81 protein-coding genes, 2 tRNA genes and 3 rRNA genes (1 of these 86 running past the window's edge) are annotated in these 115343 nt (G+C 67.3%); 47 read left to right on the top strand and 39 right to left on the bottom strand.

Translation table 11 applies throughout. The features are described from left to right. The 7 genes from ISN75_RS00430 to ISN75_RS00400 form a co-directional block, all read right to left on the bottom strand. Positions 1 to 740 carry the 5' portion of a sterol desaturase family protein gene (locus tag ISN75_RS00430; protein ID WP_343819272.1) on the bottom strand. 505 nt of this gene lie to the left of the window's left edge, so 740 of the gene's 1245 nt are visible here — the first part of the coding sequence; the start codon lies at positions 738 to 740; the stop codon falls past the left edge of the window. Then, positions 737 to 1429, bottom strand: coding sequence for a lysoplasmalogenase (locus tag ISN75_RS00425; RefSeq protein WP_243868056.1), 693 nt, complete (start codon positions 1427 to 1429; stop codon positions 737 to 739). The genes ISN75_RS00430 and ISN75_RS00425 overlap by 4 nt, the downstream gene beginning before the upstream one ends. Positions 1430 to 1756: 327 nt before the next feature. After that, positions 1757 to 4036: a TonB-dependent receptor gene (locus ISN75_RS00420; RefSeq protein ID WP_168648954.1), complete on the bottom strand. Its 2280-nt coding sequence runs from the start codon at positions 4034 to 4036 to the stop codon at positions 1757 to 1759. 374 nt (positions 4037 to 4410) lie between these two features. Further along, on the bottom strand, positions 4411 to 5739 hold the full coding sequence (locus ISN75_RS00415) for an ectonucleotide pyrophosphatase/phosphodiesterase (protein ID WP_343819273.1): 1329 nt from the start codon (positions 5737 to 5739) through the stop codon (positions 4411 to 4413). A 64-nt stretch (positions 5740 to 5803) separates the two neighbouring features. Then, the gene (locus ISN75_RS00410; RefSeq protein ID WP_343819274.1) at positions 5804 to 6898 is read right to left on the bottom strand and encodes a glycerophosphodiester phosphodiesterase; all 1095 of its coding nucleotides are present in this window, start codon (positions 6896 to 6898) and stop codon (positions 5804 to 5806) included. 393 nt (positions 6899 to 7291) lie between these two features. Next, on the bottom strand, positions 7292 to 9556 hold the full coding sequence (locus ISN75_RS00405; protein WP_343819309.1) for a TonB-dependent receptor: 2265 nt from the start codon (positions 9554 to 9556) through the stop codon (positions 7292 to 7294). 179 nt (positions 9557 to 9735) lie between these two features. Continuing rightward, entirely contained in the window at positions 9736 to 10521 is a 786-nt protein-coding gene (locus ISN75_RS00400; protein WP_343819275.1) for a helix-turn-helix transcriptional regulator, read from the bottom strand. Positions 10522 to 10681: 160 nt separating this feature from the next. Here ISN75_RS00400 and ISN75_RS00395 point away from each other — a divergent pair, with 160 nt between their 5' ends. Continuing rightward, complete coding sequence (locus tag ISN75_RS00395) at positions 10682 to 11659, top strand: hypothetical protein (RefSeq protein WP_423385116.1); 978 nt, start codon at positions 10682 to 10684, stop codon at positions 11657 to 11659. A gap of 517 nt (positions 11660 to 12176) precedes the next feature. Then, positions 12177 to 12491: a hypothetical protein gene (locus tag ISN75_RS00390; protein WP_343819277.1), complete on the top strand. Its 315-nt coding sequence runs from the start codon at positions 12177 to 12179 to the stop codon at positions 12489 to 12491. A gap of 316 nt (positions 12492 to 12807) precedes the next feature. Here the strand turns inward: ISN75_RS00390 and ISN75_RS00385 are convergent, their stop codons facing one another. The 5 genes from ISN75_RS00385 to glk all read right to left on the bottom strand — a co-directional run bounded on the left by ISN75_RS00385 (position 12808) and on the right by glk (position 23118). Then, entirely contained in the window at positions 12808 to 14550 is a 1743-nt protein-coding gene (locus ISN75_RS00385; RefSeq protein WP_343819278.1) for an alkaline phosphatase, read from the bottom strand. An 898-nt stretch (positions 14551 to 15448) separates the two neighbouring features. Beyond that, entirely contained in the window at positions 15449 to 16525 is a 1077-nt protein-coding gene (locus tag ISN75_RS00380) for an acyltransferase family protein (RefSeq protein WP_343819279.1), read from the bottom strand. Then, entirely contained in the window at positions 16522 to 18798 is a 2277-nt protein-coding gene (locus ISN75_RS00375; protein ID WP_343819310.1) for a family 20 glycosylhydrolase, read from the bottom strand. Before ISN75_RS00375 ends, ISN75_RS00380 begins: the two co-directional genes overlap by 4 nt. A 406-nt stretch (positions 18799 to 19204) precedes the next feature. Further along, positions 19205 to 21958, bottom strand: a complete 2754-nt coding sequence (locus ISN75_RS00370; RefSeq protein WP_343819280.1) for a TonB-dependent receptor — start codon at positions 21956 to 21958, stop codon at positions 19205 to 19207. Positions 21959 to 22068: 110 nt separating this feature from the next. Then, entirely contained in the window at positions 22069 to 23118 is a 1050-nt protein-coding gene (gene glk / locus ISN75_RS00365; RefSeq protein ID WP_423385115.1) for a glucokinase, read from the bottom strand. 417 nt (positions 23119 to 23535) lie between these two features. Between glk and ISN75_RS00360 the strand changes: the two genes are divergently transcribed. From ISN75_RS00360 to ISN75_RS00340, 5 genes are all read left to right on the top strand, one after another. Further along, positions 23536 to 24828 (top strand): sugar MFS transporter, encoded by a 1293-nt coding sequence (locus ISN75_RS00360; protein WP_343819281.1) that lies wholly within the window; start codon positions 23536 to 23538, stop codon positions 24826 to 24828. A 95-nt stretch (positions 24829 to 24923) separates the two neighbouring features. Next, positions 24924 to 26054 carry a LacI family DNA-binding transcriptional regulator gene (locus ISN75_RS00355; RefSeq protein WP_343819282.1) on the top strand — a complete coding sequence of 377 codons (1131 nt, stop codon included), beginning with the start codon at positions 24924 to 24926 and terminating at the stop codon, positions 26052 to 26054. A gap of 37 nt (positions 26055 to 26091) precedes the next feature. Further along, on the top strand, positions 26092 to 27126 hold the full coding sequence (locus tag ISN75_RS00350; protein WP_167254882.1) for an SIS domain-containing protein: 1035 nt from the start codon (positions 26092 to 26094) through the stop codon (positions 27124 to 27126). Beyond that, on the top strand, positions 27126 to 28286 hold the full coding sequence (gene nagA, locus ISN75_RS00345) for an N-acetylglucosamine-6-phosphate deacetylase (protein WP_168648967.1): 1161 nt from the start codon (positions 27126 to 27128) through the stop codon (positions 28284 to 28286). The genes ISN75_RS00350 and nagA overlap by 1 nt, the downstream gene beginning before the upstream one ends. A 220-nt stretch (positions 28287 to 28506) precedes the next feature. Continuing rightward, on the top strand, positions 28507 to 30528 hold the full coding sequence (locus ISN75_RS00340; RefSeq protein ID WP_343819283.1) for an alkaline phosphatase family protein: 2022 nt from the start codon (positions 28507 to 28509) through the stop codon (positions 30526 to 30528). 103 nt (positions 30529 to 30631) lie between these two features. On the opposite strand, the gene ISN75_RS00335 is transcribed toward ISN75_RS00340, so the two are convergent. Further along, a complete protein-coding gene (locus tag ISN75_RS00335) occupies positions 30632 to 32314 on the bottom strand; it encodes an LTA synthase family protein (protein ID WP_343203586.1) in 1683 nt (560 codons plus the stop codon). Positions 32315 to 32560: 246 nt separating this feature from the next. On the opposite strand from ISN75_RS00335, the gene ISN75_RS00330 reads away from it, so the two are divergent. Further along, entirely contained in the window at positions 32561 to 34546 is a 1986-nt protein-coding gene (locus ISN75_RS00330; protein ID WP_168648970.1) for a bifunctional 2',3'-cyclic-nucleotide 2'-phosphodiesterase/3'-nucleotidase, read from the top strand. Between the two features lie 225 nt (positions 34547 to 34771). Here ISN75_RS00330 and ISN75_RS00325 read toward each other — a convergent pair whose 3' ends face one another. Then, the gene (locus ISN75_RS00325) at positions 34772 to 35299 is read right to left on the bottom strand and encodes a DUF2501 domain-containing protein (protein ID WP_168648971.1); all 528 of its coding nucleotides are present in this window, start codon (positions 35297 to 35299) and stop codon (positions 34772 to 34774) included. A gap of 134 nt (positions 35300 to 35433) precedes the next feature. Here ISN75_RS00325 and ISN75_RS00320 point away from each other — a divergent pair, with 134 nt between their 5' ends. From ISN75_RS00320 to ISN75_RS00230, 19 genes are all read left to right on the top strand, one after another. Then, positions 35434 to 35583: a hypothetical protein gene (locus tag ISN75_RS00320; protein WP_167254870.1), complete on the top strand. Its 150-nt coding sequence runs from the start codon at positions 35434 to 35436 to the stop codon at positions 35581 to 35583. Positions 35584 to 35764: 181 nt separating this feature from the next. Further along, a complete protein-coding gene (locus ISN75_RS00315; RefSeq protein WP_167255391.1) occupies positions 35765 to 36829 on the top strand; it encodes a homoserine dehydrogenase in 1065 nt (354 codons plus the stop codon). Between the two features lie 29 nt (positions 36830 to 36858). Next, entirely contained in the window at positions 36859 to 37815 is a 957-nt protein-coding gene (locus tag ISN75_RS00310) for a homoserine kinase (RefSeq protein ID WP_423385114.1), read from the top strand. Then, entirely contained in the window at positions 37812 to 39140 is a 1329-nt protein-coding gene (gene thrC / locus ISN75_RS00305) for a threonine synthase (RefSeq protein ID WP_168648972.1), read from the top strand. The genes ISN75_RS00310 and thrC overlap by 4 nt, the downstream gene beginning before the upstream one ends. Positions 39141 to 39842: 702 nt before the next feature. Further along, positions 39843 to 41450 (top strand): 2-isopropylmalate synthase, encoded by a 1608-nt coding sequence (locus ISN75_RS00300; protein ID WP_343819284.1) that lies wholly within the window; start codon positions 39843 to 39845, stop codon positions 41448 to 41450. Then, positions 41447 to 42388 carry a branched-chain amino acid transaminase gene (locus tag ISN75_RS00295; protein ID WP_168648974.1) on the top strand — a complete coding sequence of 314 codons (942 nt, stop codon included), beginning with the start codon at positions 41447 to 41449 and terminating at the stop codon, positions 42386 to 42388. The genes ISN75_RS00300 and ISN75_RS00295 overlap by 4 nt, the downstream gene beginning before the upstream one ends. Then, on the top strand, positions 42385 to 43797 hold the full coding sequence (leuC, locus tag ISN75_RS00290; RefSeq protein WP_167254860.1) for a 3-isopropylmalate dehydratase large subunit: 1413 nt from the start codon (positions 42385 to 42387) through the stop codon (positions 43795 to 43797). The genes ISN75_RS00295 and leuC overlap by 4 nt, the downstream gene beginning before the upstream one ends. A 101-nt stretch (positions 43798 to 43898) precedes the next feature. Continuing rightward, positions 43899 to 44483 (top strand): 3-isopropylmalate dehydratase small subunit, encoded by a 585-nt coding sequence (gene leuD / locus ISN75_RS00285; protein WP_167254858.1) that lies wholly within the window; start codon positions 43899 to 43901, stop codon positions 44481 to 44483. Next, on the top strand, positions 44480 to 45577 hold the full coding sequence (leuB, locus tag ISN75_RS00280) for a 3-isopropylmalate dehydrogenase (RefSeq protein ID WP_167254856.1): 1098 nt from the start codon (positions 44480 to 44482) through the stop codon (positions 45575 to 45577). Before leuD ends, leuB begins: the two co-directional genes overlap by 4 nt. A gap of 183 nt (positions 45578 to 45760) precedes the next feature. Next, a complete protein-coding gene (locus tag ISN75_RS00275) occupies positions 45761 to 47482 on the top strand; it encodes a dihydroxy-acid dehydratase (RefSeq protein ID WP_167254854.1) in 1722 nt (573 codons plus the stop codon). Next, entirely contained in the window at positions 47479 to 48507 is a 1029-nt protein-coding gene (gene ilvC, locus ISN75_RS00270) for a ketol-acid reductoisomerase (RefSeq protein WP_167254852.1), read from the top strand. Before ISN75_RS00275 ends, ilvC begins: the two co-directional genes overlap by 4 nt. 62 nt (positions 48508 to 48569) lie before the next feature. Beyond that, positions 48570 to 50447: a biosynthetic-type acetolactate synthase large subunit gene (ilvB, locus tag ISN75_RS00265; RefSeq protein ID WP_423385113.1), complete on the top strand. Its 1878-nt coding sequence runs from the start codon at positions 48570 to 48572 to the stop codon at positions 50445 to 50447. Positions 50448 to 50457: 10 nt separating this feature from the next. After that, the gene (ilvN, locus tag ISN75_RS00260; protein ID WP_167254850.1) at positions 50458 to 50706 is read left to right on the top strand and encodes an acetolactate synthase small subunit; all 249 of its coding nucleotides are present in this window, start codon (positions 50458 to 50460) and stop codon (positions 50704 to 50706) included. Next, positions 50703 to 52286 (top strand): threonine ammonia-lyase, biosynthetic, encoded by a 1584-nt coding sequence (gene ilvA, locus ISN75_RS00255; RefSeq protein ID WP_343819285.1) that lies wholly within the window; start codon positions 50703 to 50705, stop codon positions 52284 to 52286. Before ilvN ends, ilvA begins: the two co-directional genes overlap by 4 nt. Before the next feature lie 160 nt (positions 52287 to 52446). Next, positions 52447 to 54420, top strand: coding sequence for a S8 family peptidase (locus ISN75_RS00250; protein WP_343819286.1), 1974 nt, complete (start codon positions 52447 to 52449; stop codon positions 54418 to 54420). 372 nt (positions 54421 to 54792) lie between these two features. Then, on the top strand, positions 54793 to 55353 hold the full coding sequence (locus ISN75_RS00245; protein ID WP_168648977.1) for an RNA polymerase sigma factor: 561 nt from the start codon (positions 54793 to 54795) through the stop codon (positions 55351 to 55353). After that, positions 55350 to 56372: a FecR family protein gene (locus ISN75_RS00240; RefSeq protein ID WP_167254842.1), complete on the top strand. Its 1023-nt coding sequence runs from the start codon at positions 55350 to 55352 to the stop codon at positions 56370 to 56372. The genes ISN75_RS00245 and ISN75_RS00240 overlap by 4 nt, the downstream gene beginning before the upstream one ends. A gap of 49 nt (positions 56373 to 56421) precedes the next feature. After that, on the top strand, positions 56422 to 59280 hold the full coding sequence (locus tag ISN75_RS00235) for a TonB-dependent receptor (protein WP_343819287.1): 2859 nt from the start codon (positions 56422 to 56424) through the stop codon (positions 59278 to 59280). Between the two features lie 372 nt (positions 59281 to 59652). Further along, positions 59653 to 62184, top strand: coding sequence for a TonB-dependent receptor (locus ISN75_RS00230; protein ID WP_343819288.1), 2532 nt, complete (start codon positions 59653 to 59655; stop codon positions 62182 to 62184). Between the two features lie 120 nt (positions 62185 to 62304). Here ISN75_RS00230 and ISN75_RS00225 read toward each other — a convergent pair whose 3' ends face one another. Further along, a complete protein-coding gene (locus ISN75_RS00225) occupies positions 62305 to 62655 on the bottom strand; it encodes a hypothetical protein (RefSeq protein WP_343819289.1) in 351 nt (116 codons plus the stop codon). A gap of 236 nt (positions 62656 to 62891) precedes the next feature. Here ISN75_RS00225 and ubiA point away from each other — a divergent pair, with 236 nt between their 5' ends. After that, positions 62892 to 63785 carry a 4-hydroxybenzoate octaprenyltransferase gene (ubiA, locus tag ISN75_RS00220; RefSeq protein ID WP_343203592.1) on the top strand — a complete coding sequence of 298 codons (894 nt, stop codon included), beginning with the start codon at positions 62892 to 62894 and terminating at the stop codon, positions 63783 to 63785. 450 nt (positions 63786 to 64235) lie between these two features. Here ubiA and ISN75_RS00215 read toward each other — a convergent pair whose 3' ends face one another. After that, complete coding sequence (locus ISN75_RS00215; RefSeq protein ID WP_343819290.1) at positions 64236 to 64850, bottom strand: TetR/AcrR family transcriptional regulator; 615 nt, start codon at positions 64848 to 64850, stop codon at positions 64236 to 64238. Positions 64851 to 64954: 104 nt separating this feature from the next. Here ISN75_RS00215 and ISN75_RS00210 point away from each other — a divergent pair, with 104 nt between their 5' ends. From ISN75_RS00210 to ISN75_RS00195, 4 genes are all read left to right on the top strand, one after another. Beyond that, positions 64955 to 65695, top strand: a complete 741-nt coding sequence (locus ISN75_RS00210; RefSeq protein ID WP_168648982.1) for a 3-oxoacyl-ACP reductase family protein — start codon at positions 64955 to 64957, stop codon at positions 65693 to 65695. Next, positions 65688 to 67235, top strand: a complete 1548-nt coding sequence (locus ISN75_RS00205; protein ID WP_343819291.1) for an MFS transporter — start codon at positions 65688 to 65690, stop codon at positions 67233 to 67235. Before ISN75_RS00210 ends, ISN75_RS00205 begins: the two co-directional genes overlap by 8 nt. 305 nt (positions 67236 to 67540) lie before the next feature. Next, positions 67541 to 70054 carry a TonB-dependent receptor gene (locus tag ISN75_RS00200; RefSeq protein ID WP_343819292.1) on the top strand — a complete coding sequence of 838 codons (2514 nt, stop codon included), beginning with the start codon at positions 67541 to 67543 and terminating at the stop codon, positions 70052 to 70054. Positions 70055 to 70116: 62 nt separating this feature from the next. After that, positions 70117 to 71637, top strand: coding sequence for a CehA/McbA family metallohydrolase (locus ISN75_RS00195; protein WP_343819293.1), 1521 nt, complete (start codon positions 70117 to 70119; stop codon positions 71635 to 71637). Between the two features lie 45 nt (positions 71638 to 71682). On the opposite strand, the gene ISN75_RS00190 is transcribed toward ISN75_RS00195, so the two are convergent. The 5 genes from ISN75_RS00190 to ISN75_RS00170 all read right to left on the bottom strand — a co-directional run bounded on the left by ISN75_RS00190 (position 71683) and on the right by ISN75_RS00170 (position 75164). Further along, on the bottom strand, positions 71683 to 72939 hold the full coding sequence (locus tag ISN75_RS00190) for a HipA domain-containing protein (protein ID WP_343819294.1): 1257 nt from the start codon (positions 72937 to 72939) through the stop codon (positions 71683 to 71685). After that, positions 72939 to 73283 (bottom strand): helix-turn-helix transcriptional regulator, encoded by a 345-nt coding sequence (locus tag ISN75_RS00185; protein WP_167254824.1) that lies wholly within the window; start codon positions 73281 to 73283, stop codon positions 72939 to 72941. The genes ISN75_RS00190 and ISN75_RS00185 overlap by 1 nt, the downstream gene beginning before the upstream one ends. A 113-nt stretch (positions 73284 to 73396) precedes the next feature. Further along, positions 73397 to 74200: an acyl-CoA thioesterase gene (locus ISN75_RS00180; RefSeq protein WP_167254822.1), complete on the bottom strand. Its 804-nt coding sequence runs from the start codon at positions 74198 to 74200 to the stop codon at positions 73397 to 73399. Positions 74201 to 74221: 21 nt separating this feature from the next. Beyond that, the gene (locus ISN75_RS00175; RefSeq protein ID WP_167254820.1) at positions 74222 to 74941 is read right to left on the bottom strand and encodes a ComF family protein; all 720 of its coding nucleotides are present in this window, start codon (positions 74939 to 74941) and stop codon (positions 74222 to 74224) included. A 16-nt stretch (positions 74942 to 74957) separates the two neighbouring features. Continuing rightward, entirely contained in the window at positions 74958 to 75164 is a 207-nt protein-coding gene (locus ISN75_RS00170; protein WP_167254818.1) for a hypothetical protein, read from the bottom strand. A 346-nt stretch (positions 75165 to 75510) separates the two neighbouring features. On the opposite strand from ISN75_RS00170, the gene bioB reads away from it, so the two are divergent. The 5 genes from bioB to bioC are packed head-to-tail and all read left to right on the top strand — an operon-like array spanning position 75511 to position 80202. After that, entirely contained in the window at positions 75511 to 76572 is a 1062-nt protein-coding gene (bioB, locus tag ISN75_RS00165; RefSeq protein ID WP_343819295.1) for a biotin synthase BioB, read from the top strand. Between the two features lie 10 nt (positions 76573 to 76582). Continuing rightward, a complete protein-coding gene (gene bioF, locus ISN75_RS00160; RefSeq protein WP_343819296.1) occupies positions 76583 to 77776 on the top strand; it encodes an 8-amino-7-oxononanoate synthase in 1194 nt (397 codons plus the stop codon). Positions 77777 to 77801: 25 nt separating this feature from the next. Then, positions 77802 to 78557, top strand: coding sequence for a sulfurtransferase (locus tag ISN75_RS00155; RefSeq protein ID WP_343819297.1), 756 nt, complete (start codon positions 77802 to 77804; stop codon positions 78555 to 78557). Beyond that, on the top strand, positions 78554 to 79324 hold the full coding sequence (bioH, locus tag ISN75_RS00150) for a pimeloyl-ACP methyl ester esterase BioH (RefSeq protein ID WP_168648991.1): 771 nt from the start codon (positions 78554 to 78556) through the stop codon (positions 79322 to 79324). The genes ISN75_RS00155 and bioH overlap by 4 nt, the downstream gene beginning before the upstream one ends. Continuing rightward, a complete protein-coding gene (gene bioC, locus ISN75_RS00145; RefSeq protein WP_167254810.1) occupies positions 79321 to 80202 on the top strand; it encodes a malonyl-ACP O-methyltransferase BioC in 882 nt (293 codons plus the stop codon). The genes bioH and bioC overlap by 4 nt, the downstream gene beginning before the upstream one ends. Here bioC and ISN75_RS00140 read toward each other — a convergent pair. From ISN75_RS00140 to ISN75_RS00125, 4 genes are all read right to left on the bottom strand, one after another. Further along, positions 80199 to 81068, bottom strand: coding sequence for an MBL fold metallo-hydrolase (locus ISN75_RS00140; RefSeq protein ID WP_343819298.1), 870 nt, complete (start codon positions 81066 to 81068; stop codon positions 80199 to 80201). The genes bioC and ISN75_RS00140 overlap by 4 nt on opposite strands. Before the next feature lie 334 nt (positions 81069 to 81402). Then, a complete protein-coding gene (locus ISN75_RS00135) occupies positions 81403 to 81972 on the bottom strand; it encodes a DNA-3-methyladenine glycosylase I (RefSeq protein WP_343819299.1) in 570 nt (189 codons plus the stop codon). A 112-nt stretch (positions 81973 to 82084) separates the two neighbouring features. Next, on the bottom strand, positions 82085 to 82828 hold the full coding sequence (locus ISN75_RS00130; protein ID WP_167254807.1) for an MHYT domain-containing protein: 744 nt from the start codon (positions 82826 to 82828) through the stop codon (positions 82085 to 82087). A gap of 151 nt (positions 82829 to 82979) precedes the next feature. Then, the gene (locus tag ISN75_RS00125; RefSeq protein WP_167254806.1) at positions 82980 to 83747 is read right to left on the bottom strand and encodes a hypothetical protein; all 768 of its coding nucleotides are present in this window, start codon (positions 83745 to 83747) and stop codon (positions 82980 to 82982) included. 251 nt (positions 83748 to 83998) lie between these two features. On the opposite strand from ISN75_RS00125, the gene ISN75_RS00120 reads away from it, so the two are divergent. Then, positions 83999 to 84883: a DMT family transporter gene (locus ISN75_RS00120; protein WP_343819300.1), complete on the top strand. Its 885-nt coding sequence runs from the start codon at positions 83999 to 84001 to the stop codon at positions 84881 to 84883. Positions 84884 to 84969: 86 nt separating this feature from the next. Here the strand turns inward: ISN75_RS00120 and ISN75_RS00115 are convergent, their stop codons facing one another. After that, a complete protein-coding gene (locus ISN75_RS00115; protein WP_343819301.1) occupies positions 84970 to 85917 on the bottom strand; it encodes a pyridoxal-phosphate dependent enzyme in 948 nt (315 codons plus the stop codon). Continuing rightward, on the bottom strand, positions 85914 to 86924 hold the full coding sequence (locus tag ISN75_RS00110) for an aldose epimerase (protein WP_343819302.1): 1011 nt from the start codon (positions 86922 to 86924) through the stop codon (positions 85914 to 85916). Before ISN75_RS00110 ends, ISN75_RS00115 begins: the two co-directional genes overlap by 4 nt. 68 nt (positions 86925 to 86992) lie before the next feature. Between ISN75_RS00110 and pepN the strand changes: the two genes are divergently transcribed. Then, on the top strand, positions 86993 to 89644 hold the full coding sequence (gene pepN / locus ISN75_RS00105; protein ID WP_343819303.1) for an aminopeptidase N: 2652 nt from the start codon (positions 86993 to 86995) through the stop codon (positions 89642 to 89644). 36 nt (positions 89645 to 89680) lie between these two features. Here pepN and ISN75_RS00100 read toward each other — a convergent pair whose 3' ends face one another. Next, entirely contained in the window at positions 89681 to 89959 is a 279-nt protein-coding gene (locus ISN75_RS00100) for a hypothetical protein (protein WP_246866797.1), read from the bottom strand. Positions 89960 to 90462: 503 nt separating this feature from the next. Here ISN75_RS00100 and mnmG point away from each other — a divergent pair. The 4 genes from mnmG to ISN75_RS00080 all read left to right on the top strand — a co-directional run bounded on the left by mnmG (position 90463) and on the right by ISN75_RS00080 (position 97640). Next, positions 90463 to 92337, top strand: coding sequence for a tRNA uridine-5-carboxymethylaminomethyl(34) synthesis enzyme MnmG (mnmG, locus tag ISN75_RS00095; RefSeq protein WP_167254796.1), 1875 nt, complete (start codon positions 90463 to 90465; stop codon positions 92335 to 92337). An 85-nt stretch (positions 92338 to 92422) separates the two neighbouring features. Continuing rightward, positions 92423 to 93196 (top strand): RDD family protein, encoded by a 774-nt coding sequence (locus ISN75_RS00090; RefSeq protein ID WP_167254795.1) that lies wholly within the window; start codon positions 92423 to 92425, stop codon positions 93194 to 93196. A 145-nt stretch (positions 93197 to 93341) separates the two neighbouring features. Continuing rightward, on the top strand, positions 93342 to 95675 hold the full coding sequence (locus ISN75_RS00085; RefSeq protein ID WP_167254793.1) for a Tex family protein: 2334 nt from the start codon (positions 93342 to 93344) through the stop codon (positions 95673 to 95675). Positions 95676 to 95795: 120 nt separating this feature from the next. Continuing rightward, complete coding sequence (locus ISN75_RS00080; RefSeq protein ID WP_168649001.1) at positions 95796 to 97640, top strand: autotransporter outer membrane beta-barrel domain-containing protein; 1845 nt, start codon at positions 95796 to 95798, stop codon at positions 97638 to 97640. 83 nt (positions 97641 to 97723) lie between these two features. Here the strand turns inward: ISN75_RS00080 and ISN75_RS00075 are convergent, their stop codons facing one another. Both ISN75_RS00075 and ISN75_RS00070 read right to left on the bottom strand, forming a co-directional pair. Beyond that, entirely contained in the window at positions 97724 to 98602 is an 879-nt protein-coding gene (locus ISN75_RS00075) for a DUF1481 domain-containing protein (protein WP_167254789.1), read from the bottom strand. Positions 98603 to 98905: 303 nt separating this feature from the next. Beyond that, positions 98906 to 101959, bottom strand: a complete 3054-nt coding sequence (locus ISN75_RS00070) for a TonB-dependent receptor (RefSeq protein ID WP_168649002.1) — start codon at positions 101957 to 101959, stop codon at positions 98906 to 98908. Positions 101960 to 102299: 340 nt separating this feature from the next. On the opposite strand from ISN75_RS00070, the gene ISN75_RS00065 reads away from it, so the two are divergent. Next, entirely contained in the window at positions 102300 to 102866 is a 567-nt protein-coding gene (locus tag ISN75_RS00065) for a helix-turn-helix domain-containing protein (protein WP_167254785.1), read from the top strand. A gap of 61 nt (positions 102867 to 102927) precedes the next feature. On the opposite strand, the gene glyS is transcribed toward ISN75_RS00065, so the two are convergent. Next, a complete protein-coding gene (gene glyS, locus ISN75_RS00060) occupies positions 102928 to 105075 on the bottom strand; it encodes a glycine--tRNA ligase subunit beta (protein ID WP_343819304.1) in 2148 nt (715 codons plus the stop codon). Then, positions 105072 to 105992, bottom strand: coding sequence for a glycine--tRNA ligase subunit alpha (gene glyQ / locus ISN75_RS00055; protein WP_167254781.1), 921 nt, complete (start codon positions 105990 to 105992; stop codon positions 105072 to 105074). The genes glyS and glyQ overlap by 4 nt, the downstream gene beginning before the upstream one ends. A 93-nt stretch (positions 105993 to 106085) precedes the next feature. Here glyQ and ISN75_RS00050 point away from each other — a divergent pair, with 93 nt between their 5' ends. Next, positions 106086 to 107906 (top strand): GspE/PulE family protein, encoded by a 1821-nt coding sequence (locus ISN75_RS00050; RefSeq protein WP_168649004.1) that lies wholly within the window; start codon positions 106086 to 106088, stop codon positions 107904 to 107906. 39 nt (positions 107907 to 107945) lie between these two features. Continuing rightward, a complete protein-coding gene (locus tag ISN75_RS00045) occupies positions 107946 to 108671 on the top strand; it encodes a glutamine amidotransferase (protein WP_343819305.1) in 726 nt (241 codons plus the stop codon). A gap of 3 nt (positions 108672 to 108674) precedes the next feature. Here the strand turns inward: ISN75_RS00045 and ISN75_RS00040 are convergent, their stop codons facing one another. Next, positions 108675 to 109001, bottom strand: a complete 327-nt coding sequence (locus ISN75_RS00040; protein ID WP_167254775.1) for a DUF1820 family protein — start codon at positions 108999 to 109001, stop codon at positions 108675 to 108677. Positions 109002 to 109012: 11 nt separating this feature from the next. After that, complete coding sequence (locus ISN75_RS00035) at positions 109013 to 109696, bottom strand: rhomboid family intramembrane serine protease (protein WP_167254773.1); 684 nt, start codon at positions 109694 to 109696, stop codon at positions 109013 to 109015. Positions 109697 to 109805: 109 nt separating this feature from the next. Here ISN75_RS00035 and ISN75_RS00030 point away from each other — a divergent pair, with 109 nt between their 5' ends. Continuing rightward, complete coding sequence (locus ISN75_RS00030) at positions 109806 to 109943, top strand: hypothetical protein (RefSeq protein WP_343819306.1); 138 nt, start codon at positions 109806 to 109808, stop codon at positions 109941 to 109943. Positions 109944 to 110001: 58 nt separating this feature from the next. Here the strand turns inward: ISN75_RS00030 and rrf are convergent. The 5 genes from rrf to ISN75_RS00005 form a co-directional block, all read right to left on the bottom strand. Next, positions 110002 to 110114 (bottom strand): 5S ribosomal RNA (gene rrf, locus ISN75_RS00025). A gap of 117 nt (positions 110115 to 110231) precedes the next feature. Further along, positions 110232 to 113113 (bottom strand): 23S ribosomal RNA (locus ISN75_RS00020). 191 nt (positions 113114 to 113304) lie between these two features. Then, positions 113305 to 113380 (bottom strand) — tRNA-Ala (locus ISN75_RS00015). Between the two features lie 4 nt (positions 113381 to 113384). Further along, positions 113385 to 113461 (bottom strand) — tRNA-Ile (locus ISN75_RS00010). 110 nt (positions 113462 to 113571) lie between these two features. Continuing rightward, positions 113572 to 115115, bottom strand: a 16S ribosomal RNA gene (locus ISN75_RS00005). Together the 16S, 23S and 5S rRNA genes with 2 tRNA genes alongside form the textbook arrangement of a ribosomal RNA operon. Between the last annotated feature and the right edge of the window lie 228 nt (positions 115116 to 115343).

Here is a 115343-nt window from a genome sequence, read left to right as displayed (position 1 = left end):
ACCTCGGCATTCGCCCACAGCGGATTCCAGCTGCGCAGCGGCGCGCGCGTGCCGTACACCGGCGGGTCGCTGTCGTCTTCCTCGATAAAGGTGCCGAACAGGCGGTCCCACAGAATCAGGATGCCGCCGTAGTTGCGGTCGAGGTAACGCTCGTTCACCGCGTGGTGCGCGCGATGGTTCGACGGCGAGCAGAACACGCGGTCGAACCAGCCCAGCCGCCCCACCAGCTCGGTATGCACCCAGAACTGGTACAGCAGGTCGATCAGCGCCACCACCGCGAACACTTCCAGCGGGTAGCCCAGCAGCGCCATCGGCAGATAGAACAGCCAGCCCAGCAGCACGCCGCTGCCGGTCTGGCGCAGCGCGGTGCTGAGGTTGTAGTCCTCGCTCTGGTGATGCACCACGTGCGCGGCCCACAGGATGTTCACCTCGTGCCCGGCGCGGTGCAGCCAGTAATAGAGGAAGTCGTACAGCAGCAGGCCGCTCACCCACACCCACCAGCGGTCGGCCGGCAGCGCCCAGGGCGCCAGGTGCGCGGCGCACCAGGCGTAGATGCCAAGGGTGAGCAGCTTGGAAAACACCGCGACGATCTGCGAGATCACGCCCAGCGACAAGCTGTTGACCGCATCGCTGGCGTGGTACACGCGCCGGCCGCGCCACTTCGCCACCAGCAGCTCCAGCGCGATCAGCGCGAAGAAGGCCGGCGTGGCCCAGCCGATGATGACCTCTTGGGTATTCACGCCAGCGCCGCGTCCTCCGGGGACGCACGCATCACCGAACGCGCCAGCAGCCACAGCGCGCCGAAGTAGCTGCCGAGTATCCACAGCGCCGCCAGCGGCAGGCTGATGCGGAAGCGGTTCCAGGCCAGCAAGGTGTCGCTGAGCATGAACAGGATCGAGCCCGCGCCGGCCAGCCAGGCCGGGTTCGCCAAGGCATCGCGGGTCAGCGCGTGATACCAGGCGCGGCCCACCGCCTGTCCGCCCATCAGGGCCAGTACCAGCGTGTAGATCACGATCGGCAGGTGCAGCTCCACCGGCAGGGTGGGCCACAACGACCACATGCACAGCGCCGCATAGCCCAGGCAGATCAGCAGCGCGATCGGCCTGGCGCCCAGGCGCACGTCGCCCGTGAGCGCCACCAGAAAGCACAGATGCGCGAACAGGAAGGCCACCAAGCCTTCCACGAAAAGGTCCTGCGGCAGCATCAGCAAGACGTCGCCGACCAGGGCCAGCCCCAGGCCGCCCAGCACCCAGGCGCGGTAGCGCGCCGAGATCGGCTCGCGCACGCGCCACGCCAGGGCAAACACCAGCCCGGTCGCCAGCGGCTTGCAGGCCCAGTGCAGCCACATCCACTGGCTGCCGTCCTCGGTGTCGGCCAGCATCGCGCCGGCAATGGCGCCCAGCGCCGACAACAGGACGCCAAGGGCCATCCAGCGGGGAACGGCTTGGATCGGAACAGCAGAAGAAATGGCGGCCATGCGGGCGGATCGGGCGGAGATACGCCGGCGATCATAAGTGGGGCGGGGCGTTCCCGGAATCGCTACTTTATTTTTCCCGGGTGCAGGTCGCGTTTGGGGGCTGGGCGATGAGCCCCTCTCCCATCGGGAGAGGGGTTGGGGTGAGGGTACGGGCGGAGCGCAAGAGTGATGCGCACCGCTCCGCCCGTACCCTCATCCGGCTGCCGCCACCTTCTCTCCCACGGGGACTACCTTCGGGTCGCCGGAGGGAGAAGGGTCCAACTTTGGAGGACTGACGGCTCAGAAGCGCAAGGTTGCCGTAAGCATTGCCGCGCGCGGCGCGCCCACCTGCATGGTGGCGAACTGGCCCTGCGGGTCGCTGGCCACGAAGCCGTTGGTGCCGATCGAGCCGAAGTACTTCTTGTCGGCCAGGTTGGTCACGTTGAGCGCCAGCTTCAGGTCCTGCACCACGCCGAGCTTGCCCACGTCGTAGGCGGCCGAGGCATTGAACAGCCAGTACGAGGGCACCGCGCCGTCATTGATATAGGTGTAGTAGCGCTTGCCGGTGTAGTTGGCCGACGCGCGCAGGTCCCACGGACCGGACACCCAGGCCAGCTCGGTGAAGAACAGCTGCTTGGGGCTGTCCACCACGGTCTTGTCCTTGGTCGGCACCACCACGCCGCCGTCGACGTAGTTGTCGTCGTAGCGCGAGCGGTTGTAGGACAGCGAGTTGCGCCAGCGCAGTTCCTGCGTGAGCTTGAAGTTCAGCGCCAGCTCCGCGCCGCGGCTGCTCACCGAGCCGACGTTGGCATAGGCGCTGGGGCAACCCACGATGCCGCTGCAGCGCGAGATCGCCAGCAGGCGGTTGTCGAACTTCACGTCGTACAGCGCCAGCGAGGCCTCGTAGAAGTCGGACACCGCGCGCAGGCCGCCTTCGAAGGTGCGCGACTGTTCCGGCTTGAGCGAACGGCCGAAGGTGTCGAACGCCACCTGGGTGGTGGCCAGCGGGCCGGAGACGCCGGCCTGGAACGCGGCGATGTTCTTGGAGTACGAACCGAACAGCTCGTAGCCGCCGCCCAGCTGGTAGGCCGCGCCGACCTGCGGCAGGAAATTCTTCTTGGCCACCAGGTCGCCCGACGCATAGGCGCGCGCGGTGCCCGGCAGGTTGGTCGCTTCCACTTCGGTGCGCGGTGCCTTGAAGCCCACGTCCACGCTCAGGCGGTCGTCCAGGAAATGCATGCTGTCCTGCACGTAGAACTGGCGCGTGGTGGTTTCGTAGTGCTGGTAGAACAGGCGCAGGTTCGGGTTCTCGAGGAACTTGCGGTCGTCCACCGGGCCGGTGATGAAGTAATAGTTGCGCTGCACGTTGTGGTTGCTGTCCTCGTACCACACGCCCGCTTCCAGGTGATGCGCGCCCAGGTCCCAGGTCAGCGCCGCGGTGCCGCCGGCGCGGTCGATGCCGTACTCGGTGGTGCGGATCGAGATCGGGGTTTCCTGCGCGGTGCCCGGGAACGACGCCTGGTACGGCGTGAACCAGTGGCCCTGGCCGCGATCGTAGTGGTAGTAGCCGGTGGCCTTCAGGCGCACGCCCTCGGCCAGCGCGAAGTCGCCGAACAGGCTGGCGATGCGGTCCTTGCGCACGCCGCGGCCGGCGTAATAGGCGTCGTCGGCATTGGTCACGCCGCCGGTGTAGATGCCCTTGGCCGCATTCACCGCGCGGTTCCAGTCCGGCGCGTAGTTGTCCCAGTTCCAGCCCAGGCGATGCAGCATGTCCAGCGAGAGATCCTGGTAGTCGGTCTCGTCGCGGTCGGAGGTGGTCACCAGCGCGCCGATGCGGCTGTCGCCGAAATCGTAGGTGGCCTTGCTGTTGAACTGCATCTGCTCCTGGTCGCCGTCGCCCTTCCACTTGTTGACGTCGGAATAGGCGCCGGAGATGTACATGGCGAAGCCGTCGACATTGCCCGTGTCCAGGCGCACGAAGGTGCGGCGCGCCGCATCCGTGCCGAAGCCCTGCGCGAACTGCACGCCGTACTTGGGCAGCGGGTCGGACGAGTAGAACTGCACCGTGCCGCCGAGGTCGCTGGTCGACGCCGTGCCGAGCGCGCCGATGCCTTCGGCCAGTTCCGCGCTGCCGAGGTTCTCGGCGATCAGCGCGCGGCTGATGTGCAGGCCATTGTTGTTGCCGTAGCTCATGTCGCCGAGCGGGATGCCGTCCAGCGTGAAGCCCAGGCGGTTCTGGTTGAAGCCGCGCAGGCTGAAGCGGGTCGACCACTCGTAGTTGCCGAACGGATCGGACGATTCGAAATGCACGCCCGGCTTGCCGGCCAGCACCTTCAGCGCGCTGGTGCCCGGCGGCAGGATCTTCACGTCTTCCACGGTGATGCGCTGCACCTGGCGCACTTCGCCCTGGCCGATCGCGGAGACCGACTCCAGCGTCTTGGCCTTGTCGGCGGCGGCATCGGCCGGCGCGGCGGGCGTGGTGTCGTTGTCGCCGGGAGCTGCGGCGGCCGTGCCGTGCAGCGCCGCGAACAGCGCGAGCGCGAGGCCGGTAAGGCGGATGGAACCCTTGCGGACTGACATGCGTACGTTTCCTTTGCGCGACCGATCCCCTCGCGGGGAGCCACGTCGACAGGTGGAATGGGTGAATGGGAAAAAAGAACGGCTGCCCCTTCGGCGGACGCATCACCCCTTCGCGTCCTGAAGCTGCCCTGCAAGGACGACATGACGCGACCGCCAGCAGCCGTTGGTGTGCAAGCTTGCTGGGGATTTGTGAAATCGGATTTACATCTGCGTGTCAGTGGGCGCGGATGTGCGTTGGCGCGGATTCCCGGCCCACGACAGGAATAGGGCGTAGGTTGGGGTGAGCCGCAGGCGAACCCCAACGATGCGGTGCATTGGGACGTGGCGATGTTGGGGTTCGCCTGCGGCTCACCCCAACCTACGCGGGCATGGCGTTATGGCGAGAACAACACCTTGCCCTGCGCCGCCGGCAACGCCACCCCCAGCGACTTCGCCAGCGTCGGCGCGATATCGCGCATGTCGATCGCACCGAGGTTCTTGCCCACCGGCACGCCCTTCCCTTCCACCAGGAACGTCGAGCGCATCATCGGCCAGGCCGGGTCGTAGCCGTGCATGCCGCGGTAATGGCTGGGCGCCGGCAGCGGCGTGTCGGGCTTGATCGCCATCTCGTAGCCGGCCTTGAACAGCACGAACCACGAGGCCTGCGCCGTGCCGCCGCGCGCCACCGTCTGCGCATGATCGAGCACGCGCTCGATGCCGTACGCCGGATTGCCCTGCAGCTGCGCGAGCAGGCCCTGCACCTTGGCCACCGTCGCCGCGTCGCCCGGCTCCTTCAGCACGATCGCCGCGCTGCCGCCGTCGTTCCACGGCATCGCCTGCCAGTCGGCCACGGCGCCATCCTTCAAGGTGATCAGGCCGGCCTGGATAAAGGGCGCATAGAGATTCACGTCCTGCTGCACCGGCGCAAAGCCGTGATCGGATACCACCGCGATCACGCCATCCGGATGCACGCGGCGCGCCGCCGCCACCATCTCGCCGACCAGGCCGTCGATGCGCTCCAGCGTGCGCTTCGATTCCGGCGTATCGGGGCCGCTGTGGTGCTGCTCGTGATCGAGCGAAGCCAGATACGCCGTCATGAAGGCGGGTTGGCGCTCTTCCAGCAGCTTCACCGCGAAGCGCGTGCGGTTCTCGTCGCCGGCCAGGGTCTCGTCGATGCCGTCGGCATAGGGGCCGAGTTCTTTCTCCAGCGCCGGCAGCAGGCCGGGCGTGGCCAGCGCGGCGAGCAGCTTGCGGTCGTCCGGCAGGCCGGTGCGCCAGATCTGCGGCAGGTTCCAGTCCACCTGCGCGCCCACGCTCACCGGCCAGTGCACGTTGGCGGTGCTCAGGCCCGCGGCATGCGCGGCGTCCCACAGCGTGGGCACGCGGATATCGCTGGCGTACCAGGCCCAGCCCTGCTGGTTCTTGTTGGTGGGGTCGAAGGTGAGATTGCCGGCGATGCCGTGCTGGTCCGGCGACACGCCGGTCAGCAGCGTCGTATGGCTCGGATACGTAAGCGTCGGCAGCACGCCGCGCACGTCGGTGGCGTAGCTGCCTTCGCTCATGAAGCGCTGCAGGTTGGGCAGCTTCAGGCCGTGCTGCGCGGCCTGCAGCACGTCGGCCGGGCGCAGGCCGTCGATCGAGATCAGCAGCACCGGTACCGCTTGGACCGGTGCGAGAAAAGCCAGGCCGAGCAGGCCGGCCGCGAAGCCACGTTGCAGACGCATGGAGTCACCGCGCAAGGAATGAACGGGCGAGTGAACCCGTTCGCGGTGACAGCGTGATGGCAGCTCAGCGACCGTCCACCGCTTTGCGGCCCAGGGCCGGGTCGTCGGTAAAGAAGGCATCGACGCCGGCATCCAGATAAGCGCGGATTTCCGCGATGGAACCGGCCTCGTTGAAGGTCTTCGGGTCGCTGCCCTGCCAGAAGTTCTTCGCCTGGAAATGGTTCTCCGGGCGGAACGTGTACGGGTGCAGCTCCAGCTTCGCCGCATGCGCGTCGTGCGCCAGCGCGGTGGGCTGGCCCAGCCTGCCATCCTTGTCGAGCGGGATGATGGCGCGGATGTTCGGGCCGATCGCGTCGGCATAGCCGGCGATCTCGCGCAGCCCGGCCGGCTTCATCATGTCGGCATAGGTCAGCTTGCCGCCCGCCGCCGCCACGTCGTACGGCTGCTCCTTCGGATCGTCCAGCAGCTGCAGCAGGCGCACGTTCGGATGGCTCTTGCCCAGCTTGCCGCGCAGGTAGCGCAGGTTGGCGATTTCGAAAGACTGGATCTCCACCGGCGCGGTGCGCGTGTAGCTGTGCGCGTCGAGGATGGCCAGCACGCGGTCTTCCATCGGCAGGCCGGCTTTCTGGAAATACGTGCCGTGCTTGATCTCGGGGATCAGGCCCACCGTGCGCCCTTGCGCGGCGGCTTCGGCAGCGACGAAATCGATGATTTCGTCCAGGGTGGGAATCTGGAACTGCCCGTCGTATCTGGTGCCGCGGAATTCCGGCAGGCGCTCGCGCGCGCGCAGGGTTTTCAGTTCCGCCAGGGTGAAGTCTTCGGTGAACCAGCCGGTGACCGCGTGGCCGTCGACGGTTTTGGTGGTCTTGCGCCCGGCGAACTCCGGGTGCGCCGCCACGTCGGTGGTGCCGCCGATCTCGTTCTCGTGGCGCGCCACCGGCACGCCGTCCTTGGTCATCACCAGGTCCGGCTCGACGAAGTCGGCGCCGTCGGCGATCGCCTTGGCGTACGAGGCCAGGGTGTGCTCCGGCCGCAGCGCGCTGGCGCCGCGATGGCCCAGGACGAGGACCTTTGCAGCAATCGGTTTTTCGGCGGCGTGGATGGCGCAGGGCAAGGCCAGGCTCAAGGTGACCAGGGCTAGCCAGCATAACGGTTTCATGGGGTGCTCCTGACCGGGCTAGTAACTCTACTTCCAGGAAAGAGTCCTTCTCCCTCCGGCGACCCGAAGGTAGTCCCCGTGGGAGAGAAGGTGGCGGCAGCCGGATGAGGGTGCGGGCGGAGCGATGCACATCACTCTTGCGCTCCGCCCGCACCCTCACCCCAACCCCTCTCCCGGGGGGAGAGGGGCTCAGCGCTGCGGTATTCCTCAAATCTTCAAGTTGAAACCCTTCTCCCTCCGGGAGAAGGTGGCGGCAGCCGGATGAGGGTTCGGCCGGAGCGGTGCATATCACTCTTGCGCTCCGGCCGGACCCTCACCCCAACCCCTCTCTCCCACAAGGACTACCTTCGGGTCGCCGGGGGGAGAGGGGCTCTACCGTACGGCATCGCTGGCTTAGAACTTCACATCCAACGTGAGGAAGCTCTGCCGCGGCGCACTCGCATGAAACGCCAGCTGCCGCCCGTTCGGATCGGTGTTGGCAAACGCCGTCAGGTTCGACGCATAGCGCTTGTCGGTCAGGTTGCTCACGTTGAGCGACAGCCGCACATCCTGCGCGAACCAGGCCGCGCCGAAGTCGTAGCCGGCGCCGAAGTCGAACGAGGTATAGCCGCCGAAGCCCTGGTCATTGGTGTAGGTGTAGTAGCGCGAGCCGGTGTACTTGCCGCGCAGGCTCAGGTTCCAGGGGCCGTAGGTCCAGGCGATCTCGCTGGCGAACATGCGCTTGGGCGTGTCCACCGTGACCTTGCCCTTGGTCGGCACCACCGCGCCGTTCTGCACGTAGTTGTCGTCATACGTGGAGCGGTTGAACGAGGCCGAGTTGTACCACTGGAAATGCTCGAACGGCTTCCAGATAAAGGTGAACTCCGCGCCGTGGCTGCTCACCGAGCCGACGTTGTAGAAGCGCGTGGTGCACGCCGCCGTGGTGCCCTGCTGGATGCTCGGGCAGGGGTTGAGCGAAAGCAGGCGGTTGTCGAACTTCACGTCGTACACCGCGGCCGATGCCTCGAACTCGCGCTGCACGATGCGGTAGCCGCCTTCGATGGTGCGCGACTGCTCGGGCTTGAGGTTGCCGCGGGTGGCGTCGAACGAGGCCTGCGTCACCAGCAGCGGGCCGCTGGCGCCGCCGCCCTGGAACGCGGCGATGTTCTTGGCGTACGACAGGAACAGCTCCTGGCCGGCATCGAGCTTGTAGCCCACGCCCACCTGCGGCAGCAGGTTCTTCTCGGCCTTCAGCGTGCCGTTGGCCACCGGCGCCTCGTAGTTGCCCGGCGCCTGGCGCGCGGTCATGGTCACGTGCGGGCTCTTCACGCCGATGTCCACGCTGAGGCGGTCGTCCAGCAGCTTGAAGCTGTCCTGCAGATAAGCCTGGCGCGTGGTGATGGTGTAGGCCTGGTTGAACAGGCGGCGGTCCGGATCGCTCAGGTAGGTGTCGTCGCTGATCGGGCTGCTGAGCGTGTACGGGATGTAATAGAAGTTGCGCTCGACGTTGTGGTGGTTCTGCTCGTACCACACGCCGCCTTCCAGGTGATGGCTGCCCAGGTCCCAGCCCAGCGACGCCAGCACGCCGTTGCGGTTGATCTTGTAGTTGGTGCTGCGGATCGAGATCGGCAGCTCCTGCGCCGTGCCCGGGTTGGACTTCTGGCCCGGCGACCACCAGTGGCCCTGGCCGGCGTTCTCGTGGTGATAGACCTGCGCATGCACGGTCACCGCGTCGCTGGGATAGAAGTCGCCGGCGAGGTAGTACAGGTCGTCGCGGCGCAGCGCGCGGCTCTGGTAATAAGCGTCGTCGATATTGTCCACGCCGCCGGAATAGCCGCAGCGCGCGTCCTTCGCACCCTTCACCGTGTAAGCCGGCGCGCAGTAAGCCGCGGCCAGCGCGCGCTTCCAGTCCGGCGCGTACAGGTTCCAGTCCCAGCCCAGGCCGCGCGCCATGCCGCTCTTGGACAGATACGCGTAGTCGGCCTGCGAAGTGCGCGAGGTATCGGCGAAGGCGGTGATGCGGCCGCCGTCGAACTGGTACACCGCCTTGGCGTTGAATTGCTTGGTGGTGGTCGGCGATTCCGGCGGCGCCCACATGTCGGCGGTGGCGCGCACGCCCGACAGATACATGGAGAAGCCGTGGAAGTCGCCGGTATCCAGGCGCAGATAGGTGCGGCGGTTCTGGTCGCTGCCGAAGGTCTGCGCGAAGCGGCCGCCGAAGGTCGGCAGCGGATCGGCGGAGAAATACTGGATGGCGCCGCCCAGGTTGCTGGTCGAGGCGATGCCTAAGCTGCCGATGCCCTGCGCCAGTTCGGCGCCGGAGGCGTTCTCGGCGATCAGCGCGCGGCTGATGTTCAGGCCGTTGTAGTTGCCGTAGGCGTTGTCGCCCAGCGGCAGGCCGTCCAGCGTGTAGCCCAGGCGCTGGCCGTTGAAGCCGCGCAGGCTGATGGTCTGCGACTCCTCGTTGGCACCGAAGGCGTCGTTGGACTGCACGTTCACGCCCGGCATCCGGTTGAGGATCTTCTGCAGGCTGGTGCCCGCGGGCAGCACGGCGACGTCCTTGGTGGTCACGCGCTGCACCTGGCGGGTTTCACCCTGGCCGATCACCGAGACGCCTTCCAGATTCTTGGCCGCGTCGGGCTTGGCGGTGGCGTCGGCGGTCGGCAGGTCCTCGGCCATGGCACCGTGGGACAAAGCGGCGAGCGCGACGGCGGTGGCCATCGCCAGCAGGTTCTTCTTCATGAGATGCAGAGCTCCAGGAGATCGGGGCGCCGCGCGTGGGGGCGCGGACGTTCAAATATCGTGAAGCGGGCAGATGTCGATTCTTTGACGATGGGATGACGGAGGCGGTGGCGCCGTCACAAAGCGGGCCGTCCCCCGACCTGGCGCAGATATTCGGTGGGGCTGGCGCCGATGATGCGGTGGAACATGCTGCAGAACGCACTGCAGCTGGCATAGCCGGCCTCGCGCGCCACCGTCTTGATCGGACGGCCCAGGCTCATCTGGCTGATCGCCCGCGCCAGCCGCACATGCTGGCGCCAGCGCACGAAGGACATGCGCAATTCGCTTTCGAACAGGCGCGCCAGCGTGCGGCTGCTGGCGCCGACGCGCGCCGCGAGCTGTTCGAGCGTATCGGGCCGCGTGGCATCGTCGAGCAGGCGCTGGCAGGCCTTCTTCAGGCGCGGGTCCGCCGGCACCGGGATGCGGAACGGCGCTTCGTCCGCCTTCAGCAGCGCATGCAGCAGCAGCGGCATGGCCAGTTGCAAAGTGGACGCATCGCGTTCGCCATGCGCCTGCACCGCGGCCAGGACCAGCTCGCGCAGCAGCGGCGACACCGCCAGCACGCGGCAATGCGTGCCGAACGGCGCGCTGGTGGCGCGGTCGAGATAGAGCATGCGCACCGCCACGCGCCCTTCCATCAGGATCTCGTGCGGCATGCCGATCGGTATCCACAGCGCCCGCTGCGGCGGCACGATCCAGATGCCTTCGCGCGTGGTCACCTGCATCACGCCGCTGGCGGCGTAGATCAGCTGGCCGCGGCGATGCCGGTGCCTGGGCACGTGGCAGCCGCGCGGGTAGTCCTTGGCCAGCGCGGTCATCGGCCACGCGGCGGCGCGCTTTGCTGGCTGTCTGATTCGCGACACAGGATGGCTGCCGTTCGATGGATGGACAGGGCTAGCTTAAGTCTGTGCCCGCGGCACCCCGCGCCGCAACGGCTTTCCCCCACTAACGGCCACGCTTATGCCAACCCATTCCCCTTCCCGCCGCAGCCTGCTGAAGGCCGGCCTTGCGGCTGCCGGCGCATTGGCGCTCGGCCCCTTCGATGCCTTGGCATCGCCACGCGAGCGGCCGGCGCTGGTGGTGCTGTGGTTGAACGGCGGGCCGGCCGGCTTGTTCAACAGTGCCGATGCGTTTCTTGCCAACGGCGCGTTTGGCGTGACATCCGGCAATGTCCGCGCGCTGGGCCATGGCTTGTATGTCGACGCCGCTTCGCTGGGCGCATTGCCGCCGCTCGCGCTCGCGCATATGGCAGCCGTGCCGTTCAAGCATGGGTTGTACAGCCACAACGATGCGCGCGTGGCGATGCTGCAAGCGGGGCCGCGCAGCCAGCTGCTGCGGATGGCTGCGGCCTTGCCGGGCAGTCCCCTGCCCTGCGCGATCGTCAACCGGCTCGGTCTTCCTGTGGGTGTTGCGTCCGATCCACCGGCGGAGCGCGGCATCGCGTGGCAGCACGTGCGCCGCTTTGCGGATGCGGGGCTTGCTGCTGCCGAACGCGAAGATATTCGCCATGTGTATGGCGTGACTCCGAGGCTCTCGGCGGTGGAGGATCTGCCCGGCACGTTCGCGGCCGTCGAAGCGCTGGTCCGTGCCGATACCCGCGTGGTCTTCGCGCAGATCGCTTTCACCGGCCGCGAGGACAGGCAGTTCGATACGCATCACGACGACAGCGGCAAGCTGGCGCGGCAGATCATGGCGCCGATCACGCCGGGCCTTTCGGTATTCCTGCAGCGCATGCTCACCTTGCGCGGCCGCAATGTGGTGACGCTGCTGACCGGCGAGTTCAGCCGCACGCTGCCGGGCGCCGATCATGCGCAGGGCGGCACGGCGACGGTGATTGGGAAATATCTGAGAACGGGTTCCGCGGGACGGCAGTTGCCGGATGGTTCACCGTCGGAAAATTCTGCTGCGCCAGAGGCGCTATGGGCCTTTCTCGCCGCCGCCTTGCGCGTGGATGGCGCCGCAGCTTTCGGCACCCATCCATATTCGCAACTGCTGATTTGAATTTTTCAGATTTCGACTAAAGACAAGGCGAGGTTGCCTTGCTAGTTTTGCAGGTGTTGTCCGCGGAGTGATTTCAAGCGCGTCGCGGACAACCATGGCAGCAATGTCGTGAGAGCGCGGGCCAAGGGTGGTAGGACACCCCTGACCCGCTGACCATCACCAACTGAAGGAGAGTTGATCATGGCTGTGCCAGATCATACGTCACTCGTACGCCCGCCGATCCCCAGGACGGCACATCCGCCGGCCCATGGGGCTGTCCGCCGTCTTCGCGGACACGGTTGAAGAACCGCGGACTTAAGAGTTTTCGCAGGTAATGAATCCTAGCCGTGCAACCCGGCGCGTTGCCTCGTGCAACGGCGAAAGCGACTGAAGCCGCAACCCACTTCATCAATCAAGCCGCCCGGCGCCTGTGTTCCAGGTGGTCGGTAAGCCTCGAGTCCGTGTGGTCGCGGCACGTCGTGCTGTCTGGCGGCGTGCCGTTCTCGGAACGGGGGCGGCGCATGGCAAGGAGTTGCTTATGGATATCTATGGCGAAGCGTGGCTCACACGCCACGTGGAGTATTTTTCGGATCCGGAGGCGGGGCCGGATGCGTTGTTGAACGATGCCACCGAATGGCTGCATTACGCGCATAACGCGATCCGGTGGCTGGCGGAACTGGCTGACGAACACGGCAGCGTGAATGCGCAGCGCTTGCCGGTGATGCTGGAAAGCATCGCGGTGTTTATCGACATGGGGACGCGCTGCGCGACGCAGGCGCATTTGCGGATGCAGTGGTTGCAGGTACGCAGTGAAGAGCATTCGACGATCGACGCCGAGAGCGACGCTTCATAGAACAATCCAGCGACACCCTCTCAACCCCCTCTCCCCTCCGGGGAGAGGGTCGGGGTGAGGGGCCGGGCGGAGCGGTGAGCTGAGGGTCGAGAAAGCCCAAAAGCTTTTCTTCTCTTCGTAGAAGCCTTACCGCGAGCACCCGCCCCTCATCTGCCTGCCGGCATCTTCTCCCCGGAGGGGCGAAGAGTTCCAACTTGGGAACTACGTTTCCCGATCACCTCAACGCGCCCCCTCTCCCCTCCGGGGAGAGGGTTGGGGTGAGGGGCCGGACGGAGCGATGCGCTGACGGTCGAGAAAGCCCAAAGGCTTTTCCTCTCTATTTACTCACCTGCTTCAACCAAGCCTCATACGTCGGCCGCTCCACCGGCACCCCCTCCGCATTGCAGCTCCCCAGCTTGCACAACTCCTCGCGCAAGCGCGGCGCGTTCTGCACGATCACATGGAAGATCGCGTTCTGCTCGATCTCCCCATGGAACGCCGCCGCGCCCGGGCCATTGGCGAAGATCGCCACATCCTCGCCACCATGCGTCTCGCCCTTCAACGGCACGATCGACTCCTGCATGTAATCCGGCGCCGCCGTATCGACCTTGGTCAGATCCGGCCGGCCCTTCTTCGCCAGCGAGTACTCATTGGGATTGTGCGGATAACGCTTCGGCCCTTCCGGCTGCTTGTCGGTGGCGCCGGTATAGCCCGGGCCATTGGCAAACCCCAAGGTGGTGTACGGCTTGCCGGTGGCATCGCGCGCCAGCCCGGCGCCGCCTTCCTCGTCGTAGCTGTCGGTATGGCCCTGCACCAGCCCGAGGATGTCGTTGCCGCGCTTCGGGTAGCCGGCGAAGGTCATCGTATGCGCGTGGTCGGCGGTGACCACGATCAGCGTGTCCTTGGGATCGGTATGGGCAAGCGCCGCCGCCACCGCATCGGCCATCGAGATGGTCTCGTCCAGCGCACGGTAGGCATTGCCCGCATGCAGCGCATGGTCGATGCGGCCGCCTTCCACCATCAGGAAGAAGCCGTTCGGATTCTGCTTGAGCACATCGATCGCCGCCGTGGTCATCTCGGCCAGGCTCGGCTCGCCGGCCTTGTCCTGCGGGCGCTCATGCTCGTAGTTCATATGCGAAGGCTCGAACAGGCCGAGCAGGCGCGGCGTCTTCGACAGATCCAGCCCCTTGAGCTGCTGCTCGTTCCATACGTAGGCGCCGCCGGGATGCTTCGCCTTCCACTCCGCGATCAGATCGCGGCCATCCAGTCGCTGCCCCACTTTGTTCGCATATTCCGGGTCGGTCTCGCCCGCCGGCATGAACTCGGTGCGGCCGCCGCCCATCGCCACGGTAAGCCCGTCGATGGCGGGAAAGTCGACCAGCTGCGCCGCGAAATCCTTGCAGCCCTGCGCTTTTGCCTGCGCGCTGAGCTCGGCATCCACTTCCCAGTTGCGCTCGGGCAGATGGCCATAGGTGGCCGCCGGCGTGGCGTGGGTGATGCGCGTGGTGGTCACGGCGCCGGTGCTCATGCCCGCGGCTGCCGCCAGTTCCAGCGTGGTCACCAGTTCCTGCCCCTTGCTGGCCGCGCAATCCTGCCGGCGCGGCACCTGCGAGATGCCGATATAGCCGGCGCGCGTCTTCACCCCGGTCATGATCGCGGTCATGGTGCCGGCGGAATCCGGCGTCTGCTGATCCGTCTCGTAGGTGCGGCTGAAGGCGCTGAACGGAAACTGCTCGAAGCTCAGCTTGTAGCTCTCGCCATCCATGCCCTTGCGCTGACCGGCGCGCACGTGCGCGGCGGCGATGGTGGGGATGCTCATGCCGTCGCCGAGAAACACGATGACGTTCTTGGCGCGCTGGCCTTGGATGCTGGCCTGGGCGGAGACGTTGGCCGCTTGCGCGGCGCCGTTGCGGAACCACCATTGGGGGGTTTCGCCTTCGGGGCGCTTGATCGGCGGAACTTCAATCGCTGCCGCGGTGTGCTGTTGGGCTGGCGCGATGGGCTGGCTGGCGCAGGCGGTGATCAGCGCGCTGAGGGAGAGTGTCAGTGCGCGTTGCGCTAGCTTGGACGAATGGGTCATGGGTGATCTCTCGTCGGTGGGGCGGGTGCGGCAAGCCGCGGATGATAGCTCACGGGTGTGGGCTGTGATTCCGCCTTGCTCGTCATCCCGGCGTAGGCCGGGATCCAGTAGCGACTAGGTGTGGTTGTCGCGATTTGGCCGCTTATGCAGCGGGCATTCCGTGCGCCTGCCGGCGCCCGGGTCACTTTCTCTTTGCTGGCCCAAAGAGAAAGTAACCAAAGAGAGAATGGCCTTCAGAGCAAGGGCTCGCGACGCGACTAGAAGGAGCGGTGGGCGGCTGCGGTAGCCTTATTAACCTGGGTCTACACGAAACATCAGTGCGTTTACGTAACGGCTTCTTCAACGTGCCGTGGCCGAGAGGATGTTCAGTGACTGAGGCCAGCTTTTAGCTTTAGCTCTGTTCATTGCGTAAGCGCACGGCGTAGGTTGGGGTGAGCCGCAGGCGAACCCCAACACCCGCACCTTCACGCGCCTCGCCACGTTGGGGTTCGCCTGCGGCTCACCCCAACCTACGCTACTACGCCACGGCAAGATTTAACGTTGCGCTCCGCCCGGCCCCTCACCCTGCCCTCTCCCCGGAGGGGAGAGGGGTGATGTCGTGAGGCAGGCAGGAACGAAGAGCCAAAGCTGGCCGCAGTCCTTGAACATCCTCTTCGCAACGGCACGTTGAAGCACCCGCTACGTAAACGCAAAGTCGTTTCGTGTAGACCCAGGTTAATCAGGCTACCGCAGCCGCCCACCGCTCCTTCTAGTCGCGTCGCGAGCCTTTGACTTAAGGCCATTTCTCTTTGGTTACTTTCTCTTTGGGCCAGCAAAGAGAAAGTGACCCGGGCGCCGGCAGGCGCACGGAATGCCCGCTGCATAAGCGGCCAGTTCGCGGCCACGCAAAAAAAGCGCGCTACAGCTTGAGGTAGACCCGCCGGCGATCCATCGCCCACACAATCACCCACCAAACAGCGACAAAAACCATCGCATAAGCAAGCGACGCGACATACGGCCCCGCCAACGGCGTAATCCACCCACCGAACACCGTTCGATACAACGGATCCTGTATCCCCAAACCAGGCAGAAGTATCTGCATGAACTCCGAACCGGCGTAGGCGGCCACCGCGTTGACGCCAAACCGCCGCCCCCAGGCAGGCCACCCACGCAAATCCACCACCACGTGGAACACCAACAAGGCCAACGTGGCCCACCCAGCCGCCCACAACACAAACGACGGCGTCCAAAGATTCTTATTGAGCGGCAGCAACAGCGCCCACAGCGCGCCAAGCAACACATAGGCAGTGCCACTCAACAGCAACGCGCGGCGATCGTTGCCGCGCAACCCATGCCCCGCACGCAGCCCAAGCAGCGTCGTCGCGATAGAAGGCAGCGTACCGAGCAACCCCTCGGGGTCATGCCCCAACCCCGTGGCAGGGAAATAGCGATACGCGTAATGACCGAAGACCGCCGTATCGGCACGGCTCACGACATTATGGAACGGCTCCAGCGTGCCACCGAACACAAGTAGCGCCGCGTAGCCGACCAGCAACAGCACAATGGCCCCCCACTGCACCCGCGCATTCGCATAAAGCTGAAACGCGGCCACCGCGCCAAAACAGATACCGATCCGCTGCAGCACCCCGGGAATGCGCATATGCGCATCCGGCAGGATCAGCGCCGCCGCCGCATTGATCAGCAAGCCGAGGCCGACGATGCGCAGCGCACGCACCATCGCCGCGCGCAACAGCACCCCGCGGTCCGCGCCCTGCTCCATCCGCGGCGCGATCGCCAACGCCACCGACACACCCACCACGAACAGAAAGAACGGAAACACCAGATCCGTCGGCGTGCAGCCATGCCACTGCGCATGTTCCAGCGGCCAGTACACGTGGCCCCAGTCGCCCGGATCGTTGACCAGCAGCATCGCCGCGACGGTGCAGCCGCGCAGGGCGTCGACCGAGGCGAGGCGATGCGGGCTGGCGGGGGTCATGGCTGGGCGGTCGGGGTCAGGCTGGCGCGCTCGATGCCGTACAGCGGGCCGGTGATGGGAGCGGTGAAGACCAGGCAGAGGTCGTGCACGCCGCGCTGGTCGGGCAATGCGGCGGCGAGCTGGAAGCGGCGCGGGCCGGACGGGTCGGGCAGCGGCATGCTGGCGAGCACTTCGCCGTCGCAGCGGTCCTTGTGCACCACCATTTCGCCGTGCGCGGTCCTGGCCGGACGCGACACCACCAGCTTCGCCTCGTGCGCGAGCTGGAAGTTGCGCTCCAGCCGCACGGCTTCCACCTGGATGCTGCGAATGCCGTCGAGGCGCGCCTCGGGATAACGCTGGCAGGTATCGAAGATATTGATGCTGTAGGCCGGCGCCATGCTGGTGGCATCCGGCAGCGGCTGCACGCGCAGGCGGAAATCGCTGCCGGGGCAGTTGCGCAGTTCGGCGTTCTCGCGGGTCAGCAGCTGGGTGGCGTCGAGCACGCGCTCGCGCGGCGCGGCCAGCGGATGGCCGCTGGCATCCAGCGCGATGGCGCGCACGGTAGTGGGCAGCTTCACCTCGAACGGCGCCTGGTAGCGCGGCGATTGCGCGGTGGGCTCGCTGCCGTCCAGCGTGTAGTGCAGCTCGCCGAACTTCGTCTGGTTGCCCAGCGTGACGCTCGCCTTGCCGGAAGCCAGCGCGGCATTGCGGTCCACCTCGATCGATGGCGCGAACGCGCTGTCCGCATAGCCGACGTTCTGCGCACGGTAGCGCGCCAGCTGCGCGGGCAGGCGCGCGAGGAAGCCCGGCCAGTCGCGCGTGGCCACCGGCGACCACACCACTTCGGCCAGCGCGTCCAGGCGCGGATAGATCGTGTGCTGCAGCAGCGCGTCGCTGGTGATGTACTCGGTCCACACATTGGCCTGGGCGCCGAGCACGTGGCGCGCCTGGGCGGCGTCGAGCTCCTTAGGTACGGCTTCGAAGGCGTAGATGCTGGCCAGGTCCTGCACCGGCTCGCGGCCGGCGCTTTCGTCGGCGCGGTCGCTCTGCAGCTGGTTGAGGTACAGATCCGGCGAGGGCGAGGACACCACGTCGTGGCCCTTCTGCGCCGCCTCGATCGCACCCTTGATACCGCGCCACGACATCACCGTGGCATCGGCCGGCACGCCGCCTTCCAGGATCTCGTCCCAGCCGATCAGGCGGCGCCCATGCGCTTTCAGGTAGGTGCCCATGCGCGCGATAAACCAGCCCTGCAGCGCGTCCTCGTTCTTCAGGCCCAGCGCATGCATCTTCGCCTGCACCGCGGGCGAGGCCTGCCACTGGTCCTTCACCGCCTCGTCGCCGCCCACGTGGATATAGCGCGAGGGGAACAGCGCCATCACTTCGTCCAGCACGTGCTGCATGAACACGAAGGTGGCGTCGTCCACGTTGTACAGATAGGTGTGCACGCCCCAGTCCACCGACACCGGCGGACGCTTGCCGGTCACGCCCAGCTCCGGATACGAGGCGACGGCCGCCTGCGCATGGCCGGGCATGTCCAGCTCCGGCACGATGGTGATGTGGCGCGCGGCCGCATAGGCCACCACGGCGCGGATCTCGTCCTGTGTATAGAAGCCGCCGTAGCGCAGCGGCACGCCGTTGCTGCCGGCATCCGGCGGTGTGCGCCAGGCGCCGATGCGGGTCAGTTCCGGATAGCGCTTGATCTCGATGCGCCAGCCCTGGTCGTCGGTGAGATGCCAGTGCAGCACGTTGAGCTTGTGCAGCGCCATCTGGTCGATCAGCGCCTGGATCTCGGCGACGCTCTGGAAATGCCGCGCCGAATCCAGCATCAGGCCGCGCCAGGCGAAGCGCGGCGCATCTTCGATATGCACGAAGGGCGCGGCGGCCTTGGCCTCGTCCTGGGTAAGCAGCTGCCACAGCGTCACCGCGCCGTGGAACAGGCCGTCGCCGTCGCGCGCGACGATGCGCGCGCCCTGCGCGTCGACGTCGAGGGTGTAGCCCTCGGCCGGCGTGGATGCCTTGGCGTCGTGGCTAAGCACGATGGCAGGCGCGTTGCCTGCCTTGCCGACGATGCGCAGCTCCACGCCGCGGCTGCGCTTGATCTGCCCGGCCAGCCAGCCGGCTGTGCGGCGGCTTTCGGCATCGGCGGCGACCAGCACGGTATGGGCGTCGACGGTAAAACTGCCATCGGCGCGCGTGAGCTTCGCCGGCAGCGGAATCAGCGATAGCGGCACGTCGGAGCGTTGCTCCGCGGCGAGCGTAAAAGACGGAAGAATGGCCAGTGCGGCCAGCATCAGGGTCCGGCCAAGGCGTAGTGCAAAAGTCACTGGCTGCGTTCCTCGTCGCTCAAGTCTGGCGTAGGTCGGGGTGAGCGCAGCGAACCCCGACGAAAGCACGTGTCCGGACGTCCGTTGGGGTTCGCTGCGCTCACCCCAACCTACAGCTTTCGGGGCTCCTCCCAAAGAAGGGCCCGGACAAGCCGGGCCCAATGGGGAGGTTGTTGCTCAAGTCTGCCACCGAAGCGGACGTCGCTCGACCAGGCGGTGGCACCGCCCCGGCGCAACCGCGTGCGGCATGAGGGGAAAGGCCAACCCTGGCCGGTCTCATGCGCCCGCGGCGCGCCGCCCCGCAAGGGCGGCTGTTCCTCGTCGAGCCATCCCCTGCGCTTCCGATGAAGAAGCGCAGGGGCACGGAGCACGATCAGAAGTTCACGTGCGCGGCCAGCATGTAGCGGCGGCCGGTCGTGTACTTGTTCAGCGGCATCGACTTGTCCTGCAGGTACTGCACGTACTTGGAGTTGAGCAGGTTCATGCCGTCCAGGGTGAACGAGATGTTGTCGTTGAGCTTGTAGCCGATGGTCGCGCCCAGGTCCTTGTAGGAACCGGTGGTGGCCGGCGGCGCACCGGCGATGTAGCCGCCGGCGAGGTAGGAGCTGCGCCAGTTGTAGGTCAGGCGGGCGCTGTACGGACCCTTCTCGTAGTACGGGCTCAGCGAGTACGAGTTCTTCGAGCTGTACGGCAGAGCGCCGCCGGAGTCGAGCGTGGCATCGGCATAGGTGTAGTTGGCCACCAGGCCGAAGCCGGTGTCGGCGAACGGCTGCTGGTAGGACAGGCTCACGCCCTTCACCTTGCCGCCGCCGACGTTGCGCGGACGGCTGATGTCGTAGCCGCAGAAGCCATTGGCCGTGCACTGGCCGTTGGCGACGAGGCGGGCGAAGGTGGTCGGGTCGTTGTCGTGCGCCGAGTTATAGTGCTGCTCGATGGCCGAATCGACAAAGATGTAGTTGTCGATCTTCTTGTAGAAGCCGGTCAGCGCCAGCACCGACTGCGGCGCGAAGTACCACTCCGCCGAGGCCGAGAAGTTGCTCGACTTGTACGGATCGAGCTTGGAGTTGCCGCCCGAGCCGGTCAGCACCGAGTCGTTGAGGAACAGGTTGTTCACCTGCATGTTGTACGGCGCGCGGGCGATGACCTTGGCCGCCGCGAAGCGCAGCACCACGGACTCGGTCAGGTCGTACGACGCATTCAGCGAGGGCAGCCAGTTGTTGTGCGTGGTGGAGGTGGTCTGCCACCAGCCGGCCGGGGCCGGGTACACCGGCACGCCGCTGTAGTTGAAGCCGCTGGCGTCGTCGACGGTGTGCACGTAGCGCACGCCCACGTTGCCGCGGAACGGGCCCGAGCCGAAGTCCGCCTGCAGATAGGCGGCCGTGGTCTTCTCCACGATCTTCCAGGTGCCGTTGAGATACGAACCCGGATCGTCATTGCCGCCGTTGGTGCGGCGCACCCAGTTCCATTCCGCATCGCGGTCCGGCTGGATGTGGCTGGCCGCGTCCGGCAGCATGCCGGAGAAGCCGCCGAGCGTGTCGGTGTAGCCGGACGTGCCGAGGTTGGCCAGCGAGATCGCGCCGTTCGGACCGTAGACGTGCTGCTCCATGCTTTCTTCGTGGCGGTTGTAGCGCGCGCCCACCAGCACGGTGTTGACGAAGCTGTCGAAGTCCTTGGTGAAGTCGAGCTGGCCGTAGGTGTCCTTGGCGTTGGCATGGAACACGCCGTAGTTGCCCGGCCAGCCGCCCATCCCGGGGGTATCGCCCATGTGCCAGTTGGCCGGATCGCGCGCCAGGCCGGGGCTGTCGAACTGGAAGCCGCGGTTGATATCCCAGCTGTAGCCGCCGCCGTACACCGGCTCGATGGCCACCTGCGACATGTCGTTGTTGTTGGCCTTGCTGTAGCCGACGGCGCCGCCGAGGGTCCAGCCGTCGCCGCGGTAGTTGCTCTTCAGGTCGAACGCGGTGGTGCGCACCACCGAGTGGCGGATGTTGCTGTCGAAGGTGCCCTGGGCGATGTCGCCGCAGGTCGGGTCGTCGAGCTTGCCGCACACGTGGCCGCCGGTGACGATGCCGTTGGCGCCCTGGGTGAAGCTGGTGATCTGGCCGGGCGTGGCATGCGTGAACGGATACAGCGACTGGTTCCAGTTGTTGAAGTTCTCGCGGATGTACAGGCTGTTGAAATCCACGTCCCAGTTGCTGGTCGGACGCAGCTGGAAGCCCAGCGTGACGGTGTCGCGCTTGCGCTCCTGCTGGAAGAACGCCGAGTTGATCTCGTCGGGCACCTTGGCATTGGGATTGAGCGAGCCATTGGCGATGCCGGCGGCCACGGCCGGGCTGCTGGCGTAGTCGGACACCGGGTGGTAGCCGAAGATCTCGATGCCCTGGCGGTCGATCTTTTCCTCGAAGTGCTGCGCCGAGGCGATCACGCCGAAGGTCTTGGCGTCGTTATGCCAGCTGTACAGCAGCGAGCCGGACGGACGATGGTTCTCCGCCTGGTCGTTGTAGTTCAGGCTGAAGGAACCGCGCCAGGTGTTCGGCGCCAGGTCCAGCGGCTGCAGCGTGTGCAGCAGCACGGTGCCGCCCAGGCTGCCTTCGGTCAGGCGCGCTTCCGGGCTCTTGTACACCTCCAGGCGGCCGACGATTTCCGGCGCCAGCATGGTGAAGTCGAAACCGCGGTTCGGCTGCGCGCCGTACTGCCACGGCGTCTGCGAGATCGGCTGGCCGTTGAGGAAGGTGAGGTTGAGGCTGGGATCCGTGCCGTCGATGCTGACGCGGTCGCCCTGGCCGAACTGGCGGTCGATGGTGACGCCGGGAATCAGCGCCATGGCTTCGGCCACGTTGGTGTTGGGGAACTTGCCGATGTCTTCGGCGGTGACCGCTTCGACGATGGCGTCGGCATTGCGCTTGGTGTCCAGCGACTGCTGCAGGCTGGCGCGGATGCCGGTGACGGTGACGCCCTGCAGGTCGACGGCCTTCTTCTGGTCGGCCTGCGACTGGCTGCTCTGACCCTGCGCGTTCGGGTTGGGCGTGGTCTGGCTCTGCGTCGTGGCGTCCTGAGCATGGATCGCGCCGGCCATACACAGGCTGGCGATGATGCTCGCGGCGAGCATAGTTCTACGGTGCGACATGTAAACCTCCCTCAAGGCTTATGTGTTCCAAACGAGCGAACGGCCTCGCGTGGTGTGACTGGCTGGGCCGAGGCCCCCGGATACGTCGTTGCGTTACAACTCTGCTGAGTTCATTGCCTGGTTGCCTCCCCGGCCGGCGCATGGCCGTCCAGGTACATGCCAGCCGCGCCGATGACGCCGAGCTGGCCGTGTTCCATCAGGCGCACGGGCACTTGCTGCAAGAAGGCCCGCATCACGCCCTTGTTGAAGAAGCGCTCGCGGAAGGTGCTGGCCAGCAGCACTTCGCGGATCTGCGGCAGGATGCCGCCGGCGAGAAACACGCCGCCGCGCGCACCGTAGAGCAGGGTGAGATCGCCGACGAAGCTGCCGAGCAGGCCGCAGAACACGTCCAGCGCTTCCACCGCCGCGGCATCGCTGCGCTCCAGCGCGGCGCGGGTGATGTCGCTGGGCTTGGCCAGCACCGGCGTTTCGGCGCGCAGCACGCACAGCGCGCGGTAGAGATTGAGCAGGCCGGGACCGGACAGCGCGTGTTCGAACGACACGTACGGACGCTCGCCCGACAGCACGCGCAGGATCTCGATCTCGCGCTCGTTGCCCGGCGACAGGGCGATCTGCCCCGCCTCGGTCGGCAGCACCGTGGCGTGCGGCTTGCCCGGCAGCAGCACCGCCGAACCCAGGCCGGTGCCCGGGCCCATCACCAGCACGGGGCCGGCGCCGCCGGGCGTCTGCGCCTCGATCACCGGCGTGGTGTCGGCCTGCACCAGGAACTGGGTGGCATAGGCCACCGCCTCGAAATCGTTGACCACCGCCAGCTGCTGGATGCCTAAGCTGTCGCGGATGTCGCGGATGGACACCGGCCAGGGCAGGTTGTCGTTGACGATGGCATCGCCCAGCACGTAGCCGGCGCTGGCCACGGCGCACTGGTCCACGTGCACGGTGCCGCCGAGCTGGCTGACGAAATCCTTGAGCACGGCGGTGAGGCTGGGCCATTCGGCGCAGGCGTAGCGGTGGTACTGCAGCACGGTCACCGGCCGCGCGCCGTCCGGGCGCTGGCTGACCAGCCCGATCCGCGCATGGGTGCCGCCGACATCCGCCGCCAGGAAAAGCGCGCCCTGCGAGGCACCCTTCAGCCCGACGCCCTGGTTGGCCAGTTCCGCCACAAGCCCCTCCCCGTTTCACGATCGACGCGGTCATGCCGACGTCATGCTGTTGTCACAGCCCCCGATGGAGGCGGAATATGGGAGCGCGATGACAACGTTGTCAACAGGTCGAATTTCCTAGACCCGCAAAGACGTTTCCGCGACGCAGCAAACACTTCGCCATAACGCAGGTGACGGCAATGCCAAAAGCCCGCCGATCCGCATGGTTGCGCCACTTAGCACGGGTTTTGCGGGATCCGGAACGGCCATGCCGCGGCGCGCCATTGCCGGGCGGACACGGGGATGACCCGGGCTGCCCCGCCCTGGCCGGCCGGGAACGCCGATTGACAACGTTGCTAGTTAGCGCCGATAAAACGAGCGGGAGGCGACGCGGCCCGCGGGCTGTCGTCGGCATCGGCACATTCGGGGAGTCACTACATGTCGTCCACAACGCTAGCTACCGGCGATACGCACGCCCGGGCCTCCGGCCTGGTGCCGATGCTGATCATCGGCCTGCTGTTCTTCATCTTCGGCTTCGTCACCTGGCTCAACGGGCCGCTGATCACCTTCGTCAAGCTGGCGTTTTCCCTGGACGACGTGAACGCCTTCCTGGTGCCGATGGTGTTCTATTGCTCGTACTTCTTCCTCGCCCTGCCCTCGTCCGCGGTGCTCAAGCGCACCGGCATGAAGAAGGGCATGGCGCTGGGCCTGTTCGTGATGGCGGTCGGCGCGGTGCTGTTCGGCCAGTTCGTGTCGATGCGCGTGTACGGCGGCGCGCTCTCGGGCCTGTTCGTGATCGGCGCGGGCCTGGCCCTGCTGCAGACGGCGTCCAATCCGTACATCAGCATCCTCGGTCCGATCGACAGCGCCGCGCAGCGCATCGCCTTCATGGGCATCTGCAACAAGATCGCCGGCGCGCTGGCGCCGTTCGTATTCGGCTGGCTGGTGCTGAGCGGCATCGACACCTTCGACCAGCAGGTCAAGGCCGCGCCGACGCCGGAAGCGCGCGAAGCGCTGCTCAACACCTTCGCCGCCAAGGTGCACATGCCCTACATGGCGATGGCCGGCCTGCTGGTGGTGCTGGCGGTGTGGGTGCTGCGCTCGCCGCTGCCGGAGATCAAGCCGTCGGGCGCCAACAGCGAGACGGAAATCGGCCACGCCAAGGGCAACCTGCTGAGCTTCCCGCACCTGTGGCTGGGCGTGCTGTGCCTGTTCCTCTACGTGGGCGTGGAAGTGATGGCGGGCGACGCCATCGGCACCTACGGCCAGGGCCTTGGCCTGCCGCTGGACGCCACCAAGCATTTCACCTCGTACACGCTGATCGCCATGCTGGCCGGCTACCTGGCCGGCCTGGTGCTGATCCCCAAGATCATTTCGCAGCAGAGCTACCTGGCCGTATCGGCCGTGCTCGGCGCGATCTTCACCATCGGCGCCTGGCTCACCACCGGCTATACCTCGGTGGGTTTCGTGGCCGCGCTGGGCTTTGCCAACGCCATGATGTGGCCGGCGATCTTCCCGCTGGCGATCAAGGGCCTCGGCCGCTGGACCGAGGCCGGCTCGGCGCTGCTGATCATGGCGATCGTCGGCGGCGCGCTGGTGCCGCAGGCTTTCGTGCACCTGAAGCAGCATTACGACTTCCAGCTGGTCTTCATGCTGCTGATGGTGCCCTGCTACCTGTACATCCTGTTCTACGGACTGCGCGGGCACCGCGTGGGCCAGCACGTGCCGTGAGGTAAGTCAGGCGGGGCCGTTGTCACGGCCGTGCCATCCTCGCTGCGACTTGCTGGGCTACGATGCCCGTCCTGTTTCCCCCGGAGTCTCCCGCGTTGCGCAACCCCACCATCAAGGACGTCGCCAAGTCGTCCGGCGTCTCGCTGAAGACGGTCTCCCGCGTGATCAACCGCGAGGCCTCGGTGCGTGCCGACACGCGCGAAAAGGTGGAGCGAACGATCCAGGCGCTCGGCTACCAGCCCAATCCTTCCGCGCGTGGCCTGCGCAGCACGCATGCGTATGCGATCGGGCTGGTCTACGACAACCCCAACGCGCACTACGTGATCAGCATGCAGGAAGGCGTGCTGTCGGCCTGCCGCGAACGCGGTTTCGGCCTGCAGATCCACCCTTGCGATTCCTCCTCGCCCGGCCTGGAACAGGAACTGTGCGCCCTGGTGGAACGCAACCGCCTGGCCGGCCTGGTGCTGGCGCCGCCGATGTCCGAGCAGCATGAGCTGGTGACGGCGCTGTCGGCGCAGGGCATCGACTTCGTGCGCATCATTTCCTCGCGCGACGACCCGCACGACGGCTCGCCCTGCGTCTACGTGGACGACCGCAGCGCGGCCTATGCCATCACCGAGCATCTGATCCAGCTCGGCCACAAGCGCATCGGCTTCCTGTGGGGCGAGCCGCATCACCGTTCCAGCCCCGAGCGCTACCAGGGCTATGCCGACGCGCTGAAGGACTACGGCGTGGTGCAGGACCCGAAACTGGTGCTGCCCGGCCGCTACGCATTCGACGACGGCTTCCGCGGCGCGCGCAACCTGCTGGCGCTGGACGATCCGCCCACCGCGATCTTCGGCAGCAACGACGAGATCGCCGCCGGCGTGCTCGCCGCGGCGCGCTCCAGCGGGCTGGACGTGCCGTGGGATCTGTCCATCGCCGGCTTCGAGGACAGCCCGTTCTCCAAGCAGGCCTGGCCGGCGCTGACCACCGCGCGCCAGTCCACCCGCGAGATCGGCCGCCACGCCGCGCTGCACCTGATGGCCGACCTGCAGCGCGAGAACGGCGACGCCGTCGCCGAGCCGCCGAACGAATGCTTCATCCCCGAGCTGGTGGTGCGCGGCTCGACCGCGCCGCCGAAGAACAACACCCCGAAGCACGCATCCAGGAATGCTCCCGCCAAGAGCGCCTCCGCCAAGAACACCTCCCCCAAGAGCGGCACGCGCCCGACCCGCAAGGCTTGACGCGCCGTCGCTGCACGCATCACCGAGAACGCCATCCATGAAGCAAGCCAGCGACACCCTGATGTACCGCGAGGCCCACGAGGCCGCCGACGTGGTCGAGCGCCAGCTCGCCGCCAATGCCGGCGTGCTCAAGGCTCTGGGCGAACGCCTGCGCGCCGAGCCGCCGCGGTTCATCGTCACCTGCGCACGCGGCAGCTCCGATCATGCGGCGGCGTATGCCAAGTACGTGTTCGAGACACGGCTGGGCCTGCTCACGGCCTCGGCCTCGCCGTCGGTCGCCTCGATCTACGACGCCGACCTGAAGCTGGACGGCGCGCTGTTCCTGGCCATCTCGCAGTCCGGCAAGAGCCCCGACCTGCTGCGCAGCGCGCAGGCGGCGAAAGATGCGGGCGCCCTGGTGGTGGCGATGGTGAACGTGGAGGACTCGCCGCTGGCCGCGCTGGCCGATACGGTGATTCCGCTGCGCGCCGGCCCCGAAGTGAGCGTGGCGGCAACCAAGAGCTACCTCGCCACGCTGGCGGCGGTTCTGCAGCTGACCGCGCACTGGGGCAACGACGACACCTTGCACGCCGACGTGGCGCGCCTGCCGGCCGACCTGCGGCGCGGCTGGGACGCCGACTGGAGCGCGCTGGTCGACGGCCTGCGCGAGGCGCGCAACCTGTTCGTGGTCGGCCGCGGCTATGGCTTCGGGCCGGCGCTGGAAGCGGCGCTCAAGCTCAAGGAAACCTGCGGCCTGCACGCCGAGGCGTTCAGCGCGGCGGAAGTGAAGCATGGCCCGATGGCGATCGTCGGCGCGGGTTTCCCGGTGCTGTTCTTCGCCCAGGGCGACGACACGCTGGACAGCACCCTGGCGGTGGCCGAGGAATTCCGTGCGCGCGGCGCGCGCGTGCTGGTGGCCAAGCCCGGCGCCAGCGGCCCGGACGCGCTGCCGCTGCCGGCCGGCATGGATTCGATCGTCACCCCGCTGCTGGCCGTGCAGAGCTTCTATCGCGCGGCCAGCGAACTGGCGCTGGCGCGCGGCTTCGATCCGGACGTACCGCCGCATCTGCGCAAGGTGACGGAGACGGTGTGATGAGCGCAGCGCAACCGCTTACCGCCCTGGTCAACGGCCGCGTGCTCGGCGAGCACGGCACACGCAATGATCTCGCCGTGCTGCTGCGCGGCGGCCGCATCGAGGCGCTGGTGCCGGCGGGCGATGCTTCGCTTAGCTACGCCGAACGCCACGACCTGCAGGGCCGCCTGTTGCTGCCCGGCTTTATCGACGTGCAGGTCAACGGCGGCGGCGGGCTGCTGTTCAACGCCGCGCCCACCGTCGAAACATTGCGCGGCATCGCCGCCGCGCACCGCCGGTTCGGCACCACCGGCATGCTGCCGACGCTGATCACCGACACCGCCGACGTGATGCACGCGGCGCTGGAAGCCGTGGACGCGGCCATCGCCGAAGGCGTGCCGGGCATTCTCGGCATCCATCTGGAAGGCCCGTTCCTGGCACCGGCGCGCAAAGGCATCCACGACGCCAACCTGTTCCGCCTGCCCGATGCGGCCGATATCGCCGATATCGCGCGCCGGCACCGCGGCGTGGTGATGATGACCCTGGCGCCGGAACGCGTGCCGCTGGAAACCATCCGCCAGCTCAGCGCCGCCGGCGTGATCGTGGTGGCCGGCCATACCGCCGCCGACTACGCCACCACGCGCGCCGCGCTCGATGCCGGCGTCAGCGGCTTCACCCATCTGTACAACGCGATGACGCCGCTGGGCAGCCGCGAACCCGGCGTGGTCGGCGCGGCGCTGGACGATCCGCATAGCTGGTGCGGCCTGATCGTGGATCTGCACCACGTGCATCCGGCCAGCCTGCGCGTGGCCATCGCGGCCAAGGCGCGCGGCAAGAGCGTGCTGGTCACCGACGCCATGCCGCCGGTGGGCGCGGACGATCCCACCTACGTGCTCAACGGCCAGACTATCGTGGCCCGCGACGGCATCTGCCAGAGCGCCGACGGCGTGCTGGCCGGCTCGGCGCTGGACATGGCCACCGGCGTACGCCACCTGGTCAACGCCGTAGGCCTGCCGCTGGCGGAAGCCTCGCGCATGGCCAGCGCGTATCCGGCCGCCTGGCTGGGGCTGGAGCGCGAGCTGGGCCGCATCGTGGCCGGGCAGCGCGCGGATTTCGCCGTGCTGGACGACGGCCTGGCCGTGCGGGAAACCTGGATCGGCGGCGTGCGCTACGCCGCTTAGAGCCCCTCTCCCTCTGGGAGAGGCGTTGGGGTGAGGGTACGGGCGGAGCGCAAGAGTCAGGTGCATCGCTCCGCCCGTACCCTCATCCGGCTGCCGTCACCTGCCTCGCTGCCCGCGTGCTCCCGGCGGTAGAAGGGTTCAAGTCCCGGCGGCGACACCAAACTGCAACACCCTTTGCCCAGCATGGCCGGCTCGCTCCTCCCATCGACCGAGGTCTCGCATGCCCCCGCTCCATCGCCGCGCCCTGAAATCCGCGGCCGCCCTGCTGCTCGCCGCCATCTACGCCAGCCCCGCCCTGGCGGCTCCGCACCGGGTGATCCTGTTCGTATGGGACGGCATGCGCCCCGACGCGGTGAGCGAGGAGGACACGCCTAACCTGCTGGCCCTGAGCAAGCGCGGCACCTGGTTCGAGGACAACCACTCGACCTACCCCACCTTCACCATGGCCAACGCCTCCACCTTCGCCACCGGCAGCTTCCCGGGCCCGCTGGGCTTCTACGGCAACCGCTTCTGGGCGTCGCGCGAGACGGGCCTGAAGAGCGAGCCGGTGGCGCGCACCACTACCGGTGAGGACGTCAGCTTCCGCAACCCGGTCTACACCGAGGACGACCTGGTGCTGCGCGCGCTGGACAAGGCCAGCAAGGGCGACCTGCTGGAACTGCCCACGCTGTTCGCCGCCGCGCAGAAGGCGGGGCTGAAGACCGCGGCCATCGGCAAGTCCGGCGCGGCCTTCCTGCAGAACTACCGCCTGCCCAACCAGGGCGACCCGGACAAGGTCGGCCTGCTGCTGGACGAGCGCGTCGCGCTGCCGCTGTCCTTCGCCAAGGAGCTGCAGGCCGCGGGCTATCCGCTGCCCAAGACCGCGCCGAACATCTACGCCGAAGGCGAAGTGACGCTGAGCGAAGAGAACGCCGACCCCACCGAGCGCGCCAAGGCCGCCAAGCTCAAGGACGGCGCCACCAGCGACGCCACCGCCGGCGGCGACACCCCGCCCACCGCGGCGAACGCGTGGATGATGAAGGTCTACCTGGACCAGGTGCTGCCCAGGCACAAGCCGGACCTGAGCGTGGTGTGGATGCGCAATCCCGACACCACCCAGCACATCTACGGCGTGGGCGCGCCGGAATTCCATCTCGCGCTGCAGGCGCAGGACGCGCTGCTGGGCCAGCTGGAAGCGAAGCTGCGCGAGCTGGGCATGGCCGAAGACACCGACATCATCGTGGTCTCCGACCACGGCCACAGCAATATCGCCGGTGCGCGCGACCTGTTCCCGCTGCGCCAGATCAACGACGGCCGCGTGGCCGGCGTGGACAACGAATGGGGCTATTCGGTCTCCGGCGGCATCCGCATGGCGCACGAGCTGACCACGCGCGGCGGCATTCCGTCCTTCGACGGCCTGGGCTGCGTGTACTCGCCGGTGATGACCGGCATCCGCGCCGACGGCTCGCAGCTGCTGCCGACCCGCTACGACGACGACGGCCGCCTGTGCGGCAAGCCGATGCCCTACACCACGCCCAGCTACGTGGTGCCCGACAAGCTGCCCAAGGGCGCGCTGGTACTGGCCCCCAACGGCGGCACCGAATACTTCTACCAGCCCGAGCACAACGCCGAGGTGGTGAAGCGCGCGGTGCGTTTCCTGCAGTCGCGCGAGTACGTGGCAGCCGTCTTCGTGGCCAAGCGCTACGGCGACCTGCCGGGCACCCTGCCGGCGGAGAACGTGCATCTGGAGAACGCGGCGCGCGGTCCGGACATCATCGTCAGCTATGCCTGGGACGCCGATGCGGTGATCCAGGGTTTCCGCGGCACCGAGTACTCCACGGTCTATCCGGAATCGCCCAGCGAACGCGGCGAACACGGCAGCTTCAGCCCGATCGACGTGCACAACACCTTACTGGCCGCCGGCCCCAGCTTCCGCGGCGGCTTCCGCGACGCGCTGCCAAGCGGCAACGTCGACGTGGCCCCGACCATCGCCGCCCTGCTCGGCCTGAAGCTGCCCCAGGCGCAGGGCCGCGTGCTGAGCGAGGCGCTCGGCGGCGCGCTGGGCAAGGCGGCGGACAGCTATCGCGTGACGCCGACGGAACTGCGCCCGGCGCAGGCGTCGACCGGCCTGAGCATGCAGCGTGTGGACGGCAGTGCGTTGCCGGCTTCGAGCTACAACTTCAGCCTGCAGTTGAAGCAGCTCGAGAGTGCGGATGGGAAACGCTGGACGTATTTCGATTACGCCAAGCCCGAGCGTCACTGACGCCCGGCGTAGGTTGGGGTGAGCCACAGGCGAACCCCAACATCGGCACGTTCAAACGCATCGCATCGTTGGGGTTCGCCTGCGGCTCACCCCAACCTACGCCTTACTCTTCGTACACGTGCAGGTGGTTGAAGGTCCACGCGTGGTACGACTTGACCAGGTCCTGGTCGATGCAGTCGGTGTACAGGCCCTTGCAGCGCTCGCGCAGCACCGTGGCCGCGGAGAAGTACGGATCCATCGGCACGCCCGCCGCCTGCAGCACCATGTTCGGCAGGTGGGCGATGTCGAGCATCGGGTAGTTCGGCAGCGTCCGGCCCGGCACGTTGCTCTTGATCATGTAGTAGGACAGATAGTCCTTGTACGGCTGCAGCGCCGGCGGCCAGCTGCGCTCCATCTGGCGGATCAGGCCGTTGAACGAGGGCTGGTGGTCGCCGAAGTGCATCAGCACGGTGGGCTCTGGGCGATTGAGAAAGGCCTTCTCCAGCTGCGCCATCGCGGCATCCGAGTTGTGCAGGTTGGAGAGATAGGTGTTGAAGTTCAGCGCCGGCTTCTCCGCCAGGCCTTTCAGCAGCGGACGGTTGAACGGCGCCGGCAGGGTGGACAGCGGGTCCATGTCGTGCGGCCCGTGCTGGGCCAGGGTCAGGATCATCACGAACACCGGCTGGCCCGGCTTCTTCACCTTGTCGTAGACGCGCTTGGCGGCGTCGAACATCTGCGCGTCGGTTTCCTCCCACTCGTCCAGCCCCAGGTCCTTGGCGTCGTAGAACTGGTCGAAGCCATAGGCCGTGTACGCGTTGCGGCCGTTGAGGAAGGCGCCGTTGGTGGGGTAGATCGCCACGGTGAGGTAGCCCAGGCGCTGCAGCTGCTGCGGCAGCGAGTCGCGCACGTGCGGCGCCAGCACGTAGGGCGCGTACATGCCGCCGGGACCGAAGATGTCCTGCGGCATGCCGGTGAGCACGGCGAATTCGCTGACCCAGGTGCCGCCGCCGAAGGTGTGCACGCGCAAGGGGCCGTGGGCCAGCGTGTACTTGTCCGGCTTGAACATCTGCACGCGGCACTGCGGCACGTTGCACACGGTGAAATTGGACGGGTCGAAGGTGCTTTCCTCCAGCACCTGCACAATGTCCGGATACGGCGGCTCCGCCGCGCCGTGGCCGCCGTGCGCGGTGGCGCTCCACTCCTGCTCGGCCAGGGTGTCGTCGGTCATCGGCGGCAGCGCGACGTTGGAGTCCTGCAGGTTGACGAAGAAGTTGGTGAGCTGGGCGTCGTCCGACAGCTTCTGCCACGCATTGCGCGCATGCACCTGGGCGAACGGGCCGTTCGGCAGCAGGCAGACCCAGAACGCCAGCGCGCAGGCCGCCGCGCCGCCGACGCGCACGGCCAGCGCCTTGGGCCGCGACAAGCCGTTCAACATGCGCCGGTCGCCGCGCCATACCAGCCACAGGCCCAGCGGCACCAGCACCGCCACGCCCAGGCTCAGTTCCCACAGGTGCGGGTAGTGGGCCAGGGTTTCGACCAGGCTGGAACGCAGGTAATAGACGAAGTCCGACGGCATCAGCGGCGCGTCGAGGTATTGCTGCTTTATTTCCGAAATGAAATCCAGGCCCAGGAACAGCGCGCCGGTCACCACCAGCGCCATGGCCACGCGCGCGAACGCGAACAGCAGCACGCCGCAGGTGCACAGCATCAGCGCAAAGACGAAGCTCTGCTGCTGCAGCACGGGTTCCTGGCCGGCGGTGGCGCGCACGCAGCCGGCGAAGAACAAGGTGGCACACAGCCACGCCACGCTGTTCCGCGTGAAGCGAAACGACCATCTCTGCATGTTGCGTTGGCCCCCTGTTCCGGCCGGTCCGTCATCAGGGCGCCATCTTACGTTCTCATTTCTTTCACAGACAGAACCAGAGGTAACAGGCAGCCCGCGCCGCGCAAGGGTTCAGCCGGCGTTGCCCGGTGCCCATGCGGGGCCGAGGCATCGCCCGCCATGCCGATCTGCTAGCTTGCGCGGCTTGCTTTGGTCCGTAGGGAATCCACCATGCCGCTCCGCCAGCTCCCCCTCGCCGCCCTGACCGCCGTGCTGCTCGCCGGCTGCGCCGCCCAGGGCGCCCGCACCGACCGCGTGCCGGACGGCAGCCACGCCCAGGTGGCGATCCTGGAGACCACCGACATCCACTCCAACGTGCTGAGCTACGACTATTACAAGCTCAAGCCGGATGCCACGGTGGGCTACGAGCGCACCGCCACCTTGATCCGCCAGGCCCGCCAGCAGTATCCGAACAGCTTTCTGTTCGACAGCGGCGACACCATCCAGGGCAGCGTGCTGGCCGACTACGAAGCCCAGGTGAAGCCGGTCGGCTGCAAGCAGGAGCTGTCGATCTACGCCGCCATGGACGCCATCGGCTACGACGGCGGCACCGCCGGCAACCACGAGTTCAACTACGGCCTGCCGTTCCTGTCGCAGGCCACCGGCACGCCGATGAACGTCGACGGCGGCCGCAGCGACCGCTGCGCCGGCCCGCATTTCCCGCTGGTGCTGGCCAATGTGTTCAGCGCGCGCGACGGCGCGCCGATCTTCAAGCCGTGGACGGTGGTGGAGAAGACCATCCAGGTCGACACGCCCGGCGGCGGCAAGCGCGCCGTGCCGCTGCGCGTGGGCATCATCGGCTTCACCCCGCCGCCGATCCTGGAATGGGACAAGCAGAACCTGGAAGGCAAGGTCACCGTGACGGGCGTGGTGGAAGCGGCGAAGAAATACCTGCCGGAACTGCAGGCCCAGCATCCGGACCTGATCGTGGCGGTGCTGCACGGCGGCCTCAACACGGCCACCTATACCTCCGACATGGAAAACGGCGGCTGGTACCTGGCCGCCGTGCCCGGCATCGACGTGCTGCTGCTGGGCCATTCGCACACCGAATTCCCCGGCCCGCACTACCAGGACATGCAGGACGTGGACGCCCGGCGCGGCTTCGTGCGCGGCGTGCCGGCGGTGATGGGCGGCTTCTTCGGCAAGGACCTGGGCGTGGTCGAGCTGGCGCTGGCGCGCCGCGACGGCCGCTGGACGGTCGACAAGGAGCACACCCACAGCGAAGTGCGCCCGATCTGCCCGAAGAAGAACGAATGCGTGGCGGCCGACCCCGCCATCGCCCCGCTGGTGGCCCAGGCGCATGCGGCGGCCGTGGCGCACGTGAGCACGCCGATCGGCGAGACGCGCCTGCGGCTGAGCAGCTATTTCGCCGACGTGGGCAATATGACGGCGCTTTCGGTGGTCAACGCCGCCGAGCGCGACTACGTGCAGGCCGAGCTGCCCAAGACCCATCCGGAACTGGCCAAGGTGCCGGTGGTGGCCTCGGCCGCCGCCTTCCGCACCGGCTTCGGCGGCCCGGACGACTACACCGACGTGCCGGCCGGCCCCTTGAGCCTGCGCAGCGCCGCGGACCTGTATTTCTATCCGAACACCCTGGCCGCGGTGAAAACCGACGGCGCGGGCCTGAAGGCGTGGCTGGAGAAGTCGGCCGAGCGCTTCCGCCAGATCGACCCGTCCGCCACCGCCGAACAGCCGCTGCTCAACGACCGCATGCCCGGCTACAACTTCGACCAGCTGCAAGGCGACATCAGCTATGTGATCGACGTGACCAAGCCGGCCGGCGCACGCATCGTCGACTTGCGCTGGAAGGGCAAGAAGGTGGATCCGCAGCAGCCCTTCGTCATCGTGACCAACAACTACCGCGCCAGCGGCGGCGGCAATTTCCCGGGCCTGGACGGCAAGAACATCGTGCTGGCGGCGCCGGACGGCACGCGCGAGATCCTGGCCAAGTGGCTGGAGCGCCAGCGCACGCTGGATGCGAAGGCCTTGCCGAAGCGGTCCTGGCGCTTCGCGCCGGTGAAGACGCGCGGCCCGGTGGTGTTCAAGGGCGCGGCCGGTAAGGAAGCGGAGGCGCGCGAGGCCGGGGTGAAGAACCTGCGGCAGGTGAAGGACAACGGGGACGGGACGGCGGTGTACGCGATCGACCTGTCCAAATAAACCGCCACCTGCCCCCTCTCCCCGCCGGGGAGAGGGCTGGGGTGAGGGGGACCTACGGAGCGGTGAAGCAGCAACGCAAAAGCAGGCGTCACTTCGTCGATACCTCGTGGCAAGCACCCGCCCCTCATCCGGCTGCCGCCACCTTCCTCGCTCCTCGATGCAGAGCACATCCATGTGCTCTCCCCGCGTGCTCCCCGGCGGGGAGAAGGGTTTCACCAGGCAGCACTACATCCCCAAAAACGACTTGCCCTGCTTCAGCACCGTGTCGCACACCTTGGTGGTGATCTGCGACTTCAGGTCGCTGGAACCGCCGCCCACGCTGGACAGGTCCAGGCTCTTGCCATTGCTGCCCTGCAGGATGCCCTTGGCGCCGCTGAGATAGCTCGGATCGCGGCTGGGATCGCCGCCCGCCGGCTGGCTGGAGTTCTTCTTTTTCTTGCCCATCAGCCCGCCCAGCACGTCGCCGCCCGAGGCCGCCTCGCCGCTGGTGGAGGCGCCGCCGCCGGCACCGAGCTTGCCCATCAGCTGGTCCTTGATGCCCGAGGCGCCGGAATCGCCGCCGAGGTAGTTGTTCTTCACGCAGTACTGCAGCAGGCCGGCGACGTTGCCCATGCTGCCGGAGCTCATCGAGCTGCCGCCTCCGCCCAGCAGTCCGCCGAGCTTGCCTAGGTCCTGCGCGCTGCCGGTGCCGCAGGCCAAGGCCAGGCAACACGCCAGGCCGCTGGCGGCGAAGCCGCGGGTGCGCTTGTTCATGGGGATCGCTCCTTGTTGTTGAGTCCGCGGGATTCAACACCGCGCCTCGTTACGCGGGTGTCACTGCGGCCTGCTCCTAAAGTTTCAGTTGCACCTGTTGACTGCGGTGCAGCATGGCCCGTATGGTCGGTCGCATGTCGCCGATTGCTTCCTCCATCCGCATGCTTTCCAACCCGGTCCTCACCGGGCGCATGCCGCTGGCCGGCGCCATCGCTTCCTCCGCCACGATTATTACCACCGGTACCGGTACCACCGGCCACGGGTGGGTGTCCGCGCGCGAGTAGCTTCATCACACGCAACGGCCCCGCCCCTCGAAGAGGCGGGCCGGGCCACTCCGAACCGCCAAGCGAGAGACGGGGCTCCCAACCCAAGGAGACCTCCGTGAACGCCCTCGCCCCACAACTGGAACATCCCAAACACCCCGTGCTTGCCCGGGCGCTGCCGACGACCACTCCACGCCGCCGCATGCTGGCCGTGGGTCTGATCGGCCCCGGTCGTGTCGGCAGCGCCCTGCTCACTCAATTGCGTGCGGCGCAGACGCGCCTTTCCGAAGCCGGCCTGGAACTGAAGCTGTGCGGCGTGGCCGCCAGCAAGCGCATGTGGCTGGACTGCGACGACCCCGACCTCAACCGCCGCTGCGACCGCGCCCAGACCTGGCGCCCCGCCGACCTGCGCCAGTTCGCGCGCCACGTGCTCGGCGAAGGCGGCCGCCACGCCATGCTGATCGACTGCAGCGCCAACGATGAAGTGGCCGCGCACTACGCCGGCTGGCTCGCCGAAGGCGTGCACGTGGTCACCCCCAACAAGCTCGCCGGCAGCGGCCCGCTGGAGCGCTGGCAGGCGATCCGCGCGGCCAGCCATGCCGGCGCGCGCTTCCGCTACGAAGCCACCGTCTGCGCCGGCCTGCCGGTGGTGCAGACGCTGCGCGACCTGCTCGACACCGGCGATGAGCTGCTCGCCGTCGACGGCATGTTCTCCGGCACGCTGGCCTGGCTGTGCAACCGCCACGACGGCGGCCGCCCGTTCTCCGCGCTGGTGCGCGAGGCGCATGCGCTGGGCTATACCGAACCCGATCCGCGCGACGACCTGTCCGGCCTGGACGTGGCGCGCAAGCTGGTGATCCTGGCCCGCGAAGCCGGCTGGGCGCTGTCGCTGGACGAGGTGAACGTGCAGAGCCTGGTGCCGGCGGAACTGGCCGCGCTGGACCCCGAAGCCTTCATGGCGCGCCTGCACGAACTGGACGCGCCCATGGCCGCGCAGCTGGCCATCGCCCGCGCCGAGGGCGGCGTGCTGCGCCACGTCGCCAGCCTGGACCGCGACGGCCGCGCCAGCGTGAAGCTGGCCGTGCTGCCCGCGTCCCACCCTTTCGCGCACACGCGCCTGACCGACAACGTGGTGCAATTCACCACGCGCCGTTACCACGATAATCCGCTGCTGGTGCAGGGACCGGGCGCCGGGCCGGAAGTGACGGCCGCGGGCGTGTTCGGCGACCTGCTGCGCATCGCCGAGTCGCTGGAGGCGCGCGCATGAACGCCCAACTTGCCCGATCACCGGAACCGATGGCCCGCTCTCCCCAACGCGCTCTTTCCGCCCAGGCCCTGGCGCCGGCCAGCGTCGGCAACGTCGGCGTCGGCTTCGACGTGCTCGGCCACAGCCTCGCCGGCGCCGGCGACCGCGCCACGGTGCGCCGCATCGAAGAACCGGTGGTGCGCATCGCCGCCATCGAAGGCGTGGTGGTCGACCTGCCGCTGGACGCCGCGCAGAACACCGCCGGCATGGCGCTGATGGCGCTGCGCAAGGCGCTGGGGCTGCGCCACGGCTTCGAGCTGGTGCTGCACAAGGGCATCGCGCTGGGTTCGGGCATGGGCGGCTCGGCCTCGTCCTGCGTGGCCGCGCTGGTGGCCGCCAACGCGCTGCTGGAACGCCCGCTGCCGATGGAAGCGCTGTACGGCTTCGCGCTGGAAGGCGAGGCCGTGGCCAGCGGCGGCCGCCACGGCGACAACGTCGGCCCCATGCTGCTCGGCGGCCTGGTGCTGGCCACGCGCGACCGCCTGGTGCGCGTGCCGGTGCCGGAGGCCTGGCATTGCGCCCTGGTCCATCCGCACATGGTGCTGGAGACGCGCAAGGCGCGCGCCGCGCTGGCCGGCGCCTACCAGCTGGGCGAATTCGTCGCGCAGAGCGCCAATCTCTCGCTCACCCTGGCCGGCTGCTGGCAGGGCGATGCGGCGCTGGTGCGCGAAGGCTTGAACGACGTGCTGGTGGAACCGCGCCGCGCACCGCTGATCCCGGGCTTTGCGCGGGTGAAGCAGGCGGCGATGGATCACCGCGCCATGGGCGCCAGCATTTCCGGCGCCGGTCCCAGCGTGTTCGGCTGGTTCGAACGCCGCGAAGAAGCCCAGGCCGCGGCGGCCGCGATGGCCGCGGCCTTCGCCGAAGCGGGCCTGGACAGCGACACCCTGGTCTCGCCCGTCGCCGGGCCGGCCGCCGCATTGATCGACGTGGAGCGCAAGGCATGAGTGAACCGCTGCTCTATCACAGCACCCGCGGCGCCGCGGAAGGCGCCGGCATCGGCGAGGCGATCGCCGCGGGCCTCGCACCCGATGGGGGCCTGTACGTGCCGGAAGCGCTGCCCAGCCTCAAGCCGGGCGACTTCGACGCGCAGGGCAGCCTCGCCGACACCGCCGCGCGCCTGCTGCGCCCGTTCTTCGCCGGCCATGCGCTGGCCGCCGAACTGCCGGCCATCTGCGCCGAGGCCTTCGCCTTCGACGCGCCGCTGCGCCCGCTGCCGCAGCACCCCGGCGCCGCCATGCTGGAGCTGTTCCACGGCCCCAGCGCCGCGTTCAAGGATTTCGGCGCCCGCTTTCTCGCCAGCTGTTTCCGCCGCCTGCGCCATGCGGGCGAGCCGCCGCTGACGATCCTGGTCGCCACCTCCGGCGATACCGGCGCGGCGGTGGCCGCCGCGTTCCACCGGCAGCCGGGCGTGGAGGTGGTGATCCTCTATCCCGACGGGCTGGTCTCGCCGCGCCAGGCGCACCAGCTGGGCTGCTTCGGCGACAACGTGCGCGCGCTGCGCGTGGCCGGCCGCTTCGACGACTGCCAGCGCATGGTCAAGGCCGCGCTCAACGACAAGGCGCTGCAGGCGCAGCGGCCGCTGTCGTCCGCCAACAGCATCAGCCTCGGCCGCCTGCTGCCGCAGATGGCCTACTACGCGCACGCTTCGCTGCGCTGGTGGCACGAGCACGGCCGCCCGCTCAACTTCGTGGTGCCCACCGGCAATCTCGGCAATGCGCTCGCCGCGGTGTGGGTGCGCGAGATGGGACTGCCGGTCGGCGCCATCGAGCTGGCCTGCAATGCCAACGAGACGCTGCCGGATTACTTCGCCGGCGCTGCGTACGCGCCGCGCGCCGCGGTCGCGACGCTGGCCAATGCGATGGACGTGGGCGCGCCCAGCAACTTCGAGCGGCTGCGCTGGACCTTCCCCTACGACACGGACCTGCGCCAGCAGCTTTCCTCGCACAGCGTGGACGACCAGACCATCCGCGCCACCGTGCGCAGCCACGCCGCGCATGGCGAAGTGTTCTGCCCGCACACCGCTACCGCCATGCACCGGCTCGACCTTCGCGCGGACCGGGCCGACTGGGCCGTGGTGGCCACCGCGCATCCGGCCAAATTCGAAAGCGTCATCGAACCGCTGATCGGGCAGACCGTGCCCTTGCCGCCCGCACTGGCCGCCATGCTCGGCCGGCCGGCGCATGCCGAAGCGCTGGAAGCCAGCGACGAGGGGCTGAAGGCATGGCTGCTGGATGGAGCCGCGCCGCGGCAGGCGCGCCGGCTGGGTTGAATGTCCGGGCGAACGCGCGAGGCGGACGCATGGGCGAACTGCAACCTTGGTTCTGCTGACCGGTGAGGGCGTCGGCACGCCCCGGCGGCCTCACCCGATGTACGCGATCGACCGCTTTTTGTGCCCCGCCGCAAGCGCTTTTCGCCCCGGTAAAGTTGGCCTCGAATGACTCCGTACGCCACTGCATGGTCTTGCATGCAGCTCGACGTACCAGTGGACGCAAAGCGCTGAAATGCGTCGACTTACTTGTCGACCTTCGATGCGATATGTAGGAATGGTCTGATTTCCAGGCTTTTCCTCGATCCATGCGCATCCACGAAATCACCACGAATAATCGCGCTCTCATCGCATCCAGCCATCTGGACGTCCAAATGTGATCGAGCAAACTTTTTTCGATCATTACACAAGAAACTGTTGACACGCCCCGACGAGCCCCGTTAGGGTCGATGACATGTCGCATCGCAACACCACCGCCAGCATCGCCGAAAGGACCCGCCCTCCAGCGGTTCACGGCCTGCTGCGGCTCCGCGGCAACCTCCTTCTTGCCCTTGTACTCGTACTCCTTATTACCAACGGAGGTGCGGGCTGAGGGCGTGTGTCCAGGTAAAGCAAGACTGACCTGAATACTCCTAAAGAACCCCGCACCCGAACAGGATGCGGGGTTTTTTGTTGCCCTCGGCCCAGCACCGCAACGGAGCCGACATGACCAACGACACCCAGCACAGCAACGACAGCAGCGAGGACGGCGTAGTAGCCGACGACCGCGTGCGCATCTTCGACACCACCCTGCGCGACGGCGAACAGGCGCCCGGCTTCGGCATGGACCGCCGCGCCAAGCTGCGCATGGCGCATGCGCTCGAAGCGCTGGGCGTGGACGTGATGGAAGCGGGCTTCCCGCAGGCGTCGCCGGACGACTTCGCCGCCGTCGCCGAGATCGCCAGGTCCGTGCGCCACTCCACCGTCTGCGCGCTGGCGCGCTGCCAGACGGCGGATATCGACACCGCCGGCCGCGCGCTGGAAGCCGCGCAGCACTCGCGCATCCACGTGTTCCTGTCGACCAGCCCGCTGCACCGCGAGCACAAGCTGGGCATGAGCAAGCAGCAGGTGATCGACACCGCCATCGCCGCCGTCGAGCGCGCGAAGGCCTTGTGCCACGAAGTGGAGTTCTCCGCCGAAGACGCCATGCGCACCGAGCCCGATTACCTGGCCGAAGTGTTCAGCGCCGCGATCGCCGCCGGCGCCACCACGGTCAACGCACCGGACACGGTCGGCTACGTCACCCCCGCGGAAATCGCCGAACGCTTCGCCTACCTGCGCAAGCACGTGAAGGGCGCCGAGCGCGTGGTGTTCTCCTCGCACTGCCACGACGACCTCGGCATGGCGGTGGCCAACAGCCTCGCCGCGGTGAGCGCCGGCGCGCGGCAGATCGAATGCACCATCAACGGCATCGGCGAGCGCGCCGGCAATGCCTCGCTGGAAGAAGTGGTGATGGCACTGCGCGTGCGCGGCCCCTACTTCGGCGTGGATTCGCGCATCGACGCGCGCCGCCTGGTGCAGACCTCGCGCCTGCTGACCCAGCTCACCGGCCAGGCCGTGCCGCGCAACAAGGCCATCGTCGGCGACAACGCCTTCGCGCACGAATCGGGCATCCACCAGCACGGCATGCTCAAGCACCGCGACACCTACGAAATCATGCGTCCGCAGGACGTCGGCATGGGCGAGACCAAGCTGGTGCTGGGCAAGCATTCCGGCCGCCACGCGCTGCGCTCGCGCCTGCAGTCGCTGGGCCACAGCCCGGAAGAAGCCGCGATGGACGAGATCTTCGCGCGCTTCAAGACGCTGGCCGACAAGAAGCGCGAGATCCACGACGAAGACCTGGAAGCGCTGGCGCTGGGCCAGGACCCGGATGCCGCCGGCCCCTGGCGCATCGTGCAGCTCAATTCCACCTCGCACCTGGGCGGCAGCGCGTCCGCCTCGGTGCGCCTGGCCCACGACGACGGCCGCGAGGTCGGCGAAGCCGCGATCGGCGACGGCCCGGTCGACGCCGTGCTGCGCGCCATCGAGCGCGCCACCGGCACCGGCCTGGAGCTGACCCAGTTCCAGGTGCGCGCCGTCAGCGAAGGCGGCGACGCCCAGGGCCAGGCCCAGCTCACCGCGCGCCACGCCGCGCGCGACTGGCGCGGCAACGGCGTCAGCACCGACATCGTCGAGGCCACCGCGCTGGCCGCGCTTTCCATCGTCAACCGCATCGAGCGGCAGGCCGCCCCGACCGCCGCCGCGCAACCGCAAGTCCAAGGAGCCACCGCATGACCACGCCCTTTCTCTGGCACAACGGCCAGATCAAGCCGTGGACCGAAGCCACGGTCCACGTCAGCACCCACGCGCTGCACTACGGCTCCTCCGTGTTCGAAGGCGAGCGCGTGTACGCCACGCCGCTGGGCCCGGCCTATTTCCGCCTGGCCGACCACACCCGCCGCCTGTTCGAGTCGGCGCGCGTGTACGAGATCGAGATCGGCTACAGCGAAGACGAGATCAACGCCGCCTGCATGGAAGTGATCCGCGCCAACCGCATGAGTTCAGCCTACGTGCGCCCGATCGTGTTCCGCGGCGCGGGCGGCCTGGGCGTGCTGGCCAAGCCCGGCGCGCCGGTGGACGTGGCGATCATGGCGATGGAATGGGGCGCCTATCTCGGCGATGCGCGCGAGCACGGCGCCGACGTGTGCGTGTCCTCCTGGCAGCGCCCCGCGCCGAACACCGTGCCGAGCTGGGCCAAGGCCGGCGGCAATTACCTGAGCAGCCAGCTGATCGGCCTGGAAGCGCGCCGCGGCGGCTACGCCGAAGGCATCGCGCTCGGCCACAACGGCCTGCTGAGCGAGGGCGCCGGCGAAAACGTGTTCGTGGTGAAGAACGGCAAGCTGCTCACGCCTCCGACCAGCGCCGGCATCCTGGCCGGCATCACCCGCGACACCGTGATGACGCTGGCGGAAGACCTGGGCATCAAGGTCGAGGAACGCGACCTGCCGCGCGAAGCGCTGTACACCGCCGACGAAGTGTTCATGACCGGCACCGCCGCCGAGATCACCCCCGTGCGCTCGGTCGACCGCAAGCCGGTCGGCACCGGCCGCCCCGGCCCGGTCACCCGCGCCCTGCAGGACGCCTTCTTCGGCCTGTTCGACGGCACCACGGACGACCGCTGGGGCTGGCTGACGCCGGTGCACACGCAAGCCACCGAGCAGGTGGCCGCATGAGCGCGCGCACCCTGTTCGAGAAATTGTGGGATGCGCATGTCGTCGCGCCCGAAACCGCCGACACGCCGGCCATCCTGTACATCGACCTGCACCTGGTGCACGAAGTCACGTCGCCGCAGGCCTTCAGCGAACTGCGCGAGCGCGGCCTGAAACTGCGCCGCGCCGACCGCACCCTGGCCACGCTGGATCACTCCACGCCCACGCTGCCCGCGAACGACAAGGGCGAGCGCCCCTACGCCAACGAGGAAGCGAAAGCCCAGGTCGCCCAGCTGGAAGCGAACTGCCGCGAGTTCGGCGTCGAGCTGCACGGCTGGGACAGCAGCGAGCGCGGCATCGTGCACGTGATCGGCCCGGAGCTGGGCGCGACCCAGCCGGGCATGACCATCGTCTGCGGCGACAGCCACACCTCCACGCACGGTGCGTTCGGCGCGCTGGCGTTCGGCATCGGCACCACCGAAGTCGGCCACGTGATGGCCACGCAATGCCTGCTGCAGCGCAAGCCCAGGACGCTGGCCATCCACGTCGACGGCCAGCTGCCCAAGGGCGTGGGCGCGAAGGACCTGATCCTGCACATCATCGGCGAGATCGGCGTCGACGGCGGCACCGGCCACGTCATCGAATACCGCGGCGAAGCCATCGAGGCGCTGTCGATGGACGAGCGCATGACGGTGTGCAACATGTCGATCGAAGCCGGCGCGCGCGCTGGCCTGATCGCGCCGGACGAGGTCACCTTCGATTGGCTGAAGGGCCGTCCGCGCGTGCCGCAAGGCGCCGCCTGGGACGCTGCCGTTGCCAAGTGGCGCGCGCTGCGCACCGACGCCGGCGCCAGCTACGACCGCGAAGTGCGCATCGACGCCAGCAAGGTCAAGCCCACCGTCACCTACGGCACCCATCCGGGCATGGCCATCGCCATGGACGTGCCGGTACCCGCCGCACGCACCGCGCAGGAAACCCGCGCGCTGGACTACATGCGCGCGCAGCCGGGCAAGCCGATGCAGGGCACGCCGGTGGATGTCGTCTTCATCGGCAGCTGCACCAACTCGCGCCTGTCGGATCTGCGCGAGGCGGCCGAGATCCTGCGCGGCCGCCGCATCGCCGACGGCGTGCGCATGCTGGTGGTACCGGGCTCCGAAGCGGTGCGCCGCGATGCCGAGCGCGAAGGCCTGCACCAGGTGTTCACCGCGGCCGGCGCCGAGTGGCGCGTGCCGGGCTGCTCGATGTGCATCGCCATGAACGGCGACCTGGCGCAACCGGGCCAGCTGGTGGTGAGCACCTCCAACCGCAACTTCGAAGGCCGCCAGGGCAAGGGCGCGCGCACCGTGCTGGCCAGCCCCGCCACCGCCGCCGCCTCCGCCCTGGCCGGTTCCATCGCCGACCCGCGCGAATACCTGGTGGAGGCTGCCGCGTGATTTCGATGTGCGCTACCGCGAGCACCCGCCCCTCATCCGCCCCTTCGGGGCACCTTCTCCCCGGCGGGGAGAAGGGCATCTGTCCTTCGGGAGTTTATTGAATGAAGCCCGTCACCCGCCTCCATTCCCGCACCGCCGTGCTGGCCGACGAGAACATCGACACCGACCGCATCATCCCGGCGCGCTTCCTCACCACCACCGAGCGCGCCGGCCTGGGCAAGCTGTGCTTCAACGACTGGCGCTACCTGCCGGACGGCAGCGACAACCCGGCCTTCCCGCTCAACCAGCCGCAGGCCAAGGGCTGCGCCATCCTGGTCGCCGGCCGCAACTTCGGCTGCGGTTCCTCGCGCGAACACGCGCCGTGGGCGCTGCTGGACTACGGCATCCAGGCCGTGCTGTGCAGCGAGATCGCCGACATCTTCCGCAACAACGCGCTGAAGAACGGCCTGCTGGCCATCGTGGTGTCCGAAGCCGAGCACCACTGGCTGCTGACCCACCCCGGCACCGAGCTGACCATCGATGTGCAAGGCCAGTACATCGCCCTGCCCGATGGCGGCCGCATCCCGTTCCAGCTCGAACCCTTCGCCCGCCATTGCCTGCTGAACGGCGTCGACCAGCTCGGCTACCTGCTGCAGCACGCCGACGCCATCGCCCACTACGAACAGCATCTGGAGCAAGCCGCATGAAAGCCCGCATCGTCACCCTGCCCGGCGACGGCGTCGGTCCGGAAGTCACCGCCGCCGCCGTTGCCGTGCTGGAAGCCGTCGCCGCCCATTACGAGCACAGCTTCGAGTACGAGGAACACCTGATCGGCGGCTGCGCCATCGACGCCACCGGCGAGCCGCTGCCGGCCGATGCGCTGGCCGCGTGCCAGTCCGCCGACGCGGTGCTGCTGGGCGCGGTGGGCGGGCCGAAGTGGTCCGACCCGTCCGCGCCGGTGCGCCCCGAGCAGGGCCTGCTGGCGCTGCGCGCGGCGCTGGGCGTCTACGCCAACCTGCGTCCGCTGCAGGTGCATCCGGCGCTGACCGCGCTGTCGCCGCTGAAGGACGACAAGCTGCGCAACGTGGACGTGCTGTTCGTGCGCGAACTCACCGGCGGCGCCTACTTCGGCGCCAAGACGCGCACCGCCGACACCGCCACCGACGAGTGCAAGTACACCGTGGCCGAAGTCGAGCGCGTGGTGCGGCGCGCCTTCGAGCTGGCGCGCGGCCGCCGCCACAAGGTCACCTCGGTGGACAAGGCCAACGTGCTGGAAACCTCGCGCCTGTGGCGCAGCACGGTGCAGCGCATCGCCGCCGACTATCCGGACGTGAAACTCGAACACCAGCTGGTCGACTCCATGGCCATGCTGCTGCTGACCCAGCCGGCCAGCTACGACGTGGTGGTCACCGAGAACCTGTTCGGCGACATCCTCACCGACGAAGCCGCAGCGCTGGCCGGTTCGCTGGGCCTGCTGCCCTCGGCCTCGCTGGGCGAAGGCGCGCGCGGCCTGTACGAGCCGATCCACGGCTCCGCGCCGGACATCGCCGGCAAGGGCGTGGCCAACCCGGTCGGCGCGATCCTGTCCACCGCCATGCTGCTGCGCCACTCGCTGGGCCTGGAAGAAGAAGCCGGCGCGGTGGAAGCGGCCGTGGAGCACGTGCTGCAGCACGGCCCGCGCAGCCGCGACATCGGCGGCGACGCCGGCACCGCGGCGATCCGCGCAGCGGTGGTCGCGGCGCTGGACGAGCACGTCGCCAACTCGGAAGCCTTTTTCAGCGGAGCGCGCGCGTGCGGCTAACGGCTGCCCGCGCGGCTTCCGTGCCGCCTGCTTCCCCCTGCGCGCGGCGGGATATGAGGGCGTCGCTCACTCCGCCCCGAGTGAACGCCACTCCCCGCGCCCTGTCCCGCGTGCCCCTGCGCGCAGGGGGAGCAACCTGCTGTAGAGCAACCCGTTGTCATGCCATCCGGAGCGTTTCTTTCCATGCGCAGTGATCTCATCAAGACCGGCGCCGACCGCGCCCCCGCGCGCGCGATGCTGCGCGCCACCGGGCTGGACGACGGCGCCATCGCCAAGCCGCTGGTGGCGGTGGTGCATACCTGGTCCAACGTCAGCCCCTGCAATCTCAACCTGCGCGAACTGGCCGAGCACGTGGCCGAAGGCATCCGCGCCGCCGGCGGCACGCCGGTGGAGTTCAACACCATCGCGGTCACCGACGGCATCGCCATGGGCACGCCCGGCATGCGCGCCTCGCTGATCAGCCGCGAAGTGATCACCGACTCGATCGAGCTGGCCGTCGACGGCCACTGCCTCGACGCGATGGTGGTGCTGTGCGGCTGCGACAAGACCATCCCCGCCGCTGCCATGGCCATGGCGCGCCTGGATATCCCGGCGGTGGCGCTGTACGGCGGCACCATCGCGCACGGCACGCACGACCAGCACCCGATCACCATCCAGCAGGTGTTCGAAGCGGTCGGCGCGCACGGCGCGGGCAAGATCGACGACGCCGAACTGGCCTCGGTCGAGCGCGACGCCTGCCCCGGCGCAGGCGCCTGCGGCGGCCAGTTCACCGCCAACACCATGGCCATGGTGCTGACCACGCTGGGCCTGTCGCCGATGGGCTTCAACGACATTCCCGCCACGCATCCGGCCAAGGCCGCCGCCGCGCGCCGCTGCGGCGAGCTGGTGATGGACTGCCTGCGCGAGCAGCGCACGCCGCGCGGCTTGATCAACCGCACTTCGCTGCGCAATGCCGCGCGCATGGTCGCCGCCACCGCCGGCTCCACCAATGCGGTGCTGCATCTGCTGGCGATCGCGCGCGAGGCCGGCGCGCCGTGGACGCTGGAGGATTTCGAGCCGGCCTCCGTGCATACGCCGGTGATCGCCGACCTGCTGCCCGGCGGCCGCTACACCGCGGTGGAAATGTTCGGCGCCGGCGGCGCCGCGCGCGTGGCGCAGGAACTGATTGCTGCGGACATGCTGGAAGACGCCCCCACCGTCACCGGCCGCAGCCTGTTCGAGGAAGCCGCGGCGGCGCCGCGCGCGGCGGAGCAGGACGTGATCCTGCCGGTCGCCCGGCCGCTCAAGCCGCGCGGCGGCTATTCCATCCTGTACGGCAACCTCGCGCCGGAAGGCTGCATCCTGAAGATTCCCGGTAAGAGCGGTGCCGGCAAGGGCGCCACGCATTTCGAAGGCACCGCCCGCGTGTTCGAGAGCGAGGAGCAGGCCTTCGCCGCCGTGCAGCAAGGCCGCATCGCCAAGGGCGACGTGATCGTGATCCGCAACGAAGGCCCGGCAGGCGGCCCCGGCATGCGCGAGATGCTCGGCGTCACCGCCGCGCTGATCGGCCGCGGCCTGGGCGACGACGTCGCGCTGATCACCGACGGCCGCTTCTCCGGCGCCACCCACGGTTTCATGGTCGGCCACATGGCGCCCGAAGCCGTGCGCGGCGGCCCGATCGCGCTGCTGCGCGACGGCGACCGCATCCGCATCGACGCCGGCCTGCGCGCCATCGAAACCGACGCGGACCTGGCCGAGCGCCGCAAGCACTGGACCGCGCCCGCACCGAAAGTCACCACCGGCGCCCTGGCCAAGTACGCGCGCCTGGTCGGTTCCGCCTCCGACGGCGCCAACACCCATCCGAACACCGCTGTCTCCACCCCCACACACGTTCAAGTCACCGCTACCGAAGGAGTCACCGCATGAGCAGCACCACTTCCAACCCGACGCTGGCCAACGCCCGCATCGCCGTGCTCGGCTACGGCAGCCAGGGCCGCGCGCACGCCCTCAACCTGCGCGACTCCGGCCTCGACGTCGTGGTCGGCCTGCGCAAGGGCGGCCCCTCGTGGGAGCGCGCCACCGCCGAAGGCTTCAAGGTGGCCGAGCCGGGCGACGCCGTGCGCGGCGCCGACCTGGTCGCGGTGCTGACGCCCGACATGGTGCAGCCGGCGCTGTACAAGGAATCGATCGAGCCGAACATCAAGGCCGGCGCGGCCCTGCTGTTCGCGCACGGCTTCAACGTGCACTTCAAGCAGATCGCCCCGCGCGAGGACATCGACGTGATCCTGGTCGCGCCCAAGGGCCCGGGCGCGCTGGTGCGCCGTGAATACGAGATCGGCCGCGGCGTACCCAGCATCTGGGCGATCCACCAGGACGTCACCGGCGAGGCCGAAGCCAAGGCCAAGGCCTATGCCGACGGCATCGGCGGCGGCCGCGCCCTGCTGATCAAGACCGACTTCAAGGAAGAGACCGAGACGGATCTGTTCGGCGAGCAGGCCGTGCTGTGCGGCGGCGCCAGCTCGCTGGTGCAGGCCGGCTTCGAGACCCTGGTGGAAGCCGGCTACCAGCCGGAGATCGCCTACTACGAAGTGCTGCACGAGCTGAAGCTGATCGTGGACCTGTTCTACGAAGGCGGCATCGCGCGCATGCTGGAATTCGTCTCCGAGACCGCGCAGTACGGCGACTACGTCAGCGGCCCGCGCGTGATCGACGCCGGCACCAAGGCGCGCATGAAGGACGTGCTCACCGACATCCAGGACGGCACCTTCGCGCGCAACTGGATCGCCGAGTACCAGGCCGGCCTGCCCAACTACAAGCGCTTCAAGCAGGCGGACCTGGAGCATCCGATCGAGCAGGTCGGCGCCAAGCTGCGCGCGCGCATGTCCTGGCTGCAGGCCGGCGCCGCCGCGGCCGGCAAGCCCGCCGCCGAGCCGCTGAAGAAAACCGGCTGAACCGCCCCGCCCCTCGCCGCGACGGCGAGGGGTTTTCACTTGCCATGAGGATTCGCGACACCATGAACGCCCTGCTGCCGGACATCGCCGACGCCACGCACGCCGACGACGCCACCCATCCCCTCAACGCGCTGCGCATGAGCGGCGCCGAGGTGGTGGTCCAGGTCCTGGCCGACGAGGGCGTGGACGTGCTGTTCGGCTACTCCGGCGGCGCCATCCTGCCGGTGTACGACGCGGTGTTCCGCTACAACGCCACGCATATCGGACCCAGCGGCGGCGAACCGATGCCGCTGATCGTGCCGGCCAACGAGCAGGGCGCGGGCTTCATGGCCGCCGGCTATGCGCGCGCTTCGGGCAAGGTGGGCGTGGCTATCGTCACCTCCGGCCCCGGCGCCACCAATATGGTGACGCCGGTGCGCGACTCGATGTCCGATTCGGTGCCGATGGTGGTGCTGTGCGGCCAGGTGCCGACCACCGCGATCGGGTCCGATGCGTTCCAGGAAGCGCCGATCGCCAACATCATGAGTGCCTGCGCCAAGCACGTGTTCCTGGTCACCGACGCCGAAAAACTCGAAGCCACCCTGCGCACCGCCTTCGAGATCGCGCGCAGCGGCCGCCCGGGGCCGGTGGTGGTGGATATCCCGAAAGACGTGCAGAACACCTTGCTGCCCTTCCACGGCGAAGGCCTGCTGCCGATGCCGGGCTATCGCGCGCGGCTGGAACGGCTGGAGCAGTCGGTGCTGGACGACGCGCAGTGCGCGGCCTTCTTCGAAGCGCTGGCGCAGTCGAAGCGTCCGCTGATCTATGCCGGCGGCGGCACCATCGCCTCCGGTGCTTCCGCCGAGCTGCGCGCCTTCGTGGCCGACTACGGCCTGCCCGTCACCACCACCCTGATGGGCATCGGCGCCTACGACACCACCGAGCCGCTGGCCCTGCACATGCTGGGCATGCACGGCACGGCGTATGCCAACTACGCGGTGGAGGATTGCGACTTCCTGTTCACCCTGGGCGCGCGCTTCGACGACCGCGTGGCCGGCGTGCCGGACAAGTTCGCGCCGCAGGCGAAGTTCATCGCGCAGATCGACATCGACCCGGCCGAGATCGGCAAGGTCAAGACGGTCCACTGGCACCACACCGGCGACCTCTCCCGCACGCTGGCGCAGCTGCGCGCCTGGGGCGAGCGCCACGGCTGGCGCGAGAAGCTGTCCGAACGCTACGCACCGTGGCATCGCCACGTGGCGGACCTGAAACACACGCACGCGCTGGACTACGACCGCGCCAGCCCGCTGATCCAACCCTATGCGGTGATCGAAGAGATCAACCGCCACACCCGGGGCCATGCGGTGATCAGCACCGGCGTCGGCCAGCACCAGATGTGGGCGGCGCAGTATTTCGATTTCCGCGAGCCGCGCCATTGGCTGAGCTCCGGCTCGATGGGCACCATGGGCTTCGGCCTGCCCGCGGCGATCGGCGCGCAGTTCGCGCGGCCCGGCGCGGTGGTGATCGATATCGACGGCGACGCCAGCATCCGCATGAACCTGGGCGAGCTGGAAACCGTCACCACCTACGGCCTGCCGGTGAAGGTGGTGGTGCTCAACAATATCGGCGACGGCATGGTGAGGCAGTGGCAGAAGCTGTTCTTCCGCGGCCGCTTCGCCTCCTCCGACAAGAGCCTGCACCGCAAGGACTTCATCAAGGCCGCGCAGGCCGACGGCTTCGAATGGGCGCGCCGCCTGGAGCGCAAGGAAGAACTGGCCGCCACCATCGCCGACTTCCTCGCCCACCCGGGCCCGGCCTTCCTGGAAGTGATGATCGACCCCGATGCCGGCGTGTATCCGATGGTCGGCCCCGGCGCCACCTACGCGCAGATGATCACCGGCGACCACATCGCCTCGCGCCAGTCGGTGCAGGCCGACGGCGCCGCCAGCGACATGTTCTGACGAGATACTCATGAAACACACGCTTTCCATTCTGCTGCAGAACGAGGCCGGCGCCCTGGTGCGCGTGGCCGGGCTGTTTTCCGCGCGCGGCTTCAATATCGATTCGCTCACCGTGGCCGCCACGCAGGACCCGGCCGTCTCGCAGCTCACCCTGGTGATGCACGGCGCCGACGAGGCGGTGGACCAGCTGATCAAGCAGGCGCGCAAGCTGGTGGACGTGATCGAAGTCAGCCATCCCGCCGCGGAAGCCCTGCAGTGAATGCGGTGGCCGCCGACCGGCCGCCGGCGGAAGACGCAGACCACGACCTGCTGCGGCGCACGCTCGCTTCGCGCGTCTACGAAGTGGCGCGCGAATCCGCGCTGGAAGCGGCGCCGCTGCTGTCCGAGCGCATCGGCCAGCAGGTGCTGCTCAAGCGCGAAGACCAGCAGCCGGTGTTCTCCTTCAAGCTGCGCGGCGCCTACAACAAGATGGTGGGCCTGGATGCCGCGCAACGCGCGCGCGGCGTGATCGCCGCTTCCGCCGGCAACCATGCGCAGGGCGTGGCCCTGGCCGCGGCGAAGCTCGGCCTGCGCGCGGTGATCGTGATGCCGGTGACCGCGCCGCAGGTAAAGATCGACGCGGTGCGCCGCCTCGGCGGCAGCTGGGTGGAAGTGGTGCTGGCCGGCGATTCCTACAGCGACGCGCAGGCCGAAGCCGCGCGCCTGGAACAACAGCACGGCTACACCTTCGTGCATCCCTTCGACGACCCGGCCGTGATCGCCGGCCAGGCCACCGTGGGCATGGAGATCCTGCGCCAGCATCCGGGCCCGCTGCATGCCGTGTTCGTGCCGGTGGGCGGTGGCGGCCTGCTGGCCGGCGTGGCGGCGTACATCAAGGCGCTGCGGCCCGAAGTGAAGGTGATCGGCGTGCAGACGGTCGATTCCGACGCCATGGCGCAGTCGCTGGAACAGGGCGAGCGCGTGACGCTGGACGAAGTCGGCCTGTTCGCCGACGGCACCGCGGTCAAGCGCGTGGGCGCGGAAACCTTCGCGCTGTGCCAGCGCCACGTGGACGCCATGCTGCGCGTCGACACCGACGCCATCTGCGCGGCGATCCGCGACGTGTTCCAGGAAACCCGCTGCGTGCCGGAACCCTCCGGTGCGCTCGCCCTGGCGGGCCTCAAGCAATACGCCGCCACGCACGATCTGCACGACGCCACCCTCGTCGCCATCGTCTCCGGCGCCAACCTCAACTTCGACCGCCTGCGCTTCGTCGCCGAGCGCGCCGAAGTGGGCGAGCAGCGCGAGGCGGTGTTCGCCGTCACCATTCCGGAAGAACGCGGCAGCTTCCGCCGCTTCTGCGCCACGCTGGGCCAGCGCTCGATCACCGAGTTCAACTACCGCATCGGCGATGCGGCGAACGCGCATATCTTCGTCGGCATCCAGATCCGCCAGCGCGACGAGCGCGAGGCGCTGACCGCCGCCTTCGCCGCCGAAGGCTTCGGCGTGCTCGACCTGACCGACGATGAACTGGCCAAGCTGCACCTGCGCCACATGATCGGCGGCAGCTCGCCGCTGGCGCGCGATGAATTGCTGTACCGCTTCGAGTTCCCCGAACGCCCGGGTGCGCTCACGCGTTTCCTCGGCCATATGCATCCGGACTGGAACATCAGCCTGTTCCATTACCGCAATCACGGTGCGGATTACGGCCGCATCCTGGTCGGCATCCAGGTGCCGGCGGATGAGCGGGCGATGTTCCAGCAGTTCCTGGCCCAGTTGGGTTACCCCTGCCGCGACGAGAGCGGCAACCCCGCGTATCGGCTGTTGCTGCGCGACGCGACGCATCCGGCCGCGGCATAAACCCGAGTTTTTCGTCCTCGCACCGGTCACCCGGATACCGGCATGCATGCCGGACATCGGTCTTGGTGTCTCCCTGTCGCCCGATGCACGGCAAGGCGGGTTCGCCGTCATCTGATATCGGCGAGGCCGCTCCCGCCTCGTCTCGATACGGGGAACTCCCATGCCAAGAATCGATGCCCTTGCGCTCGCGCTGCTGGTCTCCACGGCGCTCGGCGGCACTGCTCACGCCCAGCAGCTGCGCGGCGACAACGCGCCGCCTGGACTGTCCGCGCTGGAACGCTCCACCGGCACCAATGCCAAGCTCGACAACGCGCTGCTGCGCATCAAGCGGCAAGCTGCGGCCCTGACTTCCACCGGCCGCTCGGCCACCGCACGGCCGGCCAGCGCAGAACCCCATGTCACGGTCGACATCGTGGCGAAGGGCGACGTGGCCGCCGTGCGTACGCAGCTGGAAGCGCTGGGCTTCGAAACCGGCGCCGTCTACCGCAACGACATCGGCGGGCGCCTGCCCGTTTCGAAGATCGACCAGGCAGCGGCGCTCCCCGGCGTGCTGACCATCAGCGTGCCGGAGAAGCGCACCCGCGCCGGCCTGGTGAACTCGCAAGGAGACTCCGCGCAGCGCAGCAAGGCATTGCGCGAAACCGGACGGATCCGCCTGGCAGCCGCAGACGCCGCCGCGCTCACTGCCATAGACGGCAGCGGCCTGACCATCGGCGTGATTTCCGACAGTTTCGACTGCCAGGCCGGCCAGGCCGAAGACATCGCCAACGGCGACCTGCCGGCGCGTATCACCGTGGTCAAGGAGTCGAGCGACTGCCTCGGTTCCGGCTCGGACGAAGGCCGCGCGATGGCGCAGATCATCCACGACGTGGCGCCCGGCGCGAGCATCGCTTTCTATTCGCCCGACACGCTGGCCGACTTCGCCCGGGGCATCAAGACGCTGGCCTTGCCCACCGACCAGACCGATGAGCATGGCCGCCGCGGCGCGGGTGCGCGGATCATCGTCGACGACCTGGGCTTCTTTAACGAGCCGCTCTACCAGACCGGCCTTGCCGGCGCCGCCATCGACGAGGTCGTCCGCACGCATGGCGCCGCTTATTTCACCGCCGGCGGCAACGACGCCAACCGCGGCCGGGCCGCGTACGACAACAACCACGCCAGCTTCGCCAACGCCGCCGTTCAGCGCGGCGATGGCGGCTTACGTGCGCCGTTCAACCTCGGCGAACGCCTGCTCGACTTCGATCCGGGCAGCGCCACCACGCTGGAGAACCTGCCCATCACCGTCAGAGCGCGCTCGACCACCATCATCGGCGTGTACTGGGATCAGCCCATGACCTCGCCCAATGCCAGCAGCTCGCTCAACCTCTGCCTCGGCGACCAGCGGGGCAAACCGATCCGGGCCGGCCTGTGCACGGGCCGCTCCGTGATCGGCCAGCCGGCGCAGCTGCGCCTCAACATCACCAATCCGGGAGCAGCCTACCGGGGCACGCTGCGCCTGGGGCTCGCCGACGGTCCGGCACCGGCGCGGGTGCATCTGATCGTGCAGGCCGGCGGCTCCACCATCGACAGCCACGGCACCGATACCGGCACGCTCTACGGGCATACCCTGTCGGCGAACGCCATGACCCTGGGCGCCGCCGACTATTTCCGCACGCCGTACTGCAACTCCGTCCGGCAGACGGCCATGCTGGAATCGTTTTCCTCCGCCGGCGGCACGCCGCTGCTGTTCGACAACGACGGCGCGGCATTGGCGGACGCCGCCGTCCCGCGCAAGCCGGACTTCGTCGCCCCCGATGGCGTGACCACCACCTTCTTCGGCCAGTCCAGCGCGAACGCCGGTGCGGACGAGGCGGACGTCGCCGACTGCCGCACCTATCCGGATTATCTGTCGTACCACTTCTACGGCACCTCGGCCGCGGCCCCGCATGCCGCCGCCGTCGCCGCCCTGCTGTGGCAGGCCGAACCCACCGCCACGGTGGCCGACCTGTACCAAGCCATGCAGGCCTCGTCGCTCGACATGGCGGGCGCGGGTTTCGACCACCGCTCCGGCCACGGCTTCATCCAGGCCGACCAGGCCCTGGTCCACCTGCGCGAGAAGCTGGACGCCGCCAGCGCCGGGCAGAAAACGCCCTGACCCCCGCCACCCGCCTCCCGGCATCCGCCCGGGAGGTAGGGGGTTTCCTCGTCCTTGCGTTTATCTCCTCAGGTGACCGGAAAAATCCCGGTGGATTTTGCCGTAGCCGTCCGTCGCCTCCGGGCGCGGGCGGCGCGGCGCCGATTTCCCTCTGGTGCCCCCGGAGGGGAGCGCAAGACGCACGGATCGCGGATTGTGGGCCTCGTCCTCCCCTGAAACGAGGCCAAACCCTGGCAACAGGGGCTACCCCCCTCCCTCGTGCTTGGGCACGGGGGAGGGGTTTTACCCACGCTGGCGCGGTCTCCGAGCGAGGTAGCCTTGAACAATTGCGATACTCTGGCCCTCGGGGGTTTCCGCGTACGGAATCAGGGTATGGGTGGAAGTTCGGCCGACGGCGAACAGCCGGGTCGCCAGGTGGGAAATGCACTGCGTTTCGACAGCTTCGTGCGCGAGCAGCGCCAGTCCCTGCTGGCCTTCCTGCGCCGCCGCGTGTCGTCCGAAGAAGACGCGCAGGACATCGCCCAGGAAAGCCTGGTCCGCCTGATCCGCTATCGCGAACATGCCCCGGAGTCCTGGAGTTCGCTGCTGTACCGCATCGCCATCAATGCGCTGAACGACCGCGCCCGCCGCGCGCAGACGCATTACCAGCACGACCACATCAGCCTGGACGAGCACGCGCACGGCCTGGTCTCCGACGACCAGGACCACGACCAGCGCATCGCCAACCAGCAGGAGCTCGCGCGCCTGCAGCAGGCCCTGCTCGGACTCCCCTCGCGCTGCCGCGAGATCTATCTGCTCAATCGCATCGAAGGCATGAGTTACCCGGAAATCGCAAAGCACTGCGGCATCTCGGTCAAGGCCGTGGAAAAAAACATCAGCAAGGCGCTTGCGCTGCTGCGCAAGAAGCTGGGCGACAGGGGGCAGGCCGGATGAACGCCAACCAAGCAGATTCACCCCGCGACTGTCCCACCAGCGCCGAAAGCTGGCTGGCCCGCCTGCACGCACCGGACTGCGGTCCCGCCGAACGCGCCGCGTTCGAGCATTGGCGCGCGCAGCACCCGGACCATGCGCAGGCCTATGCCCAGGCCGAGCGCCTGCACGCCAACGCCGCCCTGCTCGCCGGCGACCCGCTGCTGCGCGCCGCGAGCCTGGCCGCGCGCCGCCGTACCGCGGCGCGGCGCGACCAGCGGCGCCTGCTGGCGCGGCTGTTGCCGATGGCGGTGGCGGCCTCGGTGCTGCTGGCCTTCGGCGTGCCGTACCTGCTGCGCGGCACGCACGTCGACCATGGCGGCTTCTCGCGCCGCTACGCCAGCGCCACCGAGCTGCCGCGCAGGCTGACCCTGGACGACGGCACGCGGATGATCCTGGATGCCGACTCCACCGTGACCACGCATTTCGACGCGCAGCGCCGCCTGGTGACGCTGGAGCGCGGGCGCGCCGAATTCGCCGTCGCGCACGCGGCGGCGCCGTTCGAAGTGCATGCCGGCGGTAATGTGATCCGCGATACCGGCACTGTGTTCCAGGTAAGCAAGGAGCGCGACGCCGTGGTGGTGGGCCTGCTCGCCGGCTCGGTGGAAGTCACCCATGGCCAGCAGACCCAGGCGCTGTCGCCCGCGCAGCAGCTGCGCATCGCCGCCGACGGCAGCAGCGCCGTGGTCGGCGCGCTGGACACCCAGGCCGCGCAGGCCTGGGGCCAGGGCGAGCTGGTGTTCCGCGAGCGCCGGCTGGATTCGCTGCTGGCCGAGATGAACCGCTATTCCGACACCAAGCTGCTGCTGGGCGACCAGCGCCTGGCCGACCTGCGCATCAGCGGCAGCTTCCACGCCGGCGACCAGCAGGCCCTGGTCAAGGCGCTGGACGCCGGCTGGGGCCTGCGCGCGGTGACCACCGGCAGCCATGAGCTGACGCTTTACCCCGGATCGCCCTCGAACGCCGGAGGCGCGCGCCGCTGAGTAGCCCGCTGCGTCCCGCGTTGCCGCAACCCCGGCGCTGCTAGCAGGCATGCGCGCAGGCCGTCTGTTTCCGCTTCTGGCCGCGGCCCTGGTGCTGCTGTGGCCGGCGCGGGCCGCGCATGCGCTGGAAGACCGCGATTACCGCATCGACGCCGGCACCCTCGACGACGGCCTGCGCGCCTTCGCCCGGCAAAGCGGCACGCAGCTGCTGTACGCGCCGGAGCTCGCCACCGGCCGGCGCAACGCCGGACTCAGCGGGCATTACTCGGCCGACCGTGCGCTGCAGCAGCTGCTGCGCGGCAGCGGCCTGCGCGCGGTGGCGGTGGACGAACACACCTATGTGCTGAAGGCCGCCGCGGCAGCCGCGCTGAAGCTGCCCGCGCAGGAGCTGCCGCCGATCGAACGCCCTTCGCCGGCGCCGCGCCTGGCGCCGGTGGAGGTGACCGGCACGCATATCCGCCGCACCGACGTGGAAACCGCCTCGCCGCTGACCGTGATCGATCACGAACAGATCGAGCGCAGCGGCTACCAGACCCTGTTCGACCTGCTGCGCGCGCAGCCGGGCATCCGCGTGAGCAATGCGCCGGTGGCGATGACCGAGGGCGAGCTGTATCAGAACAACGGCCTGGCCACGGCCACCGGCGCGGCCTCGGTGGATCTGCGCGGGCTCGGTTCCTCGGCCACGCTGTTCCTGGTCGACGGCCAGCGCATGGCCGGCTATGGCCTGAGCCAGAACAACTTCAGCACGGTCAACGATCTCAACAGCATCCCGCTGGCCCTGGTGGAGCGGGTGGAGATCCTGCGCGACGGCGCCTCGGCCATCTACGGCTCCGACGCCATGGCCGGCGTGATCAACGTGATCATGCGCAAGGACGCTCCTGGTGTAAGTCTCAGCAGCAGCTACGGCATCTCCGGCCACGGCGACGCGCAGCAGCGCCGCGTCACCGCCAGCGCGGGCGGCATGGTCGGCCACGAACTGCATGCGCTGGTGAGCGTGGACTACCTCAACCGCCAGCCGCTGCTCGGCGGCGCGCGCGACTGGAGCCGGCAGCGCCAGTCCGGTTCGGACGACAGCAGCGGCGATGCCAGCGCCTTCGTGCTGGACGGCGCCAACCTGCGCTACCTGGCCGGCGGCTGCTCGGCGCGGCAGCGCAACGCCAGCGGCGTGTGCATCGACGACGACGCGCAGCTCACCAGCCTGCAGACCGGCCTGCTCAGCCGCTCGCTGTTCGCGCACCTGGACCGCCGCTTCGGCGCGCTGCAGGCCTATGCCGACCTGCGCTGGACCAAGATCGACCAGCGCCAGCAGATGGCGCCGCTGCGCGACAGCTTCATGCTGCCGGCCAGCCATCCGGACAACCGCAGCGGCGACGACGAGCCGATCTACGACCACAGCTTCAGCGACCTCGGCCCGGTTCGCGACCGCTCCGTATCGACCAACCGCTTCGTCACGCTGGGCCTCAAAGGCCACTGGGACGAATGGGACTGGGACGTGCACGCCAACGACCAGCGCAACCGCAGCGACGATCAGCTGCGCGGGCTGCTGCGCGTGGACAGCTTCGCCAGTTCGCTGCGATCGGGTTCGTTCCGGCTGGATGCACCCAACGACGCCGCGGTGGTGCAGGCGATCTCGCCCGTGCTGATGCGCCACGCCACCGCCGCCAAGACCAGCCTGAGCGTGCAGCTGACCGGGCCGCTGGCGCAGTTGCCGCACGGCCCCCTGTCGATGGCGATCGGCGCGGAGACCTGGCGCGACCGCCTGGACGACCGCCCCGATCCGCTGCTGCTGCGCAACCTGGTGCAGCAGTTCGACAGCCCCTACCAGCGCCACGAGAACCGGCACAGCCTGGCCGCCTATACCGAGTTCAACGCGCCGCTCACCGCACGCCTGCAGGCCAACCTGGCCTGGCGGCTGGACCGTACCCAGCCCTATGGCGCCGCCGTGTCGCCCAAGCTCGGCCTGAAATGGGACCTGCGCGACGACCTGAGCCTGCGCGGCACCTGGGCCAAGGGCTATCGCGCCCCTACCCTGTTGCAGCTCAGCCGTCCGCCGACGCTGGCCGCCACCCGCTTCATCACCCAGGTGGCCAACAGCGCGCTGCCCTGCGTCAACGCCACGCCGGCCACCGACGACACCTCGTTCTGCCAGGTGCAGGCCAACTCGGTCAGCAATCCGAACCTGCGGCCGGAGACTTCGCGCAGCTACACGCTGGGCGTCGTGTGGGCGCCGAGCAGCGCGTTCGGCGCGGCGCTGGATTTCTATCGCATCCGCCGCGACCACGAAATCATCCAGCTGCCGCTGAGCTATGCCCTGCTGCATCCGGACAGCTATCCGCAGCTGTTCCAGCGCAGCCGCCGCGGCGTGCTGTACGCGCTCAACCAGCAGCTGGTGAACCTCGGGCATACCGACGCGCGCACCATCGACCTGGATCTGCGCTACCGCCACCAGACCGCGCGCTACGGCCGCTACGACATCCACCTGGGCGTCGATTACCTGGACCGGCTGGACCGCCAGATGATCGAGGGCGATCCCAGCATGCGCTATGCGGGCTACGCCTCGCAGCCGCGCGTCAGCGCATTGGCCAGCCTGGACTGGACGTACCGCGACTGGAGCCTCGGCGCCAACCTGCGTTTCACCGGGCACTACCGCTACGAGCCTTATGCCGGCAGCCCGCTGACCTGCCCGGACGATTTGCAGCAGAACGGCAAATGCAAGACGCCGGCCTTCAGCGTGCTCGACCTGCATGCCGCGTACAGCGGCATCGCGCATTGGTCCTTCAGCTTCAACGTGCACAACGCGCTCGATCACCAGCCCGTGTATTACGGCTCGCCCGGCATCGCCTACAACCCGATGTTCGACGATGTGGTGGGGCGTTATTACCTGATCGGCATAAGCTACCGGCCTTAGAACGCCTGGGCTTCCGTCGCGGTTCCGTGCTCCTGCTTCTGTGCTCCGTGGGTCCCGCTCACTCCAACCCTCTCTCCGCAGGGGAGAGGGAGTTCATCGCGCGCATCTCTTCGAGGCGCCGCAACTGACGCGAAGCTTGCACCGCGCACACGCAAACTACGTAAGTACCGACGCAATACGTCACGAGCACGTGAAGCGCGATATCGCATACGCCGCATCGTCTACGCATTTGATGATGCCGTTCGCGCTTTGGGGATAATTACGCTTGACACGAATTTTCCTGCAGCGCACGTTCGGACCCGGGAGGCGGCAGTCGCATGTTCATGCGTGCTGCCACGTTGTCGCCTCGCGCGACTTCATCGGGAGAAGTGCATGTCACGTCGTTATGTGTCGCGTCCGCAAGGACGCGTCTGGGTCAGTGCGCGCCAATGCAGCCTGGCCATGCTTGGATTATCGATGGCGCTGGCGGCCAACGCGCAGGACAGCGCGCCGGCCGACCAGCAGAAAGCCAAAACACTCGAAGGCGTGCAGGTCGTCGGCTCGCGCGCCAAGGACCGCACCGCGGCGGAGACACCGGCACCGGTCGACGTGATCGGCCGCGAGCAGCTGGAGAACGCCGGCGTGGTCGAAGTGGGCCAGGCGCTGCAGATGCTGGAGCCGAGCTTCAACTTCTCGCGCACCTTCGTCAGCGACGGCACCGACACCATCCGTCCGGCCACCTTGCGCGGCCTCGGCCCCGACCAGGTGCTGGTGCTGGTCAACGGCAAGCGCAGGCACCAGCAGGCGCTGGTGAACGTGCAGCAGACCATCGGCCGCGGTTCCGCCGGCACCGACATCAATGCCATTCCGATCTCCGCGATCGAACGCATCGAAGTACTGCGCGACGGCGCAGCGGCGCAGTACGGTTCGGATGCGATCTCCGGCGTGATCAATATCGTGCTGAAGAAGCAGGTGGGCCAGACCGACGGCTCGGTCACCGCCGGCCAGACCTACAAGGGCGATGGTTTCACGCGCCAGGGCGGCATCAATACCGGATTCCGCCTGGGCCAGGACGGCTATCTCAATCTCACCGCGGAATACCGCCATCGCGATCCCACCAATCGGGCCGGCCCGGATTCGCTGCGCGTGAGCCCGCCACGCGTAACGCAGAAGCTCGGCGACGCCGACACCAAGGACGCCTACTTCTGGCTCAACGGCGGCCTGCCGATCGCCGGCGGCGAGCTGTACTGGTTCGGCGGCATCTCGCAGCGCAAAGGCAATTCGTACGGCTTCTTCCGTCCGGCCGGCGACAACCGCACCATTCCGTCGCTGTATCCCAATGGCTTCCTGCCGAACATCGCCACCAATGTGAAGGACGCGTCGCTGGCGGTGGGTTATCGCGGGCCGCTGGCCGACAAGTGGGACTACGACATTTCGCTGATCCACGGCCGCAGCCAGTTCGGCTTCGACGAGCGCAATTCGGCGAACGTGAGCTGGTGGTACGAACCGCGCGACCCGGCCAATCCCGCCGCCGGCATCTACGGCGCCTCGCCCACCTCGGCCGACACCGGCACGCTGCGGCTCAACGAGACCACCTTCAATGCGGACGTGCGCGGCCCGATCGACTGGGGCATCGGCCACGATGCGCTCAATCTCGCCTTCGGCTTCGAATGGCGGCGCGACAGCTACCAGATCCTGCCGGGCGATCCGGTGTCGTACATGTACGGCCGCACCGACAACCGCGCGATTCCCATCTACGGCCAGACCGGCGACATCGCGCAGCCCGGCATGCAGGGCTTCCCCGGCTTCTCGCCGTCGGAAGCGGTGAGCCAGGCGCGCCACAACATCGCGTTCTATGCCGATGCCGAATCGCAGGTGACCGAGCGCGTGCTGCTCGGCGCCGCCGTGCGCCACGAGCATTACTCGGACTTCGGCGGCACCACCACCGGCAAGCTCTCGCTGCGCTTCGACGCCAACGACAGCTTCGCCGTGCGCGGCACCCTGGCCACCGGCTTCCGCGCGCCTGGCGTACAGCAGCTGTTCTACAGCCAGCGCTCCACCAACCTCGATCCCAGCGGCACGCTGACCGACACGCTTACCGCGCGGCAGAACAGCGCCGTGACGCGCGCCTTCGGCATCCAGCCGCTGAAGCAGGAGACCTCGCACAGCGGCACCGCGGGCATCGTCTACAAGCCCGGCAACGACATCACGCTGACCGTCGACGTGTTCCGCATCGACATCAAGAACCGCATCATCTTCTCCAGCAATATCGTGCCGGAGAGCGTGGGCACCGACGGCAACGCCTGCGCGGCGAACAATGCCAACTGCCCGATCCGCGGCATCCTGCAGCCGTTCGGCGTGGGCCAGGTGCTGTTCTTCACCAATGCCATCGACACGCGCACCAAGGGCATCGACGTGGTGGCGGAGAAAGGCTTCCGCTTCGACGACAGCTCCACCCTCGACCTGACCGCCCTGCTCAACTACAACAAGACCGACGTCACCAAGCGCAAGTCGCAGTCCGCCATCCTGCCGCCGGACAAACTGTTCGACGACACCCAGGTGACCCTGATCGAGCAGGGCCAGCCGCGCGTGCACCACATCCTGCAGGGCATCTACCGCACCGGCCCGTGGGACTTCACCCTGCGCGGCAACTACTTCGGCCAGGTCAGTGGCCAGGGCTTCACGCCCGGCGTAATCCAGACCTGGAGCGGCAAGTGGCTGGCCGACATGGCGGTGGGCTACCGCTTCTCGCGCAACCTGAAGCTGACGGTGGGCGCGGACAACGTGTTCGACACCTATCCGGACAAATGGAATCCGAAGACGGGCGCGCCGTTCCCGCAGCTGGGCTTCGTGTATGGCTGGGAAACGCTGCCGTTCGGCGTGAATGGCGGGTATTACTACGCGCGGCTGGATTTCAAGTTCTAAGGCGACGTCAACCCAGCACCTTGGCGTAGGTTGGGGTGAGCCGCAGGCGAACCCCAACACTCGCACCTTCACGCGCCTCGCCACGTTGGGGTTCGCCTGCGGCTCACCCCAACCTACGCCTCAAGTGGCATCCAGCTCGAATACGTGGTTGTCGTAGTCGCTGAAGTACAGCGCGCCATCGCCGCGCGCCAGCTGGTACTCGATCTTCAGCACGTTCAGGCGCTCGGCGCAGGCGCGCAGCTCGGCCGGGTCCACCGCCAGGGCGATATGGTCGCCATGGCGGGTGGCCGGGCCCATGCCCTTGACCAGCACGAAGCGCACGCCGGCCAGTTCCACGTGGGCTTCCTGGTGATGGCTGTCGTCGGGTTCGGACACCAGGACGCGGGCGTCGGGGAAGACCGCGGAGAACAGGCGGGCGGTCTGGTCCGGGTCGTGCACGATCAATGCGATGTGGCTGATGGCCTTGGGCATGGCGGCTCCTCGGGCGACGCGTGAGAGTATGCGCGCCGGTGTGACGATGTCGATGACAACGGCGTTTCAGGGCGCTCGTCACGCCAACCTCGGCGACGGCCCAGGCTAAACTTCGGCGCATGGCTCCGACATCCCGCAAGCGCCAGCGGCGCGTTACCTCCTCCGGCTCGGCGCGCCCGCGCCCCGCCGCCGCTCCGCCGGCCCGGCCGGCCGACAGTTCCACCCGCGCCACCCGCGTGCTGGACGTGCTGCTGCAGCGGCTGCCGCCGCATTACCGCGAGAAGGCCCGCGATTACCTGGTGCTGACCCGCATGGACCGGCCGATCGGGGCGCTGCTGCTGCTGTGGCCGACCTGGTGGGCGTTGTGGCTGGCGGCGGGCGATTTTCCGCCGGTGAAGGCGCTGGTGATCTTTACCCTAGGTGTGTTCGCCATGCGGGCGGCGGGGTGCGCCATCAACGACTATGCGGACCGGAAGCTCGACCCGCAGGTGGAGCGTACGGCGGGGCGGCCGATTGCGGCGGGGCGGGTGACGCCGCGGGAGGCGTTGATCGTGTTCGCTGCGCTGTTGGTGTTTTCGTTTCTGCTGGTGCTGTTTACGAATGCGCTGACGATCAAGTTGTCGTTTGCCGGGGCGGCGCTGGCGGCGCTGTATCCGTTTACGAAGCGGTATACGTATATGCCGCAGGTGGTGTTGGGGGCGGCGTTCGGGTGGTCGATTCCGATGGCGTTTGCGGCGGTGGCGGGAACGGTGCCGCCGCTGGGGTGGCTGCTGTTTATCGCCAATATTCTGTGGTCGGTGGTTTACGACACGCAGTATGCGATGGTGGATCGGGATGACGATTTGAGGGCTGGGGCCAAGTCCACCGCCATTTTGTTTGGGGATGCGGATTTGCCGATCCTGGGCATTCTGATGGGGACGTTTTTGTTGTCGATGGTGTTTGTGGGGCAGCGGGCGGCGTTGGGGTGGGTGTATTGGCTGGGGTTGGTTGGCGCGGCCGGGTTGTTTGGGTGGCAGTTGTGGCGGATTCGTACGCGGGATCGCGTGGCTTGCCTTTGGGCGTTTCGCAATAACAACTGGTTGGGGATGGTTTTGTGGGTGGGGATTGTGCTGGCGCTGGCGGTCAAGTAGGCGTTACGCCTTGCTCGTCATCCTGGCGCAGGTCTCCCTACTCGTCATCCCGGCGTAGGCCGGGATCCAGTTTCAGTATCGCTTGGTTTTCGCGTTATCGCGAATGGGCCGCTTATGCAGCGGGCATTCCGTGCGCCTGCCGGCGCCCGAGTCACTTTCTCTTTGCTGGCCCAAAGAGAAAGTAACCAAAGAGAGAATGGCCTAAGAGCCAAGGCTCGCGACGCGACTAGAAGGAGCAGTGGGCGGCTGCGGTAACTTGATTAACCTGGGTCTACACGAAACATCAGTGCGTTTACGTAACGGCTGCTTCAACGTGCCGTGGCCGAGAGGACTTTCAAGAACCGAGGCCAGCTTTCGCTCTTCGTTCCTGCCTACCTCACCACTTCACCCCTCTCCCCTCCGGGGAGAGGGCAGGGTGAGGGGTCGGGCGGAGCGAAGACGAGGGAGCGCTCAAGTCGCCCCAACCAGCCCCACCCAAGCCTTCATCGCACAATCCACCACCCCCATCAGCTGCTTGCGTGACGCGCCGTCGCGCGCCTGAAGGGAAAGGCCGTTGAGGACCGTGGCGTAGAAGGCGGCAACGGTGCTGATGTCGACCTTGGACGACACGTCACCGTCAGCCACACCCTGCTTCAAGCGGCGGCGGATCAGCGACTGGGTTTCGTTGCGGCGTTCGGCCAGGTCGTGGAACACCGCCTCGTTTTCGGTGGTGCGATGCGTCGCGCCCAGTACCACCAGGCAGCCGCGGCCTTCGCCGAAGCGGCGGGCGGCTTCGCGGAGCATGGCTTGGATGGCTTCGCGGGCGGTGACGTCGCGCTTGTGGAGTTCGTCGCGGGTGCGGGGGCCGGCGGAGGTTACGTACAGGTCCAGGGCTTCGCGGAACAGTGCTTCCTTGCAGCCGAAGGCGGCGTAGAGGCTGGGGGCGTTGATGCCCATGGCGGTGGTGAGGTCGCCCACCGAGGCGCCGTCGTAGCCGCGGTCGAGGAAGACCTCCATGGCCAGGCGCAGGACCTGGTCGCGGTCGAATTTGCGCGGGCGGCCCCGCTCTTTTGTCACAGCCGTCATCGGAAGCACCTTTCTGTAGCGGTCAATACATAAAGTCCTTGACAGCTCCCGTCAAGGGCTGTTCCTATTTATGTATCGACTACTACATAAAAGGCAGCGCGAGCATGAGCACTCTCAACGGCAAGGTGGCCCTGGTGACGGGCGGTTCGCGCGGGATCGGCGCGGCGATCGTGCAGCGGCTGGCGCGGGATGGCGCGGCGGTGGCGTTTACCTATGTGAGCTCGCCGGACAAGGCGCAGGCGCTGGTGCGCGAGATCGAAGCGGCCGGTGGCAAGGCGCGCGCTTATCAGGCGGACGCGGCCGATCCGGCGGCGCTGCGCGCCACGGTGGATCAGGCCGCCGCCGACTTCGGCCGGCTGGACATCCTGGTCAACAATGCCGGCATTTTCCTCGGCGGCGTGTTCGAGGAAACCACGCTGGAGGACTACGAGCGCACCATGGCGGTGAACGTGCGCGCGGTGTTCGTCGCCTCGCAGGCAGCGGCACGGCATCTGGGCGAAGGCGGGCGCATCATCAGCATCGGCAGCTGCCTGGCCGACAGCGTGCCGTCGCCGGGCATGACGCTGTATTCGATGAGCAAGTCCGCGCTGTCGGCCTTTACCAAGGGGCTGGCGCGCGATCTCGGCGCGCGCGGCATCACGGTGAACCTGGTGCAGCCCGGTTCCACCAACACCGACATGAACCCTGCCGACGGCGAGCGTGCCGACGGGCAGCGCACCCGCATGGCGATCCCCCGCTACGGCGATGCTTCGAATATCGCCGGCATGGTGGCCTGGCTGGCCAGCGAGGAAGGCCGCTTCGCCACCGGCGCGGCATTTACGGTGGACGGTGGCGCCAATGCCTGATGGCGCCGCTTCCGCCAAGCCGCGCAGCCTGCGCGACCGCCTGCTGGTCCTGGCGGCGGTGTGCCTGGCCGGCCTGGGCATGCCGCTGAGCTTTACCGGCCCGGCCATTGCGCTGCCGGCGATCGGACAGGCGCTGGGCAGCGACCCGCGCCTGCTGTCGTGGGCGGTCAATGCCTTCATCCTCGCCTTCGGCGGCAGCGTGATGGCTGCCGGCGCCCTGGCCGACCAGTACGGGCGCAAGCGCATCTTCACCCTCGGCATCGGCTTGTTCACCGGCTTGTCGGTGCTGCTCGCGCTGTCGCGCAACCTGTGGTGGCTGGATCTGGGCCGCGCCGCGCAGGGCATCGCGGCGGCGCTCACCATGTCGGCCGGCGCGGCGTCGCTGGCGCAGGAGTTCGAAGGCCATGCGCGCACGCGGGCGTACAGCCTGCTCGGCACCACGTTCGGCCTGGGCCTGGCCTTCGGGCCGCTGTTGTCGGCGTGGCTGATCGACTCCCTGGGCTGGCGCGCGGTGTTCCTGTCCACCGCGGCCATCGGCGTCCTGGTGCTGCTGGTCGGCGTACCGCGCATGCGCGAAACCCGCGACCCCGGTGCGCAAGGGCTGGATCTGCCGGGCAGCCTGAGCTTTACCGCGGCGCTGGTGCTGCTCACCTTCGGCATCATCGAAGCGCCGCGCCATGCGAACGGCTATCTGCCGCTGCTGCTGGTAGGCGCGGCGGCGGCCATGCTCGCGCTGTTCGTCTACGTGGAACGCCGCGTGCCGCGGCCGATGCTGGACCTGTCGCTGTTCCGCAACCCGCGCTTCCTCGGCGCGCAGGCGCTGCCGCTGGCCACGGCGCTGTGCTACGTGGTGCTGCTGATCTTCCTGCCGCTGCGTTTCGTCGGCGTGGAAGGGCGCAGCGAAGTGGCGGCCGGCCTGCTGATGATCCCGTTGTCGGTGCCGATGCTGGTGGTGCCGTTCGCCGGTGCGCTGCTGACGCGCTGGCTTTCGGCAGGCCTGCTCTCCGCGCTGGGCCTGGGCCTCGCCGCCGCCGGCCTGTTCTGGTTGCGTACGGCCGCCGTGCCCGGTGCGGATTGGCATGCGCTGCTGTGGCCGCTGCTGCTGATCGGCGCCGGCTCCGGCCTGCCCTGGGGCTTGATGGACGATCTCGCGGTGAGCGTGGTGCCGAAGGAGCGCGCCGGCATGGCCACCGGTTTCTTCACCACCACGCGCGTGGCGGGCGAGGCGATCGCGATGGCGGCGGTGGGCACGGCGCTGACGGGCCTGATCGAAACGCAACTGGCGGCGGCGCCGCACGAGCAGGCGGTGGCGGCGGCCGCAAGCCTTGCCACCGGCAGCATGGCGCATGCGGCCAGCGTGGCTCCGGCGATCGGCCGCGACGCCTTGCTGCATGGCTACAACGGTGCGTTCGGCGGCTTGCTGGTTGGCCTGGCGGCGTTGACTTTGGCGTTGGCCGCGGCGTCGTTCGTGCTGCTGCGCCAGCGCCGCGCTCACGCACCGGCAACCGCCGCCGCGCACGAACCCTGCAACGCCCATTGATCCGGGTACATAGGCAGAGGGGCGGTCATCCGCCCCTCCATGACTCGTTACGCAACATTTTCATGACAGTTTTGGACGTCTAAACCCAAGCTGTCGGCTGGCCGTCATCCCCCCTGAGCTTCGCTGTCACAGCGCCGCTTTAACTTGCGCCGCGTCAGAGCCTGTGTCCGGGCCAGGGAAGCCTTCACACGATACCCAGTGCGATCCCAATGGTGCGATCCCATGGGATCAGCACACGGTGTCGATCGTGCTGCGGTTGTCCGTACGCAAGGCTCCGTCATTCCCTCTTCCCCGGAGTCACGACGTTGCGCACCACATCGATCAGCCACGCCATCGGCCTGGCCCTGCTGGGCGGCCTGCTCTGCTCCTTCGCGCCGCACGCCGGCGCGCAGGACAGCAACTCTTCCACCGGCGACAACAGCAAGCCCGCCGCCGACCGCGCCAAGAACCTCGACGGCATCGTGGTCACCGCCCGCTCGGGCGTGGCGACGCGCACCAAGGCCGAGACCAGCTATTCCATCACCACCATCGACGAGGACCGCCTGCGCATGCAGGCGCCGACCTCGGTGACCGAGGCGATGAAGTCCGTGCCGGGCTTCTGGGTGGAAGCCTCCGGCGGCGAGGCCAGCGGCAATATCCGCGCGCGCGGCATCCCGGTGGACGGCTTCGGCTCGGTCAACCTGCTGGAGGACGGCGTGCCGGTGCAGCACGACCCCGCGCTGGGCTATCTCAATGCCGACCAGGCCTTCCGCCTGGACGAGACGATCGAGCGCATCGAGGTGGTGCGCGGCGGCCCGTCCTCGGTGTTCTATTCGAACGCGCCGGCCGGCGCGATCAACTTCATTCCGCGCAAAGTGGGCGACAAGGCCGAGGGGCTGGTGAAGTTCACCGTCGGCGACTACGGCCTGACCCGCGGCGACTTCTGGGTCGGCACGCCGGTGGGCAATGGCTGGAAGCTGAGCGCGGGCGGCTTCTACCGCACCGACAGCGGCATCCGCGACCCCAAGTTCAATGCCAACGACGGCGGCCAGATCCGCCTGAACCTGGCGCGCGACTTCGAAGGCGGCAGCTTCAGCGCCGACGTCAAGCACCTGGACGACAAGGTGGCGCTGTACCTGGGCATCCCGATGCGCACCACCGCGAACGGCGATATCCGCGCGGTGCCGGGCTTCGACGGCAACTACGGCACGCTGGCCGGTCCCGAGACCGAGCACGTGCTGATGAAGATGGGCAACGGCGGCCTGTACAACTTCGACAACAGCGAAGGCACGCATGTGAAGCGCGACCAGCTGACCCTGAAGTTCGATTACGAACTGGGCGGCGGCTGGAAGCTGGCCGAGTCGCTGCGCTACGACGACACCCATACCCAGCGCAACGGCGTGTTCCCCAATTCGCTGATGAGCGCCACCAAGTACCTCGCCTCGGTGGCCAGCCAGAAGCCGGCCGGCGCCGCCGGGCTGCAGCTGCGCTACGCGGACAACCCTGGCCAGGTGTTCGACAACGCCAGCCAGAACGGCAACGGCCTGGTAGTGCTGGGCGGCCTGCGCGGCGTGACCATGCCGGTGAAGGAGTTCATCAACGATACGCGCCTGCTGCGCAAGTTCGACCTCGGCGGCCAGACCCACGACGTCACCTTCGGCTACTACTACGCGCGCTTCGACCAGGACTTCAGCCGCTACTCCTCGGTGGCCCTGCTGGACGCCACCAACAATGCGCGTCTGCTCGACCTGGTGGCGGTGAACGCGGCCGGCCAGCCGGTTTCCACGCTCACCGACCACGGCATCTCGCGCTACGGCTACGAGTGGGAAAACGCCACCGGCACCTCGACCACCAACGCGTTTTATCTGTCCGACGAGTGGCAGGTGAACGACGAGCTGCGCATCGACGGCGGCGTGCGCTGGGAACAGGTCAACACCCGCGGCAAGACCGAGACCAAGCAGACGGTGAACCTGGGCACGCCGGCCACCTCGCAGATCATCACCGGCACCGGCCAGTACGTGCCGTGGGACCACACCTTCAACAAGCTGGGCTGGACCCTGGGCGCCAACTGGCAGTTCTCGCCGCGCTCGGGCGTGTTCGCGCGCTGGACGCCGACCTTCCGCCTGCCTAACTTGAGCACCTACATCACCAACCCCACCGCCGTGCCGGTGACCCAGACCATGAAGCTGGGCGAAGTCGGCTACAAGTACACCGACCGCCAGCTCGACCTGTACGCCACCGCGTTCTACACCAAGTACAACAACGTCGGCTTCAGCAACTACGTGTTCAATCCCAACGGCAATACCTCCACCACCCAGCAGGGCTATGCCGACACCAAGACCAAGGGCCTGGAGCTGGAAGGCACCTGGTATCCGGTGGACTGGTTCGACGTGCAGGTCACCGCCACCCTGCAGGACCCGCAATATAAGGGCCTGCGCTATACCGAGCTGGTGGCCGGCGCGCCGGTGCTGCGCGATTACGAAGGCAACCAGCTGATCCGCGTCCCCAAGCAGAGCTATCGCGTGGTGCCGGGTGTGAACCTGCTGGGCGGCAAGCTGCGCCTGCAGCTGGCCTACGAGTACGAAGGCCAGCGCTACGTGGATACCGCCAACTCGGTGAAGCTGCCTTCGTACGACGTGTGGAGCGCCAGCGCGCGCTACGACGTCTACCCGATGTGCTCGCTGTTCTTCTACGCGGACAACATCACCAACTCGCTGGGCCTGACCGAGGGCAACCCGCGCGCGGGCGAGCTGGCCAGCGCGGATGCCGGCGCCAACACGTTTATCGCGCGTCCGATCCTGGGCCGCGCGTATCGTGCAGCGATCATGTATCGCTTCTGAGGCTGCGGAGCCGGGCGCCGGCCCGGCTCCCGGCTGCATGCTCAAAAAGGTTCCGCCAAGCCATGAAGATCCGCCTGTTCCGTTCCCTGTCCCTGCTGCTCGCCTGCGCGCTACCGTTCGCCGCGCACGCGGCGGAGGCCGAAAAACCCGATGTGGTATTGCATGGCGAACTGGCCGGCAAGGACCACCAGACCTACCGCACACTGCCGTTCGACGTGCCGGCCGGCACCACCCGCATCACCGTGCAGTTCGACTACAGCGGCCGCGAGGAGAAGACGGCGGTGGATCTGGGCCTGCTCGGCCCCGACGGTTTCCGCGGCCAGGACGGCTTCCGCGGCTGGAGCGGCGGCACCAGGAAGCTGTTCACCGTGTCTGCTACCGATGCCACGCCGTCCTACCTGCCTGGGGCGATCCGCCCCGGCCGCTGGCAACTGCTGCTTGGCATTCCGAATATCCGCAAGGAAAGCCACAGCAACTACACCGCCAACATCTGGTTCGGCCATGCCAACGACCCGGCATGGGAACCGGCCGTGCTTAATCCGCCGCTGCGCAAGGAAGCCGGCTGGTATCGCGGCGACCTGCATATGCATACGGCGCACAGCGACGGTGGCTGCAAGAACCAGAGCGGCGAACGCGTGCCCTGCCCGCTGTTCTTCACCGTGCAGGCTGCCGCGCAGCGCGGACTCGACTTCATTGCCATTACCGATCACAACACCGTGTCGCACGCCAATGCGATGCGCGAGCTGCAGCCCTACTTCGACCAGCTGCTGCTGATCCCCGGCCGCGAAGTCACCACCTTCACCGGCCACGCCAACCTGTTCGGCGCCACGGCGCTGGTGGATTTCCGCGTCGGCAGCAAGGAGGTGCCGGACTGGAATGCACTGCTGAAGGCCATCGCACCGTTGCATGGCGTGATCTCCATCAACCACGCCATCCGCCCCAGCGGCGAGGTATGCATGGGCTGCGGATGGACGGCCAAGCCGCCGGTGGATATGAGCCTGGTGCAGGCGGTGGAAGCGGTGAACGGCAGCGATATCGGCACGCCGATTTCCGGCCTGCCGTTCTGGGAATCGCAGCTGGCCAAGGGCTACCGCCTCACCGCCATCGGCGGCAGCGACAACCACGAGGCGTTCCAGCACGAGGCGCGCATCGGCACCAATCCGACCGGCGTGCCGGCCACCGTGGTGTATGCGCGGGAGCTGTCGATGCCGGCGATCCTGGATGGCGTCCGCGCCGGGCACGTGTTCATCGACACCGAAGGCAGCCGCGACCGCGTGCTGGAACTGGGCGGCGAAGCCGATGGCGCCAAGGCCAGCATGGGCGACGCCCTGCGCGTGCCAGCGAATGGCACTGCCTCGTTCGACGTGCACGTCGCCCATGCGAAGGGCGCCAGCCTCGCCGTGCTGCTCGACGGCAAGCCGTTCGCGCCTGCCGTCGCGGCACAGGTCGACACGGACGACCTGCACCGCAAGTTCAGCTGGAACAGCGATGGCAAGGCGCATTGGCTGCGGGTGGAGGTGCGGGATGCGGCCGGCAAGGCATTGCTGGTGGGGAATCCGATCTACCTGAATCCCACGCGCTGATTTCGGCAGGATGAGCCCCGCAGGTTACGGGCGGACAAGCGAGCGTCAGCGAGTTGCGTCGATGACCGTCGACATGCGCGTTATCTCGCGACGCGAGGCACCAGCGTCAGCGGCGACGTCGCGCCACGCCGCCACCGATTGGCGCACTTCTCGCTCGATCGCTTCGAGCCGCTTTCTGGAGACGCGATAGAAGTCCGCGGTGCTCTTCCATAAAGCGCTGTCCGAAGTCGGATCGACATCATCGATCGCCAGGACATGCGCATCTTTTTCGGGATTGGGGTTGATGTCGAAGGCCGGCGACAGGCGCCAGCCATTGCCTTCGCGCAGGAAGCCGTGGTTGCGCAGGTGATCGTCCCGGTTGCCGATAAGGATCGTGAAGAGCACGCGCCGGCATAGCTGTTCGAGGTCGGAGCCGATATGGTTTGCGACGCCGTTGTTCTCGATGGCCTGCACGATGTCGAGGTACGAAGCACCGTCGCTCCGATCGAGATCCGTCAACGTCAGCGCGGAGGCATAGGCGCGGCGCGAATCGCCCTGGCGGTCGAAGCGGCGGACAAGATAGGTGTGGCCGCGATCCGAGAACTGCATGACGCGCGCGTCAGGCATATCGATACCAGCCGCACACGCAAGCCGATAGGTAATGAATTCCCACAGGCCGATGTCATGGCGATCGTCATTCGAAGGAAACTTTGCCAGCCATAACAAGCCGTCGACGTCGCGCACGGCCGCCTTGGGGCGAGTCCCGCCGAGCGCCGAGCCGGGAGCGGCCAGGTGCATCAGCCATTCGATGCGCTCGGGCGTATCGTCGTCGTCGTTGCGCTCTACTTCGGCCGTGATCGCTTCGAGTTCGCGCAGGTCCGCGATGGGCGGCGCCTGCAAGCGATCCGCATCCACGAACTGCTGCGTATCCGGACTGAAGAGCCGCAGGGCGCCCATGCGGATTTCATCGCTGACACCTGCAAGGTAGTCCCAGTCGCTCAGCACGCGCGGCGCTTCACTGCGCTGGCGCGATCGGATCCGCTCGCGCCGCTCGATCAGCATGCAGCCCCAGCGGTCGGGCGATGCATCCTGGAATGCAGGGGAAAGTCGATTGGCGCCCGCCCGTGCGTAGAGACGCCCCGGCCCCGCGAGCAACTGGTGATCGAGATCGAACGGAGCGATATCGCCAGTGCCGGCGATCCAGCCCTCCGCATATTCGAAGCCGATGACCTGACGGCCGCGGTTGATGCTTCGCTGCAGGTGACCGACCAGCGCGCTGCCGCCGAGGCTTGCATCGTCGAGCCGGACGTCCAGATCGTTCATCACTTGCTCCGCTCCGGCGGCACGGCCTTGGCCGTGCGGCGACCGCTGGGGCGCGGTGGAGCGAGCAGTGCATCCTGAAGTTCGCGCCCCAGCTTGTCGTCAGCGGCGAGCTTGTCCAGGTCCGCCGCCAGGTTGAGCACGGACAGAACGCGAAACATGGTGGCGAGGCTGGTCGACGGATCGCCATCCTCGAGCTTGGCCAGCGTAGGAACACTCACGCCCACACGCTCGGCCATCACCGCCTGAGTCATTTTCCGGCGCAGGCGCGCGGCGCGCAGGCGCTGGCCTAGCGCCTTGATCGCACGCTGGGCGGCGGGGTGGCTGGGGGGAGTGCGCTTAGCCATACCAATTAAATTACATTGGATACGCTTTCAATGCAATTTAATTTCGTATTTTTATCCTTGCCTGTTCAGGTTTGCTCGATCATTTCAGCCAGGATCCAGCGGACGCCAGCCACTCACCCAAACACCACCACGCTCTGCCGGCTCAACGCCACCGCCTCCCCCTCGGGACTCCACAAGGTGGCGCTCTGGTTGAGATAGCCGTGGCTGCCCGCGGTGACTTCGGTATCCATCAGCCACAGGCCTTCGCGGGCCGGGCCGAAGTCGTCCGACAGCAGTTCCAGCGTCCAGGTGAGCGAGCTGGCCATGGTCGGCTGTTTCAGCATCGACAAGCCGGGTGTGGGAACGATGTCGGCGTAGCCGATGATCTGCGCTTCGCCCAGGGCGCCGGGGCCTGCATAGGGTTCGTCGCGAAAGCCGACGTAGATGCCGGTTCGCGGCTCCTCCCTGCCTTGGAAGATCGACACGCCGCCGAGCCAGCGCGTCGCCACGTGCTGCGTGAAAGCTGGAGCGATGCCTTCGACATAGGTGAACGGCTTGGCGGCTTCAGCCGGCGGCAGAACGGGCCGCGGCGGTTTGATGTCGAGCGCCGATGCGCGCGCCTCGCCGAACACGCCGAACAGCAGGCAGGCGGTCTGGCCCTGATCGAGCACGCGTGCTTCGATCTGCGTCACCGATTTGCCTCGGCGCAATACGTTCGCTTCGATCCGCACCGGCCCCGGTGCGATCGGCGCGATAAAACTTGCCTGCAATACGCGCAAGGGCACCGCTTGCGGCACCAGGTCGCGCATCGCGCGCACGGCCAGCGCCGCTTGCAGGCCACCGAAGATGGTACGGCCCTGCGCCCAGCTTGCCGGGACCTCGGCGGTCCAGCCGCCGTCGTGGCTACGAAGGCCGGCGAGCACCTGCGAATACAGCATGTCTTTTCTCCATCGGTGGTTTCAGCGCGCCGGTGCGCGGGCCAACGCCCACGCATCCACCCGCCGCACGCCGGCTCGCTTCAGCACGCGCGCGCATTCGGCCAGGGTGGCGCCGGTGGTCATCACGTCGTCGAACAGGGCGATGTGATCGGGCAGCACAGCGCCCGCGCGCAGCCGGAACGCGCCGCGCACGTTGCGGCGGCGGGCGGTGCGATCCAGTTCGGTCTGGGCGGAGGTGTCGCGGGTGCGCACAAGCACGTCGGGTCCCAGCGCAAGGCCCAGCATCGCCGCCAGCGGACGCGCCAGTTCCAGCGCCTGGTTGTAGCCGCGCTGGCGCAGGCGCGAGCGGTGCAGCGGCACCGGCACGATCAGGGCCGGCCGTTCGGACGGGACCGGTTCGCCGCGCCATAGCGCCGCCAGCGTGCGGCCGGCAGCAAGGTCGTCGCCGAACTTGAAGCGCGTCTCCAGCCGGTCCAGCGGCCAGCCATAACGGAACGGCGCCCAGGCCGTCTCCCACGGCGGCAGCCGGCGCAGGCATTGTCCGCAAGCGGCGACCGCGACCGGCAGCGGCAAGGCGCAGCGCGCGCAGCAGGAATGATTGCGCGGCATGTCCTTCGCGCAGGCGGTGCACAGGTCGATGCCCGGCGCACCCGCAGCGCCGCACAGCAGGCAGCGCCATGGCAGCACCGTGGCGTGCAGGCGATCGAGCCCGCGCTGGAGCAGACGAACCGGCGCCTCCATGCGCATCCGGCCGGCCTCAGGCCTTCGGCTTGAACATCGCCGCATCCAGGATCGACCACAGGTGGATGATCCACCCCAGCCATACGATCCACAGCACGCCGGCCAGCACGAACATCACGATGGCGATCAGCAGGCGCCCCTGCACCAGCTGGCCGAGGCCAGGGATGAAGAAGCTGCAGATAGCGGCGAGCACATTGCCCGTACTGCCTTGTCCGGTGGTCATGCATGGGCTCCTGGATGGGCTGACTAGGGCGATCGTAGCTTAGGGCTCGTCATTCCGGCGCAGGCCGGAATCCAGTAGCGGGATGCCATATGAAGTGACTGCATCCAAAGGCCTGCTCTGGCATCCCAGCGACAACCAGGCATTGTCGTTACTGGATGATTCGCTTCGCTCACCCCTTCGGGGCCGCCCTGCGGGCGTTCTTCGCGCTACGCGCTCGTCCGGCCTGCGCCGGAATGACGAGCACGGGGCCATACGTCCCCGCATCGTCAACCTCATTACCACTGTTTCGGTTGACAGACGCCGCGGCGCTGCCAGACTGTCGCCCTTCCCCGCCAGAGCCATCCCCATGACTCAAGCTCTCCGCCACGACTGGACCCGCGACGAGGTCGCCGCGCTGTTCGCGCTGCCGTTCAACGAGCTGCTGCACCGCGCGCACTCGCTGCATCGCGAGCACCACGACCCCAACGCCGTACAGGTCTCCACCCTGCTGTCGATCAAGACCGGCGGCTGCCCGGAGGACTGCGCCTACTGCCCGCAGGCGGCGCGCTACGACACCGGGGTGAAGGCGCAGAAGCTGATGAGCGTGGATGCCGTGGTGGCGCGCGCGCAGGCGGCCAAGGACGCCGGCGCCAGCCGCTTCTGCATGGGCGCGGCCTGGCGCAGCCCGAAGGACCGCGACGTGGCCAAGGTGGCCGAGATCGTCTCGGCGGTGAAGGCGCTGGGCCTGGAAACCTGCGCCACCCTGGGCATGCTCGACGGCAACCAGGCGCAGGCGCTCAAGCGCGCCGGCCTGGACTACTACAACCACAACCTGGACACCGCGCCGGAGTTCTACAGCGAGATCATCCACACCCGCGACTACCAGGACCGCCTCGACACGCTCGAACACGTGCGCTCGGTGGGCCTGAAGACCTGCTGCGGCGGCATCGTCGGCATGGGCGAGACGCGCACGCAGCGCGCCGGCCTGCTGCAGACCCTGGCCAACCTGCCAGAGCATCCGCAGTCGGTGCCGATCAACCAGCTGGTGCAAGTGGCCGGCACGCCGCTGGAAGGCACCGAGGCGCTGGATCCGTTCGAATTCGTGCGCACCATTGCAGTGGCGCGCATCCTGATGCCGGCCTCGATGGTGCGCCTGTCCGCCGGCCGCCAGCAGATGGACGACACGGTGCAGGCGCTATGCTTCTTCGCCGGCGCCAACTCGATCTTCTACGGCGAGAAGCTGCTCACCACCGGCAACCCGGACGTGGAGCACGACCGCCGCCTGTTCCAGCGCCTGGACCTGCATCCGCTGCAGGTGGTGGAAGAAGCCGGCACGGTGCACGCCGATATCCTGGAAGACGCGGCCGCTTCGGAAGGTTACGGCGCAGGCAGCTGCGGCAGCGCTTGCGGCTGCAGCGCGGCGGCCTGACCGCGGCGCCATGCCACGACCTTCCCTGCTCGCACGCCTGGCGCAGGCCACGCAGGAGCGCGCGCGGTCCGGCCTGCTGCGCCGGCTGCGCACCGTCGAGCATGCCGAGGGCCCGTGGCTGGAAAGCGGCGGGCAGCGCCTGCTCGGTTTCTGCGGCAACGACTATCTGGGCCTGGCGCAGCATCCGCTTGTGATCGCCGCGTTCAAGCGCACCGCAGACGACGAAGGCGTGGGCAGCACCGCCGCCCATCTGATCTGCGGCCATCGCGCCGAACACGCGGCGCTGGAAGAAGCGCTGGCCGACTGGACCGGCCGCGAGCGCGTGGCGCTGTTCTCCACCGGCTACATGGCCAACCTCGGCGCGATGCAGGCGCTGCTGCGCGCGGGCGACGTCTGCGTGCAGGACAAGCTCAATCACGCCTGCCTGCTCGACGGCGCCGCGCTGGCCGGCGCGGAACTGAAGCGCTATCCGCACAACGACGTCGATGGCGCCGCGCGCCAGCTCGCCAGCCGCACGGAAGCCGGCGCATTGCTTGCCACCGACGGCGTGTTCAGCATGGACGGCGACCTCGCCCCGCTGCGCGAACTGGCGAAGCTGTGCGAGGCGCAGGACGCCACCCTGATGGTCGACGACGCGCATGGCCTGGGCGTGCTCGGCGACGACGGCGCCGGCACGCTCAGCCTGCTGGCGCTGGGCCAGCGCGAGGTGCCCGTGCTGATGGCGACCCTGGGCAAGGCGCTGGGCTGCCATGGCGCCTTCGTCGCCGGTTCCGCCGGCCTGATCGAAGGCCTGCTGCAATCCGCGCGCACCTACGTCTACACCACCGCCATGCCGCCGGCCGTCGCCGCCGCCGCGCTGGCCGCGGTGCGCGTGGCGCGCGAGGAAAGCTGGCGGCGCCAGAAGCTGGCCGCGCTGATCCGCCGCTTCCGCGGCGGCGCACGGCAGCTGGGCCTGCCCCTGATGCCCTCGGATACCGCCATCCAGCCGCTGCTGCTGGGCGAGGCCGGTACGGCAATGGCCGCCGCCGGCGCGCTGGAGCAGGTGGGCTTCCTGGTCGGCGCGATCCGCCCGCCCACCGTGCCCGCCGGCAAGGCGCGCCTGCGCATCACGCTGTCGGCGGCCCACGAGGAAGAGCACGTGGACATGCTGCTGGAGGCCCTGTCCGGCCTGGCGCCGGACCAGGCAGCCACCCCGCCGCTATAATGGCGCGCTACCTGCCGTATCCCTCATGCCGATCGTCAATCTCTCCGCCTATAAATTCGTCAGCCTGGAAGACCTTCCGGCGCTGCGCGAGCGCGTGCTCGAACGCTGCCTGGCGCTGTCGCTGAAAGGCACCGTCCTGCTGGCGCCGGAGGGGATCAACCTGTTCCTGGCCGGCCCGCGCGAAGCGACGGACGCGTTCATGGCCTGGCTGCGCGAGGACGCGCGCTTCGCCGACCTCGCGCCGAAGGAGTCGTTGTCCGACGACGTGCCGTTCGGCCGCATGCGCGTGCGGCTGAAGAAGGAAATCATCACCATGCGCCTGCCCACGATCCGCCCCGAAGGTGGCCGCGCACCGTCGGTGGCGCCGGCCACGCTGCGGCGCTGGCTGGAACAGGGCCGCGACGACGACGGGCGCGAAGTGGTGCTGCTGGATACGCGCAACGACTACGAAACGGAGGTGGGCCGGTTCGAGCACGCCGTGGATTACCGCATCGCCAGCTTCACCGCCTTCCCTGAAGCCGTCGCCGCGGATCGCGCGCGCTTCGAGGGCCGCACGGTGGTGTCGTACTGCACCGGCGGCATCCGCTGCGAAAAGGCGGCGCTGCATATGCAGGATATGGGCGTGGCAAACGTGTTCCAGCTCGAAGGCGGCATCCTGAAGTATTTCGAGGAAACCGACGGCGCCTACTGGCGCGGCGGCTGCTTCGTGTTCGACGAACGCGGCGCGGTGGACAAGGAACTCGCTCCTTCCGCCATCGGCGGCGACGGAGCGGACGCATGAGCCTGCACGTGGACGTGCGCGGCGCGGGTCCCGTGCCGGTGGTGATGCTGCACGGCTGGGCCATGCATGGCGGCGTGATGGCGCCGCTGGCCGAGGCGCTGGAACAGCGCTGCACCGTCTATGTGGTGGATCTGCCGGGCCATGGCCATTCGCGCGACTGCGGTATTCCGCTGGCGCCTTCGGCCTGCGCCGCGGCGATTGCCGACGCGACGCCGCCCGCTTTGTGGCTGGGCTGGTCGCTGGGCGGCCTGATCGCGCTCACCGCCGCGCTGGAACGCCCGCGCCAGGTGCGCGGCCTGGCCATGCTCTGCGCCACGCCCAAGTTCGTGCGCGACGACAGCTGGCCCTACGGCAGCGACCCCACCCTGGTGCGCCAGCTCGCCACCGACCTGGAAACCGACTACCACGCCACGCTGGAGCGCTTTCTCGCGCTGGAAGCCATGGGCAGCGCGGACCCGCGCGCCGAGCTGCGCCATCTGCGCGCGCTGGCTTTCGAGCGTGGCGAGCCGGACCTGCGCGTGCTGCAGGAAGGCATCCGCATCCTGGACGACACCGACCGCCGCGCCGCCCTGCCGGACCTGGCCGTGCCCAGCGCCTGGATTGCCGGGCACCGCGACCGCCTGGTGCATCCGCAGGCGATGCAGTGGTCGTCCACCCGATGCGGCGGCCGCTACGACGAGATCGCGCGCGCCGGCCACGCACCGTTCTTCGGCCACGCCGAGGCGGTGGCGCAGGCCCTCAACCCTTTGCTGGACAGCTGGCGATGAGCGACTTCCATATCGACCGGCGCCAGGTCCGCCGCAACTTCGGCCGCGCGGCGCGCACCTACGAGCAGCACGATGCGCTGCAGCGCGAGGTGCAGAACCTGCTGTTCGAGCGGCTGGATTTCTATCTGGAAGCGCCGGCCCTGGTGGTCGACGTCGGCGCCGGCACCGGCCGCGGCGCGGCGCTGCTGAAGAAGCGCTATGCCAAGGCGCAGGTGCTGGCGACCGATCTCGCGCTGCCGATGCTGCGTGCGGCCAGGCAGCATGCGAGCTGGCTGAAGCCGTTCCAGCGCGTGTGCGCGGAAGCCACCGCGCTGCCGCTGCCTGACCACAGCGTGGACGTGCTGCATTCCAACCTGTGCTTCCAGTGGATCGACGACCTGCAGGCGCTGTTCGGCGAATGCGTGCGCGTGCTCAAGCCCGGCGGCCTGCTGCTGTTCTCCACCTTCGGCCCCGACACGCTGAAGGAACTGCGCGCGGCCTGGGCGCAGGCCGACCAGCAGCCGCACGTGAGCCGCTTCCTGGACATGCACGACCTGGGCGACGCCATGATCGCCGCCGGCCTGCGCGACCCGGTGCTGGACGTGGACCGCTACACCCTCACCTACAGCGAGCCGCGCCTGCTGCTGAAGGAACTGCAGGGCCTGGGCGCCACCAATGCCGACACCGCGCGCGAGCGCGGGCTGACCGGCAAGAAGCACTATCGCCAGATGCTGGACGCCTACGAAAGCATGCGCGTCGACGGACGCGTGCCGGCCACCTGGGAGGTGGTGACGGCGCATGCGTGGGGTCCGGCGACCGGCCAGTCGCGCCGCGTGAAAGGCGGCGGCGAGATCGCCAGCTTCTCGGTGGACAGCCTGCGCGGTTCGCGCCGCCGCTAGGCGCCGAACCGGTTGAGCGGCAGGCGCAGGTAGCGCACGCCTTCCTCGTCCGGTGGCGGCAGGCGGCCGCCGCGGATATTCACCTGCAGCGCCGGCAGCAGCAGCCGCGGCACGGGCAGCGTGGCGTCGCGCGCGGTGCGCAGGGCGACGAAGGAGGCTTCGGTCGCGCCATCTTTCACGTGCACGTTGCCGTGGCGCTGCGCGGGGATGCTGGTCTGCGCCTCCGCGCCGCGCGAAGCGGGCGGATAGTCGTGGCACAGGAACAGCCGCGTTTCCGGCGGCAGCGCGAGGATGCGCTGGATCGACGCGTACAGGCGCGAGGCATCGCCGCCGGGGAAATCGCAGCGCGCGGTGCCGGTTTCCGGCGCGAACAGCGTGTCGCCCACGAAGGCCGCATCGCCGATCAGATAGGTCAGCCCGTCGTCGGTGTGGCCCGGCGTGGCCATGGCGCGGATCTCCATCACGCCCGCATGCAGCGCGTCGCCATCGCGCAGCAGGCGGTCGAACTGGCGGCCGTCCGGCACGAATTCCTCGCCCAGGCCGAACAGCGCCTTGAAGCGCGACTGCACGCGCACGATGCCTTCGCCGATGGCGAGTTTCGCGCCGAACGCATTGCGCAGGTGGTCGCCTGCGCTGAGGTGATCGGCATGGGCATGGGTTTCCAGGATCCATTCGACCGTTAGCCGCTGTTCGTGCACATAAGCGATCACGGCATCGGCCGAGGCGCTCGACACGTGGGCGGCGGCCGCGTCGTAGTCCAGTACCGGGTCGATCACCACGGCGGAGCGGCCTTCGTGGACGACGTAGGTGAAGGTGTGGGTGTCGGCGTGGAAGAACGCGCGGACGATGGGCTGGAGCGGGGACATCGGTATTACCTCGCCGGCGTGGCGGTGACGCAGCGGACATAGTGCAGCGCGCCGGCTGTTCTTGTCACCGCTCCTGCTGAAACTCTTCTCCCCGCTGGGGAGCACGCGGGGAGCGCACATGGATGTGCGCGGCGTTGAGGAGCGAGGAAGATGCCGGTCCCACGGGGACTCCCTTCGGTCGCAGCAGATGAGGGCGGGTGCTCGCGGTGGCGCTTCTACGGGGCGAAGAAAAACTTTGGCGCTTGTAGCGGCCCTCCGCGCACCGCTCCGGCCGGCCCCTCACCCCAGCCCTCTCCCCGGAGGGGAGAGGGAGCAAGAGCGGCGGCGTCGCTGATTATCTGGCGTTGTGGCGGAAACAACCGGTGATGTGGTCGTCCACCATGCCGGTGGCCTGCATGAAGGCGTAGCAGATGGTGCTGCCGACGAAACGGAAGCCGCGCTTTTTCAAGTCCTTGCTCATGCGGTCTGACACCGCCGTGCTGGCCGGCACCTCGCTGCGCTCGCGCCAGCGGTTCTTCAGCGGCTTGCCGTCGACGAAAGACCATAGAAGCGCATCGAGGCTGCCCATTTCATCGATGACCTTGAGCGCCGCCTGCGCATTGCCGCGCGTGGCGGAGAGCTTGAGGCGGTTGCGCACGATGCCCGGATCGAGCATGAGCTTTTCCAGCTCGCTGTCCTTCATCGCCGCCACGCGCGCGATCTCGAAGTTGTGAAACACCTCGCGGTAGCGCTCACGCTTGACCAGCACCGTGCGCCACGAAAGGCCGGCCTGCGCGCCTTCCAGGATCAGGCATTCGAACAGCAGGCGGTCGTCGTGCAGGGGCACGCCCCATTCGCTGTCGTGGTAATCGCGTTCGATCTCGCTGCCGTCGGCCCAGGCGCAGCGGGTGAGAGGCTTGGCCATGCGTCGTGCTCCGGAAGGGAGACGAAGCATAGATGGGGAATGGGGAACGGGGAACGGCAGAGCGTCGGTCGAGCGCCCTTGATCCCCGCTCCCCATTCCCCGTTCCCTGCTTTCAGATCGTGATCGCCTCGCGCCGCCGCTGGCGCATATGGTTGAGCACCAGCACCACCACCAGCAGCACCAGCACCACGGCGAAGATGCTGACGCCGAGGTTGTCGCCGCGCAGGCCGGCGGCATAGCCGGCGGGCAGCTGGCTGCCGTTGTCTTCGATATTCACCGCGGCCATGCCGGTGTAGTGCATGCCGCACACGGCGATGCCCATCACCAGGGCACTGCCGACCATCTGCGCCATGCCGCGCAGATTGAAGGCCAGCCATAGCGCGGCGATCGAGGCGACGATGGCGATCAGCACGGACAGCGCCACGATGCTCACGTCGTAGGTGATGAAAGCGCCCATCAGCACCGCCGCCATGCCGAGGTAATGCATGCCGGCCACGCCCAGGCCCATGCACACGCCGGCCGCCACCAGCTTGGGCCAGCTGAAACTGCCGCTGCCGGCGATGGCCAGGCCCATCGAGCAGGCCGCGAACGCAAGCACCGCCGACAGCGAGGTGCGCGCCAGGTCGTAGGTGACCGGCATGCCCATGTCGCAGGCGAGCATGGCAATGAAATGCATCGCCCAGATCGCGCCCACGCCCATCGCCGCACCGGCGGCGAGGATGGCGGCGGTGCGCTGGCGGCTGCTTTGCGCCAGCGGAATGCCGACCGCCAGTTGCAGCGCCGTATACGAACCGAGCACCGAGATCAGGTAGGAAAGAACGATCAGCATCCAGCTGTAGCTTTGATGCGCAGCCATGGCATTTCTCCTTAGGTTCGCGTGGAAACGGGTTCGTGCGGAAATCGGTCGCGTGGAAATTCAAAAAAAAGCCCGCCTGCGGCGCGGCTGCGCCGTGGGTGTCTGCCATGGGTCCGGGCCGGGACCGGTCCCCCTGCCTACTGCACGTCCGTCAGTGCGAGATTTCGAGAATGCAGCTCGCCGCGCCGTGGCTGCGGCAGAACAGGTTGCGTACGAACACGGTCTGCGGCTCGACGGATCCGCCGAGTACGCCTTCGATATAGCCACTGAAGAAACGGCAGCCGGACTGGCTGCCGGGCGAACACAGCGGGCTGTTCTGGATCAGCAGCTGGCCGTCGCGCCAGTCCACGCTGGCCAGCTCGCGCATCGCCGGCACGGCGATGCGCTTGATCGCGTCGACCAGGGTGAGCTTGGCGCCCATCGCGTATTCGCGCTTGTACACCCATGCGCCGGTGCGGCGGCCGGCCAGATGCAGCGAGGCTTCGCGCGCATCGGCCGCCACCGCGTGCTCGAGATTGCGCAGCCAGGGATAGATCTTGGGATAGTCGCGCGCCAGCTGCGGCAGCGTGCTTTCCACCTGGTGCACGTCGGGGCCGGCGCTCTGCGTCAGCGGCGCCGGCGGCGCCAGCGGCGCGGGCCCGGGCGCGGATGCCGCCTGCGCTATCGCCGCCATCGCCGGACGGCCTTCGGCCAGGCCCGCTTCGAAGCTCAGCACACGGCTGTGCGTGGCCAGCGCCTCTTCCATCGCGAGCTGCCGGTCGGTGGGACCGCGCACGATCATGGTCAGCCAGGTTCCCCGGCTGTCCTGGGACAAGCGTTGCCGCACCAGGGTGAATCCGTTGGCCACGACCACGCGGCCAAGCTCCACCAGCAATCCTTCGCGGCGGTCCGAGAGGACCTGCACCTCCAGCTCGATCATCTTTCCCCCTGTGGTCGATGCTGGTTTCAATTGTGGACGGCAACATGATTCATGCGATCCAGGCAAAATGTGATGTCTTTCTAGAAACTCGCATTGCGCCTCGCATTCAATGATCGGCTCGGCCGGCGTTATACACGCGCTCTTCACGCAAGCGCGTCGACGCACGTCGATCCATCGCCAAGCTTGCGCATTGCTGACCTCTTTCCACTCACGCCGCGCACCGGCCCGGCGAAAAAATTTGCGCAGGCCACATGTCTTCGAATGCTTCCAGGCGCGGCGCGATCGCCGCGATGCTCGTCACCATCCTCATCTGGGCCTACAGCTGGGTGGTGATGAAGCAGGTGCTGCAGCATGCGGGGCCGTTCCAGTTCTCCGCGCTGCGCTACACGCTGGGCGCGCTGGTGCTGTTCGGCGTGCTGCTGGCGACGCGGCAGTCGCTGCGTCCGCCGCCGCTGCTGCCGACGGCGCTGATCGGCTTGTGCCAGACCGCGGCGTTCCAGGGCCTGGGCCAGTGGGCGCTGGTGGAAGGCGGTGCGGGACGCGTCGCGCTGCTCGCCTACACCATGCCGTTCTGGGCGGTGCTGCTGGCGTGGGTGGTATTGCGCGAGAAACCCACGCCGCGGCATTGGGCGGGACTCGCGCTCGCCGCGCTGGGCCTGGTATGCATCATCGAACCCTGGCGCGGCCTGGGCACCGGCGGCAGCACCTTGCTGGCGATCGCTGCGGGCGCGGCCTGGGCGATGGGCACGGTGCTGAGCAAGCGCATGTTCCAGCGGCACAAGCCGACGCCGCTCAACCTCACCGCGTGGCAGATGCTGTTCGGCGCGCTGGGCCTGTGCGTGGTAGCGCTGCTGCTGCCGCAGCGGCCGATCGACTGGACCTGGGAGCTGATCGCGGGCCTGGCCTACAGCGTGGTGCTGGCGTCGAGCGTGGCCTGGGGCCTGTGGCTGCTGGTGCTGCAGCGCCTGCCGACCGCGGTGGCGAGCCTTTCGAGCCTGGGCGTGCCGATCGTCAGCGTGCTGCTGGCGTGGGCGATCCTGCACGAGCAGCCGTCGGCGATGGAATGGGTGGGGATGGCGCTGGTTCTTGCCGGCTTGCTTGCGGTGAGCGGTTTGAAATTGAAGAGGCCGGCGTAGGTTGGGGTGAGCCGCAGGCGAACCCCAACAGTGCGGGAAAGTTGGGGTTCGCCTGCGGCTCACCCCAACCTACGGTTCTACGGTTTTCACCAGGGCAGCGCGTCGAGATCGACGTTGCCGCCGGTCAGCACCAGGCCGACGCGGCGGCCGGCGAAATGCTCGGGCTGCTTCAGCACCGCGGCCAGCACGGTGGCGCTGGAGGTTTCGACCACGAGCTTGAGTTCACGCCACAACAACCTCATGGCCGCGATGACTTCCTCGTCGCTGACGGTGATCACCTGCGTGCGATGCGTACGCAAGGCGTCGAAGTTGGGTTCGCCGATCAAGGTGCGCAGGCCGTCGCACACGGTGTCCGCCTGGAACGGCTCGACGCGTGCGCCACGCATCAGCGAACGCGCCGCATCGTCGGCACCCGTCGGTTCGGCGCCATACATCGCCAGCTCCGGCTTCAGCCCATGCGCCGCGATCGCGCAGCCGGCGGCAAGGCCGCCGCCGCCGACTGGCGTAATCAGCGTATCCAGGCTTTCCACTTGGTGCAGCAACTCCAGCACCAGGGTGCCCTGCCCCGCCATGACGCGCGGATCAGCGTAAGGGTGCACCAGTTCGGCGCCGGTCCGATCCTGCAGCTGCGCGGTCATCGCCTCGCGTGCGGCCTGGGTCGGTGCGCAGCGGTGCAGCACCGCGCCGGCCTGTTCGATCGCATCCACCTTGGCGCGCACCGCGCCTTCGGGCACCACCACATGCGCCGTGATGCCGCGCGTGGCGGCCGCCATCGCCAAGGCATTGCCATGATTGCCGGAGGAATGCGTGACCACGCCGCGCGCGGCCTGTTCGTCATCCAGCGACCACACCGCATTGCACGCGCCGCGGAACTTGAACGCGCCGCCGCGCTGCAGGTTCTCGCATTTGAAATGCAGTTCCGCGCCGGCCAGCGCATCCAGGCGCGCACTGCGCAGCACCGGCGTCACCACGGCGTAAGGAGCGATGCGCGCGGCGGCGTCGCGGATCTGGTCGAGGTCGGGCAGTGCACTCATGGCAGTTCGATCTCCACGCCGCAGCGGAAGCGGCGTTCGGTTCCGGGTTCGAGGCGGATGGCATCGGCGCAATCCGCCCGGTTGAAGGCATCGGCCCAGCTTTCCATCGGCTCCAGCGCCACCGAGCGGCGCACGTCGCGCGTGACGGTGTCGGCGGTGAACACCAGCATCACGCCGGACTCCTGCCACACGGCCAGGCCCAGGCCGCTGTCGGGATCGCGCAGGCGGGTGCGGGCGCGGCCGTCCTCGTCCAGGCGCAGCTGCGCGTAAGCGTGGTTGATCTCGTGTGCGCCGATCGGGCGCGGGCGGCGGAAATCCAGCGCGGGCTCTTCCTGCATCGGCACGTGCGCCGCCTTGCCGGGCAGCGGGATGTAGTGGGCGTCGGTGCGCACGATGGTCTCGGCGGGAATCTGCAGTTCCCAGGCATCGGCCGGCGCGTCGCCCAGGCGGAAGTACGGATGCCAGCCGAAGAAGCACGGCGCCGCGCGGTCGCCGACATTGCGCATGCCGGCTTCCAGCGTGAGGCCGTCGGCATCGAGCAGGTAGCTGATGCTGAGGTCGATCGCGAAGGGGTAGCCCGGATGCACGCCGGGGCGGATCGCCGAGGTGCGGAATTCGACATGCGCACCCAATTCGTTCGCGCCGAAACCGGCCAGCTCGAAATCCACGCCGCGCACGAAGCCATGCCGCGCCGCCCGCTGCGCGCCCTCGATGCCCGGCTGCAGGTCGTGGGTTTCGCCGTCGAAGCTGTAGCGCGCATCGTCGATGCGGTTGGCGAACGGCGCCAAGATGGCGAAGCGCGAGCTGGGGCGGCTGTCCAGCTCGGCGGCGTCGCGGTAGCCGTCGGCCAGGTCCAGCGTGGCCGCGCCCAGGGTCTGTTCCAGCCCGATCACGGTGGCGCCGCGCCGCGCGATGCGCACGCGGCGGCCGCGGGAAGGGTCTTCCAGGATCACGATCTCGTGGGGTTCCACGCTGCTGCGTCCGGCGCGGTAGGCATGGCTCGGCATTAGCTTGTCCTGCTGCGAAAATGCCGCATGTTAGCCTGAACCGTCTCCGCAGCCTGCCAATGTCCCCCATGAGCGCACGCGACCAGCTTTCCGCACCCACCATCCGCCTCAGCGATTACCGCGCACCCGCCTGGCGGGTGGAGCGCGTCGAACTGGAGTTCGACTTAGGGATCGACGTCACCGAGGTGTCGTCCCGCTTGCTCCTGCGCCGCGACCCCGCGCAGGACGAACCGCTGCGGCTGGATGGCGAAGGACTGGAACTGCTTTCCATCGCACTGGATGGCCAGCCGCTGGACGCCGGCCGCTACCGCCAGAACGAAGGCGAGCTGGAAGTGGACGGCGCGCGCGACGGCAGCGTGCTGGAGACACGGGTGCGCCTGCAGCCGGCGCGGAACACGGCGCTGGAAGGCCTGTATCTGTCAGGTTCGCGCGAGAGCGGCTTCCTGCTGACGCAGTGCGAGGCGGAAGGGTTTCGCCACATCACGTTCTTTCCCGACCGGCCGGACGTCCTCGCCCGCTACACGGTGACGCTGCGCGCGGACAAGACGCGCTTCCCGGTGCTGCTGGCCGGCGGCAATCCGGACGGCGCGGGCGAGATGCCGGACGGGCGGCATTGGGCGCGCTTCGTCGATCCGCATCCGAAGCCGAGCTATCTGTTCGCCACCGTGGCCGGGCGGCTGGAGAAAATCGAGCACGATTACCGCACGACGGACGGGCGCGACGTCAAATTGGTGATCTGGTCCGAAGCTAATGTGATCGACCGCTGCCATTACGCGATGGACGCGCTGGAGCGCTCCATGCGCTGGGACGAGCAGGCCTACGGGCGCCATTACGACCTGGATGTTTTCCACGTGGTCGCCACCCACGATTTCAATATGGGCGCGATGGAGAACAAGGGCCTCAATATCTTCAACGCGAAATACCTGCTGGCCGATCCGGATTCGACCACCGACGACGAATACCGCGCGGTGGAAGCGGTGGTGGCGCACGAGTATTTCCATAACTGGAGCGGCAACCGCGTCACCTGCCGCGACTGGTTCCAGCTGTCGCTGAAGGAAGGGCTGACGGTGTTCCGCGAGCAGCAGTTCTCGGCGGACATGAATTCGCCGGCGCTGAAACGCATCGAGGACGTGGCGCTGCTGCGCCGCGCGCAGTTCCCGGAAGATGCCGGTCCGCTGGCGCATCCGGTGCGTCCGGCGCAGTACAGCGAGATCAACAACTTCTATACCGCGACGGTGTACGAGAAGGGTTCGGAGCTGGTGCGGATGATCGCGGGGCGGCTGGGCGAGCAAGGTTTCCGGCGCGGCATGGATCTGTATTTCTCGCGCAACGATGGGCGGGCAGCGACGATCGAGGATTTCCTCGGCGCGCTGGGCGAGGCGAACGGCATCGATCTGTCGCCTTATCTGGCCTGGTATGCGCAGGCGGGTACGCCGCGCCTGCGCGCCAGCGGCCGTTACGACGCGATGCGGCGCGAGTACGCGCTCACGCTGGCCCAGCACACGCCGCCTACGCCCGGGCAGGCGGAGAAGCGGGCGTTGCCGATTCCCGTGAAGCTCGCGCTGTTCGCGCGCGATGGGCGGATGCTGCCGCTGCATGTCGACGGACATCCGCAGTCGGGTGCGACCGAGCTGGTGGTGGTGGCCGACAAGGCCGAACAGCAGATCGTGTTCCGCGATGTCGACGCCGCGCCGGTGCCGTCGCTGCTGCGTGGCTTCTCGGCGCCGGTGATCCTGGAAGGCATGGACGCCGCGGCCGACCTCGCCCTGCTGCTGCGCCACGACGCCGACGGCTTCAACCGCTGGCAGGCCGGGCAGCAGCTGGCCACCTGCGCATACGAGGCGCTGCGCGAACATGGCGGCGGCGAGGCGGTGGAGGCGTGGAGCGGTGCACTGGCGGGGCTGTTTGCCGAAGACGGCGTGGATCCCGCCCTGCTGGCCGACCTGATGACGCCACCCGGCGAGGTGGAGCTGGCCGAGCGCGAGCGCGAAGCGGATCCGCAGCGCATCCATGCCATGCGCGAACAACTGCAGCGGCGGCTGGCCGAACGCCTGGGTGCCGAGGCCATCCTGGCGCGCTATCAGGCCTTGTCCGCCCGGACCAGCGAAAAGCTCGACGCCGCCAGCCAGGCGCAGCGCCGGCTGAAGCGGCGCATGCTCGATCTGCTCGCCCTGCTCGATACGCCACGTGCTCAGGCTCTGGCCGAGCAGCAATACGAACGCGCGCCCGGCATGACCGACCGCCTCGCCGCGCTGGCGGTGCTGGTGCGCACCGGCGCGCCGCAGGCTGCGGAGGCGCTGGCGCATTTCCGCCAGCGCTATGCGGACAACCCGCTGGCGCTGGACAAGTGGTTCAGCGTGCAGACCCAGCAACCCGGCGAGCCGGCGCTGGCGACCGTGCAGGCGCTGGAGCGGGACGCCGCGTTCACGCTGAAGAATCCCAACCGGGTCAATTCACTCTATGGCGCCTGGGCGCGCAGCAACCCGTCGGGTTTCCACCGCACCGACGGGGCAGGCTATCGGCTGCTGGCGGAACGGCTGGCCGCGCTGGATGCGCTCAATCCGCAGATCGCCGCCCGGCTGGCCACCGTGTTCAACGGCTGGCGCCGGCTGGAGCCGGTGCGCCGCGCACGCGCCAGGGAAGCGATTGCCGCTTTGGCGGAACGGGAAGGCCTGTCGCGCAATCTCGGCGAGATCGTGCAGAGCATGCTGCACGAGTAGGCGAAGCGAGCGGGTGGCCCGGCGCGCCGGGCCGCTTCAGACGACGAGGTGATCGAGCTCGCTGCGCAGGCGGTGCATGCGCGATTCCAGCCGGGGACGCAGCGAGCGGCGCTCGTCGTCGGCGCGCTGATCCAGATGCTCCATCGCCATTTCCACGCGACCCATTTCGATCAGCAGATCGTGGTGCGGAAAGAACGCCTTGAAGTCGATGCTCATGTCCATGGCCTTGCCCCCTTGAAACGCTACGGCGGGGAAGGCGAAGCAACCGGCGTGCCATTGTTTGTGATGTGCATCACGTGCCACCTGGATACTCATCACGGAATTCCCGGGCACGGATCACGAAATGACGCAGGACGTCAGCTGCTGCCGCGCTCCGGCACAAACCTCCGTTTTAGTCACCCCATGTTCACGCTGCAGGGGCAATTATCGCTTTCACGACGAGGCGGCAGCGCCGCCTGCGCCCACCGCATTCACGGTTTCTGGCGCCCGGCAACACGGTCATCCTGGATTCCCCCTGTTCCTGAGACCGCCGGGCGCCAGATCTTATTCTGGCCGGACCCAAGCTTCTCCCAGCCTCCGGCAAGCAGAAAAAACGACGGCGCCCAATGGGCGCCGTCTTGCTTCCTCTCCCCGGCACGCGACCGAACCCCTGTCCGTTCGGTCTCTGCGCGCGTCTCCGCGCAGCGTCTGCCCAGTGAAAGTGCACAGGGACAAAAGCAGGATCCGTGCCAGGAAAATGGCTCGACGTGCTAAGGCACTGATCGAGTTACCATATCGCTTTCTCCGCTCCACTCAGGCGCCCGCAGGCGGTCTTCACCATGCTTCACCCGATTCCCTACGACGTCATCGTGGTCGGCGGCGGCCACGCCGGCACCGAGGCCGCGCTCGCCGCGGCCCGCACCGGCGCGCGCACGCTGCTGCTCAGCCACAACATCGAGACCATCGGCCAGATGAGCTGCAACCCGGCCATCGGCGGCATCGGCAAGGGGCATCTGGTCAAGGAAATCGACGCCCTGGGCGGCGCCATGGCGCGCGCGGCCGACCGTGCCGGCATCCAGTGGCGCACGCTCAACGCCTCCAAGGGTCCGGCCGTGCGCGCCACGCGCTGCCAGGCGGACCGTGCGCTGTACAAGTCGGCGATCCGCCGCATCGTGGAAACCCAGCCCAACCTCGAACTGTTCCAGCAGGCCGTGGACGACCTGCTGCTGGAAGGCGGCCGCGTGGTCGGCGTGATGACCCAGATGGGCCTGAGCTTCCGCGCCCGGGCGGTGGTGCTCACCGCCGGCACCTTCCTGGCCGGCAAGATCCATATCGGCCAGGCGCAGTACGCCGGCGGCCGCGCCGGCGACCCGCCGGCCACCACCCTGGCGCAGCGCCTGCGCGAGCTGCCGGTGGCGGCCGACCGCCTGAAGACCGGCACACCGCCGCGCATCGACCTGCGCAGCATCGACTTCACCGGCCTGGAAGAGCAGCCCGGCGACGATCCCGCCCCGGTGTTCTCCTACCTCGGTTCGCGCGGCGAGCACCCGCGCCAGGTCAGCTGCTGGATCACCCACACCAGCGAGCGCACCCACGAAGTGATCCGCGGCGCGCTCGACCGCTCGCCGCTGTACACCGGCCAGATCGAAGGCGTGGGCCCGCGCTACTGCCCCTCGATCGAGGACAAGGTGGTGCGCTTCGCCGAGAAGTCCTCGCACCAGATCTTCATCGAGCCGGAAGGGCTGGATACCTTCGAGATCTACCCGAACGGCATTTCCACCTCCCTGCCCTACGACGTGCAGCTGGACCTGGTGCATTCGATTAAGGGTTTCGAGCGCGCGCACATCACGCGCCCCGGCTATGCCATCGAATACGACTACTTCGACCCGCGCGGCCTGCAGCCCTGGCTGGAAACCAAGGGCATTCCCGGGCTGTACTTCGCCGGGCAGATCAACGGCACCACCGGCTACGAGGAAGCCGGCGCGCAGGGCCTGATCGCCGGCCTCAACGCCGCGCTGGCCACGCAGGGCAAGGCGCCGTGGTATCCGCGCCGCGACGAGGCCTACATCGGCGTGCTGATCGACGACCTCACCAGCAACGGCACCATCGAGCCCTACCGCATGTTCACCTCGCGCGCCGAGTACCGGCTGCATCTGCGCGAGGACAACGCCGACCTGCGCCTCACCGAAACCGGCCATGCGCTGGGCGTGGTGCCGCAGCAGCGCTTCGATGCGCTGCGCGCCAAGCGCGAAGCGGTGGAACGGGAAACGCAGCGCCTGGGCACGCTGTGGGCGGCGCCGAACAACGCGCTGGGCGCGGCGATCGAGCGCCAGCTCGGCATCGCGGTCAGCCGCGAGAGCAACGCGCTGGACCTGCTGCGCCGCCCGGAACTGGACTACGCCCGCCTGGCCACCGTGCCGGAACTGGGCCCCGCCGTGAGCGACGCCGACGTCGCCGCCCAGGTGGAAGTGCAGGCCAAGTACGCCGGCTACCTGGAGCGCCAGCGCGAGGAAATCGAACGCCAGCGCCGCCACGAGCAGACGGCCATTCCCGACGGCTTCGACTACGACAAGGTGCGCGGCCTGTCCGCCGAGGTGCTGCTCAAGCTCAAGCGCGCGCTGCCGCAGACCATCGGCCAGGCCTCGCGCATCAGCGGCGTCACCCCCGCGGCGATCTCGCTGCTGCTGGTGCATCTGAAGCGCCGCGCGGCCTGAGAGGCCCGCGGCGCCGCCGCGCACGGACATGGAACCGCTGCGCGGGCGTGGCATGATGCGGCTTCCACCGATGGGAGCACGAACGATGGAAGTCTGGATCGGCCGGGATGGCGAGCGGCATGGCCCCTATAGCGAAAGCGACGTGCGCGAGTGGTTGCGCACCGGCAAAGTGAGCCCGGACGACCTGGGCTGGTACCAGGGCATGGCGGATTGGAAACCGCTGTCCGCGCTGTTTCCCGAAGAGCCGCCCGCGCTCGACCGCGTGTATTCCCCGCCCAAGGCCCCGCTGCAGACCGCACCCGGCGCCGAGCGCTCGCTGGAAGACCACGCCGGCTTCTGGAAGCGCGTGGTGGCCTACATCCTCGACTACATCGTGCTGGTCATCCCCAATCTGCTGATCAGCAAGATGCTCGGCGCCGATGCCGCGCAGAGCGCGCTGATGCAGAGCGCGCAGAGCGCCAGCGGCGATCCTTCCGCGCTGATGTCCGCCTACAGCGCGTTCTACGGCGCCATGCTGCCGGCGATGCTGGTGCAGATCGTGATCGCCTGGCTGTATTTCGCGCTGTGCGAGAGCTCGTCCTGGCAGGCCACGCTGGGCAAGCTGGCGATGGGCATCCGCGTGGTGGATCTCAAAGGCAACCGCATCAGCTTCCTGCGCGCCACCGGCCGCTATTTCGCCAAGATGCTCAGCGGCATGATCCTGTGCATCGGCTATCTGATGGTGGCCTTCACCGAGCGCAAGCAGGGCCTGCACGACATGATCGCCGGCACCCTGGTGCTGAACGGCCGCGCCAACGAACTGGCGAATGCCGCATCCGCGCCGCCGAACGAGACGAACAAGGGTTCGTTCAACGCCTGACCCCTGAGCTCGCGCACCGAGCCCGCGCAGGGAACCCTGGCGTTCCCTGCGTTTTTCGGCCTTTCCCACGCTTGTTATCATTCCACGCCCGACCGGCGCGGCATGCCGCGCCCCTTTGTGTCTTCCAAGGAATCGTCAGTACCCCATGCTCAGCATCGAACATCGCATTGCCCAGGACATCGCCGCCAAACCGGACCAGGTCATCGCGGCCGTCGACCTGCTGGACGGCGGCGCCACCGTGCCGTTCATCGCGCGCTACCGCAAGGAAGCCACCGGCGGCCTCGACGACACCCAGCTGCGCCTGCTCGAAGAACGCCTGCGCTACCTGCGCGAGCTGGAAGACCGCCGCGGCGCGATCCTGGCCAGCGTCGAGGAACAGGGCAAGCTCACCGATGCGCTCAAGCGCGACATCCTCGACGCCGACACCAAGGCGCGCCTGGAAGACCTCTACCTGCCGTACAAGCCCAAGCGCCGCACCAAGGCGCAGATCGCGCGCGAAGCCGGCCTGGAGCCGCTGGCGCTGGGCCTGCGCAACGATCCCACGCAGGCGCCCGAGGCCTTCGCCGCGCAGTTCGTCGACGCCGAGAAGGGCGTGGCCGACGTGCGCGCCGCGCTCGACGGCGCGCGCGCGATCCTGATGGAAAGCATCGCCGAAGACGCCCACCTGGTCGGCGAGCTGCGCGACTGGCTGTGGGACAAGGGCCAGATCCGCGCCAAGGTGGTGGAAGGCAAGGAGAACGAAGGCGCGAAGTTCCGCGACTACTTCGACCACATGGAAGCGATCGGCAAGATCCCCTCGCACCGCCTGCTGGCGCTGATGCGCGCGCGCAACGAGGGCGTGATCGAACTGGAACTGGCGCCCACCGCCGACGCCGAGCAGGGCCACCTGGAAGGCGAAGGCCGCGTGGCCGCGCATGCCGGCATTCATGACCGCGGCCGCCCCGCCGACGCCTGGCTGCGCGAAACCGTGCGCCTGACCTGGCGCGTGAAGCTGCACCTGCACCTCACGCTGGACCTGTTCGGCCGCGTGCGCGAAAGCGCCGAGGACGAAGCGATCCGCGTGTTCGGCGACAACCTCAAGGACCTGATGCTGGCCGCGCCGGCCGGCGCCAGGACGGTGATGGGCCTGGACCCGGGCATCCGCACCGGCGTGAAGGTCGCGGTGGTGGACGCCACCGGCAAGGTGCTGGCCACCGACACCGTGTATCCGCACGAGCCGCGCAACCAGTGGGACCAGTCCATCGCGCGCCTGGCCGTGCTGTGCAAGCAGCATGGCGTGAACCTGATCGCGATCGGCAACGGCACCGCCTCGCGCGAGACCGACAAGCTGGCCGGCGAGCTGATCAAGAAGCACGCGGACCTGAAGCTGTCGAAGATCGTGGTGAGCGAAGCCGGCGCCTCGGTGTATTCGGCCTCGGAAGTGGCGGCCAAGGAATTCCCCGACATGGACGTGAGCCTGCGCGGCGCCGTGTCCATCGCGCGCCGCCTGCAGGACCCGCTGGCCGAGCTGGTGAAGATCGAGCCCAAGGCCATCGGCGTGGGCCAGTACCAGCACGACGTGAACCAGGTGAAGCTGGCGCGCGCACTGGACGCCAGGGTCGAGGACTGCGTGAATGCGGTGGGCGTGGACGTGAATACCGCTTCGGCCGCGCTGCTCACCCGCGTGGCGGGCTTAAGCGCCAGCGTGGCCGAGAACGTGGTCAAGCACCGCGACGCCAACGGCCCGTTCCCCAACCGCATGGCCCTGCTGAAAGTGCCGCGCCTGGGCGAGAAGGCGTTCGAGCAGTGCGCGGGCTTCCTGCGCATTCCCAGCGGCGACAATCCGCTGGATGCGAGCTCGGTGCATCCGGAAGCTTATCCGGTGGTGGAGCGCATCATTGCCCAGTGCGGGCGCGAGGTGAAAAGCATCATCGGCGACAGCGGCTTCCTGCGCGGCCTCAAGCCCGAGCAATACACCGACGAGCGCTTCGGCGTGCCGACCGTGCGCGACATCCTGAAAGAACTGGAGAAGCCCGGCCGCGACCCGCGCCCGGAGTTCGTCGCGCCGAGCTTCGCCGAGGGCGTGGAAGACCTGAAGGACCTGCGCCCCGGCATGATCCTGGAAGGCCGCGTCACCAACGTGGCCGCGTTCGGCGCCTTCGTCGACATCGGCGTGCACCAGGACGGCCTTGTGCACGTGTCGGCGCTGTCGCACACCTTCGTCAAGGATCCGCGCGATGCGGTGAAGGCCGGCGACATCGTCAAGGTCAAGGTGATGGAAGTGGACCTGCCGCGCCAGCGCATCGGCCTGTCCATGCGCCTGGACGACGAGCCGGGCCAGGCCCGCGGCGGCCGCCCGGCCGGCGGCGGCAACAGCGACAACCGCGGCGGTCCGCGCGACGGCCGCGGACCGCGCCCGGGCGGCGGCGCGCCCAAGCCGGCGGCGGCGCCGGCCAACAGTGCGTTCGCGGATGCGCTGTCGCGCGCCATGAAGCGCTGAGCCCGGCCCTGTCCGACCATGCTGCGCTGCGATGCAGCGCAGCATGCGCTGACGTATGGGCATGCATTACCGTAACGCGCGAATAACAAAAGCCATCCCGGCTCAAGGAGCGTTACCGACATGCCCCGCATCCGCCATCTCGCCGGCGCCATCGCCGCCGGCCTGCTGTTCAGCACTGCCGCCGCCGCCACCGACTTCAGCAAGGTCGTGGTCATCGGCGACAGCCTCAGCGACGCCGGCAACATCGCCAAGCTGTCGGGTTCGCCGACCCCGCTGCGTTTCACCACCAACCCCGGCACCACCACGGCGGAGAACGTCGCCGCGGCACTGAGCCTGCCGGTGACGGCGTCCCTCTCCGGCGGCACCGACTACGCCTTCGGCGGCGCCGGCCTGCAGCACAACTCGCCGGGCACCCCGGCCGGCGTGCCGATGCTGCCGCAGCAGTTCCAGATGTACCTGGCGGCCAACGGCGGCCACGCCGACGGCAAGGCGCTGTACCAGGTCTGGGGCGGCGCCAACGACATCTTCTACCTGACCGCCAGCTCGACCAATCCGAACGTGCTGGCCGCGGGCGCCGTGTCCGCCGCGCAGACCGAAGTGGGCCTGATCGGCCAGATGCAGGCTGCCGGCGCCAAGTACGTGGTGGTCTACAACCTGCCCGACATCGGCAAGACCCCGTCCGGCCTCGCCGGCGGCGCGGCCGCCTCGGCCGGCGCCACCCAGCTGTCGCTCGCCTTCAACGGCGTGCTCAATGCGGGCATCACCCAGCTGAGCAACAACGGCCTGAACGTGATCCCGGTGAACACCTTCCAGCTGCTCAACGAGGTGATCGCCAACCCGTCGGCCTACGGCTTCACCAACGTCACCACGCCGGCCTGCAACGGCAGCTCGGTGCAGTGCGGCCCGGCCGGTTCCGGCCTGCCCTTCAGCTACGCCGCGGGCACCAACAACACCTATCTGTTCGCCGACGGCGTGCACCCGACCACCGCCGCCCACGCCATGCTGGGCCAGTACGTGGTGTCGCTGATCCAGGCGCCGGGCCAGATCTCCATGCTGGGCGAAGCCCCGCTGGCCGCTGCCGCCGCGCAGACCCGCGCCATCCGCAACGAGATGCTGGCCGACGCCGTGGGCAGCGACACGCGCTTCTTCGCCAACGTCGACTACGCCCACCAGCGCTTCGACGAGCAGAGCAGCTCGCCCAAGACCACCAGCAACAACGTCAACCTGACCGTCGGCGCCGACGTGCGCGCCAGCGAGCACATCTCGATGGGCGTGGCGCTGGGCATCGGCCAGCACAATGCCGATTTCGCCGGCGGCGGCGGCTACAAGCTGCAGGACATCAGCGGCCTGGGCTACCTCACGTACCACAACGGCGGCGGCTACATCGGCGGCTACCTGAACTACGCGCAGTCGAACTTCACCGACATCGAGCGCCGCATCCAGCTCGGCGCCATGTCGCGCAGCGAGAGCGGCAAGGCCGACGGCAATCGCCTCGGCGGCGGCGCCACCGGCGGCTGGTGGTTCAACTTCGACTCGATCCGCACCGGTCCGTTCGCCACGGTGGAATGGCAGACCGTGAAGGTCAACGGCTACACCGAAAGCGGCAACGACAGCACCACCATGTGGTTCGGCCGCCAGCAGCGCGACGCGCTGATCTCCACCCTGGGCTGGCGCCTGCAGGGCCATTGGCAGGCCGGCGGCATGATGCTGGCGCCGTACGCCGAGCTGGCCTGGAACCACGACAGCAAGGCCGACCCGCGCAGCGTCACCGCCGGCGTGGTCAGCATGCCCGGCCAGTTCGCCCTTACCGGCTTCCTGCCGGACAAGACCTGGGGCACCGCCGACGTGGGCGTGTCCGCCCAGTTCAGCGAGAACGTCACCGGCTGGGTGGGCTACAGCGGCCGCTTCGGCGACGACAGCCAGAAGTACAACAGCGTCAACCTGGGCGTGAAAGTCGGCTTCTGAGCCGGCTTTCCAGCCACGCCAAATAAAAAAGCCGTCCGCGCGAGCGGACGGCTTTTTTCATGCCCTGAAGGCGGCAGCGGCGCTTACTTGTTCTTGCCGTTGGTGGCCAGGCTCAGGATGCTGGTGGCCTGCTTCTGCAGGCTGGCGGCTTCATCGTCGGCCAGCGCGTCGGTCTTGCTGCCGGCCTGTTCCTGCTTCAGCACCAGGGCGCCGTCGGCATTCCAGCCGGCGCGCTCGGTGGAGCTGGGCTTGCCGTCCTTGCTCGGCTTCTTCTGCTGCACCACGACCCACGGCTTGCCGTCCTTGTAGGCGTAGTCGGTGGTGGTGAAGCCCTTGTCGCCGTAGTCCACCTGCTCGCGGATGAACTTCACTTCGCCGGCTTCGCGGAACACCTGCCAGCCGCGCGAGACCTTGTCTTCCAGCTTGGTGCCGCTGGTGATCTTCATGCCGCCGATCTGCTTCTGCACCGCATTGAACGCGGCCAGTTCCTTCTCGCCCGGGGTCTGCTCGCCCACCAGCTGGATCGACACCTGGTTGCCGGCGCCCTTGGTCAGTACCGGCGTCTGCAGCGGCGCGGTGTAGCGGCGGTCGCCGTCGGTCAGCACGGCCTGCACGATGTACATGCTGTTCGGGTTGACGTCGGCCGGATTGAATTCCAGCTCGAACGACTGCGGCAGGTTCGCCACCGGATCGATCGTCTTGCTGGCCAGCGGGGTGCCGTCCTGGGCCGGATCGAGCAGCTTGATCTCAAGCTTGGCCTGCGGGGACACCTGGCTGGCGGCATCGCGCAGCGCCACGGTGCCGCTGACCGCATTGGCCTTGGTCGGCTGCTGGCCGGGCGCCGAAGCCGCCGGCGCGGACTCGCCGCCAGCCGACGCCGCGGGCTGCGACGAATCAGAAGAATTGCAGCCGGCGAGAGCGAGCGCTGCTACCGACACCAGTGACCAGACGATCCTGCGCATTGGGGAACCTCAATCAATCGATACAAACACGGTCACGAAAGCTCTGGCGCTCAGGGGCGCGAGTCATTTTCGCGGGGGAAGTTCGGAGAATACCCCAAAATTTATGAATCGGACAAAGTCAAGATTACTTTATGCATTCCATACGTCATCGCATGGAAATAGTCGACTCGACAATGGTAATAGCCATCGAATCAGTCATTTAGATAAAAATCTTACAAAAAAGAGGCCGCATGTCGCGTGCGGCCCAGGGAGATCCCCGCCCGTGAGGGCGGGGCATTTATTGGAAGAATCCCTACGGCTAAGTCAGAGCGAGAAGTCGTACTGAGCTGCCACACGCACATAGCGCGGCGTCTGGTAGCTGGTCGGCGTCCCGAAGGTGCTCTGGTAGTAATCCGTCGCATTGGTCTCGCCCGCCTCGTCGATGGTCAGCGGGGTGTGGCGGTTGAACACGTTGGTGATGTCCATGCTCAGCTGCAGGCCCTTGGCCCATGCCGGCTTGTAGTTCACGCCCAGATCCAGGTTCCACAGGGTCTTGGTGCGACCCAGGCTGCCGCGCGCCACCGGCTGGCCCTGGCAATAGAAGTAGGAGGCGTTGCTGCCGTAGCCGGCATACGCATCCCAATCCTCATTCACGCCAAAGCAGTTCTTCGGACGTCCGGTCTGCACCAGCAGATTGGCGCCCACCATCCATTCCGGGGTGACCTGCCAGGAGCCGTACACCTTGATCGTGTGCTTGCGATCATTCGGCAGGTTGCCGTTGCTGTAGTACATCAGCTCGGGATAGTCGAAGTCCTGCGTGGTGCCCGTATCGGCCTGGCCGATGTCGGACTTCACCAGGCCTTCGGTGTTGCCGTAGCTCTTGGCCCACACGTACGAGGCCTTGACGTACCACTTGTCGTTCCAGCTCTTCTCGGCCGACAGCTCCACCGAGGAGAACGAACGCTTGGCCTTCGGCTGGCCCAGGTCATGCGAGGACAACTTTACGTGGCGCGAGATGCCGGCGTCGGCGTCGTCCTGGGTGAGCGGGATGTTGAGATCCACGCCGCGGCCCGGGTTGAAGATGTAGCAGCCCGGCACGCCGCTGGGCGTGCTTTCCGGTACGCCGCCCGGATTGGCGTCGCTCTGCGGCGGCAGGCCCAGCACGTTCACCGCGTAGTTGTAGAACGGGCGCCAGTCGCAGGCGTCGTCGATGGCGTTGCGCAGCTTGCGGTGCATCAGGCGGATGCCGACGGTCCAGTCGTTGTCCAGCTGCTTCTGCGCGCCGAGGATGAACTCGTCCTGCTTGTACGGCTTGAGATCCTTGTCGGCCACCCACGAAGCCTGCGGCGTCCTGCCGTTGGCGCCGTTGGCGTAATAGGTCTCCGCATAGGCGACGCGATCGTGGTTCGGATCGGCATCCGGAATGTTCTGCAGGCCGATCGGCGCGCCGGTGATCGGATTGACGCCGGTGTAGTACTGGTCGTGGATGCTGTAGATCGACGCGCTGGCCGCACGCAGCGCCACGTTCGCCGCGATCGGCAGCGAGTAGGTGCCGGCCGTGCCGTAGATCTTCAGCGACGAATCGCCCATCACGTCCCAGGAAAAGCCCAGGCGCGGCTGCCAGATATTGCTTTGCTTGACGTAGCTTTCGCCGGCGCCGTTCTTGTTGTTGAAGCCGTCGTTGCGCACGCCGACGTAAGCGAGGAAGCGGTCGGTGATCGCCCAGTTGTCTTCGATGTAGAAGGCCTTCTGCTCGATGTCGACCTTGCCGCCGGTCTGGAAGGCGATCGAGCGCACGTAGCTGGTTTCCGGCGAACCGGAGTTGTCCACGCCGCGCGCCGTCGGACGGGTGTAGTAATTGAAGTACACGCCGCCTTCGTACAGCGACTGGCCGGTGTCGGACGTCCACTTGTCCTTGGTGTAGCCGGCGTGCAGGTCGTGGCTGTCGAGCTTCCATTCCAGGTCGATGCGGCCGGACTTCTTGTCGTCCTTGCCGCCGACCTTGTCGAAGGTGCTGGCGAAGTTGCAGGACGCGTACGGGTTGAGCGTCTTCAGCGTCGCCACGGGATAGCGGCGGTCGGCCACGGTCACGCAGCCCGGCTGGTTGAAGTCGCCGACCACGCCGTTGTACGACTCGTACAGGCCGTCCTTGCTCACCGCATAGGTGGTGCGCGCCGAACGCAGCTGGCCGTACATCGCGGTCAAGGTCAGCGTGTCGGTCAGATAGCTGGTGTAGTTGAGGATGTCGGTGCGGCCGCCGGTCTTCCAGTACTGCGTGCCCTGGTAAGAGCCGCGCAGCGGACGCTTGCTGGCGTCCATGCCGCCCTTGTAGACGCGCTCGCTCTGGTGTTCGACGTCGCTGAAGCCGGTGTATTCCAGCACGTTGTTGTCGTTGATGTTCCAGTCGAGCTTGACCAGCCAGTACGGGTCTTTCCAGTGGTCGTCCAGCATGCCGCGCGAGCCGAGATCATTGCCGGGGCTGGAGTAGGTGCCGCCGTAGGTGGTGCGGTCGGTGTCGGTCTGGCTGTACAAGGCGTAGAAGAACAGCTTGTCCTTGATCAGCGGACCGCCCAGCCACACGCTCGCGATGCGCTCACTCTGCTCGTTCTTCTCGCGCACCGTCGCGAGGCGGCCGTTGTTGTAGTACAGGTTCGGATTGTTCGCGCGCAGGCTTTCCGGCGACCAGTCCACGCGTGCGCCGCCGGTCCACTCATTGCTGCCGCGCTTGGTGATCACGGACATCACGCCGCCGGTCGAATAGCCGTAGCGCGCGCCATAGCCGCCGCTCTTCACTTCCATCTGGCCGATGCCCTGGAACGGCACCTGCGAGTAGTTCAGGCCATTGAACTGGTTGGTGACGTTGAAGCCGTTGACGTAGTAGCTGTTCTCGGCCACCGACGAACCGTTGAAGCTGGCCAGGTTGCCGAACTGGGCATCGCCCTTGGTCACGCCGGGAGCCAGCAGGGCCACCGCGGTCTGGTTCTGCGCGATCGGCAGATTGCGCAGCTGCGCGGCGGTGAAGACGGTGGCGGTTTCCACCTGGGCCACGTCGATGGAAGGCATCGCGTTGGCCGACACCTGCACCACGCCCAGTTCCTTCGCGCTCTTGCTCGCGCCGGGGCTGAGGTTGAGGTTCTGGCCGGCCACGACGGTGACTTCATGCGTCGACGGCGTGCCGTTTTCGTTGACGGTCAGCCGGTAGGTGCCCGGCGGCAGCGAACCGATGTTGAAGCGGCCATCGGCGCCCACCGTGACCTGGCGGCTGAAACCGTTGCCGGTGTTCTCCGCCTGCACGGTCGTGCCGGCGGCAGCGTTTCCGTAGATCGAACCCACCGTGCTCTGGGCGAATGCGACGCCACCGGTGAGAGTCAGGCTCAAAGCGAGTGCCAAGCGGGCACGGCGCAATTGCCGTGCGGCAATGACGGTATGCGAAACCATTTCGTTGTTCTCCCCTTGAATCACCCGGGCAATATTCCCGGGAAAAGTGAATTGCGATTTCTTCGCTCGCGCGTATTCCCAAATGGGAGTTCGTGCGTTTCCCCGCTCAGAAATCGACTTTCTTACGACAGCTTCACGTAAGAAATATCGACGCTAGATGAAGATCAGATAAACGTCAACCCTTTCGTAACAACTTGCCGTGTTATAGCCCGGCTAATACGTAAGCGGCCCGAAAGGCTGGCTTGCAAAAGTCAACTGCCAGACTACCCAGGAGATCCCCATGGCTACGCAAATAACTACGACGCCGCCGATCGGGGGCACCTTCGCCGATCGAGTCAAAGTGCTGATCCAGCGGGTCGGCAGCGTGACCGAGATCGCGCGAATGTGCGGTTTCTCCGAGGGCGTCGTGCGCAGCTGGCGCGACGGCAATACCGATCCTTCCCGTGCTCGTTGCGTGACGCTGGCCAAGACCATGGGTATTTCCCTGGTGTGGCTGGTGGCCGGCGAAGGTTCGATGATCCAGTCCGAAGCGATCACCTCCGGCGAAGAACTGGGCACCGAGACTTCGCTCACCAACCGCCAGCGCACCAAGCTGCGCACGGCCGCCGATACGCTGCATGCGAGCGGCGTGGCGATGGATCCGCACCGCCTGAACACGGCGCTGCGCATCCTGCAGTCCGAACTGGATCTGGCTGAGAGCAACCTGTCGCTGGCGGACAATGCGGACCTGCTGGCCGACCTGTACGAGATTCTCGGCCCGGGCGGCAACGACGTGGATGCGGCGGCGATGGTGGCGTTCAATCATCGCCTGGGCGACCGCCTCAAGCGCGATCGCCACCTGGCCTGAGCCAGGCGAATAAAAAAACGGCAGCCGCATGGCTGCCGTTTTTCGTTGTGCCGGCGAAAGTTCAGAGCCGCGCGATATCCGCGATGGCCGTGAACTGCGCCTGCAGCTGGCCGAGCAAGGCCAGGCGGTTCGCGCGCACCGCGGGATTTTCCGCGTTCACCAGCACGCCGTCGAAGAACGCATCCACCGGCGCCTGCAGCTGCGCCAGGCGGGTGAGCACGGCGGTGTAGTCGCCCGCCTGCAGGGCACCGGCCGTTTCCGACCTCGCCGCTGCCAGCGCCGACGCCAGCGCGCGCTCCGCATCCGCTTCGAAATGCGCGGGGTCGACCGCGCCCTGCACCGCTGGCGCACCAGCTTCTTCGGCCTGCTTGCGCAGGATGTTCGCCACGCGCTTGTTGGCGGCGGCGAGGCTGAGCGCCTCCGGGCGGCGGCCGAATTCCGCCACCGCGCGCAGGCGGCGGTCGAAGTCGGCCAGCGAGGCCGGCGCCACCGCCAGCACGGCTTCGAACTGCTCGCCATTGAAACCTTGCTCGGCGTAGTAGCCGCGCAGGCGCTCGATGACGAAGTCGTACAGCTCGTCGACCAGCGCGGCGCGGCGCTTGCCGGCGTCCAGCGCCGGCACCTTGCCGTCCTTGCCGGGCTTCACGCCGGCGGCGAGCGCGGCTTCGGGGATCAGCTCCAGCGCCTCGGTGAAGCTGGCCTTGAGGTCCAGTTCCAGGCCGCCTTCCACCAGGGTGCGCGCCAGGCCGAGCGCGGCGCGGCGCAGGGCGAACGGGTCCTTGTTGCCGCTGGGCTTGAGGCCGACGGCGAAGATGCCGGCGAGGGTGTCCAGGCGCTCAGCCACGGCCAGCACCTGGCCGACCTTGCCCGCGGCGATGGCGTCGCCGGCGAAGCGCGGCTGGTAGTAGCTGTCCAGCGCGGCGGCCACTTCGGCGGTTTCGCCGTGATGACTGGCGTAGTAGCGGCCCATCACGCCCTGCAGCTCGGGGAATTCGCCGACCATGCGCGTGAGCAGATCGCACTTGCTGAGCGCGGCGGCGCGGGTGGCCTGGCCGGCGTCGACCTCGACGCGATTGGCCACGATGCGCGCCAGTTCCGCCACGCGCACGCTCTTGTCCCACAGGCTGCCCAGCGACTGCTGGTAGGTGACGTTCTTGAGCTCGTCCTGGTAGCCGGCCAGCGGCGTCTTCAGGTCCTCGTCCCAGAAGAACTTGGCGTCGGCGAAGCGCGGGCGGATCACGCGCTCGTAGCCTTTGCGGATCTCGGCCGGATCCTTGCTCTCGATATTGGCGATGCCGATGAAATGCTCGGTGAGCTTGCCGCCGGCGTCGAACACCGGCACGAACTTCTGGTTGGTCTCCATGGTGGTGACCAAGGCTTCCGGCGGCACGGCCAGGAACTCGCGCTCGAAGGTGCAGGCGATGGCGGACGGCCATTCGGTGAGGTTGGCGATCTCGTCGAGCAGGGCGTCGTCCAGGCGCGGCAGGCCGCCGGTCTGCGCGGCGGCCCTGGCCACCTCGGCGCGGATGCGCTGGCGGCGCTCGGCCGGGTCGGCCAGCACGTGGGAGGCGCGCATCGAATCCAGCCAGATGTCGGCGTCGGCCACGTGTACCGGATGCGGATGCAGGAAGCGATGGCCGCGCGACTTGCGGCCGCTCTTCAGGCCCAGCGCCTCGCCTTCGACGATGTCGGCGCCGTGCAGCATCACCAGCCAGTGGGCCGGGCGCACGAAGCTGTAGTCGTGATTGCCCCAGCGCATCGGCTTGGGGATGGGCAGGCTCTTGAGCGTTTCGTCGAGGATGTCCGGCAGCAGTGCGGCCAGCGGCTGGCCGGGCTTCACGGCGCGGAACACGAACCAGGCGCCCTTGTCGGTTTCGAGTTTTTCCAGCTGCTCGACGGTGACGCCGCAGGACTGCGCGAAACCTTGCAGCGCCTTGCTCGGGTTGCCTTCGGCATCGAGCGAGGCATTCACCGCTGGGCCGCGGCGCTCGATCGTCTGCTCCGGCTGCTGCGCGGCGACCTGCGGGATATGGACGGCCAAACGGCGCGGCGAAGCGAAGCCGCGCGCCAGATCCAGCGCGGCTTCGACGCCGCGCCTGGCCAGGCCGTCGCAGATGCCGCGCTGGAACGCGGCGGCGAGTTCGTCCAGCGCCTTGGGCGGCAGTTCTTCCGTGCCCAGTTCGATCAGCAGTGACTTGGCGGCGCTCATGCGGCCTGCTCCTTGGACGGCTTGGATTGCTTCTTCAGGCCCGGAAAACCGAGCTTTTCGCGCTGCGCGACGTAGGCCTCGGCCACCGCGCGGGCCAGCGTGCGCACGCGCAGGATGTAGCGCTGGCGCTCGGTGACGCTGATGGCGCGGCGCGCATCGAGCAGGTTGAAGGTGTGGCTGGCCTTCATCACCTGCTCGTAGGCCGGCAGCGGCAGGCCGGCGGCGATCAGCTTGTTGGCTTCGCCCTCGCATACGTCGAACCAGCGCAGCAGCTCCGGCACGTTGGCGTGCTCGAAGTTGTAGGTGCTCTGCTCGACTTCGTTCTGCAGGAACACGTCGCCGTAGGTGACGGTGCCGTGCGGGCTTTCCGTCCACACCAGGTCGTAGACGTTGTCCACGTTCTGCAGGTACATGGCCAGGCGCTCGAGGCCGTAGGTGATCTCGCCGGTGACCGGCTTGCACTCCAGGCCGCCGGCCTGCTGGAAGTAGGTGAACTGGGTGACTTCCATGCCGTTCAACCACACTTCCCAGCCCAGGCCCCAGGCGCCCAGGGTGGGCGATTCCCAGTTGTCCTCGACGAAGCGCAGGTCGTGCACCAGCGGGTCCAGGCCCAGCTCCTTGAGCGAGCCGATGTACAGCTCGAGGATATTGTCCGGATTGGGCTTCATCACCACCTGGTACTGGTAGTAATGCTGCAGGCGGTTGGGGTTCTGGCCGTAGCGGCCGTCGGTGGGACGGCGCGAGGGCTGCACGTAGGCCGCGGCCCAGGGCTCCGGACCCAGCGAGCGCAGGAAAGTGGCGGGATGGAAGGTGCCGGCGCCGACCTCGGTATCGAGCGGCTGCAGCAACACGCAACCCTGCGCCGCCCAGTAGCGGTTGAGGGTCTGAATCACATCCTGGAAGGTACGTGCGGACATGGCTTTCCGTGACCTGGAATAAAGCGGGTTAGTATAGCCGCGCGCTATGCTCATGGCCTGATCGCGCGCAGAAAACCGAGGGGAATCCGACGCATGGCCGCCTCACCGCAAATCGCTTCGCTGCTGGGTCGACGCGGCAAGCTCACGCTCGACGACGTGCTGGCCGCCCTGGTGGTGGACGGTTTCGTCCAGGCCGAGGACGCCAAGAACGTCCGCATGGGCAACCGCAGCGGCCGCTCCTCGGTGGAGCTGCACCCGCTGGTGCTGATCGCCAACGCCAAGCTGCCGAACCTGCGCGACCCCGGCCGCCCGCTGAGCCTGGAGGCGCTGACCGAATGGCTGGCGAACCATGCGGGCCTGCCGTATCTGAAGATCGACCCGATGAAGATCAACGTGGCGGCGGTGACCCAGGTGGTCAGCAACGCCTACGCCACGCGCCACCGCATCCTGCCGGTGGCGGCCTCACCCGGCGAGGTGACGTTCGCCACCTGCGAACCGTTCGATGCCGGCTGGGCGACCGATCTTTCCCACATGATCCGCCGCGACGTGAAGCGGGTGGTGTCCAATCCGCTGGACATCAATCGCTACCTGCTCGAGTTCTACGGCGTACAGCGCTCGATCCAGCTGGCCCAGGACGCCAAGGCCAGCGGCTACGACTCCTCCGCCATCCTCAACTTCGAGCAGCTGGTGGAGCTGGGCAAGAGCGGCGAGGTCGGCGCGGACGACCGCCACGTCGTGCATATCGTGGACTGGCTGCTGCAGTACGCGTTCGAGCAGCGCGCCTCGGACATCCACCTGGAACCGCGCCGGGAAGCCGGGCTGATGCGTTTCCGCATCGACGGCGTGATGCACAAGGTGTTCGAGCTGCCGCCGCCGGTGATGACCGCGGTGACCGCGCGCATCAAGATCCTGTCGCGCATGGACGTGGCCGAGAAGCGCCGCCCGCAGGACGGCCGCATCAAGACGCGTTCGGCCGGCGGCCGCGAAGTGGAGCTGCGTATTTCCACCATGCCGACGGCGTTCGGCGAGAAGGTGGTGATGCGTATCTTCGATCCGGATATCGTCGCGAAGGATTTCTCGCAGATCGGCTTTTCGCCGGAAGAAGGCGCGCTCTGGCGCAGCATGGTGGAGCGCCCGCACGGCATCGTGCTGGTCACAGGCCCTACCGGCTCGGGCAAGACCACCACGCTGTACTCCACGCTCAAGTACCTGGCCACGCCGGAACTCAATGTCTGCACGGTGGAAGACCCGATCGAAATGGTCTCGCCGGAACTCAACCAGATGCAGGTGCAGACCTCGATCGACCTGGATTTCGCCGCCGGCGTGCGCACCCTGCTGCGCCAGGATCCGGACATCATCATGGTGGGCGAGATCCGCGACCTGGAAACGGCGCAGATGGCGGTGCAGGCTTCGCTGACCGGCCACCTGGTGCTGTCGACGCTGCATACCAACGATGCGCCGAGCGCGGTGACGCGCCTGCTCGATCTGGGCGTGCCGCATTACCTGATCCAGTCGACGCTCACCGGCGTGGTGGCGCAGCGCCTGGTGCGTACGCTATGCCCGCATTGCAAGCAGGCGGCCGCGCAGGATCCGCACGAATGGACGGCGCTGACCCATGGCTGGTCGGTGCCGCTGCCGACTACGGTATTCAAGCCGGTGGGCTGCCTGGAATGCCGCAATACCGGCTTCATGGGGCGCACGGGCATCTATGAGATGATGATTCTGTCGGCGCGCCTGCGCAGCTTGCTGTCCTCGCAGCTGGATCTGGGCCGCTTCGGCACCGCCGCACTGGCCGAGGGCATGCAGCCGCTGCGTATCTCGGCGGCGGCGCAGGTGGCGCGAGGACTCACCACGGTGCAGGAAGTGCTTACGGTGCTGCCGCCGATCGAGTTGCCGGAAGGCCATTCCCACTGACTGCGTTGAAGCTCGCCTGTTGATGAAACCTGCCTCTCGATGAAACCCGTTCTGATCATTCGTACCGGTCGTGCACCCGACCCGATCCGCGCCCGTCATGGCGATTTTCCGCACTGGTTCCGGCTCGGCGCGCAGCTTGCGCCGGAGCGGGTGCGTGTTGTCGATGTAGCCGCGGGCGAGACTTTGCCGCCTCCTGGCGAAGTGGCCGGTGCGTTGATTACCGGCTCCGCGGCGATGGTGACGGAGCGCGCGGCATGGAGCGAGCGCACGGCGGGGTGGATCCGCGATGCGATGGATCTGGAGTTGCCGCTGTTCGGCGTCTGCTACGGCCATCAGCTGATGGCGCATGCGCTGGGTGGGCGGGTGGATTATCTGCCCGGCGGGCGCGAGATCGGCACGATGCTGATCCGAGTGGCGGAGCACGCCAAGAACGATGCGGTGGCCTCGACCTTGCCGGCTTCGTTCCGAGCGCACACCACGCATGAGCAGAGTGTGCTGGAGCTGCCGAAAGAGGCGACGGTGCTCGCGGGTTCGGAACGCGATCCCCATCATCTGCTGCGCTATGGCAAGAATGCGGTGAGCGTGCAGTTCCATCCGGAGTTCAACGCGGACGTGATGCGTGCGTACATCCATCGCAAGCGTGCCGACATGCATCGGGAAGGTTTCGATCCGCACCATACTTTCCGCCAGGTGGCGCCGACGCCGATCGCGCGGCGGCTGATGCGGTACTTCTCGCGCCATCACGGGATGGCGGCGCTGCGCTGACGATCAACGGTTGCCGCGTGGCGGCATCGGGAACGGCGTGACCTTCTGCCCGTCGCTGGCGTCGCGGATGGCCAGCGAGCCTTTGCGCTCGACTTCTTCGATGCGGATAACCGACTGCATGGGCAGATGCAGGACGCGGGTGTCCTTGAATTCCTCGCGCAGTTTTTCTTCGGTCGGGTCGACCAGAATGCCTTCGCCGGCGGGTTCGAACACGAGTTCGCCGACTTCGGTGAAGCCCCATAGCGCGCTGGAAGCCACGTGCCGGGCGTAGAGCTCGTAGCTCTTGCCCAGATGCAGGAAAGTGACTTTGTAGAGTTTCTTGCTGCGCATGGATGCAAGTTTTATCCGCGCATGCGCCGGACGACGGCATTGCGCGACAGCAGCGCATAGATCACGCCGAACAGGAAACCCGCGATGTGAGTCCACCACACGACGGCGCCGTAGCTGGGGCCGGCGTAGCTGAAAAGCAGCTGCAGCAATACCCAGATGCCAATAAGCAGGAAAGCGGGTACGCGAACGAATTCCAGGTAGAGACCCAGTGGCAGCACCAGGCCCAGGCGCTCGCGCGGAAACAGCGCGATGTAGGTGCCGAGCACGGCGGAAACCGCGCCGCTGCAGCCGATGATGGGGGAGTGCACACCGGCGAGCGAAAGTGCGCCGACCAGATTGGCGACGATGCCGCCGAACAGGAACAACAGAAAAAAGCGTGCCGATCCGAGCGTGCGTTCGGATGGCAGTCCGAAGATCACCAGGAACAGCATATTGCCGAGCACATGCAGCCACGCGACGTGGATGAAGAGCGCGGTGACCAGGCGCAGCAGCGATGGATCGTGCAGCTGCGCAAGGATCGGTTCCTTGGCGTCGAAAATATTCGCCGGCACCGTGCCCCATTCGAGCAGCAATGACAGGCGCTGGCGCGGCGGCAGCACGGCGAGTCCGATAAAGCTCAGCACGCAGGCCAGCACGAGCAGCATGGTCACCCACGGCGTACGTTGCCGGCGGCGGGTTTCGACTTGGACAAACACGCGGTGATCCCCCGATTGGCGCATGGGTCCCTGAAGAGTCGAATCATAGGCCAAGCGGGTGTGGCGTATGGGCGTTCTTTGCTTGCTGTTTGGCGTTGTGGACGGTCGGATGGCCAAGCAGGTGGCGGTAGTGCGCTATTTACGCGACTGGAACGCTGCCACGGATTATGTGTACGGATTAACTCGTGCCGCATCGAGTGCTAATGACGGCGTGGATATCGAGCACATGGCGGAGCTAATGCAGTGATTATGTTTGGTGCAAGAAAAAACCCTCACCGAGACGGTGAGGGTTTTTAGGATAAAGCCCCTGGCGATGACCTACTCTTGCATAGCAAGCTACACTACCATCGGCGCAGCTGCGTTTCACTTCCGAGTTCGGGATGGGATCGGGTGGGGCCACAGCGCTATCGTCGCCAGGGAAGGGGTGGGGGCAGCGCATTGAGGTGCGCCAAGCCCCGCAAAGGGGTAAACGAGTGACAAGCGTCTGGTGAATCGGGATGTTCGCTAAGGATTATGCGAAGCGTCTTGGGGTTATATGGTCAAGCCGCACGGCTCATTAGTACGCGTAAGCTCAATGCATTGCTGCACTTCCACACCGCGCCTATCAACCACCTAGTCTAGATGGGGCCTTAAGGAGTCTCTGGGACTCGGGAGATCTCATCTTGGGGCGTGCTTCCCGCTTAGATGCTTTCAGCGGTTATCACTTCCGTTCGTAGCTACCGGGCAATGCCATGGGCATGACAACCCGAACACCAGCGGAACGTCCACTCCGGTCCTCTCGTACTAGGAGCAGCCCCCCTCAAATCTCCAACGCCCACGACAGATAGGGACCGAACTGTCTCACGACGTTCTGAACCCAGCTCGCGTACCACTTTAAATGGCGAACAGCCATACCCTTGGGACCGACTACAGCCCCAGGATGTGATGAGCCGACATCGAGGTGCCAAACACCGCCGTCGATATGAACTCTTGGGCGGTATCAGCCTGTTATCCCCGGAGTACCTTTTTATCCGTTGAGCGATGGCCCTTCCATACAGAACCACCGGATCACTAAGACCTACTTTCGTACCTGCTTGATCCGTCGATCTCGCAGTCAAGCACGCTTATGCCTTTGCACACAGTGCGCGATGTCCGACCGCGCTGAGCGTACCTTCGTGCTCCTCCGTTACTCTTTGGGAGGAGACCGCCCCAGTCAAACTACCCACCACACACGGTCCCCGATCCGGATTACGGACCTAGGTTAGAACGTCAAGCACTTCAGGGTGGTATTTCAAGGATGGCTCCACCGAAACTAGCGTCTCGGTTTCATAGCCTCCCACCTATCCTACACAGAAGAACTCAACGTTCAGTGTGAAGCTGTAGTAAAGGTTCACGGGGTCTTTCCGTCTTGCCGCGGGAACGCTGCATCTTCACAGCGATTTCAATTTCACTGAGTCTCGGGTGGAGACAGCGCCGCTGTCGTTACGCCATTCGTGCAGGTCGGAACTTACCCGACAAGGAATTTCGCTACCTTAGGACCGTTATAGTTACGGCCGCCGTTTACTGGGGCTTCGATCAAGAGCTTCGCCTTGCGGCTGACCCCATCAATTAACCTTCCAGCACCGGGCAGGCGTCACACCCTATACGTCCACTTTCGTGTTTGCAGAGTGCTGTGTTTTTGATAAACAGTCGCAGCGGCCAGGTTACTGCGACCCTTCTCAGCTCAGCTACGCACGTAGCCACCAAAAAGGGCGCACCTTCTCCCGAAGTTACGGTGCCATTTTGCCTAGTTCCTTCACCCGAGTTCTCTCAAGCGCCTTGGGATTCTCACCCTGCCTACCAGTGTCGGTTTACGGTACGGTTTCTCTGCAGCTGAAGCTTAGTGGCTTTTCCTGGAAGCGTAGTATCAGTCACTTCGCCCTAAAGGGCTCGTCTCGGTGCTCGGTGTATGTGATCCCGGATTTGCCAAAGATCACCACCTACCGCCTTTCCCCGGGACAACCAACGCCCGGTAGACCTAACTTTCTCCGTCCCCACATCGCACTGCAGACAAGTGCCGGAATATTAACCGGCTTCCCATCGACTACGCATTTCTGCCTCGCCTTAGGGGCCGACTCACCCTGCGCCGATGAACGTTGCGCGAGGAAACCTTGGGCTTTCGGCGTGCGGGCTTTTCACCCGCATTATCGTTACTCATGTCAGCATTCGCACTTCCGATACCTCCAGCAGGCTTCTCAACCCACCTTCACAGGCTTACGGAACGCTCCTCTACCGCGCACACAAAGTGTGCACCCCGAGCTTCGGTGTAGTGCTTAGCCCCGTTAAATCTTCCGCGCAGGCCGACTCGACCAGTGAGCTATTACGCTTTCTTTAAAGGGTGGCTGCTTCTAAGCCAACCTCCTGGCTGTCTGTGCCTTCCCACATCGTTTTCCACTTAGCACTAACTTTGGGACCTTAGCTGCGGGTCTGGGTTGTTTCCCTTTTCACGACGGACGTTAGCACCCGCCGTGTGTCTCCCGTACAGTCTGTCCTGGTATTCGGAGTTTGCCATGGTTTGCTAAGTCGCGATGACCCGCTAGCCATAACAGTGCTCTACCCCCAGGAAGATACATACGAGGCGCTACCTAAATAGCTTTCGAGGAGAACCAGCTATCTCCGAGTTTGTTTAGCCTTTCACTCCTATCCTCAGCTCATCCCCATCTATTGCAACAGATGTGGGTTCGGTCCTCCAGTGCGTGTTACCGCACCTTCAACCTGGCCAAGGATAGATCACTCGGTTTCGGGTCTACTGCCAGAGACTATGCGCCCTATTCAGACTCGGTTTCCCTTCGCCTCCCCTAGACGGTTAAGCTCGCCACTGACAGTAAGTCGCTGACCCATTATACAAAAGGTACGCAGTCACCCTTGCGGGCTTCCACTGCTTGTACGTATACGGTTTCAGGGTCTATTTCACTCCCCTCTCCGGGGTTCTTTTCGCCTTTCCCTCACGGTACTTGTTCGCTATCGGTCGGTCAGGAGTATTTAGCCTTGGAGGATGGTCCCCCCCATGTTCAGACAGGGTTTCACGTGCCCCGCCTTACTCAATTTCACACAACGTGCCTTTTTCGCCTACAGGGCTATCACCTGCTATGGCCGGCTTTTCCAAACCGTTCGGCTAAAACATGCTGTGCTTTTGGGCTAGTCCGCGTTCGCTCGTCGCTACTGACGGAATCTCGGTTGATTTCTTTTCCTTCGGGTACTTAGATATTTCAGTTCCCCGAGTTCGCTTCACAGAGCTATGTATTCACTCAGTGATACTGCTTACGCAGTGGGTTTCCCCATTCGGACATTGCCGGATCAAAGCTTGTTGCCAGCTCCCCGACACTTTTCGCAGGCTGCCACGTCCTTCATCGCCTCTGACCGCCAAGGCATCCACCGTATACGCTTGGTCGCTTGACCATATAACCCCAAGTCGCCTCGGGATCACACGTCCAAACAACGCGTTCGCTTAATTGCCTCAACGACACATCTCGATTCGGTTTCGAACCAAGACGCTTGTCACTCGTTTACATTTTCAAAGAACACGAAATCGGCCACAGTGCCGTCTCGCTTCAAAATCTTTTTGTGTGCGCTACATATCCGCGTGGAACTGGTGGAGCCAGTCGGGATCGAACCGACGACCCCCTGCTTGCAAAGCAGGTGCTCTCCCAGCTGAGCTATGGCCCCTTAGTGGTGGGTCTGGGAGGACTCGAACCACCGGCCTCACCCTTATCAGGGGTGCGCTCTAACCACCTGAGCTACAGACCCATAAAGCTTTCGAGGCCGCCCCCTTGCGGAGCGCGCCTTTCACGCCATTGGCGTGCGGATATGCAGGTGTCTTGTGTGGACGTCTTACGTCAGCGGTTCTGTCGTTCTCGAAAGGAGGTGATCCAGCCGCACCTTCCGATACGGCTACCTTGTTACGACTTCACCCCAGTCATGAACCACTCCGTGGTCGTCGCCCTCCTTGCGGTTAGGCTAACGGCTTCTGGAGCAACTCACTCCCATGGTGTGACGGGCGGTGTGTACAAGGCCCGGGAACGTATTCACCGCAGCATAGCTGATCTGCGATTACTAGCGATTCCGACTTCACGAAGTCGAGTTGCAGACTTCGATCCGGACTGGGATCGGCTTTCTGGGATTGGCTCCACCTCGCGGTATTGCAACCCTCTGTACCGACCATTGTAGTACGTGTGTAGCCCTGGCCGTAAGGGCCATGATGACTTGACGTCATCCCCACCTTCCTCCGGTTTGTCACCGGCAGTCTCCTTAGAGTTCCCACCATTACGTGCTGGCAACTAAGGACAAGGGTTGCGCTCGTTGCGGGACTTAACCCAACATCTCACGACACGAGCTGACGACAGCCATGCAGCACCTGTGTTCTGATTCCCGAAGGCACTCCCGCATCTCTGCAGGATTCCAGACATGTCAAGGCCAGGTAAGGTTCTTCGCGTTGCATCGAATTAAACCACATACTCCACCGCTTGTGCGGGCCCCCGTCAATTCCTTTGAGTTTCAGTCTTGCGACCGTACTCCCCAGGCGGCGAACTTAACGCGTTAGCTTCGACACTGATCTCCGAGTTGAGACCAACATCCAGTTCGCATCGTTTAGGGCGTGGACTACCAGGGTATCTAATCCTGTTTGCTCCCCACGCTTTCGTGCCTCAGCGTCAGTGTTGATCCAGATGGCCGCCTTCGCCACTGATGTTCCTCCCGATCTCTACGCATTTCACCGCTACACCGGGAATTCCACCATCCTCTATCACACTCTAGCTCTCCAGTATCCACTGCCATTCCCAGGTTGAGCCCGGGGATTTCACAGCAGACTTAAAGAACCGCCTACGCACGCTTTACGCCCAGTAATTCCGATTAACGCTTGCACCCTTCGTATTACCGCGGCTGCTGGCACGAAGTTAGCCGGTGCTTATTCCTCAGGTACCGTCAGCCCCGCCGGGTATTAGCCGGCAGTATTTCGCTCCTGATAAAAGTGCTTTACAACCCGAAGGCCTTCTTCACACACGCGGCATTGCTGGATCAGGCTTTCGCCCATTGTCCAATATTCCCCACTGCTGCCTCCCGTAGGAGTCTGGGCCGTGTCTCAGTCCCAGTGTGGCTGATCATCCTCTCAGACCAGCTATCGATCGTCGCCTTGGTGAGCCATTACCTCACCAACTAGCTAATCGAACATCGGTCCATCCAACCGCGCGAGGTCTTTCGATCCCCCGCTTTCTCCCGTAGGACGTATGCGGTATTAGCGTAAGTTTCCCTACGTTATCCCCACGTCTGGGCAGGTCCCGATGCATTACTCACCCGTCCGCCACTCGCCACCCACAGTATTGCTACTGCTGTGCTGCCGTTCGACTTGCATGTGTTAGGCATGCCGCCAGCGTTCAATCTGAGCCAGGATCAAACTCTTCACTTAAGTTTTCGAACATCCGAAGATGCTCTATCTTTCTGAAGCGTTGTCCTAACCATAAAACGTCAAGCTTTTTGAATTGACTCTTAGGTTAGACGCTTGCATTTGTTGGACATGAATCCATCCAACGCAAGACGCCCACACAAGTCACCTGCGCACACTGTCAAAGATCAATCACTTGCGATCCGTTCTTCGAATCGCCCCGAGACGTTTCGTCCCGGGTGAGCCGCCCAT

This window comes from Dyella marensis (assembly GCF_049532885.1).
Classification (GTDB): Bacteria; Pseudomonadota; Gammaproteobacteria; order Xanthomonadales; family Rhodanobacteraceae; genus Dyella_D; species Dyella_D marensis.
Note: the sequence above shows the minus strand (reverse complement) of the source record. Positions and strands in the feature narration are given on the sequence as shown.

Excerpts from the sequence above, each read along its gene's own strand:
- ISN75_RS00425 (WP_243868056.1), bottom strand. The coding sequence starts at position 1,429 with ATGGCCCTTGGCGTCCTGTTGTCGGCGCTGGGCGCCATTGCCGGCGCG.
- ISN75_RS00420 (WP_168648954.1), bottom strand. The coding sequence starts at position 4,036 with ATGTCAGTCCGCAAGGGTTCCATCCGCCTTACCGGCCTCGCGCTCGCG.
- ISN75_RS00415 (WP_343819273.1), bottom strand. The coding sequence starts at position 5,739 with ATGCGTCTGCAACGTGGCTTCGCGGCCGGCCTGCTCGGCCTGGCTTTT.
- ISN75_RS00410 (WP_343819274.1), bottom strand. The coding sequence starts at position 6,898 with ATGAAACCGTTATGCTGGCTAGCCCTGGTCACCTTGAGCCTGGCCTTG.
- ISN75_RS00405 (WP_343819309.1), bottom strand. The coding sequence starts at position 9,556 with ATGGCCGAGGACCTGCCGACCGCCGACGCCACCGCCAAGCCCGACGCG.
- ISN75_RS00390 (WP_343819277.1), top strand. The coding sequence starts at position 12,177 with ATGGATATCTATGGCGAAGCGTGGCTCACACGCCACGTGGAGTATTTT.
- ISN75_RS00385 (WP_343819278.1), bottom strand. The coding sequence starts at position 14,550 with ATGACCCATTCGTCCAAGCTAGCGCAACGCGCACTGACACTCTCCCTC.
- ISN75_RS00380 (WP_343819279.1), bottom strand. The coding sequence starts at position 16,525 with ATGACCCCCGCCAGCCCGCATCGCCTCGCCTCGGTCGACGCCCTGCGC.
- ISN75_RS00375 (WP_343819310.1), bottom strand. The coding sequence starts at position 18,798 with ATGCTGGCCGCACTGGCCATTCTTCCGTCTTTTACGCTCGCCGCGGAG.
- ISN75_RS00370 (WP_343819280.1), bottom strand. The coding sequence starts at position 21,958 with ATGTCGCACCGTAGAACTATGCTCGCCGCGAGCATCATCGCCAGCCTG.
- ISN75_RS00360 (WP_343819281.1), top strand. The coding sequence starts at position 23,536 with ATGTCGTCCACAACGCTAGCTACCGGCGATACGCACGCCCGGGCCTCC.
- ISN75_RS00350 (WP_167254882.1), top strand. The coding sequence starts at position 26,092 with ATGAAGCAAGCCAGCGACACCCTGATGTACCGCGAGGCCCACGAGGCC.
- nagA (WP_168648967.1), top strand. The coding sequence starts at position 27,126 with ATGAGCGCAGCGCAACCGCTTACCGCCCTGGTCAACGGCCGCGTGCTC.
- ISN75_RS00340 (WP_343819283.1), top strand. The coding sequence starts at position 28,507 with ATGCCCCCGCTCCATCGCCGCGCCCTGAAATCCGCGGCCGCCCTGCTG.
- ISN75_RS00330 (WP_168648970.1), top strand. The coding sequence starts at position 32,561 with ATGCCGCTCCGCCAGCTCCCCCTCGCCGCCCTGACCGCCGTGCTGCTC.
- ISN75_RS00325 (WP_168648971.1), bottom strand. The coding sequence starts at position 35,299 with ATGAACAAGCGCACCCGCGGCTTCGCCGCCAGCGGCCTGGCGTGTTGC.
- ISN75_RS00320 (WP_167254870.1), top strand. The coding sequence starts at position 35,434 with ATGTCGCCGATTGCTTCCTCCATCCGCATGCTTTCCAACCCGGTCCTC.
- ISN75_RS00315 (WP_167255391.1), top strand. The coding sequence starts at position 35,765 with ATGCTGGCCGTGGGTCTGATCGGCCCCGGTCGTGTCGGCAGCGCCCTG.
- ISN75_RS00310 (WP_423385114.1), top strand. The coding sequence starts at position 36,859 with ATGGCCCGCTCTCCCCAACGCGCTCTTTCCGCCCAGGCCCTGGCGCCG.
- thrC (WP_168648972.1), top strand. The coding sequence starts at position 37,812 with ATGAGTGAACCGCTGCTCTATCACAGCACCCGCGGCGCCGCGGAAGGC.
- ISN75_RS00300 (WP_343819284.1), top strand. The coding sequence starts at position 39,843 with ATGACCAACGACACCCAGCACAGCAACGACAGCAGCGAGGACGGCGTA.
- ISN75_RS00295 (WP_168648974.1), top strand. The coding sequence starts at position 41,447 with ATGACCACGCCCTTTCTCTGGCACAACGGCCAGATCAAGCCGTGGACC.
- leuC (WP_167254860.1), top strand. The coding sequence starts at position 42,385 with ATGAGCGCGCGCACCCTGTTCGAGAAATTGTGGGATGCGCATGTCGTC.
- leuD (WP_167254858.1), top strand. The coding sequence starts at position 43,899 with ATGAAGCCCGTCACCCGCCTCCATTCCCGCACCGCCGTGCTGGCCGAC.
- leuB (WP_167254856.1), top strand. The coding sequence starts at position 44,480 with ATGAAAGCCCGCATCGTCACCCTGCCCGGCGACGGCGTCGGTCCGGAA.
- ISN75_RS00275 (WP_167254854.1), top strand. The coding sequence starts at position 45,761 with ATGCGCAGTGATCTCATCAAGACCGGCGCCGACCGCGCCCCCGCGCGC.
- ilvC (WP_167254852.1), top strand. The coding sequence starts at position 47,479 with ATGAGCAGCACCACTTCCAACCCGACGCTGGCCAACGCCCGCATCGCC.
- ilvB (WP_423385113.1), top strand. The coding sequence starts at position 48,570 with ATGAACGCCCTGCTGCCGGACATCGCCGACGCCACGCACGCCGACGAC.
- ilvN (WP_167254850.1), top strand. The coding sequence starts at position 50,458 with ATGAAACACACGCTTTCCATTCTGCTGCAGAACGAGGCCGGCGCCCTG.
- ISN75_RS00250 (WP_343819286.1), top strand. The coding sequence starts at position 52,447 with ATGCCAAGAATCGATGCCCTTGCGCTCGCGCTGCTGGTCTCCACGGCG.
- ISN75_RS00245 (WP_168648977.1), top strand. The coding sequence starts at position 54,793 with ATGGGTGGAAGTTCGGCCGACGGCGAACAGCCGGGTCGCCAGGTGGGA.
- ISN75_RS00240 (WP_167254842.1), top strand. The coding sequence starts at position 55,350 with ATGAACGCCAACCAAGCAGATTCACCCCGCGACTGTCCCACCAGCGCC.
- ISN75_RS00235 (WP_343819287.1), top strand. The coding sequence starts at position 56,422 with ATGCGCGCAGGCCGTCTGTTTCCGCTTCTGGCCGCGGCCCTGGTGCTG.
- ISN75_RS00230 (WP_343819288.1), top strand. The coding sequence starts at position 59,653 with ATGTCACGTCGTTATGTGTCGCGTCCGCAAGGACGCGTCTGGGTCAGT.
- ISN75_RS00225 (WP_343819289.1), bottom strand. The coding sequence starts at position 62,655 with ATGCCCAAGGCCATCAGCCACATCGCATTGATCGTGCACGACCCGGAC.
- ISN75_RS00215 (WP_343819290.1), bottom strand. The coding sequence starts at position 64,850 with ATGACGGCTGTGACAAAAGAGCGGGGCCGCCCGCGCAAATTCGACCGC.
- ISN75_RS00210 (WP_168648982.1), top strand. The coding sequence starts at position 64,955 with ATGAGCACTCTCAACGGCAAGGTGGCCCTGGTGACGGGCGGTTCGCGC.
- ISN75_RS00205 (WP_343819291.1), top strand. The coding sequence starts at position 65,688 with ATGCCTGATGGCGCCGCTTCCGCCAAGCCGCGCAGCCTGCGCGACCGC.
- ISN75_RS00195 (WP_343819293.1), top strand. The coding sequence starts at position 70,117 with ATGAAGATCCGCCTGTTCCGTTCCCTGTCCCTGCTGCTCGCCTGCGCG.
- ISN75_RS00190 (WP_343819294.1), bottom strand. The coding sequence starts at position 72,939 with ATGAACGATCTGGACGTCCGGCTCGACGATGCAAGCCTCGGCGGCAGC.
- ISN75_RS00185 (WP_167254824.1), bottom strand. The coding sequence starts at position 73,283 with ATGGCTAAGCGCACTCCCCCCAGCCACCCCGCCGCCCAGCGTGCGATC.
- ISN75_RS00180 (WP_167254822.1), bottom strand. The coding sequence starts at position 74,200 with ATGCTGTATTCGCAGGTGCTCGCCGGCCTTCGTAGCCACGACGGCGGC.
- ISN75_RS00175 (WP_167254820.1), bottom strand. The coding sequence starts at position 74,941 with ATGGAGGCGCCGGTTCGTCTGCTCCAGCGCGGGCTCGATCGCCTGCAC.
- ISN75_RS00170 (WP_167254818.1), bottom strand. The coding sequence starts at position 75,164 with ATGACCACCGGACAAGGCAGTACGGGCAATGTGCTCGCCGCTATCTGC.
- bioB (WP_343819295.1), top strand. The coding sequence starts at position 75,511 with ATGACTCAAGCTCTCCGCCACGACTGGACCCGCGACGAGGTCGCCGCG.
- bioF (WP_343819296.1), top strand. The coding sequence starts at position 76,583 with ATGCCACGACCTTCCCTGCTCGCACGCCTGGCGCAGGCCACGCAGGAG.
- ISN75_RS00155 (WP_343819297.1), top strand. The coding sequence starts at position 77,802 with ATGCCGATCGTCAATCTCTCCGCCTATAAATTCGTCAGCCTGGAAGAC.
- bioH (WP_168648991.1), top strand. The coding sequence starts at position 78,554 with ATGAGCCTGCACGTGGACGTGCGCGGCGCGGGTCCCGTGCCGGTGGTG.
- bioC (WP_167254810.1), top strand. The coding sequence starts at position 79,321 with ATGAGCGACTTCCATATCGACCGGCGCCAGGTCCGCCGCAACTTCGGC.
- ISN75_RS00140 (WP_343819298.1), bottom strand. The coding sequence starts at position 81,068 with ATGTCCCCGCTCCAGCCCATCGTCCGCGCGTTCTTCCACGCCGACACC.
- ISN75_RS00135 (WP_343819299.1), bottom strand. The coding sequence starts at position 81,972 with ATGGCCAAGCCTCTCACCCGCTGCGCCTGGGCCGACGGCAGCGAGATC.
- ISN75_RS00130 (WP_167254807.1), bottom strand. The coding sequence starts at position 82,828 with ATGGCTGCGCATCAAAGCTACAGCTGGATGCTGATCGTTCTTTCCTAC.
- ISN75_RS00125 (WP_167254806.1), bottom strand. The coding sequence starts at position 83,747 with ATGATCGAGCTGGAGGTGCAGGTCCTCTCGGACCGCCGCGAAGGATTG.
- ISN75_RS00120 (WP_343819300.1), top strand. The coding sequence starts at position 83,999 with ATGTCTTCGAATGCTTCCAGGCGCGGCGCGATCGCCGCGATGCTCGTC.
- ISN75_RS00115 (WP_343819301.1), bottom strand. The coding sequence starts at position 85,917 with ATGAGTGCACTGCCCGACCTCGACCAGATCCGCGACGCCGCCGCGCGC.
- ISN75_RS00110 (WP_343819302.1), bottom strand. The coding sequence starts at position 86,924 with ATGCCGAGCCATGCCTACCGCGCCGGACGCAGCAGCGTGGAACCCCAC.
- pepN (WP_343819303.1), top strand. The coding sequence starts at position 86,993 with ATGAGCGCACGCGACCAGCTTTCCGCACCCACCATCCGCCTCAGCGAT.
- ISN75_RS00100 (WP_246866797.1), bottom strand. The coding sequence starts at position 89,959 with ATGAGTATCCAGGTGGCACGTGATGCACATCACAAACAATGGCACGCC.
- mnmG (WP_167254796.1), top strand. The coding sequence starts at position 90,463 with ATGCTTCACCCGATTCCCTACGACGTCATCGTGGTCGGCGGCGGCCAC.
- ISN75_RS00090 (WP_167254795.1), top strand. The coding sequence starts at position 92,423 with ATGGAAGTCTGGATCGGCCGGGATGGCGAGCGGCATGGCCCCTATAGC.
- ISN75_RS00085 (WP_167254793.1), top strand. The coding sequence starts at position 93,342 with ATGCTCAGCATCGAACATCGCATTGCCCAGGACATCGCCGCCAAACCG.
- ISN75_RS00080 (WP_168649001.1), top strand. The coding sequence starts at position 95,796 with ATGCCCCGCATCCGCCATCTCGCCGGCGCCATCGCCGCCGGCCTGCTG.
- ISN75_RS00075 (WP_167254789.1), bottom strand. The coding sequence starts at position 98,602 with ATGCGCAGGATCGTCTGGTCACTGGTGTCGGTAGCAGCGCTCGCTCTC.
- ISN75_RS00065 (WP_167254785.1), top strand. The coding sequence starts at position 102,300 with ATGGCTACGCAAATAACTACGACGCCGCCGATCGGGGGCACCTTCGCC.
- glyS (WP_343819304.1), bottom strand. The coding sequence starts at position 105,075 with ATGAGCGCCGCCAAGTCACTGCTGATCGAACTGGGCACGGAAGAACTG.
- glyQ (WP_167254781.1), bottom strand. The coding sequence starts at position 105,992 with ATGTCCGCACGTACCTTCCAGGATGTGATTCAGACCCTCAACCGCTAC.
- ISN75_RS00050 (WP_168649004.1), top strand. The coding sequence starts at position 106,086 with ATGGCCGCCTCACCGCAAATCGCTTCGCTGCTGGGTCGACGCGGCAAG.
- ISN75_RS00045 (WP_343819305.1), top strand. The coding sequence starts at position 107,946 with ATGAAACCCGTTCTGATCATTCGTACCGGTCGTGCACCCGACCCGATC.
- ISN75_RS00040 (WP_167254775.1), bottom strand. The coding sequence starts at position 109,001 with ATGCGCAGCAAGAAACTCTACAAAGTCACTTTCCTGCATCTGGGCAAG.
- ISN75_RS00030 (WP_343819306.1), top strand. The coding sequence starts at position 109,806 with ATGGCCAAGCAGGTGGCGGTAGTGCGCTATTTACGCGACTGGAACGCT.